Here is a 92,967-nt window from a genome sequence, read left to right on the forward strand (position 1 = left end):
GACTCTCCTTAAGGCACCATCAAGACTAGGTGGTTGATAGGCACGGTGTGGAAGTGCAGCAATGCATTGAGCTTACGTGTACTAATGAGCCGTGAGGCTTGACCATATAACCCCAAGACGCTTCACCGTCTTATCTCTTAACTCGCTGTTCGACTAAACCCGGACGCTTGTCACTCGTTTACACCCTCTGTGGAGCCGGCGCTCAATGCGCTGCTCCCACCCCTTCCCTGGCGGCTATAGCGGCGTGGTACCACCTGATCCCATCCCGAACTCAGAAGTGAAACGCGCATGCGCCGATGGTAGTGTGGCTCAAGCCATGCAAGAGTAGGTCACCGCCAGGGGCTTTATCCTGAAACACCCGTCCTCACCAGAGGGCGGGTTTTTCTTTTGCGCGCAATTTCGCGGGCACACCGGCCGCCGTTATGCCGGATTCCCGTCGATGTTCGGCTAATCGTCCCGACCGCAATCATTGCCGCCGAATGGTTCCGCCGAAACGCTGGATCCAGCTGGAATCGGATACATTAGGCCTATGTATCTACAAACCTTCGGGCTGCGCGAACCGCCGTTTGGCGATGCACCGGATACGCGCTTCGCGTGTCTGTTTCCGCGCGAACGCGACATTCTTGCGCATGTCGAATACCAGTCCGGTTCGGACGATTCCAGTGTGACCCTGATAACCGGTGAAGCCGGGTCGGGAAAGAGCCTTCTGTGCCTGTTGATGGAAGCCGACGCTGCCCATCATGGCGTGCGGCCCGTTCGCCGCGGTGCGGACGACTACGCGTTGGGCACGACGGCGTGGCTTCGCTCGATGTACGCGGGATTCGGCTTGCCGCTCCCGCTGAGTGCGGAAGCCAACACCGAAGATCATCTGGTCGATGGCCTGGCCGCAGGGCTCGGGCGCCTGGCGCATCACGTCAGCCACCGCTTTCTGCTGATCCTGGATGATGTAGACACGCTCCACGATCACGATCTCGCCATTGTCGAGCGCCTGCTGCTCGCGTGCGCGAACGCCGATGCGCCTTTCCACGTCGTGCTGGCCGGATTGCCCACGCTGCGCGAGCGCTTCGACGGTGCCGGCGCGCCGTCCCTGGCGGCGCATGTCCGTAGTCGCTTGCCGTTGGCTCCGCTCACCCCGGAGGAAAGCGAGCGTTATGTGAGGCACCGCCTGCACGTCGCCGGCACGACGCAGATGCCCTTCAGCCGGTTGGGACTTCGAAGTCTCCGCGACGACGGCAAGGGAAATCCACGCCGACTCAATGCCCTTGCCCATCGGGCGCTCGAGCGCGCGGCGGAGCGAGGCGAGCGCTCGATCGGCGAGCGCGCGCTGGGTTTCGTGGCGCGCGAGGTCCTGCCGCAACACGCCCGGTACTGGCTGCGCCGTTATCGCAAGCCGATTCTGGCGATCGGTGCCATGCTGGCGATCCTGTTCGTGGGTGGTGCGGCCACGTGGTTTCTTTCCGGGCGTAGCCCATCGCGTCCCAAAAATCTCGCCACCGCGACGCCAGAGCAGGCCCTGGCCAAATTTCAGGACGCGCTTCCCCCGCCGGACACGGGCAAGCTACGCGTGTGGAGCGAACTGCTCGCACGTTGGCAGGTCACGTCGAAAGAGACATCGGTCGCCAACGCGATCAGTTGCGATGCGGTTATTTTTCCGGGTTTCGCCTGCGTCAGCGGTCGCGGATCGCTTGACCAGTTGCGTCGTTTCGATCGGCCACTCATTCTCGAGCTGGACGATGCACACGCGAAGCAGGAGGTCTTGCTGGTAGGCGCCGGCGATCAGGACGTCCGCCTCTACCTTGGTGGTAAATACGTCGAACTCACGCGTGACGTCTTCGAACGTGTATGGAACGGCCGCTTCTACGCGGTGTTCCGTGTCGACCCGTCGATGCCTCCCAAACTGGCCCGCGGTGACTCCGGCCAGGGAATGTCCTGGCTGATGAGTCATCTGCCGGCGGACCCCGCCGGAGGGCCCCCGTCGACGACGTTTGATCGCGCGGTGCTGTCGCGCGTCGTCACCGTCCAGCAGCGCTTCGGCATCGCGGCGGATGGCGTCGTCGGGCCGGAGACCATGTTCGCCCTTTCGTCGCTCGAGGCCGATGGTCCGCACCTCGCCCGCGGCATCCCCTGATGATGTTCGTGCAGGTGGACACGCGACGCCGGTCGCGGCTGTGTTGGGCGACGATGTTGATCGTCATCGCTTGCGTGGTGATTTTCGTCGGTCTGGCACTGGCCGGTCACGACGAGCGTGCCGACATCATGAGGCATTGGGGTACGGTGCCGGCCCACCTGTTCGGGACCGGCTTGCCCTTGTGGGAGCAGGTGAGCGATCCGGCGCTGCTCCGCCTGTTCACCGCCACATTCATTCATGGCGGCTGGCTGCATCTGGTCAGCAACCTCCTCTTCCTCGTGATCTTCAGTCTGCCAGCGGAGCGGAGTCTCGGTTCGCCGCGTTTTCTTCTGCTGTTCCTGCTGGGTGGTGTCGTCGCCAATCTGATCGGCGCGATCTCGCTCACCGGTGCGCGGGTGGCGATCATCGGCTGCAGCGGCGCGGTATCGGCGGTCGTGGGTGCGTATGTCACGCTGTTCCCGCGCGCCAGGCTCGGGCTCGTGCTTCCGCTGGGGCTTTTCCTCGAGTTCGTACGCGTACCGGCCTTCGTGCTGATCGGTATCTGGGCGCTGGTGCAGCTGCTTTTCAGCTACGCCGGCGCGAGCTACGGCGCGGTCGTCTGGTGGACGCACATCGGCGGGTTTCTCTTCGGCATCGTTTTCGCGTTCTTCTCGCGCGGCGCGATCGTTCGCCGTCTACGCAACTGACATTCCGGCGGGCGCCGCCTGCAGGTGCTCGCGGACGAAACCACGCAGCAGCCGTGTCGCATGCGGGGTCGGGACCACGGCGGCCAGCATGGCCGCAGGGGCGAGTCCTTCCCGGTCGAGGACGTCGTGGCGACGCCGGATGTAAGCACGCATCACCTCGGTCGAGAACTCCGGATGAAACTGCGTGCTCACCGCGTGCTTGCCGTAGCGGACGAGATGGTGGGGATCTTGCCGCGAGCTGGCCAGCGACACCGCGCCGCGTGGCAGCTCGAGCACTCCCTGCTCATGCGTCGTGTGCGCATCGAACGTCGCCGGCAACGACGCGGCGAGTGCGTCATGCCCCGCGCCGTCGTGCACGGTGAGCGGCACGGTACCCATTTCACGGCCATCGGGGAGGTAATCCACGCGTCCACCCAGTGCGTGCGACATCAGCTGATGTCCGTAGCAGACACCGAGCATCGGCAGTTCACGGTCCATCGCATCGCGGATCCATCCCGCCGTGCGTTCGCTCCAGGCACGCCGCTCCGTCACCATGGAAGCGGAACCGGTGATCACCGCGCCGGCAACGGATTCCGGCGGCGGAAGGGTGTCGCCTTTCTCGACGTCGACGATGGCCAGATGAGGCGGGCGCAGACGAAGTCCCAGCTGGAACCAGCGCGGAAAGTCTCCGTGGCGCGCGTTGATCACGTCGGGCGCGCGGCCGGTGCGAACGATGAGCAAGGGTTTCATGACGCGGAGGTATCTTCGATATCGCTGGGGGGAAGCACGTTGAGTACCTCGCGCACGGTCGTCAGGCCTGCGGCCACCTGCGCCGCCGCCGAGATGCGCAAGGGCTTCATGCCTTCGCGTAGCGCCGCCGCGCCGAACTTGCCAAGATCGAGCTCGGCCGAAATCAGGCTTCGCAGGCGCCCCGACATCGGCATCATTTCGTAAACGCCGGTACGTCCGAGGAAGCCGGTCTTGCGGCACTCCAGGCAACCCACCGGTTCGAAGACGCGCTCGGGCAGCGGAACATCCCACCCATGCGTCACGACGCTCCACTCGTCGGGATCCTGCGCGGTCGCGCGTTTGCAATGCGGGCACAGCGTACGCACCAGTCGCTGCGCGACGACACCCGTCAGCGTGGACTGGATGAGGTAATGCGGTACGCCCAGGTCGAGCAGGCGGGTCACGGCACTGGGCGAGTCGTTGGTATGCAGCGTCGACAGGACGAGATGGCCCGTAAGCGACGCCTGCACCGCCATCTGCGCGGTTTCGAGATCGCGGATTTCGCCGACCATGATGATGTCGGGATCCTGGCGGAGCAGCGTGCGCACGCCGGCGGCGAAATCCAGGTCGATCGACGCCTGCACCTGCATCTGGTTGAGATCGGGCGAGACCATTTCGATCGGGTCTTCGACGGTGCAAACGTTGAGCTCGGGCTTGGCCAGATGCTTGAGTGTCGAATACAGCGTGGTGGTTTTGCCCGAGCCTGTCGGTCCCGTTACCAGGACGATGCCGTGAGGGCGTTCCACCATGCCCCGCCAGATACGCCCCTCCTCCTCCGAAAAGCCGAGTTGTGAGAAATCCTTCATCACCAGATCGGGATCGAAGATACGCATGACGACCTTTTCGCCGAACGCCGTCGGCATGGTCGAGATACGCAGTTCCACCTCGCGTCCGCCGGCGGAGCGCGTCTTGATACGGCCATCCTGCGGCCGGCGCTTTTCGGCGACGTCCATGCGCGAGAGGATCTTTACGCGTGCGGTGACCGCGGTCATGACCGGCGGCGGCAGCTCGAAGACTTTCTGCATGACGCCGTCGATGCGAAACCGCATCTGTCCGGCATCGCGACGGGGCTCGAGGTGGATATCGGACGCGCGCTGCTCGAACGCGTATTGCAGCAGCCAGTCGACGATGTGGACGACGTGGCGGTCGTCGGCGCCGAGCTCGCCGCCCTTGCCCAGTTCGACCAGTTGCTCGAAGTTGATGATCTTGTTGGCGGAGTCCTGACCCTTGGCATCGACGGCCAGCTGGATCGAGCGCTGCACGCCGTAGAACTCCAGCAGATAGCGGTTGATGTCGATCGGGTTGGCGACGACGCGACGGATGTCGCGGCGGAGCATATGGCCGAGGTCCGTCGCCCAGCTGGTGTCGAACGGCTCCGCCGTCGCGAACACCACCTCGCTCGCGGTGGCGGCCACGGGCAGGATCCGGTGACGTTGCGCGTACGCGTTGCTGACCACCTGGGTGACCTGCGCCACGTTCACCTTCATCGGGTCGACCTTCATGTAGTCGAGGTCGGCCTTGCCGGCGAGCCATTCCACGAGGACTTCCAGGCTGAGCGGGCGACCCGGCTCGCGGGCGTTGTCGACCTTGGCGCTCGAGACCACCACGAGGGGGTGCAATTCAATGGCCGACTTTCCGCTGCGCGAGCCCATCCGGACGCGCTTGGCGTCCTCGGCGCCGAGGTATCCGTCCACCATGAGCGAGGCGAGCACCTCGTCGAGCTCCAGCCGGCCACGACGGCCCAGGAGGGCGGCGTGCTGCGGATTCACTGCCATCAGGTCCAACCCCGTGTTCAATGCTACGCCGCTATACTAGCCCGCTTTCTCAAGGACTCGGGAACCATGTCCGCGCCCACATTCCAAGACGTGATCCAGACCCTGAACCGCTACTGGGCGGAGCAGGGCTGCGTGCTGGTCCAGCCGCTCGATACCGAAGTCGGCGCGGGCACCTTTCACCCGATGACCTTTCTCCGGTCGCTCGGACCGGAGCCCTGGGCCGCCGCTTACGTGCAGCCCTGCCGCCGGCCGACGGACGGTCGCTACGGCGACAACCCGAACCGTCTCCAGCATTACTACCAGTACCAGGTGATGCTGAAGCCGAACCCGGACAACATCCTCGATCTGTACATCGGATCGCTGAAGGCGCTGGGCATCGACCCCCTGGTGCACGACCTGCGTTTCGTCGAGGACAACTGGGAGTCGCCGACGCTGGGCGCCTGGGGTCTTGGCTGGGAGGTCTGGCTCAATGGCATGGAGGTCACCCAGTTCACCTACTTCCAGCAGGCCGGTGGCCTGGAATGCCGTCCCGTCACGGGTGAGATCACCTACGGCCTCGAGCGCCTGGTGATGTACCTGCAGAACGTCGACAGCATCTACGACATCGTCTGGACCAACGCGCCGCACGGCGTGGTCACCTACGGCGATGTCTTCCACCAGAACGAGGTGGAGCAGAGTACCTACAACTTCGAATACGCCAACGTGCCGGAGCTGTTCCACTGGTTCGACGTGTGCGAGGGCGAAGCGGCCAAACTGATCGAAGCCGGCCTGCCGCTGCCCGCGTACGAGCAGGTCTGTAAGGCCAGCCACGCGTTCAACCTGCTCGACGCGCGCCGGGCCATCAGCGTGACCGAACGTCAGCGCTACATCCTGCGCGTTCGCACCCTGGCTCGCAGCGTGGCCGAGGCCTATGTCGCGCAGCGCGAAAAACTCGGTTTTCCCGGCCTGAAGAACGTCAAGGAGGCCGTCAATGGCTGATAAGCGCCTGCCCCTCCTGATCGAGCTGGGCACCGAAGAACTGCCGCCCAAGGCCCTCGACGACCTCGCTGGCGCGTTCTCGCGCGGCGTCGTCGAAGGCCTGGAGAAGCGCGGCGTCGCCGGCGGCTACGAAGCCGCGAAGACCTACGCGTCGCCTCGCCGCCTCGCCGTCTACATCCCCGACGTGGCCGTCGCCCAGCCGGAGCAGACCGTGGAACGCCGCGGGCCCGCCATCGCGGCGAGCATCGGCGCCGACGGTGAGCCCAGCAAGGCGCTGATCGGCTTCGCGCAGTCGTGCGGCGTCGACGTCGCCGCGCTGGAGAAGCTCGAGACCGACAAGGGCGCGTGGTTCGTCTTCCGTGCCGTCAAGGCCGGCCAGCCCACCGCCGCCCTGCTGGCCGAGGTGGTCGCCGAGTCGCTCAAGGCGCTGCCGATTCCCAAGGCCATGCGCTGGGGGAATCGCGAGGACAGTTTCGTCCGCCCGGTGCACACCCTGCTCATGCTGCACGGTGCCGACGTCGTCGAGGGCCAGATCCTGGGCCTGACCAGCGGCCGCCTCAGCAACGGCCATCGCTTTCATCACCCGAAGCCGGTGCATGTCGCCGACGCCGACAGCTGGCTCGACGCGCTGCGCGGCGCGCATGTGCTCGCCGATCCGGCCGAGCGCCGCCAGCGCGTGGTCGATGACGTGGCGCGTGTGGCCACCGGCGGCGTGCCCCGCCTGTCCGAGGGCCTGCTCGCGGAGATCGCCAACCTTACGGAGTGGCCGGTCGCGATCGCCTGCACGTTCGAACGTGAGTTCCTCGATGTGCCGCCCGAAGCGCTGGTCACCACGATGGAGACCAATCAGAAGTTCGTGCCGGTGTTCGACGAAGACGGTCGCCTGACCGAGCACTTCATCGGCGTCGCCAATATCGAGAGTCTCGATCCGGCGGAGATCCGCAAGGGCTACGAGCGCGTGATCCGCCCGCGCTTCGCCGACGCCAAATTCTTCTGGGACGCCGACCTCAAAACGCCGCTGGCCGACCATCAGGAAGGCCTGAAGAACGTCACCTACCAGCAGTCGCTGGGCAGCCTCTGGGACAAGACGGTCCGTGTGGCCGAGCTGGCGCGCGTCATCGCCAACCGCGTCGGCGTCGACGCCGGCCAGGCGACGCATGCCGCGGCGTTGGCCAAGTGCGATCTGCTGACCCGCATGGTGGGTGAATTCCCCGAACTGCAGGGCGTGATGGGTCGCTACTACGCGACGCGTCAGGGTCTTCCGGCCGACGTGGCCGATGCCCTCGACAGCTTCTACCAGCCGCGCTTCGGTGGCGATGCCATCGCGGCGGGCAAGGTCGGTCAGGTACTGGCGGTGGCCGAACGCCTCGATACCCTCGCAGGCATCTTCGCCGTCGGGCTCAAGCCGAGCGGCAACAAGGATCCGTTCGCGTTGCGCCGTGCCGCACTTGGCCTCGCGCGTACGCTTATCGAAGGGAGCCTCGACATCGACCTGCGCGCCGCGCTGGCCGAGGCCTTCGAACTGGTTCCCGAGGCGGCCTTCGTGGCCGGCGTGAAGCCGGGCAAGGATGGCAAGACGCCGGTCGTGGACATCGGTGCCCGTCGCCGCGAGCTGGGCGACGAAGTGCATGGCTTCGTGCTCGAACGCCTGCGTGGGTATTACGCGGACCAGGGCTTCTCGGCTGACCAGTTCGAGTCCGTGATCGAGGTGAGCCCGGCGACGTTGCCCGATTTCGATCGCCGGCTTCGCGCGGTGGGCGAGTTCGCCCGTCGCAGCGAGGCGGCCAGCCTTGCCGCCGCGAACAAGCGTGTCGCGAACATCCTGCGCAAGCAGGCCGAGGAAGCGGGTGCGGCACCCATTCCGTCGACGGTCGATCCGGCGCACTTCGAGTCCGACGCCGAACGTGCCTTGCATGAGGCGCTCGCTTCCGCCCGCGCGGACACGCAGGGGCTACTGGCCTCCGGTGACTACACCGGAACGCTGGCGCGCCTCTCGGCGCTGCAGGGGCCGGTCGACACGTTCTTCGACGACGTGCTGGTCAACGCGGAAAATCCGGCGGTGCGCGCCAATCGTCTCGCGCTGCTTGCGCAGCTCAAGGCGGCGTTTGGCGCCATCGCGGACATCTCGCGGCTTTAACCGATACCGCGCGGCGTCCCCGCGCGGTCGATCGCCCAATGGATCGACTCCCATCAGCCAGGGCCACTGGCGGCCGAGCTGATGGGAGGACGCCGGCCGGTTGGCGAGGCGTTCGGTCCGGTCAGGCCGCGGCGCTGGACTGGTCGTCCGCGACGCGCGACATCAGCGTGTGACGGAACGCGATCATCCGGTCCGCGTAATCCGACTCGCCTGAGCGTCCGAGGATCGAATACATCTCGGCCACCAGATCGGCGTGACGCACCGGCGAGAACCGGCTACCGGTCAACTCGATGTCCGACTGCAGCAGCTTCATCGCCGCCGCGAGGCGGGATGCGTCGAGTGCGGACGACACCGTACCCTCGCGCCCGTCGCGACCGCGCGCGGTCTCGGTGGTTTCGGTACGGGCCACGGCGTCGTCGCCCGATCCGTCCAGCATCATCGGGCCTTCGCCGGCGGCGAGCCAGACCAGCGAAAGGCCCAGCGTCTTGGCCATCGTGACGCAACGGCCCCGCGAAGGATCGGTGTTGCCATCGCGCCAGCTGCGCACCACGCCTTCGGAGAAGCCGCACCGGCGAGCGATTTCGCTCACGCTCCCCGACATCTTGATGACTGCCCGTACGCGAGTGGCGAAGGATGACGCGATAGGCGTCGAGTCGATTCGTGCGGACTCCAGGCTATCGCCAGATGCATCGGCCATAACGGAGCCCCTTGAGTTGTAATTCATGCGCTTGGAACCTCGTTTCTAAGTAGATCGCCCCCCGGCCATCCCGCGATCCAACGCGCGGAGCCTGCATTCGGTGTACAGCAACTTCCCTTCGAAAGCCTTTCCGTTGAGAAGTTTCGTAAACGAGTCGTCCAAAAGCGATCCAGAACATGCGACGGGCGCATCTAAATCGATGTTCTGGCTAAGAATGTTTCCTAGGCTCAAGTCCTATATAGGCCATAAGTCACGTGTCTCGAAATCGTAACGGTTTGTGTCGACGTGATTTTTTGCACAGGTCATGACGAAACGGCTCTTCAGACGCCGCGACATGTAAAGCTCAGGTGAAAAAATCATGTTGCGAATTCGCAATTAGTTTCGCTATATCTGGTCCCGGGTCGCTCAGCAGGGCGACTCCGGGGGCGCGCCGCTGGCATCACGCGGCGTGGCATAAGGGATAACAACGTCGTCGATGACCCAAGCAAACCTGGCCACAGCCGGGGCGGGATCGGCTTGCTCCGAATCGCAACAACGTACGGTTCGGGCTTTCTAGGGGAGAGGCAATACATGAATTTGCGTCATCATCACGCCGCGTCGCTGGGTCGCCGCACCGCGCTTGCCCTGGCTATCGGTCTGGGCACCGTCTCCGGCGCCGCATTGGCACAGTCCAACGTGACCGGTTCCATTTTCGGTTCGGTGAATCAGCAGGGCACCTCGGTGACCGTGTCCAGCGCCGACACCGGCTTCTCGCGCACGATCAATGTCGATTCGAACGGCCGCTACCGCTTCAGCGCGCTGCCACCCGGCAACTACAAGGTTTCGCTGGAAAACAATGGCGCGGTGGTCAGCACGCGCGACAACGTGACCGTGACCATCTCGGGCGGTTCCGACGTCTCGTTCGGCTCGTCGGCATCGACCACCGAAGCCGCCACGCTCGAGGGCGTCTCGGTCTCCGCATCGGCGATGCCGTCGATCGATGTGTCGTCGGTCGACACCCGCACGGTGCTCACCGCCGAGCAGCTCAACAAGCTTCCGATTACCCGGGACGTGCTCGCCGCGGCATTGCTTGCGCCTGGCGTGATCGGGAACTCCAGCTACAAGGACGCGCTCGGCAATCCGGTGCCCAGCTTCGGTGGCTCCGCGTCGTCCGAGAATGCTTACTTCATCAACGGCTACGCGGTGACCAATCCGCTGACGTCGATCGGCCTGACCCAGCTTCCTTTCGACGCCATCGACCAGCAGCAGGTGCTCACCGGCGGCTATGGCGCGGAATTCGGCCGCTCGACCGGCGGTGTCATCAATATCGTGACCAAGCGCGGTACCAACGAATGGCACGCGGGCGTGTACACGATCTGGGAGCCCTCGGGGACGCGCGCCTCGCCGCGTAACTCGAACTATCCGGATACCGGGTTTTATCCGACGACCGACGGCACGGTCTATCAGTACTTCAAGAAGAACGAATACTGGCGCTCGACCGTCGGCGCCTACGCCAGCGGCCCGCTGATCAAGGACAAGCTGTTCTTCTACGTCGACGCCGAAATGAACCGCCGCGAAGGTGCCGGCGTGCAGTCCAGCACGACAGCGGGCGCCGTCACCTCCGCCACCGTCGGCCGTAACGGCTGGAACGACTACCAGTACAAGATCCCGCGCTGGCTGGCCAAGCTCGACTGGAACATCACCGACGATCACCACATCGAGCTGACCGGTGTGTCCGACAAGACGGAATACACGTCCGCCACCTACGGCTTCAACTACGCCAGCAAGACCCACGGCGCCGTGCAGAACGGCGGCTCGTACACGAAGGACGGCGGCGACCTCTACGTCGGTAAGTACACCGGTTACATCACCGATAACTTCACGGTCTCGGCGTTGTATGGCCAGCAACGCGTCGATCACGTGCAGACGCCGTTCGGCTACAACGCGAACTGCCCCCTGATCTCGATCGCCAGTGCCGCTTCCCGGGCGCCGGGCATCAATTACGGCAGCTGCCAGACCACCGCGACGTCGGTACGCGTACCGGGCGCGAACGATGCGACCGACGGCTGGCGCCTCGATCTCGAGTACCGCCTGGGCGATCACGACATTAAGTTCGGTGCCGATCGTCAGCAGGCCAAGTCGTTCACGGGCACGTCCCTGCCGGGCGGCTACAGCTGGACGTACAACCAGCAGAACAATGCGGCCCAGGCGATCGACGCCGGTCACGGCGTCGGCTCGCCCGCCTCGGCGGGTGGTCTCGGTACGCAGGGTTACTACGTGACCCGCGCTTACACGACCACCTCCGCGACCGTGAAAACGGTGCAGGAATCGCAGTACCTCGAAGATCACTGGCAGGTCACCGATCGCTGGCTGGTCTACGCGGGTCTGCGCAACGAGCAGTTCAAGAACTTCAACGGCAATAACCAGGTGTACGCGAAGCAGCGTCACCAGCTGGCGCCGCGTCTGGGCGTGTCGTGGGACGTGATGGGTGATTCGACCCTCAAGGTCTACGCCAACGCCGGTCGTTACCACCTGGCCATGCCGAACAACGTCGCCGTGCGTGCGGCGTCCGGCTCGCTGGGCACCTCCGAGTACTTCACGTACACGGGAACCGATCCGGTCACCGGCGCGCCGACGGGTCTCGTACCGGTGCCGGTCAACCAGGCCGCCGGCTACACCTGCGGCGGCACCAACGCGGTCTCGGCCAACCTCGAGTGCGGCGTGGCTCCGGATCCGCGCACCGTCGCCGCGAAGGGCCTGAAGTCCCACTATCAGGACGAATACATCGCCGGTCTCGATCAGGCGATCACGCCCACCCTGAACTGGGGTGCCAAGCTGACCTGGCGTCAGCTGCGCAGCGCGATCGACGATACCTGCACTCCCGCACTGGGCGGTGCGTGCTTCCTGTTCAACCCGGGTACCGGCAACACCTTCCTGCAGGAGCAGGACGACGGCTCGTTCGTCGCCGTGCATTACTCGAAGGACGCCCTGCAGCTTCCCGACCTGAAGCGTAAGTACTACGCCGTCGATCTGTACCTGGAGCATCCGTTCGCCGACAAGTGGTACGGCCGCATCGACTACACGTGGTCGCGCAGCTACGGCAACACGGAAGGTCAGCTGGCATCCGACCTGGACACGGGCAACGGCGGTCAGGCTGACGTCTCGGTGACCCAGGACTGGGATCTGCCGCAGCTGATGGTTGGCGCGAACGGCAAGCTGCCGAACAACCGTACGCATCAGATCAAGGCCTTCGGTTACTTCCAGGCCACCGACGATCTGCGCTTCGGTGCCAACCTGAACATCGCATCGGGTCGTCCGAAGAACTGCACGAGCTTCTACCCGACCGCCGACGCGGGTCTGTACAACGGTGCGTTCTACTACTGGTGCGGTCTGCCGGGCACGGCGGGTTACGAGCGCTCACCGCGTGGCTCGCACGGCAACACGCCGTGGACCTATATCGTCAACCTCAATGCGGCATACACCCCGAGCTGGCTGGACAAGAACCTGACGCTGCAGGTCGACGTGCTCAACGCGTTCAACAAGCAGACGCCGACCTCGTACAACCCCCGTTATGCGTCGTCGCGCTCCACCGTCAGCCCGCTTTACGACCGCGAACTCAACTTCACCGATCCGCGTACGGTCCGTTTCACCGCCCGCTACGACTTCTGATCCGCCGTACCGGCAAAAACTTTCCAACAACAAGAGTCCCGGGTGAAAGGATTCGCCACGGGGCGACAAAAAGTGTCTCCCCAGATCGCCCTCGTCCCCCCGGACGGGGGCATTTTTTTCTAGGAATGATTCCTAGGAGCGAGTCATAGGACGCTGGCAAATGCCAAAAGTCACATCTGTAACTTCTTGTGCAGTCGGCTATTTTTCCGCGGCTCGGCACTTGCTTCGGAAGTAATTGCCTAGATTTGTAAAATTACCGTGAGAATTTCGTATTGCAGTCCGATGACTCCTGCGGATATATGTGTTCCACGTCACACGCAGTGGCGTTTCGGGGCGCGGGATCCTTTCACGGATCCTGCTGTTTAAAGGGGATTTTTAAACTCCGATCTCTAAGAAGCCTGGCGCTAGCCGGGCCGGGGTCGGCTTGCCGCTCGGCGCAGGTTTTTGCGTCGGCGGAATTTTAATCGGGGAGATGCAAGATGAATTCGCGCCACAACCGCGCCGCCATGCTGGGCCGTCGCACCGCACTGGCCCTGGCCATTGGCCTGGGTACTGTGTCCGGTGCCGCCTTCGCACAGTCCACCACCGGTTCCATCTTCGGCCAGGTGCCGGCAGGTGCGGGCCAGACCGTGACCGCGACCAACGAGACGGGCGTCAGCCGCACCGTCAACGTCGATGCCGCCGGTCGCTACTCCATCACGTCGCTGCCGCTCGGCAGCTACAAGGTCACGCTGAACAAGGACGGTGCCGCCGTCGATTCGCGTTCCAACGTGAGCCTGCGCGTCGGCGCCGGTACGGAAGTGGCCTTTGACGCCGCCGCGTCGGCCACGGCCGCCTCCAGCCTCGAAGGCGTGACCGTCTCGGCCAATGCGCTGCCCTCGATCGACGTCAGCGCGGTCGACTCGCGCACCGTCATCACCTCCGAGCAGCTGTCCAAGCTGCCGCTGGCGCGCACCGCTGAAGCCATCGCACTGCTGGCGCCGGGCGCCGTGGCCGGTAGCTCGTTCTTCACCGGCCCGACCGGTAACCCGCTGGTCTCGATCGCCGGCAGCGCCGTCACCGAGAACGCGTACTACATCAACGGTTTCAACACGACGGATCCGCTCAGCGGCTTCGGCGGTATCACCCTGCCGTACGGCGCCATCGACCAGCAGGAAATCCTCGCCGGCGGTTACGGCGCTGCTTATGGCCGTTCCTCGGGCGGCGTGATCAGCCAGGTCGGTAAGCGCGGTACGAACGAATGGCACTTCGGTGCGCAGGTCCTGTGGGAGCCGAACGGCACCAAGGCCAACCAGATCAATTACTACCGTCAGGTCGGCGCACAGGCCGGTCAGCTGTACGACGACAACAAGAAGGACAAGCTCGACCGCACCACGTACTCCGTGTACGCCGGTGGTCCGCTGATCAAGGACACCCTGTACGTGTTCGTCGCCGCTGAGCAGGAGCGTCGCTCGGGCGAGCAGACGACCAGCGTCGCGGCGCCGTTCGTCTACAAGCAGTCGTACCGCAACCCGAAGTTCTACGGCAAGGTCGACTGGAACATCACCGACAGCAACATCCTCGAAATCACCGGCGCGTCGAACAAGCAGGATTACGACGCTTCGATCTACGAGTATGACTATCCGACCAAGACCCGTGGCGACTACGTCGGCAAGGACAACTCGGTCAACAACAAGTCGGGCGCGGATCTCTACAGCGCCAAGTTCACCAGCTACATCACCGACGACCTGACCCTGACGGCCCTCTACGGCAAGATGAAGGGCACGTACTACACCGCCACCGGCGGTGACCAGTCGTTGCCGTCCATCCTCACCGCGACGAATCAGGATCCGCTGCTCAATGGCGGCAACCCGATCACCAACGCCAACCCGTCGGCCACCACCGCGGATCCGAAGCACACCTCGACCAACACCAACTTCCGTGTCGACCTGAGCTATCACATCGGCGACCACACGATCGTGGCCGGTATCGATAACCAGAAGGTGCTCGACAAGAACGACGGCGACAGCACGACCGGTCCGGGTTACGCGTGGGAGTACAACAAGACCGACGCCGGCACGCCGATCATCGGCGAAGCGCCGACGGACGCGTCCTATGTCGCCCCGCCGGGTGGCCGTGGCTACTACGTCGCCCGCTACGTCTACGGCACCGCCGCGTCGGTCCGCACCACGCAGCGCGCTCAGTACATCGAAGACACCTGGCAGGTGAATGACCGCTGGATGGTGAAGGTGGGTCTGCGCAACGACCAGTTCACCAACTACAACCAGGACGGCGAGCCGTACCTGAGGCTGACCACGCCGCAGTGGGCCCCGCGTCTGGGCGCCACCTGGGACGTCAACGGCGACTCCAGCCTGAAGATCTACGCCAACGCGGGTCGTTACTACCTCGCGCTGCCGGCGACCGTCGCGCTGCGTTCCGCCGGTGCTTCGCTCTACACCCGCGAGTACTTCAACTACACCGGTATCGACGCCAACGGTATTCCGCAGGGCCTGACCCCGATCTTCAGCAGCACCGGCGGTCCGATCTCGGCGAACAGCGAGTACGGCATCCCGCGTGATCCGAAGACCGCCGCCGCCACCAACATCAAGTCGGAATACCAGGATGAGTTCATCCTCGGTTTCGATGCGGCGCTGACCGACAAGTGGACCTACGGTGCGAAGGCCACGGTGCGCAAGCTGCGTAACGCGATCGACGACGTCGGCGACAGCGGTGCGATCCTGCGCAAGATGGAACGCTCGGGTATCGATCCGGACACCATCGGCGACATCCAGGGCAGCTACCTGTTCAACCCGGGTCGTGCCAACACCTTCCTGATCCCGAACACCAACGGCGGCTACTACAGCGTCGACATGAACAATCAGGACTTCGGCTTCCCGCACTCCAAGCGTAACTACTACGGCCTCGAGCTGTACCTGGATCATGCGTGGGACGGCAAGTACCAGGTCCGCTTCGACTACGTCTACTCGAAGAGCTACGGCAACTCGGAAGGTCAGGTCCGTTCGGACATCCGTCAGGACAACGTCTCGGCGACGGTGGACTGGGATTACGCGGAAGTCATGCAGTACTCGAACGGCGAGCTCGCCAACAGCCGCAAGCACAACTTCAAGATCTACGGCTCCTATCAGCTGGCTTCGGAGTGGCTGGTCTCGGGCAACATCAACATCGCTTCGGGTGCGCCGAGGAGCTGCCTGGGCTTCTACGGCCCGAACGAGACCAACCCGAACCTCGGCTACGGCTCGTACTACCACTGGTGCGATGGTCAGCCGTCGCCCCCGGGTGAGGCAGGCCACAATCCGTGGACCTACATCGTCACGGGTAGCGTCGAGTACCGTCCGGAGTGGGCCGACAAGAAGCTGGCCTTCAACGTCACCGTGTTCAACCTGCTGAACCAGCGCAAGGAAACGCAGGTTTATCCGATCCACGGCAGCGCGGCGAGCCTCAACCCGCGTTACGACGTTCCGCTCTACCAGACCCAGCCGCGCTACGCCCGCTTCGGTATCACGTACGACTTCTGATAGCGCGTCGCGTATCGCACAACAAGAAAAAGCCGAGGGGGGCAGGGATCTGCCCCCCGACGGTCACGAAATGTGCTCCCCAGATCGCCTTCTTCCGTCCCGCGGACGAGGGCTTTTTTTTCGGAAGCATTTATTTCTCAAGCAAAAATCCCCTGATTTCCGGGAGTTGGCCGGGAATCCTGAACGAGCACCGCACTAGGAAAAACGCCTACACCGTGTAAATAATTTGTTGACACGGCAGTAAGGTCACGCCTATGTTCGGCATCGGCGACACCCGACTGAGCCTTTCGTGAACTGCGAAGGCGTCTCGGTTTGGTACTAGTCAGGGCTTGTCGGGAGCAGGTCGGGGGAGGCAGTCGACTCTGGGAGGAGTTGGCGCCAGAACACCACCCCTCGGATCCGAGCAACGGCAAGGCCATTTTTTCCGGCCTTTGGTCGGTTTTGCTCGTTTTTTTTGGCCCGTTGGGGTCGATCTGGGGAGATTTGCAATGAGTTCTCGCAGCATCCGGCAGGCTTCCGTCCTGCGTCGTTCGTCGTTGGCGCTCGCGCTGGCCATGGGCATGGGCCTTACCGGCAACGTGTTCGCCCAGGCGACCACGGGTAGCCTGTTCGGTTCGGCTGAAGCCGGCGATACCGTTCAGATCACCAGCGGCACGGGCGTTACCCGTTCCACCACGGTCGGCGAAAACGGCCGTTACAACTTCAACAACCTTCCGCTCGGCGTCTACAAGGTGAGCCTGATCAAGGGCGGCACCACCGTGGATTCGCGGGACAAGGTCGAGCTCCGCGTCAACGCCGGCACGGACGTGTCGTTCAACTCCGCAGCAAACGCTAGCGGCGCTCAGAATCTGGATGCCGTCACCGTCACGGGTACCGCCCTGCCGGCTATCGACGTCAGCTCGGTTGACTCGCGCACGGTCATCACGCGCTCGCAGCTCGATCAGCTCCCGCTCGGGCGCTCTGCCGAGTCGATCGCCCTGCTCGCCCCGGGCGTTACGCCTGGTGCAACAGGCACTGGCTTCGCCAGCCCGACCGGCCAGGCACTCGTGTCGTTTGGCGGCTCGTCGATTACCGAGAACGCCTACTACGTCAACGGCATGAACACCACCGATCCCATCTCGGGTTACGGCGGCATCGTTCTCCCGTACGGTGCAATCGATCAGCAGGAAGTGCTGACCGGCGGCTACGGCGCCGCCTACGGTCGCTCGGATGGTGGCGTGATCAGCATCGTTGGTCGCCGCGGTACGAACGATTGGAAGTTCGGTGGCCAGATCCTTTACACCCCGAGGTGGGGCAAGGCAGATCCGAAAAACTGGCGTTACGCTGCCGATTCGGTTAACGCCGGCGAGCTCAACCGTTATCGCAAGAACAATAAGGATTGGGACGCCATCGTCTCGGCCTACGGCGGCGGTGCGCTGATCAAAGATAAGCTGTTCATCTTCGCGGCTGTTGAAGCTGAGAAGCGCGAAGGTACCAATGTCTATAGCGTGAACACCGGGCAGCAGGCGAACTACACGTACAAAGATCCGAAGACGTACGTGAAGCTCGACTGGAATATCAACGATAACAACCTGCTCGAGTTCACTCACGCGTCGTATAAGAACGATTACGCGGGTACCCTTTACGACTATGACTACGACACCCTGAGCAGGGGTGATTACGTCAGCCGCGATACCGCTGAGTCGACCAAGCAGACCATGTGGGTTGGTAAATTCACCAGCTACATCACCGACGACTTGACCTTGACGGCCCAGTACGGCCGCCAGAACACCGACTTCTACACGCATGCGGATGGTGATGCGAACCTCATCCACATCATTCAGCCGTCGCGTCAGAATCCGTTGTATAAGGGTGGAAATCCGGGCGGCTATTCGAACGCGCTGGGCTACACGACCGTCGGCGATCCGCGTAAGAACAGCAAGGGCTCGAACTATCGCGTCGACCTGAACTACAAGATCGGTAACCACGAAATTTCGGCCGGTATCGACAATCAGTCGACGCAGGACAATAACGACGGCGACTCGATCTACTCGAATTCTGGCTATGCGTGGGAATACGCTATCGCTCAGCCAGGTGCCGCGCTTGCCGGTGGTGAAGTCGTGGGCACCCCCAGCGGCTACTACGTTGACAAGTACCGTTACAGCACGGTTGCCTCCGTTGCAGTCAAACAGCGCGCTCAGTACATCGAAGACAAGTGGCAGGTCACCGATCGCGTTCTTCTGAGCCTTGGTCTGCGTAACGACCAGTTCCGTAACTACAACGGCAGCGGTCAGGCTTACATCACGCAGCACGCTCCGCAGTGGGCCCCTCGCCTCGGCGGTACGTGGGACGTGTTTGGTGACAGCACGTTCAAGGTTTACGGTAACGCGGGCCGTTATTATCTTGCCCTCCCGAATCAGCCCGCCCTTCGCGGCGCTTCGGGCTCGTATTACACCCGCTCTTACTACTCGTATGACGGGGTCGATCCGACCACCGGTTATCCGATCAATCCGCAGCCGCTGGCTGGTAGCAAGGGTCCGAATGGCGAGTACTCGGCCAACAACGAATTCGGCCAGTCGCCGGATCCGCGCACAGTCACTGCTAAGGGCATCAAGCCGGAGTATCAGGATGAATACATCCTCGGCTTCGACAAGACCCTCGGCGACGACTGGGTTTACGGCGCTAAGCTCACCTATCGCAAGCTGAAGAACGCGATCGACGACTTCTGCGCTACGGATCGTGTTATCGCCAAGTCCGCTGCCATCGGCAACGACGTCGCTAACGAAAACTGGGACGCAATCAGCTGCTACCTGTTCAACCCGGGTCGCTCGAACACGTTCCAGGTTCCGAACCTGGCTACGGGTGGTCTGGACCAGATCAAGACATCGAATGCCGACCTTGGCTTCCCGCACCTGAAGCGGTCGTATTACGCTGTGAATCTCCATATGGAGCATCCGCAGGGTAACGGCAACTGGTGGGGTCGTATCGACTACGTCTACTCGAAGAGCTACGGCAACAGCGAAGGCCAGGTCGATTCAGACGCAGGCACCCGTAGCGCTCCTTCGGTGACGCAGGCATGGGACAATCCGGAAGTTATGGCTTACTCGAACGGTTTGCTGCCGAACGATCACAAGCATCAGTTGAAGCTTTTCGGCTCATACCAGTTCACTCCGGAATGGTCGGTTGCTGGCAACCTGCAGATCCTGTCTGGCGCGCCGCGTAACTGCTACGGTGGGTACGGTCCGGATCAGATCGAAGCTAATGCTAACTACGGTGTCGAGTCTTACCACTTCTGCGGTGGTCTGCCGTCGCCCCCAGGTGATGCTGGCCGCACGCCGTGGACGAAGTCGCTCACCCTGAGCACTCAGTACCGTCCGGCTTTTGCCGACCACAAGCTGGCGCTCAGCCTCGAAGTCTTCAATGTCACCAACGAGCAGAAGAACACCCAGGTGTCCCCGTACTACGGCGTCTCTTCGAGCCCGAACAACGAGTACAACCTGCCGCTCGCCACTCAGACACCGCGTTACATCCGCTTGGGTGCGACGTACGACTTCTGATTTTAGGTAGTTGATGATCATCGGCCGCGCGAGCAGTCGATGATCGAAAAACGCCACCCTCGGGTGGCGTTTTTTTTTGCTGAGTTTTTCTTCCTGCAGTTGCCGTTACGACCGAGCTTCCCGTTATTCGGAATCTGCGACGTGAGTCACATAGTGATATGTCCTCGTATCCCGCTTGTAGGCTTTGCCCTACAGAGCTTCCGAAGCTTGCGGCGTAACATTGTCACGACGATAGTCGTCGACGTATATCAATTAACGGGGGTCTTGAATGAAGGCATTGTTATGGAGCGCACTGGTCTTTCTCGCGCTGGCATCATCTTCCGCGTTCGCGATGCAGAATGACGCAGTGTCTTACGTCTATTTCGACTCGCAAGGAAATGTCGTCGGTCAATCGATCAACACGTGTTTCAATGCTAATCCGCGCACATATGTCGGCGTCTGGAGCGAGTTCTACCGCACAGATACCTATGGCTGTACGCGTGGGGTTTCGATTAGCGGCACATCTTGTATTACATCGCTTCCTAGCGGTGGACCAGACCCGGGTTCGACGGATCCTCAAGGCGGTACGGTCTGCACCACGCGGACGTCGCAGGGGGAATTACCTACACCGGGATTCCAGGTCGGCCACCTGCCGCCAGGGATGACGCTGGAGCAATCGTGCGACATGTCACAGTGCGGAACTCCACCGTTCTATGACCCATTCCGTTGGTCGTCGGCCGATGTCCATTCGGGTCTGCCTCCGCACTGAGTGTAGGAGGCGCTGTGGGGGCGCCATCGTCACGTAAATTGCTCTGCATCGGTCTCGGGGTGAGTCCGAATGGCACACGGGTTTTGTGTCAATCTGCAAAGGATTTGATATGCATGCTGTGAAGAAAGTAATTCGTCAGGCATTCGTCGCTTTGATCATTGTCTGCAGTGGCCAAACGCTGGCCGCTATCAACAATGCGCGCAACATCGTTTACTTCGATGCGAATAACAAGATCGTAGGACAGCAGTTTATCCAGTGCGACAACCGTGCGTTCCATGCAGGTGTCATCGACACTAGCAACCCATATCACATGGAGATGGATTTCGGATGTGGTAACCCCGTACTCGTAGACTGCGAAACATCGAACGGCAACACGTTCTGCTCGTACGATCCGGATTACGCCACCCGCGTGCCGTACTTTCTGTCGGCAACGGGCTACACGATTCAGGACTACTGCGACGGAAACTACAACCATGCCACCGAGTTTGTCGGTCGGTCGGACTGCGCATTCCCTGCGCCTCAGGAAATCTCGACCATTGGTCCCTGGTTGAGCGGCTGGGGTAGTTAAGTCGACGCTGCCCGTCCTGGATGGACAGGCAGCAAGCAATCTTTAAGCTGGTGCTCTGAGAAACGCCACTTATCGTGGCGTTTTTTTCGTGTGGAACGCCGACTGGTATTCCGTCAGTTGGCAGCGCCCATGATCCGGTCTGGCAACCCGCTTGCGCGGACTTTACGACGGGTCACGCAAGTTGTTGCTTTCCATGCAAGTCGCACGGGTGCCGCTTTCCGGCAAACCTGACCGTCAGCTTGCCAACCCGCTCCCGTTTCCGCCAAGTCGGGTAGTTTCACCCTTGACTTTTACATCGGCGCATTTCTCGGTATGCTCCAAGGTCCCCCCGGACATGTTGCAGCGCCATGCGCGCGCGTATTGTCCGTGACCCCAAAACCATTCCGTTCCATACGAGGTTTGACCATGCGCAGGATCCTCTTGTCGCTCGCTTCTGTCTCCGCCCTGGCGCTCGCCGGTTGCGGTGGCGGCTCCGACAACAACGGCCAGCAGGCCGCCGCCGGTGGCAGCGACAATGCCGCTCCCGCCAACGCCGTGACCGGCACCATCACCCTGCGTGACGCCGGCGCCCAGCTGTCGCCGGACGCCAAGCTCGACCTCAAGCTGGTCGACGTCAGCGCCCAGGGTTCGCAGCCGCTGGCCACCAAGACGGTGCAGCCGGTGACCCTGCCGCAGCAGTTCCAGCTGGACTTCAATGCCGCCGACCTCAATCCCAACGACATGTACATCGTCGAAGCGTCCCTGCAGGACGGCGAGCGTCACTATTCGGCTCCGCTGAAGACCCCCGTGCTGACCAAGGGCGCGAAGAACGTCGCCAACATTCAGCTGGTCGGCGAAGCGACGCCGGGCGAGAAAGAGCTCAGCGGCTACAACTCGCTGAAGAAGAACATCGGCGGCCTGAAGATGACGCAGGGCACCGCGTTGAAGGAAGGCGAGTCGCGCGGCTGGCAGATCTTCAAGAAGGGTAACGACGTGCAGTTCGTTATCGAGCTGGTCGATTACGGCGATAAGGGCTTCACCTCGACGAACTACGCTTACAAGAACGGTAAGCCGTGGGTGATTGTCCAGGAGAAGAAGCCGAGCAAGGACGGCAAGCCGACCTCCACTCAGCGTGCTGGCTGGAACGATGCCGGCGAACTCGTCCTCAAGCAGAACGAGGCTGGCGGCAAGGTCGACGTCCTTGGCGACGACGCGGCGGCCGCGCTGAAGAGCCAGGCCGAAGCGATGTACGCGAAGGCTGGCGGCAAGAAGTAAGACGTCCACTCGGATGTAAAAAAACGCCGGCCTAGTGCCGGCGTTTTTTTTTTGCGAAAAGATGGCGATATTCGGCAACGAAGGCGCTAAAAGCTGCCGTGTAAGGTTTTTCCTACAGACTTGAGGCGAGTACCGGCGCATTTTTGGTGAGTCCCAACGACGGGATCGTCGGCTTACGGCTACGGACGGCTGATGTCCGGCCTAGGCCGTACTGCATGAAACGCGGAATCTTTTTCCGCCTCACGGAGATACGAAAGATGAAGCACCTCCTCCCCAAGCTCGCCGTTTTCGCGCTGCCTCTCCTCGGATTTGTCGGTACGGCCCAGGCGCTTGCCCTTACCGCGAGTTCTCACAAGTACTTCGATGAAACCGGGGCTCTGGTCGGTCAGGATATCCGTACGTGTGAAGCCCTGACATACCAGGCCGGTAATACCCACACCGCTTATTCGATTACCGAAGAAGTGAATTGCGGATCCGACCGTAAGCCTCGCTATATCGTGGCCAACACGATCATCACGGCTTACACGTTGCCGGGTTCTCTGCCGATTGCTACCGCGTGCAGCATCGCGGAGTGCGAACCGGTCGGCGTCGCAGAGCCGCGAATGCTGGAAGATAAGGGTTGGACTTGGACTAACCCGTAATCCTCTCGACAAAAAACGCCGACCCAAGGGCCGGCGTTTTTGTTCATTCTTACCAACGTCGCTCGATCAGAACGACATCTTCAGTCCGAGGTTGAGGCTGTTGTAACGCTGCGTGTCGTCAGCGAAGCGACCGCTGTAGCTCGCCCAGCCGCTCCAGGTCTGGCTGAAGTCGGCGGTGACGCCGAGGTCGGCCGTGGCCCATGTCTTGTCCGGGGTGAAGCCCTGGACTTCGAACTTGCCGGCCATGCTGTTGAGACCCGCGGTGACGTAACGATCGTCGGCGCGGCCGTCGTGGTTGTAGGACACCTCGGCGAACGGGTGGAGCATGGTGCTGCCGGCCTGCATCGAACCCTGCAGGCGCCAGCCGGCCGTTTCGATACGAGCGTTACGCGTCTGCTTGCCGAAGGTCATCGCGGTGCTGGTGTCGCTGCGCTCGGTGTAACCGAACACACGCAGCTGCTCGAATTCCACGCTGACGAACGGGCCGGTCTTGAGCGTGTCGCTACCGAACCACCAGCCGCCCTGCAGGCCTGCGCCCACGTGCGAGCCGTCGGTCTTGCCCGTCTCGGTGCGACGTGCGGCGCCGAGGTCGATGCGACGATCGATGTCGGTGAAGCTGAGCTGGCCGAAGGTGACGAACGCGCCGCCGTAACCGCCGCCCTGGTGATAGAAGGCGTAACCCGAACCGGCGACGTCCTGCATCTTGTAGCCGCCACCGCCCTGGAAGTCGGCGTTGTTCTGGGACAGGCCAAGAGCGACACCGACGGAGACGTTCTCGTTGACCTTGGCATCCGCACCGACCGTCAGGTTGACGTTGTCGCTGTCGGTCTTCGGCGAGGTGTCGGTCGTCTTGAACTTCTGCTGGCCGTAGTCGACGGCCGCGAACACGCGGGAGTCGGCGCCGAAGTTATCGGCGAGCATCTGGTTACGCAGCACACGGACATGCGCGGCGTCGGAGGCGAGACCGGCTTCGCCGAGCAGCGAGATCTTCTGCGGGGCGGTAATCACCGAAATCGCATACTGGCCGAGGATCGCGTGAGCCGCCGTGGTCGGATGAATGCCGTCGGCGAACAGGTAGGTCGATGCCGCGTTCGGGTCGCGCAGGGTGGCCGGCGTGCAGGTCAGCGAGCTGGCCGTGGTGCAGGCCGGCACGGTGACGTTGGTGAAGCCGTAGGTGCTCGGGCTTGCGATGACTTCGTTGAGCAGCGCGTAGGTGTCGATCGGCACGATGCCGCGGTTGGCCTGGGCCAGACCGCCGGATAGGATGCCGTTGTAGACCTGCGACAGCTGGCTGATCTGGCCGGCCGCCGTTGCGCCCTGAGCCAGCGCGGCGGGGGTCTTGCCGACGTCGGGCAGGTTGAAGACGACGATGGTCTTCGCGCCCGCCGCCTGCAGTGCCTTGATCTGGCCGACTTCGTTCGTGGCGGCCGTGGCGACGGTCACCTGGGCCGTGGCCGGGTTGTTCAGTGCCGCCAGCAGGTCGTTGGCGCCGATCCACATGGTGTACAGCGCGTTCGGGTCGGCCTTGCCGCCGGTGGACGCGAGATACGTCTGAATCTGTGTCGAGGTCGGCGGGACGGTCAGCGGCGTGCCGGTGACCGGGTTGACCGTGGCGGCACGCGCGTTGCCGTACGCGTAGTCGGTGCCGCCCTTGAGTGACGGGGTGAGCGAGAGGCCGTAGTACGACGCGATGTTCTCGACCGCGACCGTGCCCGGGTTCGTCGTGAAGCGCAGCGCGACAGGCGAGCGGATCAGCGTGGAGACATTACCGTTGTCGCTTAGGCTGTCACCGAAGGACACCACCTGCGTGAAACCGTCGGCGTGCGCCCCGGCACTGAAGAGAAGGGCGGCGCCGATGGCACCGGCAAGATGACGAATACGCATGTGGAATCACTCCGTGTGTGGGGCGTTAGAGAAACGTTACGGTAATCGAAGCCATACGCCAGCGCATGCTGCGGCGCACTAGGATCTTGCGGATGGGTGGTCCCCTGACTCCGCGCCTCGGACGAGGCGCGGAGCGGTGTTGCGTTATTTCTTAAGCGCGCGCGAGAAAGCGTCGGCGAACGCGCTGTTGGACGGGGCGGCAGCCTGCTTCGGTGGCTGGGGCGCACGGGCACCGCCACCCTGCCCGCCGCGACGATTGCCGCCACCCGCAGGGGCGTCGTCGCGCTGACCGGGGCGACCACCGCGCGCTTCGCCCGGCACATCGTCCAGGCGCATGCTGAGCGCGATGCGCTTGCGCGGCAGGTCGATCTCCATGACCTTCACCTTGACGATGTCGCCCGCTTTCACCGCATCGCGCGGATCCTTGACGAAGGTATGCGACAGCGCCGACACGTGGACCAGGCCGTCCTGATGCACACCGATGTCTACGAACGCGCCGAAGGCGGCGACATTGGTCACGCGTCCTTCGAGCACCATGCCGACGGTGAGATCCTTCAGGTCTTCCACACCCTCGGCAAAGCTCGGCGCGACGAACTCGGGACGCGGATCGCGGCCGGGCTTTTCCAGTTCCCTGAGGATGTCGCGCACGGTCGGTACACCGAACTTCTCATCGGTGAAGTCTTCCGCCTTCAGGCTGCGCAGGAACGACGTATCGCCGATCACCTGCTTTACCTCGCGACCGCACTGCTTGAGGATGCGCTCGACGACGGGGTACGCCTCGGGATGCACGGAGCTGGCGTCGAGCGGGTTGCTGCCCGCGCTGATGCGGAGGAAGCCGGCGCACTGTTCGAAGGCCTTGTCGCCGAGGCGCGGTACCTTGAGCAGGTCCTTGCGGCTGGGGAAGGGGCCGTTCGCATCGCGATGCTTGACGACGTTCTCGGCGACGCTGCTGGACAAGCCGGCGACACGCGCGAGCAGCGGGGCGGACGCGGTGTTCACGTCGACGCCTACGGCGTTGACGCAGTCTTCGACGCGTGCGTCGAGTGCGCGCGCCAGCTTCACCTGGTTGACGTCGTGCTGATACTGGCCGACACCGATGGCCTTCGGCTCGATCTTGACCAGTTCCGCCAGAGGATCCTGCAGTCGGCGTGCGATCGACACGGCGCCGCGGATCGACACGTCGAGTTCGGGGAATTCCTTCGATGCGAGCTCCGACGCGGAGTACACCGACGCGCCGGCTTCGCTGACGACGACCTTCGACAGATTGAGGTCGGCGTGCTTGCGCATCACTTCACCGGTCAGCTTGTCGGTCTCGCGCGAGGCGGTTCCGTTGCCGATGGCGATCAGGTTGACGCCGTGCTGCTTGCTGAGCTGCGCGATGCGCGCGACCGACTGATCCCACTGGTTGCGCGGCTCGTGCGGATAAATGGTGTCGTACGCGAGCAGCTTGCCCGTGGCGTCGACGATGGCGAGCTTGCAGCCGGTCCGGATGCCCGGATCGAGGCCCATCACGGTCTTGCCGCCGGCCGGAGCGGCCAGCAACAGGTCCTTGAGGTTTTCACCGAAGACGCGGATAGCCTCGTCCTCGGCGCCTTCACGTACGCGACCGAACAGGTCGAGCGTCAGGTGCAGATGCAGCTTGACGCGCCAGGTCAGGCGCACGGTCTCGCGCAGCCAGGCGTCGGCCGCGCGGCCCTGGTTGACGATGCCGGCGCGTGCGGCCACACGGCCCTCGCCCTCGGCATGGCCCTGATCGGCATCGACGGCGGGGTTGAGGTCGATCTCGAGCACGCCTTCGTTGCGGGCGCGCATCAGCGCGAGCAGGCGGTGCGACGGAATCTTCGAGACCGACTCGGCATGATCGAAATAGTCGCGGAACTTCGCGCCTTCGTTCTCCTTGCCGGGCACGACGGTGGCGCGGATCTGGCCGTTCTCCCAGAGCCAGTCGCGCAGTTCGCCCACGAGGGTGGCGTCTTCAGCGATGGCTTCCATCAGGATGGCGCGCGCGCCGTCCAGTGCGGCCTTTACGTCGGCAACGCCCTTGTCGGCGTCCACGAAGGCCGCGGCGACGGTTTCCGGGTCCTGCGTGGGATCGTCACGCAGGCCGAGCGCGAGGGGCTCGAGGCCGGCTTCGCGAGCGATCTGTGCCTTGGTACGGCGTTTGGGTTTGTACGGAAGGTAGAGATCCTCCAGGCGGGCCTTGGTGTCGGCGCTGAGGATGTCGGCCTTGAGGGCGTCGGTCATCTTGCCCTGTTCGGCGACGCTGTCGAGGATCGCGGCACGACGGTCTTCCAGCTCGCGCAGGTAGCGCAGGCGCTCTTCGAGCAGGCGAAGCTGGATGTCGTCGAGACCGCCGGTGACTTCCTTGCGGTAGCGGGCGATAAACGGCACCGTGGCGCCACCGTCGAGCAGTTCCACCGCCGCGCGCACCTGTTCGGGCTTCGCGGCGATGTCCTGGGCAATACGTTGTTCGATGCTCTGCATGACTTTCCTGTGCTTTGACTCAGCCGGCCGGCATGTCGGGCCGGGCCGCCGATGATAGCAAGCACAGGTGGCACCCCGGCCGTCGGGCCGGGGCAGGTCGGGCAATCAGGCGTCGAAGCTGCCGTTCGTCCCGGTACGTGGGGCTTGCACGGCGGCCTTGTCCGCGCGACCCAGTACGACGTAGGTGCTGGCCAGGAGGTCATGGACCCCCTGCTTGCGCTCGGTGAAGGCGGCGACGACGTAGAACACCATGGGTACCAGCAGCGTCACGGCATTGAACAGGCGAACCACGTTGCGGGCGGCGGCGCGACCGATCGTCAGGCGCTGGCCGCTGGCGTCGGTCACGCGGATGCCGCACGCGAGCTTGCCGGGCGTGGCCTGCCACTTCGAGCTTTCGAAGAAGGCGTAGTAAGCGAAACCGATCACCAGCAGCACATAGGAGATGGGTTGCACGGCCTCGGCGTACGCCTTGATCGCGCCGGCCTGATCGTGTTCGAACTGCGCCATCATCGACGCCATCAGACTGCCCAGCCCCATCATCAGGCTGATAACGGTGAAGGGGACCATCAGGATGATGTAGTCGATCACCCAGGCGCCGAAGCGCAGCCAGAAGCCGGCGTACTCCGGCTCCACGGCGGCCTCGTTGATTCCCATGAAGGGCGGCGGCGGGGGCGGCACGACGCCGGGCGCGGGGCGGTCGTCGGGAAAGAGCTCGCCCAGGGGGCGCCAGTCGCTCATGCCCTCGTACCAGCCGAGTTCCTCAGGACGGCAGGTGCCGTCCCGCAGCCACTGACGGATCTCGTCGTCCGCGTAAGGCCCGAACCGCTCGCCGTTTCGTCCGATCCACACTTGCATGCTGCTGTCTTCCCGCCTTAGCCGATGAGGCGATGATGCCAGATGGGTGCGTCATCCGCCGCCTGCTGAAAGCCACGGTGGTCTCGCCCGGGCTCAGGCGGCTCGTCGTTTCAGGTGTACCAGCAGCAGCGAAATCGCCGCGGGAGTGACGCCGCTGATACGGGAGGCCTGGCCGATGGTCGCCGGCAGCGAGCGCTTCAGCTTGAGCAGTACCTCAGCCGACAGGCCACGCACGCGGTCGTAGTCGAAGCTCTCGGGGATGCTGGTCGACTCATGACGGCGCTGGCGCTCGATCTCCTCACGCTGGCGCTCGAGGTAACCCGAGTATTTGGCCTGGACCTCCACCTGGGTCGCCACCTCGGCGTCGTCTACCGCCGGACCCAGTTCGGGAACGGCGGTCAGCGCCGCGTAGTCCATCTCCGGCCGACGAAGCAGGTCCAGTGCGTGTGTCTCGCGACTCACGGCGATGCCCAGCGAGCGCTGCACGGCCGCGCCAAGCGCGTTGGCGGGTGCGGCCCAGAGTCCACGCAGGCGGGCGGTTTCGAGCTCGGCGGCGTCACGCTTGGCTTCCAGACGGCGGAAGCGGTCTTCCGACACGACGCCCTTCGCGTAGCCTTGCGCGGTCAGGCGCAGGTCGGCGTTGTCTTCGCGCAGATGCAGGCGATATTCGGCCCGCGAGGTGAACATGCGGTACGGCTCGATCGTGCCGTTGGTCGTCAGGTCGTCGATCAGCACGCCCATGTAAGCCTCGTCGCGGCGCGGATACCACGGCGCGTCGCCGCGTACGCTCAGTGCGGCATTCATGCCGGCGATCAGGCCCTGAGCCCCCGCTTCCTCGTAACCCGTGGTGCCGTTGATCTGGCCGGCGAACCAGAGGCCGGGAATGGCCCGGGTTTCCAGCCACGGATGCAGGCCGCGCGGGTCGAAGTAGTCGTATTCGATCGCATAGCCCGGGCGCGTGATGTGGGCATTCGCGAAACCGGGAAGCGAACGGACCAGTGCGTACTGCACATCGAAGGGCAGTGACGTGGAAATGCCGTTCGGATAGATCTCGAACGTGTCGAGGCCCTCGGGTTCGACGAAGATCTGGTGGGAGGTCTTGTCCGCGAAGCGAACGACCTTGTCCTCGATCGACGGGCAGTACCGCGGGCCTACGCCCTCGATCTGTCCGCTGTACAGCGGCGACCGGTCCAGCGAGCCACGGATCAGGTCGTGCGTCGCCTCGGTCGTGTGCGTGATCCAGCAGCTGACCTGACGCGGATGTTCCGCCGCCGAACCCATGTACGAGAAGTGCGGCATCGGATCGTCGCCCGGCTGCTCGGCCAGCAGCGAGAAGTCGATGCTGCGGCTGTCGATGCGCGGCGGGGTACCGGTCTTCAGGCGGTCGGCGGCGACCGGCAACTCGCGAAGCTTCGCGGCCAGCGTCGAGGCTGGCGGATCGCCCGCACGGCCACCGGCGTACTGCGCGCTGCCGATGTGAATCTTGCCGGCGAGGAACGTGCCCGCGGTAAGCACGACGGCGGGCGCGTGGAAGTCCAGGCCCATCTGCGTACGTACGCCGGCCACCCGGCCATCTATCAGGATCAGGTCGTCGACCGCCTGCTGGAACAGCACCAGATTGGGCTGCGTCTCGACGATGGAGCGAATGGCGGCGCGGTAAAGCGCGCGGTCGGCCTGGCAGCGCGTCGCCCGTACGGCGGGTCCCTTGGACGCGTTGAGTGTCCGCCACTGGATACCGGCCCGATCCGCCGCATGCCCCATGGCGCCGCCGAGAGCATCGATTTCCTTGACCAGATGCCCTTTGCCGATGCCGCCGATGGCGGGATTGCAGCTCATCTGCCCGATCGTTTCGATGTTGTGGCTGAGCAGCAGGGTTCGTGCGCCGGCGCGTGCGGACGCAAGCGCCGCCTCGGTGCCGGCGTGTCCGCCACCGACCACGATGACGTCGTAGGTTTCTGTATGCAGCATGGGAATGGTTCGCGCGAGGCCTGCCCGCATTTTACGCCAGCAAGACCGTGTAGGTTGGCACGCGTTATGCTTTCTAAGTCAGGCACTTCACCTGGGCAGACGCTGCGCGATAACACGCGCGCCGAGACCGAACGACAGGGGTTTGGTCGTGTGCCGGAGGGAGGAAGCGGGATGTGGGCAAGGATGCCCCATTCGACTTATCGAATGAGATCTGGCGCCCGGCGGTCTCAGGAACAGGGGGAATCCAGGATGACCGTGCTGCCGGGCGCCAGAAACCGTATGACTGGCACAAAGAGCCGCGGCATCAGCTGCGGCTTTCTTCGTTGGGTGAGAATCTACACCGTTCGAATGAACTGTGTGTGACTTTTTCGTCAACCAAGTGCTCTGTTTCGGCAATTGGTGACGCGGTGCGTCAGTTTTTTACGTGGCGCCGCGTCAGCCCATGGCCACCCGTGCCAGGATGTCGGTGAGATCCCGCGACAAATCCTTGCGCGCCGCGAGTTCGGCCACGACCGCATGGGCAGCCTCCCGTCGTACGGGCTCCAGCCGCTTCCAGCCATTGAATGCCGTCGCCACGCGAGCGGCAACCTGCGGGTTGAGCGCGTCGATGGCTACCAGGCGATCGCCCAGCCAGCGGTACGCGGCACCATCGGCGCGATGGAAGCCGCTGGGATTGGCGCGGGCAAACGTTCCGATCAGCGACTGCACCCGGTTGGGGTTCTTCAGCGTAAAGGCGACATCGTGCTCGATGGCCTGAACGCGGGCGAACGCGCCATCGCCGGGCCACTGCGCCTGCACGGCAAACCACTTATCCAGTGCAAGGGCATTGCCCTCATAGCGCTGACGGAAGTGGGCGATGGCGGACGCGGCTGCCGCCGGGTCCAGGGTCGCCAGCGTGCTCAGGGCGGCAAGACGGTCGGTCATGCCCGGCGCCTCGTCGTACTGAGCGCGTGCCAGTTTTGCGGCGGTGTCCTTGTCGACCAGGCCGAGCAGGTCGAGTACGCGCCGTTTGAGCTGGCGTCGGGCCTGACTGACTGAATCGAGACTGGCGCTGGTCGCCGCGCGCAGGGTGTCGTAGCGGGTCCGCAGCGTCGATGCGCCGATGCGCGTCGCCAGTGCGCGCAGCATGCCCTGACGGGCCTCGCGAATCCGGTCGGGGTCACGTTCGGCCTGACGCTCCACCAGCTCGATCTCACCGGGCGGGGTGAGCAGTTCGGCGAGCAGCGCATCGTCCATCGCCGGGTCGGCGAACAGGTCGGCCAGCGCCGCTGTCCACGCCCCGATGGCGGCGCCGGCGGTTCGACCGTCACGGACGTCGTCATAGGCCAGGCCGGCCAACTGCTGGCCCGCCTCCCAGCGATTGAAGCCGTCCACATCGTGACGAAGCAGCACGGCCAGTTCATCCGGCGCGTAATCGAATTCCAGGATGACCGGGGCGGAAAAGCCGCGCAGCAGGGAGGGCACCGGAACGGCGTCGATGTCCTCGAAGACGAAGGCATGCTCCGCGTCCCGCAGCACCAGCGTACGCTCGGTCTCGCCGGTGGCATCTTCCCCCTCCAGGCGGAGCGGCAAGGCCTTGCCCGAGCGATCGAACAGCGACAGGCGGACAGGCACGGGAAGCGGCTGCTTGGTCGGCTGACCCGCGCTCGCCGGCGTACGCTGACGAAGCGTCAGGCGGTAGCGTCGCTGTGCCGCGTCGTAGCGGCCCTCGGCGGTCAGGCGCGGCGTGCCGGCCTGGCCGTACCAGGCAAGATAGGGCGAGAGATCCGTGTCGTTCGCCTCGCCCAGCGCGGCGAGGAAATCCTCGATGGTCGCGGCGTGACCGTCATGCCGGTCGAAGTACAGATCCATACCCCGGCGGAAGCCGGCCGCGCCGAGATGCCCGGCGAGCATGCGCACGAGTTCCGAGCCCTTCTCGTACACCGTCGCGGTGTAAAAGTTGTTGATCTCGCTGTACTGCGAGGGGCGTACCGGATGCGACAAGGGGCCGGCGTCTTCCGGGAACTGCGCGCGGCGTAACAGGGCGACGTCTTCGATGCGCTTGAGCGGCGCCGAGTTCATGTCGGCGGAGAAGTTCTGCTCGCGGAAGACCGTCAGGCCCTCTTTCAGGCTGAGCTGGAACCAGTCGCGGCAGGTGACGCGATTGCCGCTCCAGTTATGGAAATACTCGTGGGCGACCACGGCCTCGACGTGACGGTACTCGTCGTCGGTGCTCGAATCCGGATCGGCCAGCAGGTATTTCGCGTTGAAGATGTTGAGGCCCTTGTTCTCCATCGCGCCCATGTTGAAGTCATGCGTGGCGACGACGTGGAACACGTCCAGATCGTAATTGCGACCGTACGTCTGCTCATCCCATTTCATGCAGCGAATCAGCGAATCCATCGCGTAGTCGCAGCGGTCGATGACATCGGCCTCGGCCCAGATGTGCAGCGCGACGGCACGGCCGTCCGCGGTGGTGTAGTCGTGGCTGATCCGCTCCAGATGCCCGGCCACGAGCGCGAACAGATAGCTCGGCTTCGGATGCGGATCGACGAAGCGTGCCCAGTGCCGCCCGTCGGGCAGATCACCGGCACCATCGGGATTGCCGCCGGCGAGCAGTACGGGGAAACGGGCCTTGTCCGCGCGCAGTTCCACCGTGTACTTCGACTGGACGTCGGGGCGGTCCGGGAAGAAGGTGATATGCCGGAACCCCTCGGCTTCGCACTGAGTGAGAAGAAAACCCTTCTCGCGGCTACCGGAAAGGTAGAGACCCTCGAAGGCCGTGTTCTCGGCCGGCCGCACGGCGACCCGTGTGCCGATCGTGCAGCGATCGCCTTCGATTGCGATCTCCAGCAGGCCGTTGGCGAGGATGTACTCACCCTCGACCAGACGGCGTCCGTCGACCGTCAGTTCGAGCAGTTCGAGGCCTTCGCCATTGAGGCGGACCGGTTCGTCGGCGCGGCGCCGGAGCTCGAGCGTCGCGGTGACCTCACTCCGGTCGATACCGAGATCGAAGGTCAGCGCGGTGTGCTCGACCGTCCAGGCGGGTGCCCGGTAGTCGGCCAGGCGGATGACAGTGGTGGGGGCGTCCGAACGATCGCTCATGGCTGGCACAACACATCTTCTTGTCTGACAGGCAGGCTAACATGCGGCCAGATCCGTCAAAAGGAAGCCTACCCATGTCCCGTTTCACCGTGACGCGCTCCACCCTGGGCGCCAACGAACTGGTTGTGCTGGTCGATGCCGACGCGGATCGCGAAGTCCGCATCGCGCGCCGTGGCGCCACCGTGCTGTCGATCACCACGCGCGCAGGCGGCGTGCAGCGCAACATCGCCGATGGCTTTCGGGACGAGAACGAGCTGGTGGGCCACAAGGGCTCGCGCTTCGCGATCATGACGCCCTTCGCGAATCGCGTGAACGACTCGCGCTACACCTTTGAAGGAAAATCTTACGATTTGCAGCCCGGTGCCGTCGGTGCCGACCGTGCGGCTCGTCACGGCTTTCTGCGCGGCGTTCTTTTCGACGTGCAGAACGAGCAGGGTGACGACGATAAAGCGTCGGTCACGTTCGCCACCCCGGTGATCCGTCCGGACCTGCAGCCTGGCTATCCGTTCTCGCTCGACTTCAGCGTGACCTTTACGCTCGACGAGCACGGCCTGACGGTCGATGCGCGTACGCGCAACGTCGGTGACAACGCGGCGCCGACCTTTTTCGGCTGGCACCCGTACTTCCGCCTCTCGGACAACCCGATCGAAGGCTGGGAGCTCGAAGTGCCCGCCGACAAGATCATCGCGACGGACGAAGGCTTCATTCCATTGCCGGGTACGCGTGCGTGGCAGTCCGTGGACAAGGCGGATCGTCAGTTCGACTTCCGCAAACCGCGGGCCATCGGCGCGACGGCGCTGAATCATACCTATGCAGACCTTCAGCTCGGCACCGACGGCAAGGCGCGTACGCGCCTGCGCGATCCGGCGACGGGCGCGGCGATCGCGGTCTGGCAGGAGAAGGGCGTCATGCTCGTCTTCACCTCGGATACGGCGGAGCGCGACGCGCGTAAGTCCGTCGCCCTCGAACCGATGGAGTGCATGCCCGATGCCTTCAATCGCGATGACTGCGCGCCGTTGATCACGCTGGCGCCGGGCGAGGAACGTCGCTTCATCTGCGGTGTGGAGTTCGACGCGTGACAGGGTCGACCTTCGCGGATGTGCGTGATGCCGCCGCGCGTATCGCGCCGTATGCCCTCGTGACACCGGTGCTGCGCAGCGACCGCATCGACGCGCTGGTTGGTGCATCGATCGTGTTCAAGTGCGAAAACCTGCAGCGCGGCGGTGCGTTCAAATTTCGTGGCGCCACGAACGCCGTCTGGTCACTCGGTGACGAGGAAGCAGCGCGCGGCGTGGTGACGCATTCGTCCGGTAACCACGGCAATGCGCTGGCGATGGCGGCACGCACCCGGGGCATTGCCGCCCACGTCGTCGTGCCTGAGGGCGCGGTGAAAGCCAAGGTGGATGCGATCGCCGCAGCGGGCGCGATCATTCACCGTTGTGCGCCGACGACCGCGGCGCGCGAAGCGGCGGCCGCCGAGATACAGGCGCGGACCGGCGCCGAACTGGTGCACCCGTATGCCGATCCGCGCGTGATGGCGGGCCAGGGAACGCTGCTGCCCGAACTGCTCCGTCAGGCACCTGGCCTCGACACCATCCTGTTTCCCGTCGGCGGTGGCGGTCTGGCTTCCGGATGTTCGATCGCCGCGCACGGCATCGATCCAGGCATCGCCTTGTTCGGTGCCGAACCGGAAGGTGCCGACGACGCGGCGCGTTCGCTCGAGAGCGGACGGCGGGTCGGGCCGTTCACTCCGGAGACGGTATGCGACGGCTTGCGCACGCTGATCGGCGAACCGAACTTTCACGTTCTTCGCGAGCATGGCGTCAGCGTACTGCGCGTCAGCGACGGCGAAGCGATCGACGCCATGAAGCTGCTGTGGACGGAGCTGCGCATCGTTGTGGAAGTATCGAGCGCCACGGTGCTCGCCGCCATGCTGCGTTATCCCGACCGTTTCGCCGGACGTCGTGTGGGCGTCGTGCTTAGCGGCGGCAATGTCGATCTCGACGCACTGCCCTGGTAACTACCGCCGTCCTGCCCACAGACTGACGGAGACGCCCCGTGTCGGTGCGGGCGGATGCACTTCGATGGTGTTCCCCGCATTCGCACGTTCCCAGCCTGCGTTCGCGGACATCGTCGTGTGCGTCCGGCTTCATATGCTTGTCCCCCTTCGGACAAACCGTGAGGTGGGGACATGCGCTGCGACTGGGCGGAGCGAAGCGAGGTGGAGCGTCGGTTCCACGACACCGAGTGGGGCGTGCCGCTGTATGACGACACGCGCCTCTTCGAGCATCTGACGCTTCATGGCGCGCGCGCGGGTCTCGCCCTGCGTCTGGTGCTGGATAAGCGTGAGAATTACCGCCGCGCTTTCCATGGTTTCGACATCGGGCGGGTGGCCGCGATGAGCGACGGCGAGCTTGCGGCCCTCGCGCTCGACCGCGGACTGATACGACATCGCCTGAAGCTCGCATCCGTGCGCGGCAACGCGCGTGGATGCCAGCGTATTGTCGAGGACACCGGCTCGCTGTCGGCTTACCTGTGGGACTTTGTCGGCGGCGCGCCGGTGATCCATGCATGGCAGCGGGCGGGCGACGTCCCCTGTCGCAGTGAAGCGTCGGACCGGATGAGCGCCGCGTTGCACCAGCGTGGGTTTCGCTTCGCGGGTACCGCGCTCTGCTACGCGCTGATGCAATCCGCCGGCATGGTCAACGACCACCTGGCGCGGTGCGAGTGCTCGCGATCAGAACGGCGTCTTGCGCCGTGAGCCACGCAGGTTTTCGATGGGGAAGCTTGCGATCTCACCGCCGCCTTCGCGGCGCGACTGACCCGCGGGCGGACCCCATGCGTGCGCGGTGACGACTTCCCAGGTCGACGGAATGACGCCGTCGCTTCGCATGGCTTCGTACGCGTCGATCATGCGCTTGTAGTGCTGTTTGCCGGTGAGGCCGCGCGCACGGTCGGCATCGGCGTTGTTGGCACCCAGGCCCTTCAGCTCGTCGAGTACGGCGCGCGGCGTCGGGTATGTCAGGGTGTAGCGCTCGGCGAACAGCACCGGGTCCTTCAGTCCCTGCGCGAGCATCGCGTCGCCGACATCGTGCATGTCGAGAAAGCGTGCCACATGGGCGTGCTGATCGGCTTCGGCCCAGGCGGCACGCAATTCGGTCAGCGTGTCCGGGCCAAACGTCGAGAAGGTGAGCAGGCCACCGGGCTTGAGCACGCGCGCGCATTCGGCGAAAAGCCGCGACAGGTCCTCGCACCACTGAAAACAAAGATTGGAGAAGAGGATATCGACGCTCCGATCCGGCACCGGCAGTGTGTACGCATCGGCGACGACGCGGCCGAATGGCTTCAGCCAGCTGGCATGCTGCTTCGCCTGCTTCAGCATCGGCAGCGCGAGGTCGACCGCGATCACCTGTGCCTTCGGGTAACGCTTCTTCAGGGCGGCGCTGCCGCGTCCCGTTCCGGCGCCCACGTCGAGTACGACCTCGGGCACCTGTTCGAATATCTCAAGGCGCTCGACCAGTGTCGACTGCACTTCACGCTGTAGCGCGTCGTGTTTTTCGTAGGTACCCGCGGCACGGCCGAAGTTACGTCGGACCTGGCGTCGATCGAAATGGAAGTCGCTCATGGATTCGCGTCGGTGAACTGCGTGAGGACTTCCGCCACGGCGGCGGCGTGTCCGATAAAGGGGGCGTGCCCGGCATGGGCGATTTCTTCGAACCGTCCGCCGGCCGCTTCCGCGGACCAGCGCATCGTGTCGGGATGGACGATGCGGTCGCGACGACCGGCGATCCAGAGGCTGGGGCGAGCGATCTCGTGCAGGCGCGGTCGCAGGTCGGTGGCCTCGAGGAGTCGCAGGCCTTCCATCAGCACCCGCGGATCGGGCTCGCCGCGCGAGAACGCCTCGTCCTTCAGGCGTCGCGCCTCCGCACGCGGGTCGGCGCTGCCCATGGCCTCCAGTGCGATGAAGCGTTCGACCGTCGCGCGATAGTCCGCATCGAGGTCCGCCGCCAGCTTCCGCACCATCGCCGCGTCGTTGCCATGCGGCCAGTTCTCGTCTTTAACGAAGGACGGCGTGGAGCACATCGGCACCACCGCGCGGACGTGGTCAGGCAGGTCGAGTGCCGCCACGAGCGCGACCAGTCCGCCCATCGACCAGCCCAGCCACACGGCGGGCGGGGTGACTTCGGCGATGGCGCGCGCGCATGCCAGCGGCTCGAGCGGGATGTCGGAGTCGCGGGAATAACCGTGGCCCGGCAGATCCACGACATACATCGTGAAACGGTCGGCAAGCGCTTCGATCAGTGGCGCGAGGATGCCGCCGTGCATGGCCCAGCCATGGATCATCACCAGCGGCGTCGGGCCGGTACCATGCGTCTCGATATGCAGGCCGGTCATGCGGCGGGGCTCGGCGCCAGGCCCGGGTCGACCGCGCCACGATCGTCGAAGACGAAGCAGTCGCCGCGCCAGTGCGCGCCTCCGACTTCCTCGAAGTATTTGAGGATGCCGCCTTCGAGCTGGAAGACGCGATCGATACCGATCCCCGCCATGTGGATGGCCGCCTTCTCGCAGCGGATGCCGCCCGTGCAGAACGACACCACCGTCTTGCCATCGAAGCGCGCGCGGTCGGCGGCGACGGCGTCGGGAAACGCCGTGAAGCTGGCGATGCCGTACTCCACCGTGTTCTCGAACGTGCCGGCCGCCACTTCGTAATCGTTGCGCGTATCGACCAGCACCACTTCACGGCCGTCATCGTCATGGCCCTGATCGAGCCAGCGGCGCAGATCGGTCGGCAGGACATGCGGCGCGCGGCCCGCCCCGGGGCGGATCGCAGGCGAGCGCATGGTGATGATTTCCTTCTTCAGGCGTACGCGCATGCGGCTGAACGGCACGTCGTCCGAGAGGCTCTCCTTCGGTGCGATATCCGCGAAGCGCGTGTCCTCGTGCAGCCAGGCCATGAACGACGCGATGGCCTCACGCGGCGCGGCCAGAAACAGGTTGATTCCTTCCGGTGCCAGCAGGATCGTGCCCTTCAGCGCAAGGGCGTCGCAGCGCGCGACAAAGCGCGCACGCAGGTCGTCCAGGTCGTCCAGGGCGACGAACTTGTAGGCGGAAATATTGAGGATCGACATGGGCATGGCGTGGGGCGTGCGGTCGTCCATTATACGACCACGTCCTGCCGGGGGCGGGGCAGCGCCGCCAGGGCGCCCAGCAAGCCGTCGATGCGGTCGGGCGTATGTGTCGCGGACAGCGTAATGCGCAGGCGCGCCGCTCCGCGAGGCACCGTCGGCGGGCGAATCGCCACCACGAGGAAGCCGGCGGCCTCGAGCGCGCGCGCGGCGGCCATCGCGTCGTCCGCCCCGCCGATCAGCAGGGGCTGGATCGCCGTGGGGGAGGGCATGAGCGACAGCCCGATCTGGGTCGCTCCCGCCCGGAAACGGGCGATGTTCTCCCGGAGGCGCTCGCGCCGGCCTTCCGGATCCTTGCGGACCAGTCGCAGTGCGGCGCGCGTGCTGGCCGCGAGCGCCGCGGGCATCGCCGTCGTGTAGATGTAAGACCGGGCGAACTGAACGATCGCCTCGATGACCGCGGCGTCGCCGGCGACGAAAGCCCCGGCGCTGCCGAGGGCTTTTCCCAGCGTGCCCATCAGGACGGGCACCGCGCTCGCATCGAGCCCCGCCGCCGCCACCGAGCCCGCGCCCTCCGGGCCGAGCACGCCCAGGCCGTGCGCGTCATCCACATAAAGCGTGGCCTGGCGCTCGCGACAGACCCGGGCCAGTTCGGCCAGCGGGGCGATATCGCCGTCCATGCTGAACACGCCATCGGTCGCCACGAGGGCGGGCAGGTCCGGGCGTGTATCGAGTTGCCGTGCGGCGGCCTGCGCGTCGCCATGGAGATAGCGGCGCAGCTCGGCGCCGGCGAGATGGGCGCCGTCCAGCAGGCTGGCGTGGTTGAGGCGGTCCTGGACGCAGAGGGCCGCCGGTTTGCCCGGCGAGGGCATCGCGCCGGCCCCGAGCAGGGCCTGCAGGGCGCCGAGGTTGGCCATGACGCCGGTCGAGAAGAGCACGGCGCGTTCGCGGCCCGTCCAGTCGGCCAGTTCCTCTTCCAGCGCGGCATGTTCGCCGCGATGCCCCGAGACGAGGTGCGCGGCTCCGGTGCCGACGCCTTCGGCGAAGGCGCTGCGGGACATCGCGGCGATCAGGTCGCGATGTCCGGCCAGCCCGAGATAGTCGTTGCCACAGAAATCGATGAGCACGCGCCCGTCGATCATGCGACGGGCGCCGCCCAGGCTTTCGCAGGTTCGCGCGCGTCGCAGCAGGCCGGTCTGCTCGCGCGCCGCGCGCGCGGCCTCCAGTCGGACGAGGAGGCCCGGCCGGTTCACGCCGCGTCGGCGCGTTCGACAATGTCCGCGTGCACGGTGCCCGGCTCGATCTCGACTTCCATCGGCTTCAGACCGAGGCGCTCGAACAGCCGACGGTCGTGCTCCACATCGGGATTGCCGGTCGTCAGCAGCTTCTCGCCATAGAAGATGGAATTGGCGCCCGCGGCAAAGCACAGCGCCTGGAGAGCGTCGTCCATCGACTCACGGCCGGCCGAGAGGCGGACGACCGAGGCCGGCATGAGGATGCGGGCGACAGCGATGCTGCGCACGAACTCGAACGGATCCAGTGCCTCGGTACCCGCCAGCGGCGTACCGGCGACCTGCACCAGGCGATTGATCGGCACGGACTCCGGATGTTCGGGCAGGTTGGCCAGGGTCATCAGCAGGCCGGCGCGCTGGGCGCGCGATTCACCCATGCCGACGATACCGCCGCAGCAGGTCTTCATGCCGGCGTGGCGCACATGCTCCAGCGTGTCCAGGCGGTCCTGGTACTCGCGGGTGTGGATGATTTCGCCGTAGAAGTCCGGCGACGTGTCCAGGTTGTGGTTGTAGAAATCGAGGCCGGCGGACTTCAGCGTATCGGCCTGTGGCTGGGTCAGCATGCCCAGCGTGGCGCAGGTCTGCAGGCCCAGGGCCTTCACCGCGCCGACGATTTCGGCGACTTTGGCCACATCCCGATCCTTCGGCGAGCGCCACGCGGCGCCCATGCAGAAGCGGCTGGCCCCCGCATCCTTGGCCGCCTGCGCCCTGGCGACGACGGCCTCGACGCTCATCAGCTTCTCGGCCTTGACGCCGGTGGCGTAGCGCGCCGCCTGCGGACAGTAGGCGCAATCCTCGGGGCAGCCGCCCGTCTTGATGGAGAGCAGGGTCGAAACCTGCACGGCGTTGGGGTCGTGATACGCACGGTGCACGCTCTGCGCCTGGAAGAGCAGGTCGTTGAACGGCAGGGCGAAAAGGTGCTCGACCTCTTCGCGGGACCAGTCGTGGCGTAGGGCTGCGGTCATGGAGGGGATCCCGGGGACGAAGGAGCGCAGTGTGGAAAGGTCGGATCACACTGTCAACCTTAACGGCTATACGCAGGTTTACGGGCGAACGACGCGTGCCGCCGTACGATGGGGACAACGACCTTCGCGGAGACCATCTATGAGCACTGGACAAGGCAGCAGCGGCAACGTCATCGCCGCCGTTTGCAGTTTCTTTATCCCGGGCCTGGGTCAGCTGGTCCAGGGCCGCGTCTTCAAGGCGCTGATCATGTTCGTGCTGGCGGCCCTCCTCTGGATCGTCTGGCTGGGCTGGATCATCCACCTGTGGTCGATCGTCGACGCCGCGATGTTCCGGCGGCGCGACTGACGCGGCCTGCGACGCATGGATGCGTCCCGGTACCGTCCGTGGCTGAACGCGGCGACGCGATTCCTCCTGTCGCCGCGTTGTCTGGTCTGCGAGGCCGACGGGCTGGATGGCCGGGCCCTTTGCGGAGCGTGCCGTTCCGGCCTCGTCCGTAATGACGTCTGCTGCGGCCGGTGTGCCGTTCCGCTCCCGGTAGCCGTGGCCGAATGCGATGCGTGCTGCCAGCGCGAGAGGCCGTGGGCCGATCTCTGGGTGCCGTTCGTCTACACCTGGCCGATCGACGCGCTGGAGGCCCGTTTTAAGTTCGCGGGAAGTCTTGTCGCCGGCCGGGTGCTCGCCGACGCGTGGCTAACCGCCGGCCAGCCGCCGACGATGCCCGAGCTCATCCTGCCCGTGCCGTTGCACACGTCCCGTCTGCGCTCCCGTGGCTACAACCAGGCGCTCGAACTCGCCCGTCCGCTGGGCAGGCATCTCGGTATTCCGGTCAGGCACGACGTGCTCAGGCGGGTGAAGCGGACCGCGGCGCAGACCGAACTCGACGCGGTCACGCGCGCGCGTAACGTACGCGGCGCCTTCGACGTACGGCGTATGCCGCCGCAACGCCACGTGGCGTTGCTCGATGACGTCATGACCACGGGCGCGACGCTGGGCGAATGCGCGCAGTTGCTGATCGAAGCCGGCATCCCTCGGGTGGATGTGTGGGCCCTGGCGCGCACGCCGGCGCCGGGCATGCCGCTTACAGGGCCAGCGCCACCACGATCCCCACCCACAACGCCAGGCCCACCCAGTTGTTCTGGCGGAACGCCGTAAGGCAGGCCTGGCGATCGCGGTCGCGCATGATCCATTGCTGCCAGGCGAAGAGCCCCGTCGTGGCGGCGAGCGCGAGCCAGTACGGCCAGCCCAGCCCCGAACGTGTGCCCACCAGCAGCATGGCGAGCAGGAACGTGCCCATCAGGATGCCGATGATGACGAGGTCCGCATCGGCGAACAGGATGGCCGTGGATTTCGCGCCGGCCTTGATGTCGTCCTCGCGGTCGACCATGGCGTACTCGGTGTCGTAAATCACCGACCAGATAATGTTGGCGATGAAGAGCAGCCACGCGACCGGCGGCACCGTGTCGGTCACGGCGGCGAACGCCATCGGGATCGACCAGCCGAAGGCCGCGCCGAGCACCACCTGGGGGAGGTTGGTGTAGCGCTTGGAGAAAGGGTACACCGCCGCGAGCGCCGCGCCGGCGAATGACAGCAGGATGGTCAGCGTGTTGGTAAACAGGACCAGCACGAAAGAAAAAACGAGAAGCCCGGCGAACACACAGAGCGCTTCGCGCGGCGTCACTCGCCCGCTGGCGATCGGCCGTCCGGCCGTCCGCGCAACCTGAGGGTCGAGCTTGCGGTCGGCGTAGTCGTTGATCGCGCAGCCGGCGGAGCGCATGGCGAACACGCCGAGGGTGAAGATGATCAACGGGCCGACCGGCGGGAAGTCTTTCGCGGCGAGCCAGAGTGCCCACCAGGTTGGCCACAGGAGCAGCAGCGCACCGATGGGGCGGTCCATGCGGGTGAGGACGAGATAGGCGTGGATCTTCTCGCGACGGGCCGCAGGCAAACCCTTGAGCAGGAAGGCAAGCACGCGTTCGGCGCTGGTGGACGCGTCGGCGGGGCGTGCGGCTACGTCGGGCGCGGGCGCCACTGCCTTGCGCGCGGTGGTGGGCGCCTTGCGTCGCGGGGCGGGCTTCTTCGGTGTCGGACTCATGCCGTGAAGTCTAGCGGCTGAAGCGGTGACCGCGTCATCGCTTCGCCGGGATTCGCCGGCGGGACTGCGTCATACAGAAGCGAGTCCAAAAAAAAGGGCGCCTCTCGGCGCCCGGGGTCGATCAAGGTTCCAGCGGCTCGATGGGATCATCGTTGACTGGCGGCTCGGGGTCCGCGTCGCGCTCCGGCTTGTAGCTGCCGGGCTGGCGGATCTCATCTTCCGGGCGGTTCTTGCCCGGTTCGGCAAAGGGCGGCTGCGGGTTGGTCGGGTTGTAGGGCATGGTGGGGACTCCACTTGCTACGAGGTCGGGGGACCACCGTAGGATCGGGTAAGTGAAGTCCCTGAGATCGCCCCATGAAACCTCAGTCGACGAGGGAGTCGAGGTTCTCCAACGTTTTGCGGACGCCCTGCTTTTCCAGCGATTCCACGTAGATGTCGTACTGCCTGCGGAATCGCTTGTCGCTGGCGGGCAACGGACCCACCAGTTCGACGCTTTCGATCAGCGTGTCTTTCGAACCGCTGTCGATCAGCGGCTGGACGAGACGCATCGCATTCGGTTCGCGCAACGGATACGTCTCACCGTTGTCGTCCTTGCCGACACGTACATAGCGGTCGAAGGTCGCCAGCAGGAAGGCCACGCGGCGGGCATCCCTGCCTTCTTCCAGACACGCGGTAATCGTCGGCCCCAGGAATCCGGGGATCTTCGATCCGCCATCGAGGCACAGCCGGTCCAGCTGGTCCGCGATCGACGCGTTGCTGAACCGGTCGAGCAGCTTCTTCTTGTAGGGCCCGAGATCCATGCCTGGCAGCGACTTCAGCCAGACGCCCGCGTCGTCGTCGAGAAAGGCGGTGAGGTACGCGTTGAACAGCGGATCCTTCACGGCGATATCGACCCGACGGTGGCCGGCCAGGAAGGCCGGATACGCCAGCATCTGGTGGGAGCCGTTGAGCAGCCGGATCTTGGCATCCTCGTACGGCGAGACGTCGTCGACGATCTGCACGCCGTGCTTCTCCCACGATGGCCGACCGTGGCGGAACTTGTCTTCGAGCACCCACTGGATGAAGTCTTCGCAGACCACGGGCGCCTGATCGTCGAGGCCGGTCGCGGCATTGAGCTCGTCGCGCACCGTCGACGTGGTCGCCGGCGTGATGCGATCGACCATGGCGTTCGGGAAGTCGACCTCCCGGTCGATCCAGTCCGCCAGTTCGTCCGACCGTGCCTTCGCGAACGCGAGCACGGCGCGCTTTGCCTGCGCACCGTTGTGACGAAGGTTGTCGCACGACATCACGGTGAACGCATCCACGCCGGCGGCACGGCGCTTTTCCAGCGCGCCGACGATGAAGCCGAATACGCCCTTCGGCGTGTCCGGATGCTTCAGGTCATAGGCCACCGTCTCATCGTCGAGCCGGAACGTCCCGTGCTCATCGATCAGGTAGCCACCTTCCGTGATCGTCAGCGAGACGATACGGATGGCCGGGTCGGCGAGGCGGTCGAGCACCCTGGTGCCGTCATCGGGCGCATACAGGTAGTCGACCATGGCGCCGACGACGTGCGTCTTCCGCTCGCCGCGTGGATCGTATTCGCTGACTGAATACAGGCCCTGCTGGGCCTTGAACGCCTCCGCCAGCGGACGGTCGTGCTCGAGCAGGTTGATGCCCAGAATGCCCCACGTATGCATCGCGGGATCGGACAGCGTGTGATGGGTATAGATCGCCAGGTGCGCACGATGAAACGCGCCGACGCCGATATGCGCGATGCCGGCGGTGACCTTCGTGCGGTCGAAAGGCGGTGCGTCGACGCCCTGGGGAAGGCGGTCGAGCGAGTCGTTACGGAGGGGGAAGGCCATGGTCAGACTCGTGGAGGATGATGAATGGCGACGTCGTTGGCATCGAAGACGTGAGCGTGCGTCAGGTCGAGGCGGATGCAGATGTCGCGACCGGCGCGGCGCTCGAAGTCGCCCTCAGCGCGCACCGTGATCGAGCCGACCTGCGGCACGTCGACGTACGCATAGGTTTCGCTGCCAAGCCGCTCGACGACGCTGAGCTTGCCGTTGATCGTCTCGCCGCTACCGTCGCCGTCACACACGCGAAGGTGTTCCGGGCGAATGCCGATGGTGACCTTGCCGGTGGCTTCGACGCCGGCCACGCTGACGGTATTGCCATTGGCGAGGCGGAACGTACCGCCTTCGGCTGTCGCTTCGAGGAAGTTCATCTGCGGCATGCCGAGGAACCCGGCGACGAACTTGTTCACCGGCTTGTGATACAGCGCCATCGGTTTGCCGATCTGCTCGATACGCCCGTGGCTGAAGATCGCGATGCGATCCGCCAGCGTCATGGCTTCGACCTGATCGTGGGTGACGTAGATCATCGTCGCGTTGAGTTCGGTGTGCAGCCGGGCGATCTCGAGGCGCGTCGCCGCACGCAGCGCGGCATCGAGGTTGGACAGCGGTTCGTCGAACAGGAACACGCGCGGTTCGCGGGTAATGGCGCGACCGATCGCGACACGCTGGCGCTGACCGCCGGAGAGTGCGGACGGCTTGCGGTCGAGGTAAGGCTCCAGGGCGAGGATCTTCGTCGCCCTGGCCACCTTCTCGTCGATCGCGCGCTGGTCCATCTTCGCCAGCTTCAGCGCGAACGACATGTTCTCGCGCACGGTCATGTGCGGATAGAGCGCGTAGCTCTGGAACACCATGGCAAGGTCGCGCTTGTCCACCGGCTTATCGGTGATGTCGTCCTTGTCGAGCAGGATCTGCCCGTCGTCGGCTTCTTCGAGGCCGGCGATCAGACGCAATGTGGTGGACTTGCCGCAGCCCGAAGGCCCGAGGAAGACGCAGAATTCGCGATCCTCCACGACGAGGTCGATGCCCTTGATGACGTCGACGCCCTCGAACGACTTGCGCAGCTGACGGATTTCCAGACGGGACATGGGTGGCTCCTTATTTGACTGCGCCGAAGGTGAGACCGCGGACGAGCTGTCGCTGCGACAGCCAGCCGAGCACCAGGATGGGTGCGCAGGCCAGGGTCGACACGGCGGACAACTTCGCCCAGAACAGCCCCTCGGGACTGGAGAACGAGGCCACCAGCGCGGTCAGTGGCGCGGCGCTGGCGGTGGTGAGGTTGAGCGACCAGAACGCTTCGTTCCACGAGAGGATCAGGCAGAGCAGCGCGGTCGAGGCGAGGCCGCCGCGGCTCACCGGGATCAGCACCCGGAACATCGTCTGCGTGGTGCTGGCGCCATCCATGCGGGCCGCTTCGAGGATGTCGTACGGAATGTCGCGGAAGTACGTGTAGATCATCCAGACCATGATCGGCAGGTTGATCAGCGCGAAGATGATCACCAGCGCGGTTTTCGAATCGAGCATGTTCAGATCGCGGCAGATCAGGTAGATCGGCACCAGTACGCCCACGCTCGGCAGCATCTTGGTCGAGAGCATCCACAGCAGCACGCTCTTGGTCTTCATCGTCGGGTGGTACGCGAAGGCGTACGCCGCCGGCACCGCAACGATCATGCCGAGGATGGTGGCGCCGCCCGCCGTCACGATGGAATTCCACGCGTAGTGCAGATAGTTCGCACGGGCCAGGATCTGCTCGTAGTTCTCCAGGGTCGGCGCGAACAGGAAGTGCGGCGGCATGCTGAAGGCATCCAGCTCGGACTTGAAGCTGGTCAGCACCATCCAGAGGATCGGAAAGAACATGACGAACGCGACGATCCATGAAGCGACGATGCGTAGCGTGCGGGCGAGGGGGTTGCGGGTCTTCTTGGCCATGGCTGTCTCCTCACGCCTTCTCGGTCAACGACTTGCCGATCAGGCGGATGAGGAACACCGCCATGATGTTGGCCAGTACCACGGCGACCAGACCGCCGGCCGACGCGGCACCCACGTCGAATTCGAGCAGCGCCTGCGTGTACACCAGGTACGGAATGTTGGTCGTCGCATCGCCCGGACCGCCGTTGGTGGTGACGAAGATCTCGGCGAAGATGTTGAGCAGGAAGATCGCCTCGACCATCACCACCACGGCGATGGGGCGCGCCAGGTGGGGCAGCGTCAGATAACGGAAGATCGCGAAGCCCCGCGCACCGTCCATGCGTGCGGCTTCCATCTGCTCGCGATCCAGTGACTGCAGCGCGGTGACGAAGATCAGGATGGCGAACGGAAGCCATTCCCACGACACCACGGTGATCACGGAAAGTAACGGCCAGTCGGCGAACCAGTTCACGGGTGTGGCCCCGAAGGCTTTCCACACCCACGCGAGAAATCCCGATACCGGATTCATCAGCAGGTTTTTCCAGACCAGCGCCGCCACGGTGGGCATGATGAAGAACGGCGAGATCAGCAGCATGCGGACGATGCCCTGGCCCGGAAAGGTCTCGTCCACCAGGACCGATATCAGCACGCCGCCGACCACGGTGATCACCAGCACACTGCCCACGAGCAGGATCGTGTTGAGGATCGAGGTCCAGAAGCTCGGGTAGGTGAAGAAGTAAGCGAAGTTTTCCAGCCCGACGAAGGCCGACTTACCCGGGTAGAGCAGGTTGTAATACTGGGTCGAGAAATACAGTGTCATCGCCAGTGGCACGATCATCCATACCAGCAGCATGATGATCGCGGGCTGGGCGAGCAGCCGTTCCGGACGTTTACGGATGCGCGCGCTCATTACGGCGACTCCTTCTGGATGACCGGCTTGTTGTCGTAGTAGCCGGCACGTTTCATGGTGCGGCTGACCGCGCCCTGGGCCGTGTGCAGCAATTCATCGATGTTGCCGCGGCCGGCGAGCGCACCGGCGATCTGGCGGCCGACCAGCGTCGCCACCGCCTGGAACTCGGGAATGGAAACGATCTGAATACCCTTGTACGGCACGGGCTTGAGCGTGGGGTGCGAGGGATCGACGGCTTTCAGCGAGTCGTAGGTGACCTTCGCGAAGGGTGCCGCTTCGATGTAGCCCGCGTTCGCATACGTCGACTCACGGGTACCCGGTGGCGTCGCCTGCGCGCCGTACTTGTCCGCGACCAGCTTCAGATACGGTTTGGACGTCGCCCAGAGGATGAAGTCACGCGCCGCATCGGGCTGGCGCGTGCTGGCCGGGATCGCCAGCGACCAGACCCACAGCCACGACGAACCGCGATCGGTGATCTGGTGCGGCGAGCGCGTAAAGCCGACGTTGCCGACCACCTTGCTTTCCTTCGGATCGGTGACCGTGCCGCCGCCGACGCTGGCGTCGACCCACATGGCGCATTTGCCTTCGGCGAAGAGCGCGAGGTTTTCGTTGAACCCGTTATCCGACGGGCCGGGCGGTCCGTAGTTCTTGAGCAGATCGACGTAGAAATTGACCGCCTTGTGCCACTCGGGCGTGTCGATCTGCGGATGCCACTGCTCGTCGAACCAGCGTCCGCCATAGCTGTTGACGATGGTGCCGAGCAGGGCCATGTTCTCGCCCCAGCCGGCCTTGCCGCGCAGGCAGATGCCGTACACGCCGTTGGCCGGGTCATGCAGTTTCTGCGCAAAGCCCTTGATCTGGTCCCAGGTCGGCTCGGCCGGCATGGTCAGGTTGGCCCTGGCGAACAGATCCGTGCGGAAGTACGTAACGCTGGCTTCGGCGTAGAAAGGCACGGCATACAGGTGGTTATCCACCGTCAGCTGCTCGCGCACGTTCTTCATGACGTCGTTGACGTCGTAGTCGGCCGGCAGGTTATCCAGCGGTTTCAGCCACTGCTGCTTGCCCCATAGCGGCGCCTCGTACGCACCGATGGTGATGACATCGAACTGCCCGCCATGGGTGGCGATGTCCGTGGTCAGGCGCTGACGCAGCGTGTTTTCTTCGAGCACCACCCAGTTCAGATGCACGCCGGGATGCGTGCGCTCGTACTCGGGGGACAGGGCCTGCATGCGCACCATGTCCGCGTTGTTCACGGTACCGATCGTCAGTGTCGTGTCGGCGTGGGCGGCGGAAATCCCCAGCGCTGCGAACAGCGCGGAGGCGGCTAGGGCGCCGAGCCGGTTCCGGTAATCGCTCATCGTGCCTCCCTGGGCGGCGGGCTTTCGCGCGGTGACGTATCTGCCGTCGCGTCGAAATGGATGTGCGTTTATAGGTTTTATCGAGGACGGCTCACCAATACGCGCAACGTGGTTTTCCGGTGAAAATACATACTTTCTTGCGAAAAGGCCCCGGCGGCGGTGCCAGAAAACGGCGACGCGACGAGCTTTATGCTGCGATGCAGCATTCCCGATACGTGACAATAAAGTACGTAAAAACGCGAGGATGAGGATTCGGCAGAAACGGACGCGTGACGCGTCGCGACATTACAGGTCGGCGACGGGCAGCCGATGACGTATCCGATATTCGCGCGGGGTCATCCCGGTGAGGCTCAGGAAGCGGCGATTGAAGTTGGAGAGATTGCTGAAACCGACCTCATAGCAGATGTCGGTGATCGAGGCCGGTGAGCTGACCAGCTTCTCGCAGGCGTGCTGCACGCGCGTCTGGTTGACGTAGTCGATAAAGCGGTAGCCCGTGTGCTGATGGAAAAAGCGCGAGAACGCCGATTCCGACATGCCAAGGCGGTCCGCCACCGCCCTGAGCGATACGTCCCCGGTGTAATGCCGGTCGATGAAGGCCACGGCGCGGTGGAGCTTCATCGACTGGCTGGGGTCGGCCGAAGCCTGAAAGGGCCGGCTGCTGAGTGGCCGGCGCGCGGTGTCTTCGGCCAGGGCCTCCACCATCTCGAAGAAGCTGGCTACCCGGCGAAGTCCCGGATGATCGGAGACGCGGCGGAACAGCGGTTCGAGCTGCCTGCCCAGTTCCGAAGAAAACTGGATGCCGTAGCGGGCTTCCTCGAGCAGCAGGGACTTCACGTGGCGGGCGGATGGGAAAAATTCCGTACAGCGACGGACGAAGGCTTCTGAGAAAAGGATCACCCTGTCACGCAGCGGCGAGGGCTCGCATTCTGCATCGGTGACCCAGTTGTGCGGAACGTTGGGCCCGGTGAGCATCAACGTATAAGGCGCGAAGCGGCCTTCGTAGTCGCCGACATAAGCCGTGCCCTCGGTCGATACGATCAGGTGCAGCTCGTACGCGGGGTGGTAATGCCAGCGGATCAGCCGGCTGCGCGAGCCGTGCTCGAGGTAATGAATCGACGGTTCGTCGGACAGACCCAGCAGATCCTGCTCACGACCGAGTGCCGACGTATCGGCCATGGGTGGCGGCAGCGAAAGGGCGGCGCGACGATTCATGCGGCCGAGAGTACCCTCTCCCGCTGGCAATCTCCAAGGAGCAGTGCAATGAAGGTTCTCATCGTCGGTGCCAGTGGCACGCTGGGCCGCGCCGTGGCGGCCGAACTCGGCGAGCGCCATGAGATCGTCACGGCGGGGCGCTCGGGTGGCGATCTCCGCGTGGATCTTCGTGACAGCGAAAGCATCGAGGCCATGTACCGTGAACTGGGCAAGCTCGACGCCGTGGTTTGTGCGGCGGGCAAAGTACCGTTCGCGCCTCTGGCCGAGTTGACCGAGGCAAAATACGTCGCGGGCCTGCAGGACAAACTGCTGGGGCAGGTCCGCCTCGTCCAGCTCGGCGTCGACTCCCTTAACGACGGCGGCTCATTCACGCTGATCACCGGCATTCTCACCGAGCAGCCGATCCTGGCCGGCGCGTGCGCAAGCATGGTCAACGGCGCGGTCGAGGGTTATGTGCGTGGCGCCGCCATCGAGCTGCCGCGCGGTATCCGCATCAACGTCGTCAGCCCCAGTGTCCTGTCGGAGGCCATGGCATCGTACGGACCGTATTTCCGGGGCTTCGAGCCCGTCAGCGCGGCGCGGGCGGCGCTGGCGTTTTCGCGGTCGGTCGAGGGGCGGGAGACGGGAAAGATCTACAAGGTCTGGTAGACCATCCCGCCCGAACGTCAGGCGATCGCCAGCGGTCTTTCGATCGCGGCGATCCCGCTCCGCGCATGATCGACGATCTCGCCCGCGACACGCAGTGCGACAAGAAACGCATCCACTTCGTCGGCGCGCCCCGTGTACTCGACCACCGACTGACCCGCCGCGCGTTGCAGCATGCGCCCGCCGAACTGCGCGAGGCAGAGATCGACCGCGGCGTGGCTGGCCTCGATGCGCGCCACCAGCAGCTCGCGTTCCACGTGTTCGCGGCGCGTGAGTTCGGCGATCTCGATCACGTCGATCAGTTTGGCCGACTGCTTGATGATCTGCTCGACCACGTCGTCGTCGCCGAAGATCACCAGCGTGAGTCGCGAGGCGTCCACGTCGTGCGTGGCGGCTACCGTCAGCGATTCGATGTTGTAGCCACGCGATGCGAACAGGCCCGCCACACGCGCCAGGGCGCCGGCTTCGTTCTGCAACAGCATGGAGATCAGGTGGCGCATGGTCAGAACATCCCTGTAGGTTCGGCGGTGGAGGCGATCGGCGGGTTGCGGCTGGCGATCCAGTCGCCGGTGATCATCTCGGCGTAGGTGGCGCCCGGGCCGACCATCGGATAGACGCCGGCGTCGGCATCGATCACGACTTCCAGGAACGCGGGGCCGTCGAAGGCAAGGAAATCGGCGATCGTCGCGTCGATGGCGGCAGGGTCGTCGAGGCGCTGCGCCCATTCGAAGCCATCCGCCTGCGCGGCGCGCACGAAATCCTTCTTGTGCAGGCTCTTGTCAGATGCGGAGAAGCGGCCCTTGAAGAACAGCTTTTGCCACTGACGAACCATGCCGTCGCCGCTGTTGTTGAGCACGACGACCTTTACCGGCAGGCCATAGGTGGTGACCGTCTCCATCTCGCCGATGTTCATGCGGATGCTGGCGTCGCCATCGATGTCGATGACGGTCAGGTCGCGCCGCGCGAACTGGGCGCCGATGGCGGCGGGCAAACCAAAGCCCATGGTGCCCATCGAGCCCGAGGTGAGCCAGTGTCTGGGCTCGCGAAAATCGAAATACTGCGCGGCCCACATCTGGTGCTGGCCCACGCCCGTACTGATGATGGCGCGGCCGTCCGTGATGCGATTGATCGCCTGGATGACCGCGCAAGGCTGGATGGTCTCGCCGTCCCGGCAAAAATTCATCGCGTGTGTGGTCTTCAATGCGCCGACATGGTCGTGCCATGCCGTGTAGTCGGGTTTGAATCCGATGCGCCTGCCGTAATCCAGCAGTCGCTGGAGCGACACGTCGAGCGAGCCGACGTGGTGCCAGTCCACCGACTTGACCTTGCCGATCTCGGCGGGATCGATGTCGATCTGCGCGATGGCGCGTGCGCTCGGTGCGAACTTCGTCGGCACGCCCACGACGCGGTCGTCGAAGCGCGCGCCGAGGGCGAAGACGAAGTCGCTGTCGTCCATCGCATAGTTGGCATACGCCGCGCCGTGCATGCCCAGCATGTGCAGCGCGAGCGGGTCGGTGGTGTCGAAGCCGCCGATGCCCATGAGTGTGGTGACCACCGGAATGCCGAAGGCGTGTGCGAACTCACGGAGGATGGATGACGCGCCCGCCGCGATGATGCCGCCGCCCGCGTAAATCAGGGGGCGTTCGGCCCTGGCCAGGGCGTCGAAGAAGCTCGCGCAATGGGCGTCGGCGATAGTCGCCGACTCCACGGCGCGCAGCCGCGAGCGATAGCCGCGCACGGGTAATTCGCGGCGGCCTTCGAAAATGAGGGGTGCGTTCTGCACGTCCTTGGGGATATCGATCACCACGGGGCCGGGACGGCCGCTGCGCGCGATATGGAACGCGGTACGCAACGTGGCTTCGAGCGTGGAGGCGTCCGTGACCAGGAAGACGTGCTTGGCGCACGCGCCCATGATCGTGCTGATCGGCGCCTCCTGAAAGGCATCGGTGCCGATGGCGCCCGTTGGCACCTGGCCGCAGATCACGACGACGGGAATGGAGTCGGCCATGCAGTCGCGCACCGGAGTCACGGCGTTGGTCGCACCGGGGCCGGAGGTGACCAGGGCCACACCCACCCGCCCGGAGGCACGGGCATAGCCGGCGGCCATGAAGCAGGCCCCTTGTTCGTTGGCGGGGACGATGAGCGGCATCGGTTCGTTGCCGTTGTCTTTCGTATGCTCCGCGTTGTAACGGAACACCGCATCGTATACGGGAAGGATCGCGCCGCCGGAGTAACCGAAGAGTACGTCGAGGCCCTCGTCGGCAAGCACTTGCACGACGATGTCGGCACCGGTCATGGCCTGACCGGCGAGCGGGTGATTCGATGCGATGCGGCGGGTTTCGCCGACGGTATCCAGTTGCGCGTTCACGTTGATATCGATTCCTTTGGCGGCGTGTAGGAGCGCGCCGTGCGCGCGACTGAGGGACATCGCGCGCAGCGCGCTCTCCTACAGGGTTTCTCGGTTATTCCGCGGTTTTGGCCGCTTCGGCGGGGGCCTTCGGCTGATTCGCCTGCAGCCACGGCATACGGGCACGCAACTGGGCGCCGACCTTCTCGATCGGGTGATCCAGATCCGCCTGTTTGAACTTCTTGTAGTTCGGCAGGCCCGCCTTGTATTCGGCTGTCCACTCACGCGCGAAGGTGCCGTCCTGGATGTCCTTGAGCACGGCCTTCATGCGCTCCTTGGTGCTGGCGTCGATCACGCGCGGACCGCGGGTGTAATCGCCGTACTGGGCCGTCTCCGAGATGAACTCGAGCATGCGCGCGATGCCGCCCTCGTAGAACAGGTCGACGATCAGCTTCAGCTCATGCATCACTTCGTAATAGGCGATCTCCGGGCGGTAGCCGGCTTCGGTCAGGGTCTCGAAACCCTTGATCACCAGCTCGGTCGCACCACCGCAAAGGACGGCCTGCTCGCCGAACAGATCGGTCTCGGTTTCTTCCTTGAAGTCGGTCTCGATCAGCATGGCGCGGGCGCCGCCGATGCCGGCCGCATAGGCGGTGGCACGCTCGGTCGCGTGACCGGTCGCATCCTGGTGCACGGCGTACAGGCACGGGACGCCGCGACCGATCTCGTACTCGCGACGGACGAGTGCGCCGGGACCCTTCGGCGCGACCAGCACCACATCGATGTCCTTGCGCGGTTCGATCTGGCCGAAGTGGATGTTGAAGCCGTGCGCGAACAGCAACGTGGCACCCGCCTTGATGTTGGCTTCGATAGCGTTCTTGTAGATGCCAGGCTGGGTCATGTCCGGAGTCAGCACGGCGATCAGGTCGGCGCCGCGCACGGCGTCGGCGGGCTCGGCGACCGCGAAGCCGTCGTTATAGGCGCGGCTCCAGGACGGGCCGCCGGCGCGCAGGCCGACGACGACGTCGAGCCCGGAGTCCTTCAGGTTGAGGGCATGCGCGCGGCCCTGGCTGCCGTAGCCGAGGACGGCGATACGGGCGTTCTGCAGTGGGGCGGTGGTGGCTTGCTTGTCGGTCACGGTGTTCTCCTTGATGCGTCGTTGTCTGAGTGGGAGCCAGATCGGTTGGCGATTCCCGTTGATGAGTCGTCGGAACGATCAGTTGCCGATGAGCTCCTGCGTGCAGTCGTCTTCGGCGTATTCGCGGCGTGGCGGGTTAGCGATGGCGGTAGCGGGCGCGTCGTCGAAGGCCTGCGTCACGGCACCCTCGGCGGCGGAGCCGACCAGGCGTGCGTACTTGGCAAGCACGCCACGGGTGACCTTCGGCGGCTCCGGTCGCCATGCCGCGCGGCGCGATGCCAGGTCCGCGTCGGTGCGGAGCTCCCGCGTCGAGGCATCGATGAAGATCGCATCGCCCTCGCGGATCAGGCCGATCGGGCCGCCGCGCGCGGCCTCCGGTGCGATGTGCCCGACCATGAATCCGTGCGTCGCGCCGCTGAAGCGACCATCGGTGATCAGCGCCACATCGTTGCCGAGCCCGCGACCGATCAGGGCGGCCGTCACCGCCAGCATCTCGCGCATGCCCGGACCGCCGGCGGGTCCTTCGTTGCGGATGACCATCACGTCACCGGCACGGATACGTCCGGCCTTCACGGCGGCGAACGCTTCCTCTTCGCTCTCGAAGACACGGGCCGGTCCGGCGTGACTGCTGCGGCCGTGGCCCGCGAGTTTCAGGATGCAGCCCTCGGGCGACAGGTTGCCGTAGAGGATGCTGTAGCCGCCACGCGGCTTGAAGGGGCTGTCGACGGAGCGAACGACCTCCTGGCCCTCGGTGGCCGCGGGTGCGGCGTCGAGTTCGGCGAACAGGTTGCGGCCGGTGACGGTCTGCGTGTCATTGAGCATGCCGCCCTTGCGCAGTTCGCGGGCGACGATGGTCGTGCCGCCGGCGGCGGTCAGTTCGACGGCGCTGTAACGGCCGCCGGGCATGAGGTCGGCGATGACCGGCGTATGCGCGGAGGCCGGCTCGAAGTCTTCGATCGACAGCGGAACGCGCGCTTCGTTGGCGATGGCGAGCAGGTGCAGTACCGCGTTCGTGGAGCCGGCCGTGCCGGCGACCATGCGCGCGGCATTGTCGAACGCGCTGCGGGTCATGATGTCGCGCGGCTTGCGATCGGCGTTGAGGCATTCCATCGCCAGCTCGCCACAGCGGAAGGCGGCGTCGCGCTTCGACGGATGTGTCGCCGGGATATCGTTGAGACCGACCGGCGACAGACCCAGCGTGGTCAGCACCATCGCCATGGTGTTGGCGGTGTACTGCCCGCCGCAGGCACCCGCGCCGGGGCAGGCGTGACGCTCGACGTCTTCCAGTTCGGCATCGTCGATCTTGCCCGCGCCATGAGCGCCCACCGCTTCGAACACCTGCTGTACCGTGATGGCGCAGCCGTTGCGCGTGCCGTGATCGATGCTGCCGCCGTACAGCGCGACGCCGGGGATGTTCAGGCGGGCCAGGGCCATGGCGGCGGCGGGAATGGTCTTGTCGCAGCCACACAGCACCACCATGGCATCCAGACAGTGACCGTCGACAGCCAGCTCGATCGAGTCGGTGATCACCTCACGGCTGACCAGCGACGAACGCATGCCGGCGGTGCCCATCGCGATGCCGTCGGTGACGGCGATGGTGTTGAACTCGACCGGCGTGCCGCCTGCCGCGCGGACGCCTTCGGCAGCGGCTTCCGCCAGTTCACGCAGGTTGAGGTTGCACGGCGACACGTTGGACCAGCTGTGCACGATGGCGACCATCGGCCGCGCGATGGCGTCGTCGTCGAGACCGGTGGCGCGCAGCATGGCACGTGCCGGCGCGCGGTCGGGACCGGTCTTGATCGCATCGCTGCGCAGCGTGCGGATGGGGATCTTCTTGTCGTTCATGCGGCCTCCGCGTTGGCGTGACAGGCTTCCAGGACGGCGCGGGTCACGTCATGCGTGCTCGCGCTGCCGCCCAGGTCGCGGGTGAGGTTGGCGTGCTCCAGGACGTGATCCACCGCGGCTTCGATCACGGCGGCCTCGTCGGCCAGACCGAGCGAGTGACGCAGCAACATCGCGGCGGAGAGAATCGTGCCGAGCGGGTTCGCCAGCGACTGGCCGGCGATATCCGGTGCGGAACCGTGGATCGGCTCGTAGACGCCCGCGCCGGGACCGCCGATGGACGCGGAAGGGGACAGACCCAGCGAGCCGGCGAGCACCGAGGCTTCGTCGGTCAGGATGTCGCCAAACATGTTCTCGGTCACGATGACGTCGTAGTCGGCGGGACGCGTCAGCAGATGCATCGCCATGGAGTCGACCAGCTGATGTTCCAGCTCGACATCGGGGTAATCGGCGGCGACGCGCGTTGCCACCGAGCGCCACAGGCGCGATGTCTCGAGCACATTGGCCTTGTCGACCGAGGTCACCTTCCCGCGGCGTGTACGTGCCAGCTCGAAGGCATGGCGGACCACGCGTTCCACTTCTTCGACGCTGTAGCGGCATTCATCCGTCGCATCGGTCTCGCTGCGCGTTTTCGCACCGAAGTAGATGCCACCGGTGAGTTCGCGGATGAAGACCAGGTCGACACCCTTCGTCCGCTCCGCTTTCAGCGGTGACAGCGCCGCGGTGCGCGGATGCAGCTTCAGCGGGCGCACGTTGGCGAACACACCCAGCAGCTTGCGCATGGCCAGCAGGCCCTGCTCGGGACGGACCTTCGCAGCCGGATCGGACCACTTCGGACCACCGACGGCACCCAGCAGGATCGCGTCGGAAGCCAGCAAGGCGTCACGCGTCCTCGGCGGCAGCGGATCGCCGAAGCGATCGATCGCATCCCCGCCGATGGCGTGCTCGGCGAACGTGAACTCGTGGCCGAAACGTTCGGCGATGGCGCTCAGCACGGCGACGCCGGCCTCAGCGACTTCCGGGCCGATACCGTCACCCGGCAATACGACGATCGAGGCCTTCATGCGGCTTCCTCCATGCGTGCTTCGAACGCCGCGATGTCGGCCTCCTGCTGCAGCAGGAAACCCATCTGGTCGACGCCGTTGAGCAGGCAATGACGCGAGAACGCGTCCAGATTGAAACGAATGGTGCCGCCGTCCGGCAGGCGGATGCTGCCTTCGGCGATATCGATGCGCAGTTCGACGCCGGGATTGTCGAGCAGCCAGCGGTGCTCGGCCTCGCTCACCACGATCGCCAGCAGGCCGTTCTTCAGCGAATTGCCGCGGAAGATATCCGCGATCTCGCTGGAGATCACCGCCTGGATGCCGTAGTCCAGCAGCGCCCAGGGCGCATGTTCGCGCGAGGAGCCGCAACCGAAGTTGTGGCCGGCGACGAGGATCGAGCAACCGCGCGCCGCAGGCTGATTCAGCGGGAACGCGGGGTCGTCACTGCCGTCGGCGGCGTAGCGCCAGTCTTCGAAGCAATGCTTGCCCAGGCCCGTACGTTCGGTGGTGGTCAGAAAGCGCGCCGGGATGATCCGGTCGGTGTCGATGTTTTCGTTACGCAGCACCGCCGTGCGGGAATGCACGTAGGCGAGCGGGCGGCTGGTCTGGCTCATGCGGCGACTTCCTGGTTCATGTAATCGCGGGGGTCGGCGACTCGGCCGGCGATCGCCGACGCGGCGGCGACCAGCGGGCTGGCCAGTACCGTGCGTGCGCCCTTGCCCTGACGACCTTCGAAATTGCGGTTGCTGGTGGCGACGACCAGCTGGCCCGGCTGGGCGAGGTCGCCGTTCATGGCGATGCACATGGAGCAGCCCGGTTCGCGCCACTCGGCACCGGCGGCGCGGAACACCTCGTGCAGCCCTTCGCGCTCGGCATCGCGCCGTACCTGCTCGGAGCCCGGCACCACCAGCATGCGCACGCCGGCGGCGACGGTGCGGCCGCGCAGGATTTCCGCGGCGGCGCGCAGGTCGGACAGACGACCGTTGGTGCAGCTGCCGACGAAGACGACGTCGACCGTCTCGCCCGTGATCGGCTTGCCCGCGGTGACCTTCATGTAGTCGAGCGCACGCTGTTCCTGCGCGTCGGCGGCGGCGGGCACGTTGCCGTGGATCGGCACGACCATGCCGGGATGGGTGCCGTAAGTGACCGACGGCTGGATCGCCGACGCGTCGATGCGGACTTCGCGGTCGTAGGTGGCGCCTGCGTCGGTGGGCAGCGCACGCCACGCGGTAACGGCACGGTCCCAGGCTTCGCCGCACGGCGCGCGCTCGCGGCCCTTCAGCCAGTCGAAGGTGGTCTCGTCCGGCGCGATCAGGCCTGCGCGTGCGCCAGCCTCGATCGACATGTTGCACACCGTCATGCGCTCCTCCATCGACAGCGCGCGGATGGCTTCGCCGGTGTACTCGAGCACGTAACCGGTGCCGCCACCGATGCCGATCTGGCCGATGATGTGCAGGATCAGATCTTTCGCGGTGACGCCTCGCTGCAACGCGCCGTCGACATGGATCGCGAAGGACTTCGGCTTCCGCTGCAGCAGGCACTGCGTGGCCAGCACATGGCCGACTTCCGTGGTGCCGATCCCGAAGGCCAGGGCGCCGAAGGCGCCGTGCGTGGCGGTGTGGCTGTCGCCGCAGACGATGGTCATACCCGGCTGCGTGGCGCCCACTTCGGGTCCGGCCACATGCACGATGCCGCGTTGCGGGCTGTCCCAGCCCATGAGGTCGATGCCGAACTCGGCGACGTTGGACTCCAGCTTCGCGACCTGGGCTTCCGCCTCCCTCGTGTAATACGGGCGCCTGCCGTCCGCATCGGCGGGCAGCGTCGGCGTGGAATGGTCCAGCGTGGCGAGTGTGCGATCGGGGCGGCGCACCTTCAGCCCGCGTGCGCGCAACTCGTCGAAGGCCTGCGGCGACGTGACTTCATGCACCAGGTGCAGGTCGATGTAGAGCACGCCGGGCGTGCTTTCCGTTTCGGCTTTTACCTGGTGGCTGTCCCACAGCTTGTCGAACAGGGTACGCGCGCTCATGCCGCGACCCTCCCGTCCGCGGTTTCCCCGATGGGCGACAGCCAGCCCCACTGGTCTTCGGTGCGGCCGTCGAACAGCCCGAAGAAGTCGTCCTGCAACTGACGGGTGATCGGCCCCGGACGACCGCTGCCGACCGGCTTGCGGTCGACCGAACGCACGGCGGTGACTTCGGCGGCCGTACCGGTCATGAACACTTCGTCGGCGAAGTAGAGCATTTCACGCGGCAGCGGCTGTTCGATGACCTGGAAGCCGCGCGCGCGCGCCAGCGTCAGTACGGAGTCCCGCGTGATGCCGCACAGGATCGACGAGGCGGCGGGCGGCGTGTAGATCACGCCCTTGCGCACGATGAACAGGTTCTCGCCCGCGCCTTCGCTCAGCAGCCCGTCGGTGCCCAGCGCGATGCCCTCGGCGAAGCCGCCATTGATCGCTTCGCGCGCGATCAGCTGGCTGTTGAGGTAGTTGCCGCCGGCCTTGGCGCCGCTGGGATAGGTATTGGGCGCGGCGCGGTTCCACGAGGAGACGCAGACGTCGACACCCTTCTCGATCGCGTCGGCGCCATGGTAAGCGCCCCAGGGCAAGGCGATGATCGACACGTCGACCCTGGTGTCGAGCGACGGCGCCAGGCTGAAGGTGAATCCGCTACGGAAGACGATGGGACGCGCGTAAGCGGACTGCAGTCCGTTCGCGGTGATGACATCGCGACAGGCCTGATTGATCTGCCTGGCGTCGTACGGCATCACCAGGTCGTACACACGCGCGGAATGGAACAGCCGCTCGGTGTGCTCTTCCAGTCGGAAATAGCGCGGGCCATCCGGCGTGGAGTACACGCGAATGCCTTCGAAGACGGAGGAGCCGTAATGCAGCGCGTGTGCGCCGACATGGACGGTGGCGTCCTGCCAAGACGTGATGCGGCCGTTGTGCCAGAGATGTTTCGGGGCTTCCATGGATCCTCCTCAGGACTGGACCGCGACGGGCGCGGCCTGGGTATCGAATTCGTAAGCGCTCATCAGAGCGGTGAGATCGTCGTTGGTTACCGAGCGCTGCCTGTCGGCCAGCGCCTTGAAGCGATCGAAGACGGCGTCCAGCGTCGTTTCGTCGATGTCGTAATCCAGTTCTTCCAGGCGCTGCCGCAGCGCGTGGCGACCGGAGTGCTTGCCCAGGACCAGCGAGGTTTTCGCCCCGACGTCCTGTGGCCGCATGATTTCGTACGTGCCCCGATGCTTGATCATCCCGTGCTGGTGGATGCCGGACTCGTGCGCGAAGGCGTTGTCGCCGACGATCGCCTTGTTGCGCGGCACGGCCTGCCCGGTCACTTCGGCCAGCAGGCGAGAGGTCGGATAGAAGTGCCGGGTGACGATGCCGGTATCGACCTTGAACAGTGGGCGGCGCGTGTGCAGCGCCATGACGATCTCCTCCATGGCGGCGTTGCCGGCGCGTTCGCCGATGCCGTTGATGGTGCATTCCACCTGGCGTGCACCGGCGGCGACGGCGGCCAGCGAGTTGGCGACGGCCAGGCCGAGATCGTCATGACAGTGGGCCGAAAACACGACTTTGTCCGCGTTTCTCACGTGGGTGCACAGGTAGGTGAACATCCGGGTGATTTCGTCAGGGGTGACGTAGCCGACAGTGTCGGGAGCGTTCAGGACGCTGGCGCCGGCTTCAACGGCGACCGAGAAGATCTCGGCGAGGTAGTCCGGTTCGGTGCGCAGGGCATCTTCGGCGGAGAATTCGACTTCGTGGGCCAGGGCTTTCGCCCGGTGGATGGCTTCGGCGGCGATGTCGATGACTTGCTGCTTGCTCTTGCCCAGCTTGTGTTCGCGATGCAGCGGGCTGGTGGACAGAAACAGGTGGATCCGTGAGTGATGCGCGCCTTGCAATGCTCTGCCCGCGCTGTCGATATCGCCTGGCTGGCATCGGGCCAGCGCGGCGACCGTGGGCGTCTTCAGCGATCTCGCGATCTCGGCTACGGCGGCGAAATCGTCGGGTGAGGCCTGGGGGAATCCGGCCTCGATGATGTCGACACCCAGTTCTTCCAGGGCATGCGCCATGCGCAGCTTGGCTCGTCGGTCCATGGAGAATCCAGGGGCCTGTTCGCCGTCGCGCAAGGTGGTGTCGAAGATACGCACGCGGCCGCCTACGTCGCTCTCGACGGATTCGGTGCTGCCCTGGTTTGCTGGATTCATGTCTGGCTCCGCTCGTGAATGAGGCGGGCCCGGGGCAATAAAAAACCCCGCATCCGTTGCCGGGTGCGGGGTTCTTCAGGAGTCTTCAGGTTTGTTGCTTATTCACCTGGACACTTGCCCTCAGCCCGCACCTCCGCAGGTAATAAGTACAAGGCTAAGAAGAAGGAGGCCGCCACCGAGACGCAGCTTGCCGACCGCCGGAAGGCGGTTCAGGTCAAAGCGGCCATGGGTGGTGCGCTGCGTCATGTCATCGAACGTATGTCACTTCGTCGACGTGTGTCAACACTTTCGCGCGAAACTTTTTTCCTAGGACGTTTGGACGGCTAGACGCCCGATGTCGTGGTTTTCCTACGCAGGCCGCGCTGGAATGCGGCTTGCGGCCAAGTGGTATGGCCCTCATGGAATGAGAAAAATGGACAGTTAGTGGGAGTGTGACGGAGGTCGCACTTGGTCACGTTGACCGTGTTTTTTTGCGCCACCTAAACTGGTCACGTTCCAGTCGACGTATCCCAAAGGACGATTCATGGCCAAGCAACGGACGGCCGGAGCGCGCATGTTTGCGCGGCTCACGGCATGCACCTTCCTCGCGTTCACCCCTCTCGCCCATGCGGCTGACGCGCCCCCTCCCTTTATCGAGTACGAAGCCGCCGGTGAGTATTTCACCGACCTGATGCAGGTGAGCCTCCGGGCCATGCAGGCGCGCTGCGAACACTTCAACGAACCCGACTGCCAGCTCATCTCGGCGAGAACCAGCGACATCGGCTACGCGTACACCTATCAGTTCCGCTATGACCGGCCGGGCGGCGACAGCGAATGGCACAGCAGCGGCGATGGCGGCTACGGCTACATGTCCTGCGCGCCGGGATTTTCGGTCTACATGATGGCCTTAGGCATGCCGATGGGGCCCTTCGCGAACCGGGAGCTCGATGTGGACAACATGTTCCCCGTGTTCTGTCAGGCGGCCGGGCGCGCTTCGGCGGTTGCCGGGAAGCGTGATGTCTCGGATGCCTACCAGGACGGGAAGCTCGCCTTGCGCGAGGTGACCGAGGGCGGGCGGAGCGTGCGCTGGACCGTGAATGAGGAGGATGCCGGCATCAGGGTGCGCGGCGTCTCCCGAGAGTCGGTGTCCGAATTTCTCATCAATGACGATCGCGTGGTCACCATCGGTGATCGGGTCACCCTGATCTACGCCGCCGACGGTTCGCTGCGACGGGTGCAGGGCAGCGACGGCACGTCGATCGATGCGCAAGGAAAATACGATCCGGAAGCAAGGCTTGGCCTACTGCTTGCGTCGATCACGGCCCAGTTGCCTGAGGTCGGTTCGCCGGGGCCGCTGGGAGTGGTGGCGAAGACGGGCGATGCGATTCGCGCACTGCTGGCCCGCTCGGAGGACCGGGACGAGCCCTGACGTCGAGGCTGGAGCTCGTGGGAGCGGCATCCGCCGCTCCCACGAACCGGGTCCCGCCATGCATTTTCCTCAACTCGGAAATGTCATTTTTGTTTCAAGTTTGTTACAGGGTTGCCGATAATGGGCGGGCAACCCGTCGCGTCATCCGCGCTGTTGCAAGTCGAATCGCATGAAGTTGCGAAAAGCGTGGGTGACGAGCGAAGTACTTCTTCCGCGACGTCCCCGGTCTTGAATTGAAATTGCGCTTGAAACGCAAAGCAGGGGATACAACCGTGGTCAGCTCGTTTTACGCCGGTGCGGTGCACTGATGCGCGCCCGTTATCTGATCGCCGTCGCACTCGCATGCACGGCCGCCGGCGTCCAGGCCGATGATTTCTTCCGCGACGGTTCGTTCAACGGCGAACTGCGCCTGTACAGCTTCGCTCGTCATTACGACGCCGACACGCAGTACAACACGCGAGCCACGTCACTGGCAGGGCTGTTCACCGTGAAGAGCGGCAAGGTCGGTGGCTTCAGTCTCGCCGCCACCGCGTTCTCGGCGCAGTCGCTCGGCACGCGTGCCGATAACCCGGGCCGGGTCGATACCTCGCTGATGGGACCGAACCACGCGGTCAGCGGGTTTACCCAGGCCTATGCCGAGTATGCGAACGACTGGCTCGTGGCACGGGCCGGTGACCAGTATCTCAACACGCCGTGGATGGGGCAGTTCGACTCGCGGGCGATCCCCGCTTCCTATCAGGCGGCCATGTTCGACTTCAAACCGGCCAGGGGCTGGGACATTTTCGCCATCCGCACGCTCCGCTGGAAAAGCCGAACCTCCAGCGGCTACAACGACGACAACCTGTATTACCCGTCGACGTACCATCACGACTCGATGTACGGGAACAACGGCGCATTGCCGCGCACCGCGCAGGAAATGGACGGCACCACGGCGATCGGTACGACTTACGCGACCGGCGGCCTTAAGGCGCAGGCGTGGTTCTACGACTTCGAGCACTTCGGCCGGATGAGCTACGTGGACGGCATGTACACGTTCAGGAACGACAGCGGTATCACGCCGTTCGTCGGCGCGCAGATCGTTCGCCAGACCAGTGGCTCTGACAATGTGCTCGTCGAGACGCACACCAGGCTCACCGGTGCCGCCGGCGACCGCGTCGATGCGCAGGCATGGGGCGTGGATGCGGGTGCGTCGGTCGGCAAGGCCAGGTTCGACGTGGCGTACAACAAGCTCGAGCGTCAGCACGACGCGGTGGGCGGTGGCGCGATCATCTCGCCGTACAGCAACAGCTATTCGGCCGATCCGCTGTACACCACGTCGATGCTGCGTGGCCTGGTCGAGCAGGGGCCGGGACATGCCTGGAAGGCGAAGGCGACCTACCTGATGCTGCACGACGCGCTGAGCCTCACGGCGGCCTATGCGCACTACGACACCAATCTGCGTGGTACCAGCCACAATCTGTACGTCGACATCGTCTACAAGCTCGACGACGTGCTGAAGGGTCTGCAGATCCGTGATCGCTGGGAGCACCCGGTGGGCGGTACCAACAATCTCAATCCCGGCAACCTGCCGTGGACGAGCAACCGCCTGATGATCGCTTACCAGTTCTGATCGGACGCATCGCCGGCAGGGGCTGGTTACCAGCCCCGCAACCACTCCGCGAACATCCGTCCGTCCGCCGCCATCGGCTCCGCGATCGCCCTGCGCGACAGCATGGCACCCAGCGCTTCGGGCACCGCGACCGTACGTCCTATCAACGGCTCCACCACCGTATCGAACTTCGCGGGATGTGCCGTCGCCGCGATCGTCCATGCGCGTCGATCGCCGGCATGCCGATGTCGCTCGAACACGCGGACAGCCGTCGCGGTATGCGGACAGAAGATCTCGCCGTCGTTACTCGCATGGCGACGAATAACATCGCGGATCTCCGCGTCGTCGACGCTTTCGGCGTGCCCGCCGCGTCGCGCCGCTTCCTCACCGCCGAACAAATGGCAGAGCCGCTCGAAGTTGCTTGGCGCGCCGACATCCATCGCGTTGGCGATCGTGGCCACCGCATCGCGCGCGCGATAAGGCTGTCCGCCGAAGAATTCCGGCAGCGTATCGTTGGCATTGCAGGCAAACATCACATCCCCGATCGGTAACCCGATCGCGCGCGCCCACAAGGCGGCTACCGCGTTACCGAGATTCCCCGTCGGCACGATCGTGTGCATCGCTTCGTCGGCCTCCAGCGAGGCATGGCCGAAGTAGGCCATCTGTGGCAGCAGGCGGCCAAGGCTGATGCTGTTCGCCGAGGACATCGGTACGTCGGATTGCAGGGCTGGGTCGCCGAGCGCCGCCTTCACGAGACGCTGGCAGTCGTCGAAGCTGCCCTCCACGCGCAGCGCACGCACATTGCCGCCGAAGCTGCCGAGCTGATGCGCCTGTCGCGGCGATACCCGGTTGTCCGGGTAGAGAATGGCGACGCGCACGCCCGGCAGATGGTGGAAGGCGGCTCCCACCGCGGCACCGGTATCGCCGGAGGTCGCGACGAGAATGGTCAGCGGCCGGTCGTTGTCGCGACGCAGCCGGCTGAGGCACGCGGCGAGAAAGCGCGCCCCGAAATCCTTGAACGCCGCCGTGGGGCCATGGAACAGCTCGAGCACATGTGCGCCGTGGACGGGCAGCTGACGACGGGGCGTCGGATGGGCGAAGGCTTCCGCACAGATGGCAGGCAGTTCATCCTCGAGCGGATCGCCTGCGAAGAACGGTTCCAGCATCCGCAGCGCGGTGCCGGCGAGGTCACCCTGGCGAAAAGGCAGCGACACCGTCGGCATCCGTTCGGGAACGTAGAGCCCGCCGTCCGGGGCGATGCCCGCGGCGATGGCATCGGAAAGGCGCGTGGGCGCGGCACCGCCGCGCGTACTGACGTAGCGCATGCTCAGAGAACCCTGGCGGCAGGGCCGTCGATGGGAGCGACCAGTATGTCGCTGTCGTGGCCAGCCGCGGCGAACGCGGCGCGCATGTCGTGCGACGCGGCGTCAGCCGAGGCGCGGTCTTCGAACCAGCCGAACACACTGGGCCCCGCGCCGGAAATGCTGGCGCCGAAGGCACCGTGATCCAGCGCGGCCCGCTTGACGTCGGCAAAGCCCGGAATGAGCGGTGCACGTCGCGGCTCGACCAGTACGTCCGAAAGACCCTCGCGTACCAGCGCCGCTTCGCCGCGATAGCAACCCGCGAGCACGAGGGCGAGGTTGGCGCTTTGCGCCACGAATTCACCCAGCGCGTAATGGCCCGCGAGTGCGGCGCGCGCCCGGCGGGTCTCCAGCACCACATGCGGATGGACCAGGGCGCAATGCCATGCCGCCGGTACCGGGATGCGCACGAGGCGCTTGTCGGTGGCCAGCACCAGTCCGCCGAGCAGCATGGGGCCGAGGTTGTCACCGTGACGGCTGCCGCTGGCGACGGCTTCGCCGTCCAGCGCGAACGGATAGAGCGCCTCGCGCGGCAGCGGCTCGTCGAGCAACGCGTTGGCGGCGACGACGGCGGCCACGCAGGACGCGGCGGAGCCGCCCATACCGGAGCCCAGCGCGATGCCCTTGTGCAGGGTGAGTTCGAAGCCGAAGGGCAGGTCGAGCGCACGCACCATCGACAGCAGTGCGGCGCCGGCGGTGTTGTCCACGGCGGCCAGCGGCAGGTCGGTGATCACGCCATGGATGGCGGCGATGCGCACCTCCCGTTCGGGGATGCGGCGCACTTCGGCGCGATCGCCCGCGCCGGCGACGCAGTGGCCCAGGATGTCGAAACCGACGCCGACGTTGCCGACACTCGCATACGCCTCGGCGACAGCGACATCCGCGCGGATCAGGGGTGAGGATTCTTCTTTCAGCATGCGCACCGTTTTACTCCCATGGCACCGGCCACGCGCAGCAGATCCGTAAATACCGCCGCGGCCGTGACCTCGGGACCGGCACCCGGCCCCTGGACGACCAGCGCATTGTCGCAGTATCGGCGGGTGGCGAAACGCAGCACGTTGTCCGTGAGCTTCGAATGGGCGAAGGCATGGTCGGCGTCGACCACCTGCACGCCGACCGAGGCACGGTGGCCATCGAGCCGCGCGACGTGGCGCAGTACACCTCCCGCGATACGGGCATCGGCGAGCAGGGCGGCCATGGGCGCATCCATCGCTTCGAGGTTGTCCATGAACTCGTCGCGCGAGGACCCGGCGAGCTCGGCGGGGATCAGGCTGCGAACGGCCACATCGTCCAGAGACAGGGCAACGCCGGCCTCGCGGGCGAGGATCACAACCTTGCGGGCCACGTCCATGCCGGACAGGTCGTCGCGCGGGTCGGGTTCGGTGTAGCCCATGGCGTGGGCCTCGCGGACCAGTGCCGAGAACGGTACGGAGCCATCGAAGCGGTTGAAAAGCCAGGCCAGCGTGCCGGAAAGCATGCCTTCGACGGCCGTGAGCTCATCGCCCGTATCGATCATGTCGCGCAGGGTCTGCACGACGGGCAGGCCGGCACCGACCGTGCCTTCGTAGTACAGGTGCGCACCGCTGGCATCGGCCGCGGCGGCGATCTTGCGCCAGCGTTCGAGCGGGCCGCTGGCCGCGCGCTTGTTCGGGGTGACGACGTGGATACCGGCGCCGAGCCAGCCGGCATAGTGGTCGGCGACCAGGTCGCTGGCACTGCAGTCGGCGATGACGGCGACATGGTGGCCGTCCCCGGCGACATAGGCGGCAAACTCATCGAGTTCGGCCGGGCGCCAGGTCTGCGCGCCGTGCTGGCGGCCGTTGAGGGCGTCGTCGTCGCAGTCGAGCCACATGTGCCGGCTGTCGCTTACGGCGCGCAGGCTGAGTTCGAGGTTGCAGTCACGCAGCAGACGCGGAGCCGCAAGGCGCAGCTGGTTCAGCAGCGCACTGCCGACCTTGCCGGGTCCGACGACGCCGACATGCACCACGAGAGGCTGGACGGCGGCGCGCACGGGCGCGGCGCGTAAGGGTGAGCGGGGTAATGCGACAGCGATGGACACGATCAAAGCCTCCGGTGAGAGGCCCGTGGTCACGTCAGGTGGGGATCTTGGCTGGGAGTTCCGGCGCCGATCCCGTCCTGCGGGAGGTCGGGGCCGGCAGCGACAAGGAACTAGGCGCGCGCGAACTCCGATCCTCCGACCATGGTAATGGTCGTAGTGGATGTGGTCGCGGTGGTGGTCACGGACGCAAGCGTGCCGGTCGTGGAGACCGTGGTGAAACGCAGCGCTGGCGTGATGGGATACATGTGCCCGACGTTATGCCCGGGTGATGGGGGCTGTCAAGCGTGTCGGACGTGGCCGGATGGCCTATGGAGGATCTGGGTTTGCTGCCGGGGGGGCGGGGCAAGGTTGAATCGCCCGCAAGGCGGGCTCCTACAAGTCTGCGTAATTTTGTAGGAGCCCGCCCCGCGGGCGACCCCGTCCATCGCAGCCTCGGTAGGAGCCCGCCCCGCGGGCGACGCGGACTACCTCAACGCTTCGAAAGATCCAGCGCGTAAACCGCCGTACCGTCGCCATTGTCGCGCAGCTGCCTGATCGCCAGTCCCTGCGCCTTGGCTACGCCTTCCTTCCCGGACGCCGCCGTAAACGTCACCGGCCCCCTGATCTTCACCGGCACGAAGCTCCACGAACGCTTGTCCACGTCCTTCGCGGTCACGGTCTTCTTCGCCTCGACCCACTTGATCACGACTTCGCGGTTGCCGTCCGGCGCGTTGAGCACGACGGACTCACCGTTCATGCCGGGGAACTCACCACCACCGTTCGCACGATAGCTGTTGGTCACGACGATGAAGGTCTGGCCATCCCGGATCGCCTTGCCCTTGTACCGAAGATTGCCGATACGCTGGCCTTCCGGCTTCGTGATGTCGATGGTGTACGTGATGCCGCCCTGCATCTGGTCGAAGTTATACGGCACCAGCTTGCCGGTGAGCGGCTGTTCGCCTTCCTTCGACGGATCGATCTGGTTGAAGCGCGTCGCCGACTTCTCGAGCCAGGCCTTCACCCCTGCCGTGTCGATCTTCACCGCCGCCAGCGTGTTCGGATAGAAGTAAAGATCCGCGGCGTTACGGATCGTCATCGGTCCCCTGGCGACATCGGTGTAATCGTCCGGACCGCCGAAGCCCGTACGAAAGGCGGAGGCCGCGGAAATCACTGGGATGTCCTTCCACTCCGGATGCTCACGCGCGATCTCGTCGCGCGCGTAGTCGGCCTGAGCCGCGTTGACCACCGCCAGTGCGCTCATGTTGCCTTCGTCGGCGAAGTAGCTGGTGAGGTCGTGATCGGTCGCGCCGATCGGCGTGTTGACGTACGCGACCGCGGCGTCGTGCGCTTCCTTCACGATCGGCGCGATGGCCGGATCCGCAGGCACGCACTCGTTCTTCTTCGGGCAGATCGGACGGACCTGGCTGTGGCTCTTGTCCTTCTGCACCACCCAGCGACCGTTCTCGCGGGTCATGGTCATGTTGATGACACCGAGATCCTTGCCGAAGAAGCCGCCCATGACCGCAGGCACGCCGCGGACGATGCCGCGCTTCGCGTCGACGTCTTTCATGTCCATGTAGCGCGGCCCCGGAAACTCGGTATGCGAATGGCCGAGCAGCAGCGCATCGATGCCCGGCACACCGGCGAGGTACCACCCGCCGTTCTCCATCTGCGGCGTGTACGGCGCGGTGTTGAGGCCACCGTGCAGGATGGCGACCACGAGGTCCGGCTTCTGCGCGAGCACCTCCGGCATGTAACGGTTGGCCGCTTCGACGACGCCGTCGACGGTGACCTTGCCCTGCAGGTTGCGCTTGTCCCAGTCGAGGATCGGCGGCGGCGTGAAGCCGATGATGCCGATGCGAAGCGCGGTCGGCGTGGTGCTGCCGTCGGCGTTCTTCACCTCGACGGTTTTGGTCACGATCGTCCACGGCTTGAAGATCGGCTGCTTGTCACGAACGCTGTAGACGTTGGACAACACCAGCGGAAACTTCGGGCCGGCACACTGCCGCGGCTTCACGCCGTCGACGTTCATCGCGGTGTTGGTGACCTGCGCAAGGAACGGCAGGCCGTAGTTGAACTCGTGATTGCCGGCGGTGCCGCCGTCGTAACCGATCGCGTCCATCGCGGCGTAGATGCCGAGCTCGGTATCGCAACCGACCGGCTTGACCAGTGCCTGATAATCGGCGAGTACCGAGCCCTGGATGGTGTCGCCGCTATCGAACAGCACGGTGTTCGGAAACTCCTTGCGCGCCTGACGGATCAGCGTGGCGAGACGCTCGTAGCCGAAGCTTGGGTCGTCCTTCTGCTTGTAGTAGTCGTACGAGAGGATGTTCGAATGGACGTCGGTGGTCTCGAGGATGGCGAGGTCGAGCGTGGCGCCATCTTTCACGCTGCCGGTTTTGCCGGACTTGTCCGCGGTCGGCGCGCTGGCGCACGCAGCGAAAAGGGCGGCCGAAAGCGTGGCCATCGCGAGAGATCTGAACATCGAAGGGTATCCGGGTGGGAACAAGGAGATTCGGGGCGGAAAACTAGCAGAAAAGGTCATGTAGGAGCGCGCCTTGCGCGCGATGGGTGTGTTGCGGGTGTGCCGCTCGTGTGCCGCGTCGCCGCTTCGTTGGCTTTTCGCGCGCGGGGCGCGCTCCTACACGCGGGGGTGGGGCGCGCTTTTACGGGAGGCGTTCCGCCTTGGCCTGGTCGAAGTAGGTGTAGGTCTTGCCGTTATCGCTCAGTTGTCTGGTCTTGAGGACGAAGCGGTACGTCGAACGATTCATCGGCGTGCCGTCCACGCGGCGCACGTCCAGGCCCGTCGCGGTGTCGGTCGCGATATCGGCGGGCTTCACGCTCAGACCTTCGGGCGAGTGCCCTTCCAGCGCCTCGCGCAGCACGCGCCCGTCCGGCTTGCCGAGGTCGATTTTCAGCACGGCCGCGATGGTCGGCGCGACGTCCACGTTGCCGCTCGGCAGTTCGCTGCGCAGGTTCCTGCGGAAATCCGGACCGCTGGCCAGCAGCATGTTGTGCACGTCGATCGGGCTGAAGCTGCCGTGCATGCCGCGCTCGTTGGACATGCTGGTATAGACCGTACCCTTGAAACCCTGCACGGTCGCGTCGGCATTGAAGTCGTAGCTGACGATGATGTCGGGTGAACGGGTGTTCTCAAGGTGCACGGCCGCCAGCGGGAGTGTGCCGGGGATCTTGCCGTAGCGGGCGTCGACGAAAATCGCGCCGAACATCTCGCGGCTCTGCAGGAAGCGTACGGCTTCCACGATGCGTGCGCGATCGTGCGAGGGCAGGTAGAGGTATTCGCTGCCGCCATTCGGCGCGATGACGAAGGCATCGTTCGGCAGGTCGGCCGGTACTTTGTACGACGGCGTCGTATACGGGCCGGGCTTGCCGCAAACGCGGCCGTCATCGTCGAAGCGGGTCGGATGCAGCTGCGCGCCATCCGCTTTGAGGCCGGACATCACCGGCGCGTAGATGCAGCCGAAACCGTCGAACGCCTTGAAGCCGGCGTGGGTCATCTCATCGGCGAGACGAATCGCGCCCGACGTGGAGAAGCCCCATTCCGCATCGACGCGACCGACACGGCCATCGGCGATCTGACGCAAGGGGAACAGGTCGGCAGGACCGGCGACGTTGCTGTGCGCGTGGTCGGAGACGATCACCAGATCGGTATCCGCGTCCATGCCCAGCGACTTCAGCTTCGCCTGGAGCTGGCCCAGGAGTTCGTCCTGTGCGCGCAGGGCGAGATGGAAGTTCGGTGAACCCACACCATAACTGTGCTCGGTGCCGTCGGGATTGCGCAGCCAGACGAAGCTGATATCGGGCTTCTCGACCGGCAGAACGTAGTCGAGGAAGGCCTTCATCAGGAACGCATTGGACGGTGTGGCCGGTGCACCGGCGCCATCGGAGGCGTCCGTGGTCGAGCCGTCTTTCATCGTGACCAGCGGCAACGGCGCGGTGGGCGTGCCGTTGTCCGGCTCCAGGTGGAAATGATCTGGATCGTAGGCGTGTACGGTATTGGCCGGCAGCGGATAGCCGGCCTTCGTCAGTCGCTGCGCGAAGGCCAGCGGCAGCGCCACGTTCTCATCGAGGATCACGCCGCCTTCGTGGATGTCCTGGAGGAAGGCCGGGCCCGATTTGCCCACCACAGCGGTCTTCAGCCCCGCTTTGCGTGCGCGCTCCAGCAACGTGGGCGCTTCGAGCAGATCGTGGTGCCAGTGATCGTCCAGCGCGCGCAGTACCGCATAGTCCTCGGTGTAGACCGGCGAGGCGAAGTCGCTGGGTGCGCCTTTCGCATCGAAACCGCTGGCGCCCGGCGCCCAGAAGCGGTTGCCGTAAAAACCGATCGTCCCCGGGAACGAGCCCGTGGCGAAACTCGACGCATTGACCATGGTGAAGGTCGGATAGGTCGAGTGGTTGTCCGCGAAATACGTGCCCTGCCTGGCCAGCGCCGCCAGATTCGGCGTGTCGTCTTCGCTGATGGCATCCGGTCGCATGCCGTCCCAGACGAAAACGATGACGCGGCGGGAGGCGTGCGCGTCCACGGCCAGGATCACCAGAAGCAGGGCGGCAAAGCGGGCGAGTCGGCGCATGGATCGGTTCCGCGTGAGATTAAAGGACGCCATGGTGAGGCGTGCGTGTTGCAGTACGGGGACGCGGCCGAACTGCGACCTGCGTCACTCCGCGTCACATGTTCTTCTCTTCGTAAGAAAACCTAAACACTGGGCGGCCACGCTCGAAGGCTTCTTACGTTTTACGAGTTTCCTTTCGATGAAGCACAACCGCAGCGCCCTGTTTCTCGCCCTCGCCGCCGCCATCGCCTTGCAGGCTCACGCCGAAGACGCGCCGCCCCCGAAGACGCAGGACCTGGACGCGGTCTCGGTGATCGGCCAGGGCGAGACCCGCCAGGTGCAGCGCATCGTGCCCCAGGATCAGAAGGTTCTCCCGCCGGGTACCAGCCCTCAGAAGATCCTGAATCGCCTGCCGGGCGTCTCGGTGCAGTCCAATGACGCGTTCGGCGCCAACGAGGAGTCCCAGTCGATCACGTTGCGCGGTTTCAATACCACGCGCCTCGGCTACACCCTCGACGGTCTGCCGCTGGGCGACAACGCCTACGGCAACTACAACGGCCTCAATATCTCGCGCGCCCTGATCGCCGAGAACATGGCGACGGTGGAGCTGTCAGAGGGCATCGGCGCGCTCGGGACGGCGTCGACCAGCAACCTCGGAGGCGCCATTCAGTATTTCTCGTCCGATCCGGCGAAGACCTTCGGTGGCAAGGCGGCGCAGACCTTCGGCAGCGACCACAACCGTCGCACCTATGCGCGCATCGACACGGGTGACTACAAGGGTTTTTCGATGTACCTGTCCGGCATCAAGGCCGACGCGGACATGTGGGCCCAGCCGGGCTCGAAGACCACGACCAGGCAGTTCAACGGCAAGGCCGTCTATGAGTTCGGTGACGGCAACCGGATCACCGGCTTCGCGGACACTTCGCGGACCGCGCAGGCCGACTACGCCTATCTGTCCAGGAGCGGCATGAGGCGCGGCCTCGGCTGGGACTGGAATCTCTACGCACCGGACTGGAACCGCGCCCTGGCGGCGGCCTATTGCACGCCGGCTTACACGGTCGGTGGGGTGCGCGACTCGCGTTGCGGCTACTCCGGCGGCGTCGACAACACCGACGATGCCTACTACCTGAGCCGCGCGTTGCGTCGCGACGATCTGTACTACGTGGCGGGTGACTTCGCCGTGGCCGATGGCGCGACGCTGCATACCCAGGTTTATCACCATGAGAACGCGGGCCAGGGCCACTGGTGGGCGCCGGGTCAGAAGTCCAACCCCGGCACCGCCGGGGAGCTGCCGATCTCCCTGCGCAGCACCAATTACACGATCAACCGCAATGGCGCGATCGCGTCGCTGTCGTGGGACCTCGGCAATCATCATGTCGAGGGCGGCGTGTGGTACGAGAAGAACAACCATCACGTGGAGCGCAACTTCTACTACGTGGACGGTCCGTTCAACGACGATTTCTATCTGTCCGACCCGGATCGTCGTCTGTTCTCGCAGGACTATACGATCACCACCAAACAGGCGTACCTGCAGGACAGCTTCAAGGCGATGGACGATCGTCTGACCATCGACGTCGGTGTGAAGAGCCCGCACACGACCATGAAGGCGGTCGAAGCGCCGGGCGTGGAAAGCCCGTATGCCAACGGCACGCTCAAGGCGGGCAAGTCGCTGTTGCCGCAGGCCGGTCTTGCCTTCCAGCTGGCGCCCGGCCAGGAGGTGTTCCTGTCGTATGCAAAGAACATCGCGGCGTTCCAGGGCGGCGGTGCCGGTGGCCCGCTCTCCGTGTCGCAGAGCGCGTTCGACGGTACCAAGGCCAACCTCAAGCCCGAACAGTCGCGCTCCATCGATGGTGGCTTCCGCAGCGTCGGTCAATCGTACGAAGCGTCGGTGGCGTTGTATGACGTGAAGTTCGACAATCGTCTGCTCTCCCTCAACCCCTGCCCGAGCATCGAGCAGGGCACGCGTCCGGAGTGCAACACCGCCTTCGTCAACGTCGGCTCGGTGTCCAGTCGCGGCGCGGAATTCACCTTCATCTGGAAGCCGGTCCGTGGCTTCGAGTGGTACAACTCCGCCTCGTTCAACCGCTCGCGCTACGACGACAACTACGTCGCCAGCGGTGTGGTCGTCCCGGTGAAGGGCAAGACCACGGTGGATACGCCCAAGCGCATGTACTCGAGCGAGATCAGCTACACCTACGGCCCCTGGTCGGCCAGCCTGCGTGGCAAGTACACCGGCAAGCGCTACTACACCTATACCAACGATCAGAGTGTGGCCGGCGCCACCTCGTTCGACTTCGGCGCGGGCTACGATTTCGGTACGATCGGCTACCTCAAGTCGCTGACGCTGGCGCTGAACATCACCAACCTCACCGACCATCGTTACGCGACCAATCTGACCGCGTTCGGCGCGACCGATCCGAACGGCCGCGCACTGGCGTTTCATGCCAGCGCGCCACGCCAGAGCTTCGTTACCCTGTCGGCGGATTTCTGATGAAGGCGATTGCTTTATCCTCATGCGCTCTGGCCCTGGCCCTTGGAGTGTTCTCGATGCCCACGTCCGCCGCCCCGGCTCCCGGTAAGCCGATTGCCGCGAAGGTCCTCGTCATCGGTCACCGCGGCGCCAGCGCGCTGCGTCCGGAGCACACGCTGGCCTCGTACGCCGTGGCCATCGAGGATGGTGCCGACTTCGTCGAGCCGGATCTGGTCTCCACCAGGGACGGTGTGCTGGTCGTGCGTCACGAAAACGAGATCGGGGGGACGACCGATGTGGCCTCGCATCCGGAGTTCGCCAGCCGCCGGGTGACCAAGACCGTCGATGGCGAGTCGATCACGGGGTGGTTTACCGAAGACTTCACCCTCGCCGAGCTGAAGACGCTGCGCGCCCGAGAGCGCCTTGCGGATATCCGCAAAGCCAACACGGCCTACGACGGCCAGTTCACCGTGCCGACCTTCGACGAGATGATCGAGTTTGTCGCCGCGGAAGCGTCGGCCAGGCATCGGGTCATCGGCATCATTCCGGAGATCAAGCACTCGACGTATTTCCATGGCGTCGGCCTGCCGATGGAAGACAAGGTGCTGGCGACGCTGGCGGCGCACGCCTATACGCGCACCGCACCCGTGGAGATCCAGTCGTTCGAGATCGGCAATCTGAAGTACCTGCGCGGCAAGCTGGGCAAGGATCACCCGAACATCCGTCTGCTCCAGCTGATGGATCTGGCCGACCAGCACCCGGCCGACCAGCCGTCGACCACCTACGGCGCGATGATGACCCCGAAAGGTCTCAAGGCCATCGCCACCTACGCCGACGCCATCGGGCCGTCCACGCGCAGCATCATTCCGCTGACCGGAGACGGAAAGCTGGCGCCGGTCGCGCCGCTGGTGCACGACGCGCACGCCGCCGGGCTGGAGGTGCATTCGTATACGTTCCGGCCGGAGAATCACTTCCTGGCGGCAGATTTCCGCGACGGCGCGGGGGATGCGGCGCGGAACGAAGCCGGTTCGGTGGCTGAGATCCGGGCCTATCTGGCGACCGGGATCGATGCGTTCTTTACCGACGACCCGGCGCTGGGGCGCAAGGCGCTCGATGGCCCCTGATCCTGCGGGGTGTCGGGCTTTTCTGACGACACCCTGGCCCTTGCCCCGCTATGATCCCGGGCTCTGCCAGCTCCAGGGGTCGCCCCGATGTCGTTAGCCAAGTTTCTCCGCCACAAGTCCGTCGAGCAGTTGCAGGCGGAGGTCGGCCTGCGTACGGACTTCCGCCGGGTCCTCGGCCTCTGGCAGCTCACGGCCATCGGTATCGGCGGGATCATCGGCGTGGGCATCTTCGTGCTCGCCGGCCAGCAGGCCGCCCTCAACGCAGGCCCCGCCGTGGCGCTCAGCTTCATCATCGCCGGCTTCGGCAGCGCCTGCGCGGCGCTCTGCTACGCGGAGTTCGCGGGGCTGATCCCTGTGACCGGCAGCGCCTATACCTACGGCTACGCCGTGCTCGGCGAGGGCGCGGCCTGGATCATCGGCTGGGATCTCCTGCTCGAATACGCCCTGGTGGTGGCGGTGGTCGCCATCGGCTGGTCCGGGTACGTGCAGGTGTTGCTCGCGACGGCGGGGGTGCATCTGCCGGAATGGGCGCAGAAGAGCATGAGTGCCGATACCATGAACTATTACTGGCAGCAGGCGAAGCTGGGCGTCGGTCTCAGCGTCGCGAATCCGCTGCCGGGCCCGACCGACGCTCACCGCTTCAACATCATCGCCGCCGGTATCTCGCTGTTCGTCGCCATTCTTTTGTCGATCAAGACGGAGTGGGGTGCGCGCCTCAACACCGTGATCGTCGGTATCAAGGTGATCGGCGTAGCGCTGGTGATCGGCGTTGGCGCGTTTTTCATCAACACCGCCAACTGGCACCCGTTCATCCCGGCGCGTGTATTCGACGCCAAGGGCATGGGCCACTTCGGCTGGCAGGGCGTGCTGACGGGCGCGAGCGTCGTCTTCTTCGCGGTGTTCGGCTACGACACGCTGACCACGGCGGCCGAGGAAGCGAAGAACCCGCAGCGCGACCTGCCACGCGCGGTGCTGCTCTCGCTGGCGGTCGCGATGGTGCTTTATATCGCCGTGTCGCTGGTGCTCACCGGCATCGTTCCTTACGGGACGCTAAGCGGCGAAGCCTCAGTGTCCGACGCCTTCAACGCCATCGGCCTGCCGTGGCTTAGCAACGTGATCGCCGTCGCGGCGGTGATCGGTGTGATCAGCGTGCTGTTCGCCTTCATGCTCGGCGCGGCGCGCATCTGGTTCGCGCTGTCGCGTGATGGGCTGTTGCCAGCATGGTTCGCGCAAGTGCATCCGCGCTTCGGTACGCCGGCACGCCCGACGATGATCCTGGGCATCTTCACCGCCGTCGTAGCGGGTCTGCTGCCTATCGGCGAAGTGGCGGAGCTTGTAAACATCGGTACGCTGAGCGCGTTCATCCTGATCTGCGCCTCGGTGCTGGTGCTTCGCGTACGCAAGCCGCACCTGGAGCGGAAGTTCAAGACGCCGGCCGTGTGGTTCGTGGCGCCGCTGGGCATTTTGTTCTCGCTGGCGCTGATCTGGGGGCTGCCGGCGATCACCTTCGAGCGGTTTGCGATCTGGATGGTGCTGGGCCTGATCGTGTATTTCACGTATGGCGTGCGGAACAGCAAGCTCAATCGTGGGTATCGTTGAGGTAGACGGCAGCCGTGAGGGGCTTACTGGCGATTCTCGCGACCATCCTGCTGGCTTACCCGATCGCGTTCGGGCTGCTGAGTAGCGGCACCGTGACCGTCGCCGGGTGGTTGGGTTTTGCTGTCGGTGTGTGTCTATCTGGAGCGTCTGCACATGGATAGGGAGTCGGTGCGCATCCTGATCGAAGAGGGGATCAGTCGGTCTGTCGTCGCATCGGGCGACCATCGACGGCAGGTTCTCCTCGATTTGATTGACCTGGACGCCGTGTTCGTCGATGGCCAAGGTTGGTCGCCCGCAGAGTTCGCGCGGGCATACCGAGATGACGTGGATCCCTCGCTGCAATTCCGTACCATGGCATGGCGCGGCCCGGATGACTGGCACATCAGCAGCGTATAGCCAGAACGTCACACGTGGCGTCGAGCGGAGTCGAGCCCGCAGCCGCTCACGCGTTTATGGATTAACTTTGCTTGGAGTCATGATGATTCAGATGAAAAAACAACTCGTGCTGCTCACGATCGCTACGGCCATGTCGATACCCGCCCTGGCCGCCGATACGGATGGCGAACCGCTTACCGCGGTGCCCGGACGCACGGTGTGTCAGGCCCGGCCGGTCGCGATCGGCGGCAAGCAGGTAGATGCCAAGCTCTGCGTCACCGAGGGCAGCATGAGCCACGATAAGTACGTAGTGAAAATTGGCTGGTCCACGGTGGTCGAAGGTATCGATGACGAAACGACCAAGGGCATCGCCGGTATGTATAAGGGCTCCCCGGTGTCTCTGACCTGTGAACCTCAGAGCAAGCCACCGGCAGCAGATGACCCTATGGTCGCGTCCATGGCAAAGTCGATGGCGGCGAGGCCGGACGTCACGTCTGAGCAAGCTCACGATCTCGCCATGAAAATGCTGAGTACCGAAGTGGGTCGCCTATGCCAGTTCCGTCAGGGCGATCAGGACCTGATGTCCGTGCAGGTGAAATTCTTGTAGGAATTCCCCTACACGACGTGTCGGCAATATCCTACGACTAAAGCTCAGCCCCTGAGATGCGCAGGCTCTAAAATTCCCCACCTCGGAGCAGCACGGCCCGGACCGGCCAGAAACAGGGGAAAACGTGAGCATCACCTCAGGAAGGCGCGGGCAGGGCGTCTCGACGGCCATGCGTGTGGCCGGCATTCTGCTAACTGTGACGGGCGTCGCACAGGCGCAACAAGTCCAGACGCTTGACCAGCAAGAGCAACGCGATCGCGCCCAGCGCGAGGCACAGGCTCGTCTGGAGCAGCAACAACAGCCGGATGTGCGACGGAATTCCGTCCCCGTGACGGATTTCCGTCGCACGGATGTGCCGGTTGAAGCGGAATGCTTCCGACTCGCCAATGTCGTGCTCGAAGGCCAGCGCGTGGAGGGCTTCGTCTTCGCGCAGCGCTATCTCGACCGCTACGCCGGTAAATGCGTCGGCCACGAGGGCGTCAACGCCATTGTCCGCCGTGTATCGGACATGATCATCGATCGTGGATTCGTGACTACTCGTGTGGGGCTCGCGCCGCAGGACTTGTCGAGCGGCACGCTGAGGCTCACGCTGGTGCCGGGGACGATTCGTGCGGTGCGCTTCGCCGATAATACGGCCGTGGGTGCCTGGCAGACCGCGCTCGCCGCCCGGCCGGGCGACCTGCTCAACCTGCGCGACATCGAGCAGGGGCTGGAGCAGTTCAAGCGCGTGCCTTCGCAGGACGTCACTATCGACATCGCCCCGGGCGAACAACCGGGCGAGTCGGATCTGGTCATCACCGCGAAGCGCTCGCGACCCTGGCATGTGGTCGCGTCGCTCGACGACAGCGGGTCGCGCGCAACCGGCCGCCTGCAGGGCGGTATCAACCTCGGACTCGACAATCCTCTGCGCATCAACGACGTGCTGTCGCTGGGTTACAACCACGACGTCTATCACAGCGACGGGCACGGCACGCGCGGCAACACGGCGAACTATGCGGTGCCTTATGGCGACTGGCTGTTCACCGCTTCGCTGTATGACTACAAGTACCACCAGACGGTGGAAGGCTCGCAGCAGACCTTCACCTCCAGCGGCAAGTCGCGCACGACGGACATCACCGTGCAGCGCATGCTCCATCGCACGAAGTACGGCAAGACCTCGCTGGAACTGCGCATCGGCAAACGCTGGGCGCACAGCTTTATCGAGGACTCCGAGCTGCTGACGCAGAAGCGTGACGTCACCACGGCCGAGCTCGCGCTGGTGCAGCGCCAGTACCTGGGTAACGCCCAGCTGGATCTGCGCCTTGCCCATCGCCGCGGTGTCACCTGGTTCGGCGGCCAGCAGGATGCGGCGGGCCTGTCGAAAGACGCGCCGACCTTCCAGTACGGCCTGAACCTGCTCGATGCCTCACTCAACGTGCCGTTCAAGCTCGGCCGTGTGCCGGTGCAGTGGACGACGGAACTGCGTGCCCAGCGCAGTAGCGACACGCTCTACGCTTCGGAATTCATCACGCTGGGCGGACGCTATTCCGTCCGTGGGTTCGATGGTGAAGAGACGCTGGCGGGCGAGCGTGGCTGGTACTGGCGCAACACCTTCAGCGTGCCGCTGGGCAACCTGCCCATCGCGGCCTACGCCGGTATCGACGGCGGCCACGTCGGCGGGCCGAGCATTCGCACGCTGCCCGAGAAAACCCTGCGTGGCGAATTCGTCGGCCTGCGCGGCAGCTTCGGGCGTTTCAGCTTCGACGCGTTCGCCGGCTGGGCGGACAAGGGCGGTCGCGCCCTCAACACGATGCGACCGGCGACGGGCTTCCAGCTCGTTTACCAGTACTGACAAGGACTGCACGATGACACTGCGCCCTCACTTTGCCCGCCGCATGACGCATACGCTGGCCCTCGCGCTGCTCGTCGCCTTCGTTGGCGCGCCTGTCGCCTCGCAGGCCCAGGTGGCCGGCGCCGCGAACCCGGCCCACCGGCCGACCGTGGATACGGCGGCCAACGGCACGCCGGTGGTCAACATCGTCGCGCCCACGCAGGGCGGCGTGTCGCATAACCAGTACGAGCACTTCAACGTCGACCCGAAGGGCCTGATCCTCAATAACGGCGCCGCGGTCAGTCAGACGCAACAGGCGGGCTACATCGTCGGCAACGCGAATCTCGCCACCGGTCAGTCGGCGCGGATCATCGTCAACGAGGTGACCTCACAGAATGCATCGAGCCTGCGCGGCTTTACCGAGGTGGCGGGCAACCGCGCCGAAGTGATCATCGCCAACCCGAACGGGATCAGCTGCGACGGCTGCGGCTTCATCAACACCTCGCGCGGCACGCTGGTCACGGGTACGCCGGTATTCGGTGGCGATGGGAGCCTCGCGGCCTTCCGTGTGACGCGCGGTACGCTGGCCATCAACGGCGCGGGTCTTAATGGCACCGGCACGGACCGGCTCGACCTGATCGCGCGTACCGTCGCGGCCAACGCGAAGGTCTGGGCCAATGAGCTGAACGTGGTCACCGGTGCGAACCAGGTGAACTACGGCGACCTGTCGGCGCAGGCGATCGCAGGCGAGGGCGCCACGGATGGCGTGAGCCTGGACGTGGCCGCACTGGGCGGCATGTATGCGAATAAGATCCGCCTCGTCGGTACCGAAGCCGGTGTCGGCGTACGCAATGCGGGCGAACTCGCGACGCAGGGCGGTGACTTCACGATCACGCAGGAAGGCCGTCTCGAGCTGACCGGCAGGACGACGTCGACGGGGCAGCTGGCGATACAGGGTGCGGCGCTGTCGAACAGCGGCACGCTGGCGGCGGGCAGCAACGTGGCGGTAACGACCACGGGAGCGCTCGATAACAGCGGCACCATCTACGGAACCAGCGACACATCGATCGACGCCGCTGGCGCGCTGACCAACAGCGGCAAGCTCTATGCCGTCGGCGGCTCGCTCGGCGTCAACGCCTCCGCTATCACCAACAGCGGTGCGGGTGACGTCTACGCAGGCAAGCGCGTCACGCTGCGCGCGGGGAGTATCGACAACGCCGCCTCGGTCGAGTCGGGTACCGAACTGAGCCTGCAGGCGAACGATCGTCTCGGCAATACCGGAACCATCATCGCCGGCGGGGCGGCCGGTCTCGATGCCGCCACCCTCGACAACAGCGGCCGCATCAGCCTTGCCGGACAGGCGTCGCTGCATGCGTCGCGCGCGCTGACCAATAGCGGCAACATCGTCGCCGGCGGCGACACGGCGATCCATTCCGCCAACGTCACCAATAACAGCCAGATTCAGTCGGGCGGTGACCTGGTCGTATCGACGGCTGCGCTGACGCTGGGTGCGCAAGGGGTGCTGTATGCCGGTCACGCGTTGACGATCGATGTCGACGGCAAGGTGAGCAATGCCGGTCAGATCTACGCGACGACGAATGCATCCTTGCATGCGGGTTCGCTGGACAACGGCAACCTCCTGCGTGCCGACGGCAACCTTGTCGTCGACGTGGCCGGCGACATCGTCAATACCGGCGCCATGCAGGCGGCGCAGAAGCTGGCGCTGGACGCGTCGGGTGCGCTGACCAACAGCGGCAAGCTGTACGCGATCGGCGGTGCACTGGAAGCGACGGCCGGTCAGGCTCTCAACAACGCGGCTTCGGGCGATATCTACGCGCAGACCGATGTCTCGCTTCGTGGCGGCTCGGTAAGCAATGCGGGTACGGCGGAAGCGGTGGGTTCGGTCGCTGTAGCGGCGAACACCACGGTCGACAACAGCGGCAAGCTGCTTGCCGACACCGGCAATGCGACGCTGATCGCGACGGACATCGCCCAGCGCGGCACGGTCAGCGCCGTGGGCGACATCAGCCTGACGGCCTCGCAAAACCTGACCCACACGGGCACGACGGTGGCGGATCGCGATCTGTCCGTCGCAGCGGTTGCGGTAACCAACAGCGGCCATCTGCAAGCGGGCCGCGACGTGGCCATTGACGCGGGCACGCTGACGCAGCAGGGCGTGATCTACGCGAAACGCGACGCGACCCTCCGCGGTCGTGATGTCAACCATGCCGCGGACGCGATGACCGTTGCCGACGGCGCGCTCCGCCTCGACAACACCGGTACGCTCACCAACGCGGGCACGCTGCAGGCGGGAACGGATCTGTCCGCAAAGGCCCTGACGCGTCTCGAGAACGCGGCGACCGGCAGCCTCTACGCGACCGCGCATGTCGACGTGGCGGCGACGGACGCTATCGACAACGCCGGCTCGGTCTACGCCGGCAGCGATGCCACGCTGTCGACGCGCTCGCTGACAAATAGCGGCAGCCTGCGCACGGGCGGCGACCTGACCGTCAACGCGACCACGGCCAGCAACGACGGCAGCATCTATACGGGCGGCAAAGCCAGCTGGACCCTTGCCCAGCAATTGAGCAATACCGGCACCCTCGTCGCTCAGGGCGATCTGACCGTGGTCGCCGGCACTCTCGTCTCCACCGGCGTCCTCGGCGCGGGCGTGCAGGCTGACGGCAGTCTCGGCGCGTCGGGCGTGCTCGACGCCACGGTGGCCGGCGCGCTGGCGGTGCATGGCAACACGCTGGCGGCCAGCCGCCTGGCGTTGCGTGCCGCGTCCCTCGACCTGGCCGCCTCGCGCCTGCGTACTGGCGGCGACATCGCGCTGATCGCCACGGCGGGTGACATCGATACCGGTAACGCGAACATCGCGACGGACGGCATGCTGGCGCTTCAGGCGAGCGGCGCGCTGAAGAACCGTGCCGGCACGTTGCAGGGTGGCACGCTCGACGTCACGGCCGTCAGCCTCGACAACACCGGTGGCACGCTTGTCCAGACGGGTACGACCGATCAGGCGCTGGACTTTGCCGGTGCCCTGGATAACACCAACGGTCGTATCGCCGGCAACGGCGGCAACCTCACCGTGCGCGCGTCCTCGATCACTAACAACAACGGTGCGATCGAGCACGCGGGTACAGGCACGCTGACGATCGACGGCTATAACGGCATCGCCAATCGCGGTGGGCGCATTGTCGGTAACGGGGCGCTCGATCTGGACACGCGCGGTGCGCTGGATTCCACTGGCGGCACGATCAGCCTGACCGACGGAGCGGCGATCGACGCGGCCAGCATAGTCAACGACAACGGCACGCTGGTCGCCAGTGCGCTCACGATCACGACGGCGGGTGCGCTGGGCAATAGCGCAGGCACGCTTCAGTCGGGTGGCGCGACGTCGATCACGGCAGGCTCGCTGGCCAACGGCAGCGGTCAGATCAAGGGGCTGTCCGGTGAGCTGATGCGCCTGAGCATCGCGCAGGCGCTGAGCAATGGTGTCGGCGGCTTCATCGGCGGCAACGGTGGCCTGTGGCTGCATGCCGTCTCAGTCGATAACGCGGGGCAGTTGTACGCCAATACGACGGCGGATATCGCCGCCACGGGTAACCTGGTGAATCGTGGCGCCGTCCAGTCGATGGGTTCATCGACGGTGGTCGCCAACGGCTCGCTGATCAACGACAACGGTCGTATCGAGAGCGGCAGCGGGGATGCGGCGGCCACGCTGACCGTCATGGGCGGTGGCTTCTCCAACATCAATGGCCGTATCGCCAATACGGGCACGGGCACGACCCGCCTTGCCTCGGGCGGAGCCATCAACAACACCAGCGGCACGCTTGGCGGTCAGGGTGGCGTGGCAATCAATGCGACCTCGCTGAACGACACCGGCGGCCGGGTGGTTTCCGGCGGCGATCTGTCACTCGGTATCGGTGGTTTCGAGAACACCAGCGGTAACGTGTATGCGGCGGGTACCCTGGACTGGAACAACGGCGGTGCGACGCTGATCAATACCAACGGCCAGTTTGGTGCCGGTACGCGTCTTGCGCTGACGCTGGCGTGGCTCAACAACGCCGGCGGCAATACGTCGTCCAACGGCGACGTAGCGCTCAACCTGCTCGGCGGTATTCAGGGCAACGGGCGCGTCATCGCGGGTCGTGATCTCGATGTCACGCTGCCGGGCGATTTCACCAACGGCGCGGGCGGTCAGTTCAAGGCCAACCGCAACTTCGGTCTGCACCTGGGTGGCTCGCTCTACAACAGCGACGGCGCGGCGCTTGAAAGCGTCGGCGCATTGACCGTCGATGCCGCCAGCATCACCAACGGCAACGGCGCGCGCATAAGCAGCGCGACGACCACGCTCAACTCGCGTGGAGCCGTAGTCAACCGCGGTCGCCTCGAAGGCGACACGCTCAACGTCAACGGTACGGATATCGACAACACCGGTTCGCTGATCGGCGACAACATCACCGTTCGCGCGAACAACTTCACCAACGGCGCGGATCTGGGCGGTGTCGCGGACAACACGGCGTATCAGTCGGCCCTGATCGCCGCGACGGACAACGTCCGTCTGCTAATCGGTGGCACGTTCCTCAACCGCGATGCAATGGTGTTCGCGCTGGGCGACATCTTCATCGCCGCCAACGACGGTGGCAGCCGTGCCGGGGCGATCACCAACCTGTCCGGTGACATCGAAGCCGACGGCTCGATCACGCTCGCCGCCAACCAGATCACCAATCAGCGCCGCATCTTCGAAACGCAGACGGTCAACCTGGCCGACGGCGCGGTGCAGCAGGTGGGTGGTCCCATCGTGCGCTATGCGTATAACGATCCGGATCCGAACCACCAGCCGCCGAATATCGATCCGAGCCAGGTCGTCAGTGCGGAAGAAATTCAGCGGGCGCGGACGTATTGCCAGGGCGCGGGCTACGACGACAACCGCTGTATCGGTTTCCGTAACGGCGACGGCACGCCGGTCAGCTTCCAGGCTTCGTTCACCGATACGTTGTTGTCCTACGTGCGCCTTTCACGTGCAAGCGCCGAGGGACGCCTTGTCGCCGGGAAAGACATTACGTTGTCGGGCTCAGTCACCAACGACAAGTCCACCGTCGCGGCAGGAAGCAATCTCGTCATCAATGGTGGCGGGCAGAGTGCGGTCGGGCCCGGTGATGTAAACATCGGTGGCGAGACCATTCGCAACATTGCATGGAATCCCACCGGCACCGTGCGTACCGACGCGTCCTATGGCGTTGGTTGGGAGTCGGTGGTGCACGATCCCCATCGATGGGTGCCGAACGGCTTCAGGATCTACGGCAACGGCAGCAGCATTGCGACCATCGCCCTCGGCGACGGGCAGCGCCCCGCATGGATCGGGATCGATCCGGGTCAGGGCCTCGTCTCGAGGATGACCGCGGGCGGCACGCTGGAATTCCACGGCCAGACCATCGAGAACACCACGGTCGGCGCCGACGGTAGCCCGATCAGTGGCGTGCAGCTCGGTGCGAATAGCGGCGGCAGCAACGTATCCGGCACAGGCGCGGGGCATGTCGGCGCGGCGGGCGGCAACGTCGATCTCGGCGGTGTCGGTGGCCTGGGCAACGCTCCGGATGCGAACAGCGTCGGTGCCGTCGGCACCACCAGCGGCGACACGCGCAATGCGGGTCCGCGTCCGGGCTCGCAGAGCATCGGTTCGCCCGACGCCCCGGCCGGCCAGATCCGCCTGCCGACCAGCGGCCTGTATACGACGCACCCGGGCAGCGCGAGCCCGTACCTGATCGAGACCGATCCGCGCTTCGCCAGTCAGGCGGGTTTCCTCGGTAGCGACTACCTGATGGATCGCCTCGGTTTCAACGGTGAGAGCACGATGAAGCGCCTGGGCGATGGCTTCTACGAGCAGCGCATGGTGCTTGACCAGATCACCTCGCTCACCGGTCGTCGCTACCTCACCGACAACACCGACGCCATGGCGCAGTACCGCGCGCTGATGGACGCAGGCGTGTCGGCGTCAGGCGAGTTCCAGCTCTCGGTCGGTATCGCGCTCACCGCCAGCCAGATGGCCAGCCTTACCCAGGACATCGTCTGGATGGTGAGCCAGGAGGTCAACGGCGAGAAGGTGCTCGTGCCGGTGGTCTACCTGTCCGCCGCGCACGCGCAGGAAGTCGCGCAGAACGGCGCGATCCTCTCAGGCAAGACGGTCATCCTCGACGCCTCCGGCACGCTGACCAACACGGGCACGATCGCCGCGAGTGAAAACGCCAGCCTCAAGGCCGGCACGTTGCTCAACGGCGGCAACCTCAGCGCGGGCGGGAACCTAAGCGTGACCGCCGCGCAGGACATCCTCAACGCGGGCAGCATCAAGGGCGGCAATGTCAGCCTGACTGCGGGCAATGACATTGTCAGCGGTGCGGATATCGGCCGCGTCGATCTGGGTGGCCTGAAGCTGGGCGACGCGATCGCGCCAGTGGACGCCGCGCGCCTGGGCCTGGCCTCGGGTGGTGCGATCAGCGCGACGGGCAACCTGTCCGCAAGCGCGGGTCGCGACCTGACGCTGGGCGCGGTGCCGGTGTCCGCGGGTGGCGATCTGTCGTTGTCGGCGAAACGCGATCTCTCGCTCACGGCGACATCGGTTAAGGCGGGCGGCGATGCACAGCTGGTCGCCGGGCGTGACCTGAGCCTCAATGCCATCGGCCAGACGACGGCCGTGCAGGGTGGAAAGCAGAACAGCGAGAGCACCGTGCACACGGTGACGACGATCGACGCGGGCGGGAATGCGGTGCTCGCGGCGGGTCAGGATGTGGTGAGTGAGGGGGCTAAGGTTAAGGCGGGGGATCAGATCGTCGTCAGCGCGGATCGCGACGTCATCCTCAACGCGGTCACCGATACCGAGCGTCACGACGACCGCAGCAAGGACGGCAAGAAGCTGATCCAGACCTCGACGATGGATCAGACCCTGACCGGCAGCAGCCTTGCCGGGACGAATGGCGTGATCGTCAGTGCGGGGCATGACATCAACGCGACCGCCGTCACGATGAGTAGCGACAACGGCGGCGTGGCGCTGGCGGCCAAGAATGACGTCATTCTCAACGCGGGTAGTGAGCAGCACACCTGGGATCAGACGACGCAGAAGAAGACCTCGAGCACGTTCTCGAGCAAGACGACGCGTACGAGCGATTCCACCGACGATACCTATGCCATCGCCAGCAGCATCAAGAGTGCCGATGGCGTCACCATCGCCGCATCGCGCGATATCACGCTTCAGGGTACGCAGGTCAGCTCCGACGGCGCGATCGCGCTGGCCGCCGGTCGTGACATCAACCTCGAAGCCACGCACGACAGCTACAGCGAATCGCACGAGTCGACGGTAAAGAAGTCGGGCTTCGTACTGAATCACGGCCTGGCGCCGATGCAGCAGGGCAAGACCACCGACCGCGATTCCTCGACGACCCAAACCATCGCCCACGGCACCACCCTCAGCGGCGACAGCGTGACCGCGGCGGCGGGTCGTAACATCGTCGGTGAAGGCGTGCAGATTGCCGCGACCAACGACGTCCTGCTCGCTGCCGGTAACGACCTCACCCTGACCACGGCCGAGAACACGTACAGCACGGGCCAGGACAAGTCCGTCACGTATACCGGCTTCTCGCGTCAGGGTCTCAACGATCATTACGGCAAGGTCAAGGACAGCCAGGGCCAGAGCGATACGGAAGTCACCCACACCGGCAGCCTGGTCGGCTCGACGGATGGCCAGGTCACGCTCACGGCGGGCAATAACCTGCACCTGACCGGCACCGACGTCATCAGCGACAAGGCGACTACGATCGTCGGCAAGAACGTGACGATCGATGCGGCGGTGGATACGTCGGATACGACGCAGTTTCAGCGGCATAATGAGGGCGGTATCACGGTGGGTCTCGGCGGCTCCATGGTCGAGCTGGCGATGGACGCGCGGAATTCAGTGAAGCGGGGCAGCGAGGTCGACGATGACCGGCTGAAAGCGCTGTACGCCGCCAAGGCCTACTACGACGGCAAGGACATCCTCGATACGTATAAGACGCAGGGCATCGGCGCAGGCAAGGGCGGTGCTGGCCAGGAAGGCATCAACGTCCAGGTCGGCATCGGCGGTAAGAGTGCGAGTAGCAAGACCACCAGCCACGACGAGACGGCGTTCGGCAGTCACATCCGTAGCAACGGCGACGTCACCATCGCCGCGACCGGTGGCGACCTCAATATCATCGGCAGCGAAGTCACCGGCGACAACGTCGCCCTCGCGGCCGCCCATGACATCAATCTGCTAAGCCAGGCGGAGAATCATTCACTCAAGAACGATTCGAAGAACGGCAGCGGTGGCGTGGGGGTCAGCTTCGGCACGGACGGTTTCGGTATCTATGCCGAGGCAAGCATTGGCAGCGGCAAGGCGCGCGGCAACGGCATCACGCATGCCGAGACGAAGATCAACGCCGACAATGTGCTGACGCTGATCAGTGGCAAAGACACTACGATTCAGGGCGCCCAGCTTAAGGGCAATCAGGTTATCGCCAACATCGGCAACAACCTGACGATCCGCAGCGAGCAGGATACCGACGACTTCTCCAGCAAGACGATGCAGGCGGGGGCGAAGGTGATGTTTGGCCTGACTCAGAGCGGTTTTGTCAGTGCGAGCGGCTATTACAGCCAGGGCAAGGTCGATAGCCACTATCAGAGTGTCAACGAGGTCAGTGGGATCAAGGCGGGGGATGGCGGCTTCCAGCTGGGAGTGGGCGGAACCACGCACTTGATCGGTGGGCAGATTGCCAGCAGTGCCGATCCATCCAAAAACATTCTCAGCACGGGCGATCTGATTTACGAGGATCTGCATAACGAATCGAAGTACAAGGCGAGCCAGGTCAGCGTAAGCGGAGGCAGCTCGATGAGCAGCAACATCGCCGGCGGGATTGGCGCTGGCATCGGATTAGCGACACCGCAACACGAGAGCGAAAGCAGCGACACGAAGTCCGGCATCGCTTCCGGAACCATCATCGTGCGCGACAATCCGTCGGTCAATCTGAGTGGATTGGATAGAAATCCGACACTCAAAAGTGAGGCGCTGAAGAACGTCTTCGATGCCGATAGAGTCGCTGACCGGCAGGAAATGGGGCAGATCGCGGGGCAGGTGGGATTCCGTGCCGCGGGTGACTTCGGTGAGAAGTTTGGATTCAAGGAGGGGAGCGCGGAGAAGATTGCGCTTCATGCAGCGGTCGCTGTGGGTATGGCGAGCTTGGGTAGTGGGAGCGTTGGAGAGGCCGTCAGGGGTGTGGTCGCAAATCAGCTCGCGATTAATGCTATGGCCGATGCTATCGATGCGGCTGGATATAAGAGGGGCACTCCGGAGTTTGACGCCATACTGAAGCTGGGAAGTATCGCCGTGGGGGCGGCGGTTGGCGGGGACGGTGGCGCTTCGGCGGCATTGAACGCTACGACGTATAACTATCTTCGCCACGATCAGCGAGTGCAGCGTGACTCTGAAATCGCTGCGTGTGGAGACAACGCCGTATGTCGGGGAGAACGGGCGACATATTGGGCTCAGAAGAGCGTTGAACAGAGTCTGGATCTCGCGCAAGGTTATGGGAGCGCCATGGACCCCGAGATCTACCAGCGCTTACTCGATACGAATCCTTATTCTCCGGCGTACGACCAGCTCCTTGCTGAGGGTGTTGCGTCGGTTTCAGGCTTCGGGCAGAGAAATGTCGGGGCAACCAACGTCTACAAGATGGTCACGGAAAGTGACGGCAATCCAGCCATGCAGGCAGCATATGGCGGTTTGACCGCGGCGGCGCGCGCCCGGCTGGAGGTGGGTTTGCTCGGTCCGATCTTTGGCGGCACTGGGGCGGCGACCGCAGTATTCGGCGGATCGCCAGAGCAAATATCTGCTGCCAACAGCTTTGGCGTGGACCTTTTCTCGATGGCTACCGCAGGTAGTTGGCAAGGTACGCGATCGCGAGTTGGCGAGCCGGAGGTGCGTCCTGCAGAAACGACGATTAGGGCAGGGGAGAACCCTGCAGTAACGGATGGAGTGGTCTCAGGAACGGTCCAGCAGAATGTTCCTCTAGGATTGGGCTCGACCGGACGGACAATCCCTAACAACCTGTACGAATCGCTTGCGATGCAGGAAGCTATTTCTCGTCCAGAAGCTGGGATTGTTGTGCCCATCAAAAAAGGAATGACAGATGTGCGATGGCCGTCATCCGACGGGTGGGTTAAAATGTCACAGAATATAAATGGCGTCGAAGTCCACTACGTGCGAAATACCGTAACGGGCCAGACTGACGATTTTAAGTTCAAGTGAGGTTTGTATGAGAGTTTGGTGCGAAGGTAACACTGGCGATCATCTAAAAGACAGCAGTTTACTTTCTGGCTACACCGAGAAGTCTCGGTTCCCTCTTGTTACAGGTCAAGAATATGTTGTCTTTGGGATGGCGTTGTGGCGCGATATTCTTTTGCTGCTGGTATCGGACTCAAATGACTTGCCTAGCTGGATCCCCATTGAACTCTTTCGATTTACGGATTCAAGCTTGCCTGACGGCTGGCAGTTTGAGCGGTTTTCATCGGACCAAGACCTACAGGCGCTTTGGGGTTACCCTCGCTTAATCTCTGATGGCGAGCATTACGATGGGCTGCTCGAACGCGATCCTGTTGCCTTAACAGGATTCGCTGGCGAGAAGCGTCGTGTAGAGGGCTTGTTATCTACCCAATAGCTAGCGGACTTTGTGCAGGTCGGCGTCGCTAGCAATAGTGCCAGCAGCAAGAGCACCAGCAAGACCATCAGCCACGACGAGACCGCATTAGGCAGTGACATTCGCAGCAACGGCGGCTTCACCATCGCCGCGACCGGTGGCGTCCTCCACATCATCGGCAGCGTAGTTACGGGCGACAACGTTTCCCTTGCGGCGGCCCATGACAGCAATCCGCTGAGCCAGCCGGAGAATCATTCAGTCAAGAACGATTCGAAGAACGCGGTGGTGACGACGTACCCCCGGATTTGAGTAACGGCCCGGTTTCGAGTCCAATCCTTTAGGAGAAAGAGATTGGACGTGAAGAAGAGTTTTGCGAAATGCAGATCATCGGCTTCCTGCGCGAGGTCGAGGCAGGCATGCCGGTCAAGGACCTGTGCCGCAAGCACGGTTTAAGCGAAGCCTCGTACTATCTGTGCGGCAGCAAGTTCGGTGGAGTAGGCGTACCGGAGGCCAAGCGGCTGAAAGACCTGGAGAATAACGGCCGGGTGAAGAAGCTGCTGGCCGAGCAGCTTCTGGAAAATGAGGTCATTAAAGACGCTTTGCGAAAAAATAGTGAGCGCACCGGGGCGTGAGCTGGTGCGCTACCTAGTCAGCCGGGAATTGAGCCAGCGCCGCTCGCTGATCATTTGTGGCATGAGCGCAAGAGCCTATGGGTTGAATAAGGCAATGGGAAATAAGAAAGACTCGGATCTTGCGTGTTCTCGACTTCGACACATCGCTGGTCACATGGGTACATTCAAGGAGCGGTCCCGATGAGGGCAGATACAGCGCAGCTTTTGTCATTCCGCGTGGATCCACCAAACGCCTGGATACAGATGGATGGACGTTTCTTCACGACGGGGTTGTATCTCCCGAAGTCAAAGAAGGCCTGATTCGCGAACTCGGTCTCGATTTCATTGACTCGTATGACGAAGCCGAGAAGTACGGAGCGTGACTTGTCGAGTTGTCGGCGATCCACGCAGCGGACGGCGCTTTGGAAGAACTGTACATAAAGCTTTATGGCAGTTCTGATGCGACAAACCTTCGGCGTGCCTGGTCGGTCCTGAAGGTGACAGGCTGTGAGCTCTTTATTCCTTCGCTGCGCGATACGCGTGGTTAGCCGATGGCGATTTGCTCCAGTCGGAGCTTCCTGTGTCGCACGAGATAGTGCAAGTGTGTAATGACCCACTGAAATCCTGCTCAGGTGTTACTTTCCCAAGGGAGCACCCCCATGAGCATCGTGATGGAAGAAGAAATTAAGCGCTGGACGGCCCGCCGCAAGTCGGCATTGGTCCTGGAAGTGATCCAGGGCAAGACGTCCATATCCGAAGCCAGTCGCCAGTTTGATCTGCCGCCTTCGGAAATCGAAGGCTGGGTTGAGGATGCAAAACGCGGCATGGAAAACGCCTTGCGGGCCAAACCAGAATACGTCCGCGAACAGTACGAGCGTCAATTGAAGGACCTCCAGGAAGCCTACGGCGAAGCCATGCTGGAGCTGCGTGCACGAAAAAAATTGAGCTCCCTGCTGGGCAAGGACGAGACCTGATGGTCTCCCTTCAGCAGGGATTGCTTGCCGATGGTTTCGAGGTCTCCATGGTCAAGCTATGCCACTGGTTTGGCGTGGCGAGGCGGACGGTCTATTACCGTTCGATCAAGGCGCCGCCGAAGATCCAGGAGGCGATCGCCGCACCCGTGAAAGCCCTCATCGAAGCGGAGCCGTCCTTCGGCTACCGGACCGTCGCAGGCCTGCTTGGCATGAACAAGAACACGGTCCAGCGCATCTTTCAGCTCAAGGGCTGGCAGGTGCGCAAACGGCCGATTGGCCAGCGTCCACGTATCCAGGCACTGCCCTCGGTCGCCACCCGGCCGGACGAGCGCTGGTCGACGGATCTGTGCCGGGTCTGGGGTGGCAAGGACGGCTGGCTCAGCTTGGCGTTGGTCATCGATTGCCATACCCGCGAACTTCTTGGCTGGCATTTGTCGCGCAGTGG

The 92,967-nt window shown here is 64.6% G+C and carries 63 protein-coding genes, 2 rRNA genes and 4 pseudogenes; 34 read left to right on the forward strand and 35 right to left on the reverse strand.

Annotated features, from left to right (window positions below; all coding sequences use genetic code 11):
• The 4 genes from BLT40_RS18670 to BLT40_RS18685 form a co-directional block, all read left to right on the forward strand.
• Nucleotides 1–106: ribosomal RNA gene (locus tag BLT40_RS18670) — 23S ribosomal RNA — on the forward strand; the annotation flags it as partial.
• A gap of 120 nt (nucleotides 107–226) precedes the next feature.
• A 5S ribosomal RNA gene (gene rrf, locus BLT40_RS18675) occupies nucleotides 227–341 on the forward strand.
• Nucleotides 342–529: 188 nt separating this feature from the next.
• Nucleotides 530–2,128, forward strand: a complete 1,599-nt coding sequence (locus BLT40_RS18680) for an AAA family ATPase (RefSeq protein ID WP_090355809.1) — start codon at nucleotides 530–532, stop codon at nucleotides 2,126–2,128.
• Nucleotides 2,129–2,130: 2 nt separating this feature from the next.
• A complete protein-coding gene (locus BLT40_RS18685) occupies nucleotides 2,131–2,814 on the forward strand; it encodes a rhomboid family intramembrane serine protease (RefSeq protein WP_090355954.1) in 684 nt (227 codons plus the stop codon).
• Here BLT40_RS18685 and BLT40_RS18690 read toward each other — a convergent pair.
• A complete protein-coding gene (locus tag BLT40_RS18690; protein ID WP_090355812.1) occupies nucleotides 2,803–3,543 on the reverse strand; it encodes a glutamine amidotransferase in 741 nt (246 codons plus the stop codon). The genes BLT40_RS18685 and BLT40_RS18690 overlap by 12 nt on opposite strands.
• On the reverse strand, nucleotides 3,540–5,357 hold the full coding sequence (locus tag BLT40_RS18695; RefSeq protein ID WP_090355957.1) for a type IV pilus assembly ATPase TfpB: 1,818 nt from the start codon (nucleotides 5,355–5,357) through the stop codon (nucleotides 3,540–3,542). The genes BLT40_RS18690 and BLT40_RS18695 overlap by 4 nt, the downstream gene beginning before the upstream one ends.
• Nucleotides 5,358–5,423: 66 nt before the next feature.
• Between BLT40_RS18695 and glyQ the strand changes: the two genes are divergently transcribed.
• Entirely contained in the window at nucleotides 5,424–6,335 is a 912-nt protein-coding gene (gene glyQ / locus BLT40_RS18700) for a glycine--tRNA ligase subunit alpha (protein WP_036116631.1), read from the forward strand.
• Nucleotides 6,328–8,472, forward strand: coding sequence for a glycine--tRNA ligase subunit beta (glyS, locus tag BLT40_RS18705; protein ID WP_090355817.1), 2,145 nt, complete (start codon nucleotides 6,328–6,330; stop codon nucleotides 8,470–8,472). Before glyQ ends, glyS begins: the two co-directional genes overlap by 8 nt.
• A 121-nt stretch (nucleotides 8,473–8,593) precedes the next feature.
• On the opposite strand, the gene BLT40_RS18710 is transcribed toward glyS, so the two are convergent.
• Nucleotides 8,594–9,061 (reverse strand): helix-turn-helix domain-containing protein, encoded by a 468-nt coding sequence (locus BLT40_RS18710; RefSeq protein ID WP_239708932.1) that lies wholly within the window; start codon nucleotides 9,059–9,061, stop codon nucleotides 8,594–8,596.
• A 678-nt stretch (nucleotides 9,062–9,739) separates the two neighbouring features.
• On the opposite strand from BLT40_RS18710, the gene BLT40_RS18715 reads away from it, so the two are divergent.
• From BLT40_RS18715 to BLT40_RS18740, 7 genes are all read left to right on the forward strand, one after another.
• Nucleotides 9,740–12,817, forward strand: a complete 3,078-nt coding sequence (locus tag BLT40_RS18715; protein WP_090355821.1) for a TonB-dependent receptor — start codon at nucleotides 9,740–9,742, stop codon at nucleotides 12,815–12,817.
• 479 nt (nucleotides 12,818–13,296) lie between these two features.
• Nucleotides 13,297–16,332 carry a TonB-dependent receptor gene (locus BLT40_RS18720; protein WP_079522811.1) on the forward strand — a complete coding sequence of 1,012 codons (3,036 nt, stop codon included), beginning with the start codon at nucleotides 13,297–13,299 and terminating at the stop codon, nucleotides 16,330–16,332.
• 488 nt (nucleotides 16,333–16,820) lie between these two features.
• Nucleotides 16,821–19,868: a TonB-dependent receptor gene (locus tag BLT40_RS18725; RefSeq protein WP_079522810.1), complete on the forward strand. Its 3,048-nt coding sequence runs from the start codon at nucleotides 16,821–16,823 to the stop codon at nucleotides 19,866–19,868.
• A gap of 39 nt (nucleotides 19,869–19,907) precedes the next feature.
• A complete protein-coding gene (locus BLT40_RS20130; RefSeq protein WP_143025916.1) occupies nucleotides 19,908–20,210 on the forward strand; it encodes a hypothetical protein in 303 nt (100 codons plus the stop codon).
• 515 nt (nucleotides 20,211–20,725) lie between these two features.
• A complete protein-coding gene (locus BLT40_RS18730; protein ID WP_079522809.1) occupies nucleotides 20,726–21,184 on the forward strand; it encodes a hypothetical protein in 459 nt (152 codons plus the stop codon).
• Between the two features lie 405 nt (nucleotides 21,185–21,589).
• Nucleotides 21,590–22,438 (forward strand): YbaY family lipoprotein, encoded by an 849-nt coding sequence (locus BLT40_RS18735; protein ID WP_036116619.1) that lies wholly within the window; start codon nucleotides 21,590–21,592, stop codon nucleotides 22,436–22,438.
• A 257-nt stretch (nucleotides 22,439–22,695) separates the two neighbouring features.
• Nucleotides 22,696–23,079: a hypothetical protein gene (locus BLT40_RS18740; protein WP_139382838.1), complete on the forward strand. Its 384-nt coding sequence runs from the start codon at nucleotides 22,696–22,698 to the stop codon at nucleotides 23,077–23,079.
• 66 nt (nucleotides 23,080–23,145) lie between these two features.
• Here BLT40_RS18740 and BLT40_RS18745 read toward each other — a convergent pair whose 3' ends face one another.
• From BLT40_RS18745 to pepN, 5 genes are all read right to left on the reverse strand, one after another.
• A complete protein-coding gene (locus BLT40_RS18745) occupies nucleotides 23,146–24,963 on the reverse strand; it encodes an autotransporter domain-containing protein (RefSeq protein ID WP_079522808.1) in 1,818 nt (605 codons plus the stop codon).
• A gap of 144 nt (nucleotides 24,964–25,107) precedes the next feature.
• Nucleotides 25,108–27,447 (reverse strand): Tex family protein, encoded by a 2,340-nt coding sequence (locus tag BLT40_RS18750; protein WP_043691696.1) that lies wholly within the window; start codon nucleotides 27,445–27,447, stop codon nucleotides 25,108–25,110.
• Between the two features lie 105 nt (nucleotides 27,448–27,552).
• Nucleotides 27,553–28,302, reverse strand: coding sequence for an RDD family protein (locus BLT40_RS18755; protein ID WP_051944089.1), 750 nt, complete (start codon nucleotides 28,300–28,302; stop codon nucleotides 27,553–27,555).
• A gap of 93 nt (nucleotides 28,303–28,395) precedes the next feature.
• Entirely contained in the window at nucleotides 28,396–30,270 is a 1,875-nt protein-coding gene (gene mnmG, locus BLT40_RS18760) for a tRNA uridine-5-carboxymethylaminomethyl(34) synthesis enzyme MnmG (RefSeq protein WP_090355825.1), read from the reverse strand.
• Between the two features lie 435 nt (nucleotides 30,271–30,705).
• A complete protein-coding gene (pepN, locus tag BLT40_RS18765; RefSeq protein WP_090355829.1) occupies nucleotides 30,706–33,354 on the reverse strand; it encodes an aminopeptidase N in 2,649 nt (882 codons plus the stop codon).
• Nucleotides 33,355–33,428: 74 nt separating this feature from the next.
• On the opposite strand from pepN, the gene BLT40_RS18770 reads away from it, so the two are divergent.
• The 3 genes from BLT40_RS18770 to BLT40_RS18780 all read left to right on the forward strand — a co-directional run bounded on the left by BLT40_RS18770 (nucleotide 33,429) and on the right by BLT40_RS18780 (nucleotide 36,115).
• On the forward strand, nucleotides 33,429–34,433 hold the full coding sequence (locus BLT40_RS18770) for an aldose 1-epimerase (RefSeq protein ID WP_036116607.1): 1,005 nt from the start codon (nucleotides 33,429–33,431) through the stop codon (nucleotides 34,431–34,433).
• Nucleotides 34,430–35,374, forward strand: a complete 945-nt coding sequence (locus tag BLT40_RS18775; RefSeq protein WP_090355833.1) for a pyridoxal-phosphate dependent enzyme — start codon at nucleotides 34,430–34,432, stop codon at nucleotides 35,372–35,374. The genes BLT40_RS18770 and BLT40_RS18775 overlap by 4 nt, the downstream gene beginning before the upstream one ends.
• Nucleotides 35,375–35,545: 171 nt before the next feature.
• Nucleotides 35,546–36,115 carry a DNA-3-methyladenine glycosylase I gene (locus tag BLT40_RS18780; protein ID WP_079522802.1) on the forward strand — a complete coding sequence of 190 codons (570 nt, stop codon included), beginning with the start codon at nucleotides 35,546–35,548 and terminating at the stop codon, nucleotides 36,113–36,115.
• On the opposite strand, the gene bioC is transcribed toward BLT40_RS18780, so the two are convergent.
• The 5 genes from bioC to bioB are packed head-to-tail and all read right to left on the reverse strand — an operon-like array spanning nucleotide 36,092 to nucleotide 40,737.
• Nucleotides 36,092–36,979, reverse strand: a complete 888-nt coding sequence (gene bioC / locus BLT40_RS18785) for a malonyl-ACP O-methyltransferase BioC (protein WP_043691710.1) — start codon at nucleotides 36,977–36,979, stop codon at nucleotides 36,092–36,094. The two genes, BLT40_RS18780 and bioC, sit on opposite strands and share 24 nt — an antisense overlap.
• Nucleotides 36,976–37,749, reverse strand: coding sequence for a pimeloyl-ACP methyl ester esterase BioH (gene bioH / locus BLT40_RS18790; protein ID WP_090355836.1), 774 nt, complete (start codon nucleotides 37,747–37,749; stop codon nucleotides 36,976–36,978). The genes bioC and bioH overlap by 4 nt, the downstream gene beginning before the upstream one ends.
• Nucleotides 37,746–38,513 carry a sulfurtransferase gene (locus BLT40_RS18795; protein WP_255364066.1) on the reverse strand — a complete coding sequence of 256 codons (768 nt, stop codon included), beginning with the start codon at nucleotides 38,511–38,513 and terminating at the stop codon, nucleotides 37,746–37,748. Before BLT40_RS18795 ends, bioH begins: the two co-directional genes overlap by 4 nt.
• On the reverse strand, nucleotides 38,513–39,733 hold the full coding sequence (gene bioF, locus BLT40_RS18800) for an 8-amino-7-oxononanoate synthase (RefSeq protein ID WP_090355840.1): 1,221 nt from the start codon (nucleotides 39,731–39,733) through the stop codon (nucleotides 38,513–38,515). Before bioF ends, BLT40_RS18795 begins: the two co-directional genes overlap by 1 nt.
• Nucleotides 39,730–40,737, reverse strand: coding sequence for a biotin synthase BioB (bioB, locus tag BLT40_RS18805; protein ID WP_036116596.1), 1,008 nt, complete (start codon nucleotides 40,735–40,737; stop codon nucleotides 39,730–39,732). The genes bioF and bioB overlap by 4 nt, the downstream gene beginning before the upstream one ends.
• Before the next feature lie 139 nt (nucleotides 40,738–40,876).
• Between bioB and BLT40_RS18810 the strand changes: the two genes are divergently transcribed.
• Both BLT40_RS18810 and BLT40_RS18815 read left to right on the forward strand, forming a co-directional pair.
• Complete coding sequence (locus BLT40_RS18810; protein ID WP_090355843.1) at nucleotides 40,877–41,083, forward strand: hypothetical protein; 207 nt, start codon at nucleotides 40,877–40,879, stop codon at nucleotides 41,081–41,083.
• 15 nt (nucleotides 41,084–41,098) lie between these two features.
• Nucleotides 41,099–41,890: a ComF family protein gene (locus BLT40_RS18815; protein WP_343123901.1), complete on the forward strand. Its 792-nt coding sequence runs from the start codon at nucleotides 41,099–41,101 to the stop codon at nucleotides 41,888–41,890.
• On the opposite strand, the gene ubiA is transcribed toward BLT40_RS18815, so the two are convergent.
• From ubiA to BLT40_RS18850, 8 genes are all read right to left on the reverse strand, one after another.
• Nucleotides 41,817–42,830: a 4-hydroxybenzoate octaprenyltransferase gene (gene ubiA / locus BLT40_RS18820; RefSeq protein ID WP_090355845.1), complete on the reverse strand. Its 1,014-nt coding sequence runs from the start codon at nucleotides 42,828–42,830 to the stop codon at nucleotides 41,817–41,819. The two genes, BLT40_RS18815 and ubiA, sit on opposite strands and share 74 nt — an antisense overlap.
• Before the next feature lie 121 nt (nucleotides 42,831–42,951).
• Nucleotides 42,952–43,110 (reverse strand): hypothetical protein, encoded by a 159-nt coding sequence (locus BLT40_RS20370; protein ID WP_156128470.1) that lies wholly within the window; start codon nucleotides 43,108–43,110, stop codon nucleotides 42,952–42,954.
• An 82-nt stretch (nucleotides 43,111–43,192) separates the two neighbouring features.
• Nucleotides 43,193–44,677, reverse strand: coding sequence for a mannitol dehydrogenase family protein (locus BLT40_RS18825; RefSeq protein ID WP_090355850.1), 1,485 nt, complete (start codon nucleotides 44,675–44,677; stop codon nucleotides 43,193–43,195).
• A 2-nt stretch (nucleotides 44,678–44,679) separates the two neighbouring features.
• Nucleotides 44,680–45,756: an ABC transporter ATP-binding protein gene (locus BLT40_RS18830; protein WP_036116590.1), complete on the reverse strand. Its 1,077-nt coding sequence runs from the start codon at nucleotides 45,754–45,756 to the stop codon at nucleotides 44,680–44,682.
• 10 nt (nucleotides 45,757–45,766) lie between these two features.
• Nucleotides 45,767–46,597 (reverse strand): carbohydrate ABC transporter permease, encoded by an 831-nt coding sequence (locus tag BLT40_RS18835; RefSeq protein WP_036116587.1) that lies wholly within the window; start codon nucleotides 46,595–46,597, stop codon nucleotides 45,767–45,769.
• A gap of 10 nt (nucleotides 46,598–46,607) precedes the next feature.
• On the reverse strand, nucleotides 46,608–47,486 hold the full coding sequence (locus BLT40_RS18840; RefSeq protein WP_036116586.1) for a carbohydrate ABC transporter permease: 879 nt from the start codon (nucleotides 47,484–47,486) through the stop codon (nucleotides 46,608–46,610).
• Nucleotides 47,486–48,844: an ABC transporter substrate-binding protein gene (locus tag BLT40_RS18845; protein ID WP_090355854.1), complete on the reverse strand. Its 1,359-nt coding sequence runs from the start codon at nucleotides 48,842–48,844 to the stop codon at nucleotides 47,486–47,488. Before BLT40_RS18845 ends, BLT40_RS18840 begins: the two co-directional genes overlap by 1 nt.
• A gap of 285 nt (nucleotides 48,845–49,129) precedes the next feature.
• Entirely contained in the window at nucleotides 49,130–50,056 is a 927-nt protein-coding gene (locus tag BLT40_RS18850) for a helix-turn-helix domain-containing protein (RefSeq protein ID WP_090355859.1), read from the reverse strand.
• Between the two features lie 48 nt (nucleotides 50,057–50,104).
• On the opposite strand from BLT40_RS18850, the gene BLT40_RS18855 reads away from it, so the two are divergent.
• Nucleotides 50,105–50,704, forward strand: a complete 600-nt coding sequence (locus BLT40_RS18855) for a short chain dehydrogenase (protein ID WP_090355863.1) — start codon at nucleotides 50,105–50,107, stop codon at nucleotides 50,702–50,704.
• A 17-nt stretch (nucleotides 50,705–50,721) separates the two neighbouring features.
• Here BLT40_RS18855 and ilvN read toward each other — a convergent pair whose 3' ends face one another.
• The 9 genes and pseudogenes from ilvN to BLT40_RS18900 all read right to left on the reverse strand — a co-directional run.
• Nucleotides 50,722–51,201, reverse strand: coding sequence for an acetolactate synthase small subunit (gene ilvN, locus BLT40_RS18860; RefSeq protein ID WP_079522793.1), 480 nt, complete (start codon nucleotides 51,199–51,201; stop codon nucleotides 50,722–50,724).
• A 2-nt stretch (nucleotides 51,202–51,203) separates the two neighbouring features.
• Nucleotides 51,204–52,997 carry a biosynthetic-type acetolactate synthase large subunit gene (gene ilvB / locus BLT40_RS18865; RefSeq protein WP_090355966.1) on the reverse strand — a complete coding sequence of 598 codons (1,794 nt, stop codon included), beginning with the start codon at nucleotides 52,995–52,997 and terminating at the stop codon, nucleotides 51,204–51,206.
• Nucleotides 52,998–53,163: 166 nt separating this feature from the next.
• Entirely contained in the window at nucleotides 53,164–54,186 is a 1,023-nt protein-coding gene (ilvC, locus tag BLT40_RS18870; RefSeq protein WP_090355867.1) for a ketol-acid reductoisomerase, read from the reverse strand.
• A gap of 78 nt (nucleotides 54,187–54,264) precedes the next feature.
• Nucleotides 54,265–56,001, reverse strand: coding sequence for a dihydroxy-acid dehydratase (gene ilvD, locus BLT40_RS18875; protein WP_090355970.1), 1,737 nt, complete (start codon nucleotides 55,999–56,001; stop codon nucleotides 54,265–54,267).
• A 26-nt stretch (nucleotides 56,002–56,027) separates the two neighbouring features.
• Complete coding sequence (leuB, locus tag BLT40_RS18880; protein ID WP_090355871.1) at nucleotides 56,028–57,092, reverse strand: 3-isopropylmalate dehydrogenase; 1,065 nt, start codon at nucleotides 57,090–57,092, stop codon at nucleotides 56,028–56,030.
• A complete protein-coding gene (gene leuD / locus BLT40_RS18885; protein WP_036116577.1) occupies nucleotides 57,089–57,685 on the reverse strand; it encodes a 3-isopropylmalate dehydratase small subunit in 597 nt (198 codons plus the stop codon). The genes leuB and leuD overlap by 4 nt, the downstream gene beginning before the upstream one ends.
• Entirely contained in the window at nucleotides 57,682–59,097 is a 1,416-nt protein-coding gene (gene leuC, locus BLT40_RS18890) for a 3-isopropylmalate dehydratase large subunit (protein ID WP_090355875.1), read from the reverse strand. The genes leuD and leuC overlap by 4 nt, the downstream gene beginning before the upstream one ends.
• The gene (locus BLT40_RS18895; RefSeq protein WP_090355878.1) at nucleotides 59,094–60,041 is read right to left on the reverse strand and encodes a branched-chain amino acid transaminase; all 948 of its coding nucleotides are present in this window, start codon (nucleotides 60,039–60,041) and stop codon (nucleotides 59,094–59,096) included. Before BLT40_RS18895 ends, leuC begins: the two co-directional genes overlap by 4 nt.
• A 63-nt stretch (nucleotides 60,042–60,104) precedes the next feature.
• A pseudogene (locus BLT40_RS18900) lies at nucleotides 60,105–61,280 on the reverse strand (2-isopropylmalate synthase); the annotation flags it as partial.
• 523 nt (nucleotides 61,281–61,803) lie between these two features.
• Between BLT40_RS18900 and BLT40_RS18905 the strand changes: the two are divergent.
• Both BLT40_RS18905 and BLT40_RS18910 read left to right on the forward strand, forming a co-directional pair.
• On the forward strand, nucleotides 61,804–62,688 hold the full coding sequence (locus BLT40_RS18905; protein WP_090355887.1) for a hypothetical protein: 885 nt from the start codon (nucleotides 61,804–61,806) through the stop codon (nucleotides 62,686–62,688).
• A 307-nt stretch (nucleotides 62,689–62,995) separates the two neighbouring features.
• Nucleotides 62,996–64,297 (forward strand): OprD family porin, encoded by a 1,302-nt coding sequence (locus tag BLT40_RS18910; RefSeq protein WP_090355890.1) that lies wholly within the window; start codon nucleotides 62,996–62,998, stop codon nucleotides 64,295–64,297.
• 26 nt (nucleotides 64,298–64,323) lie between these two features.
• Here BLT40_RS18910 and thrC read toward each other — a convergent pair whose 3' ends face one another.
• The 5 genes and pseudogenes from thrC to BLT40_RS18935 form a co-directional block, all read right to left on the reverse strand.
• Nucleotides 64,324–65,601: a threonine synthase gene (gene thrC, locus BLT40_RS18915; RefSeq protein WP_090355896.1), complete on the reverse strand. Its 1,278-nt coding sequence runs from the start codon at nucleotides 65,599–65,601 to the stop codon at nucleotides 64,324–64,326.
• Nucleotides 65,602–65,603: 2 nt separating this feature from the next.
• On the reverse strand, nucleotides 65,604–66,554 hold the full coding sequence (locus tag BLT40_RS18920) for a homoserine kinase (protein WP_090355974.1): 951 nt from the start codon (nucleotides 66,552–66,554) through the stop codon (nucleotides 65,604–65,606).
• A pseudogene (locus BLT40_RS18925) lies at nucleotides 66,548–67,615 on the reverse strand (homoserine dehydrogenase); the annotation flags it as partial. The gene BLT40_RS18920 and the pseudogene BLT40_RS18925, both read right to left, overlap by 7 nt.
• Before the next feature lie 550 nt (nucleotides 67,616–68,165).
• On the reverse strand, nucleotides 68,166–70,160 hold the full coding sequence (locus tag BLT40_RS18930; protein WP_090355901.1) for a bifunctional 2',3'-cyclic-nucleotide 2'-phosphodiesterase/3'-nucleotidase: 1,995 nt from the start codon (nucleotides 70,158–70,160) through the stop codon (nucleotides 68,166–68,168).
• A 181-nt stretch (nucleotides 70,161–70,341) separates the two neighbouring features.
• Nucleotides 70,342–72,267 (reverse strand): alkaline phosphatase family protein, encoded by a 1,926-nt coding sequence (locus tag BLT40_RS18935; RefSeq protein ID WP_176809218.1) that lies wholly within the window; start codon nucleotides 72,265–72,267, stop codon nucleotides 70,342–70,344.
• Nucleotides 72,268–72,445: 178 nt separating this feature from the next.
• On the opposite strand from BLT40_RS18935, the gene BLT40_RS18940 reads away from it, so the two are divergent.
• The 13 genes and pseudogenes from BLT40_RS18940 to BLT40_RS18990 form a co-directional block, all read left to right on the forward strand.
• Nucleotides 72,446–74,737, forward strand: coding sequence for a TonB-dependent receptor (locus BLT40_RS18940; protein WP_090355909.1), 2,292 nt, complete (start codon nucleotides 72,446–72,448; stop codon nucleotides 74,735–74,737).
• 56 nt (nucleotides 74,738–74,793) lie between these two features.
• Nucleotides 74,794–75,840 carry a glycerophosphodiester phosphodiesterase gene (locus BLT40_RS18945; RefSeq protein ID WP_090355913.1) on the forward strand — a complete coding sequence of 349 codons (1,047 nt, stop codon included), beginning with the start codon at nucleotides 74,794–74,796 and terminating at the stop codon, nucleotides 75,838–75,840.
• An 87-nt stretch (nucleotides 75,841–75,927) separates the two neighbouring features.
• A complete protein-coding gene (locus BLT40_RS18950) occupies nucleotides 75,928–77,439 on the forward strand; it encodes an amino acid permease (protein ID WP_090355917.1) in 1,512 nt (503 codons plus the stop codon).
• 168 nt (nucleotides 77,440–77,607) lie between these two features.
• The gene (locus BLT40_RS18955; protein ID WP_139382835.1) at nucleotides 77,608–77,835 is read left to right on the forward strand and encodes a hypothetical protein; all 228 of its coding nucleotides are present in this window, start codon (nucleotides 77,608–77,610) and stop codon (nucleotides 77,833–77,835) included.
• 91 nt (nucleotides 77,836–77,926) lie between these two features.
• On the forward strand, nucleotides 77,927–78,421 hold the full coding sequence (locus BLT40_RS18960) for a hypothetical protein (RefSeq protein WP_143025918.1): 495 nt from the start codon (nucleotides 77,927–77,929) through the stop codon (nucleotides 78,419–78,421).
• A 124-nt stretch (nucleotides 78,422–78,545) separates the two neighbouring features.
• Complete coding sequence (locus tag BLT40_RS18965) at nucleotides 78,546–80,252, forward strand: ShlB/FhaC/HecB family hemolysin secretion/activation protein (RefSeq protein ID WP_143025919.1); 1,707 nt, start codon at nucleotides 78,546–78,548, stop codon at nucleotides 80,250–80,252.
• A gap of 13 nt (nucleotides 80,253–80,265) precedes the next feature.
• Entirely contained in the window at nucleotides 80,266–90,549 is a 10,284-nt protein-coding gene (locus tag BLT40_RS18970; RefSeq protein ID WP_176809220.1) for a hemagglutinin repeat-containing protein, read from the forward strand.
• Between the two features lie 7 nt (nucleotides 90,550–90,556).
• Nucleotides 90,557–90,958, forward strand: coding sequence for a hypothetical protein (locus BLT40_RS20135; protein ID WP_143025920.1), 402 nt, complete (start codon nucleotides 90,557–90,559; stop codon nucleotides 90,956–90,958).
• 12 nt (nucleotides 90,959–90,970) lie between these two features.
• A complete protein-coding gene (locus BLT40_RS18975) occupies nucleotides 90,971–91,246 on the forward strand; it encodes a hemagglutinin repeat-containing protein (RefSeq protein ID WP_090355939.1) in 276 nt (91 codons plus the stop codon).
• Nucleotides 91,247–91,314: 68 nt separating this feature from the next.
• Nucleotides 91,315–91,645: pseudogene (locus BLT40_RS18980) on the forward strand (transposase); the annotation flags it as partial.
• Between the two features lie 43 nt (nucleotides 91,646–91,688).
• Nucleotides 91,689–91,931: a hypothetical protein gene (locus BLT40_RS20375; RefSeq protein ID WP_176809217.1), complete on the forward strand. Its 243-nt coding sequence runs from the start codon at nucleotides 91,689–91,691 to the stop codon at nucleotides 91,929–91,931.
• Nucleotides 91,932–92,180: 249 nt separating this feature from the next.
• On the forward strand, nucleotides 92,181–92,522 hold the full coding sequence (locus BLT40_RS18985; RefSeq protein ID WP_304456026.1) for a DUF1153 domain-containing protein: 342 nt from the start codon (nucleotides 92,181–92,183) through the stop codon (nucleotides 92,520–92,522).
• Nucleotides 92,522–92,967: pseudogene (locus BLT40_RS18990) on the forward strand (IS3 family transposase); the annotation flags it as partial. The gene BLT40_RS18985 and the pseudogene BLT40_RS18990, both read left to right, overlap by 1 nt.

The organism is Dyella sp. 333MFSha, from assembly GCF_900102405.1.
GTDB classification, from domain to species: Bacteria; Pseudomonadota; Gammaproteobacteria; order Xanthomonadales; family Rhodanobacteraceae; genus Luteibacter; species Luteibacter mycovicinus.

Coding starts and splice junctions, on each gene's coding strand:
- BLT40_RS18680 (WP_090355809.1), top strand. CDS start 530: ATGTATCTACAAACCTTCGGGCTGCGCGAACCGCCGTTTGGCGATGCA.
- BLT40_RS18685 (WP_090355954.1), top strand. CDS start 2,131: ATGTTCGTGCAGGTGGACACGCGACGCCGGTCGCGGCTGTGTTGGGCG.
- BLT40_RS18690 (WP_090355812.1), bottom strand. CDS start 3,543: ATGAAACCCTTGCTCATCGTTCGCACCGGCCGCGCGCCCGACGTGATC.
- BLT40_RS18695 (WP_090355957.1), bottom strand. CDS start 5,357: ATGGCAGTGAATCCGCAGCACGCCGCCCTCCTGGGCCGTCGTGGCCGG.
- glyQ (WP_036116631.1), top strand. CDS start 5,424: ATGTCCGCGCCCACATTCCAAGACGTGATCCAGACCCTGAACCGCTAC.
- glyS (WP_090355817.1), top strand. CDS start 6,328: ATGGCTGATAAGCGCCTGCCCCTCCTGATCGAGCTGGGCACCGAAGAA.
- BLT40_RS18715 (WP_090355821.1), top strand. CDS start 9,740: ATGAATTTGCGTCATCATCACGCCGCGTCGCTGGGTCGCCGCACCGCG.
- BLT40_RS18720 (WP_079522811.1), top strand. CDS start 13,297: ATGAATTCGCGCCACAACCGCGCCGCCATGCTGGGCCGTCGCACCGCA.
- BLT40_RS18725 (WP_079522810.1), top strand. CDS start 16,821: ATGAGTTCTCGCAGCATCCGGCAGGCTTCCGTCCTGCGTCGTTCGTCG.
- BLT40_RS20130 (WP_143025916.1), top strand. CDS start 19,908: ATGATCGAAAAACGCCACCCTCGGGTGGCGTTTTTTTTTGCTGAGTTT.
- BLT40_RS18730 (WP_079522809.1), top strand. CDS start 20,726: ATGCATGCTGTGAAGAAAGTAATTCGTCAGGCATTCGTCGCTTTGATC.
- BLT40_RS18735 (WP_036116619.1), top strand. CDS start 21,590: ATGCGCAGGATCCTCTTGTCGCTCGCTTCTGTCTCCGCCCTGGCGCTC.
- BLT40_RS18740 (WP_139382838.1), top strand. CDS start 22,696: ATGAAGCACCTCCTCCCCAAGCTCGCCGTTTTCGCGCTGCCTCTCCTC.
- BLT40_RS18745 (WP_079522808.1), bottom strand. CDS start 24,963: ATGCGTATTCGTCATCTTGCCGGTGCCATCGGCGCCGCCCTTCTCTTC.
- BLT40_RS18750 (WP_043691696.1), bottom strand. CDS start 27,447: ATGCAGAGCATCGAACAACGTATTGCCCAGGACATCGCCGCGAAGCCC.
- BLT40_RS18755 (WP_051944089.1), bottom strand. CDS start 28,302: ATGCAAGTGTGGATCGGACGAAACGGCGAGCGGTTCGGGCCTTACGCG.
- mnmG (WP_090355825.1), bottom strand. CDS start 30,270: ATGCTGCATACAGAAACCTACGACGTCATCGTGGTCGGTGGCGGACAC.
- pepN (WP_090355829.1), bottom strand. CDS start 33,354: ATGAGCGATCGTTCGGACGCCCCCACCACTGTCATCCGCCTGGCCGAC.
- BLT40_RS18770 (WP_036116607.1), top strand. CDS start 33,429: ATGTCCCGTTTCACCGTGACGCGCTCCACCCTGGGCGCCAACGAACTG.
- BLT40_RS18780 (WP_079522802.1), top strand. CDS start 35,546: ATGCGCTGCGACTGGGCGGAGCGAAGCGAGGTGGAGCGTCGGTTCCAC.
- bioC (WP_043691710.1), bottom strand. CDS start 36,979: ATGAGCGACTTCCATTTCGATCGACGCCAGGTCCGACGTAACTTCGGC.
- bioH (WP_090355836.1), bottom strand. CDS start 37,749: ATGACCGGCCTGCATATCGAGACGCATGGTACCGGCCCGACGCCGCTG.
- BLT40_RS18795 (WP_255364066.1), bottom strand. CDS start 38,513: ATGGACGACCGCACGCCCCACGCCATGCCCATGTCGATCCTCAATATT.
- bioB (WP_036116596.1), bottom strand. CDS start 40,737: ATGACCGCAGCCCTACGCCACGACTGGTCCCGCGAAGAGGTCGAGCAC.
- BLT40_RS18810 (WP_090355843.1), top strand. CDS start 40,877: ATGAGCACTGGACAAGGCAGCAGCGGCAACGTCATCGCCGCCGTTTGC.
- BLT40_RS18815 (WP_343123901.1), top strand. CDS start 41,099: ATGGATGCGTCCCGGTACCGTCCGTGGCTGAACGCGGCGACGCGATTC.
- ubiA (WP_090355845.1), bottom strand. CDS start 42,830: ATGAGTCCGACACCGAAGAAGCCCGCCCCGCGACGCAAGGCGCCCACC.
- BLT40_RS20370 (WP_156128470.1), bottom strand. CDS start 43,110: ATGCCCTACAACCCGACCAACCCGCAGCCGCCCTTTGCCGAACCGGGC.
- BLT40_RS18825 (WP_090355850.1), bottom strand. CDS start 44,677: ATGGCCTTCCCCCTCCGTAACGACTCGCTCGACCGCCTTCCCCAGGGC.
- BLT40_RS18830 (WP_036116590.1), bottom strand. CDS start 45,756: ATGTCCCGTCTGGAAATCCGTCAGCTGCGCAAGTCGTTCGAGGGCGTC.
- BLT40_RS18835 (WP_036116587.1), bottom strand. CDS start 46,597: ATGGCCAAGAAGACCCGCAACCCCCTCGCCCGCACGCTACGCATCGTC.
- BLT40_RS18840 (WP_036116586.1), bottom strand. CDS start 47,486: ATGAGCGCGCGCATCCGTAAACGTCCGGAACGGCTGCTCGCCCAGCCC.
- BLT40_RS18845 (WP_090355854.1), bottom strand. CDS start 48,844: ATGAGCGATTACCGGAACCGGCTCGGCGCCCTAGCCGCCTCCGCGCTG.
- BLT40_RS18850 (WP_090355859.1), bottom strand. CDS start 50,056: ATGAATCGTCGCGCCGCCCTTTCGCTGCCGCCACCCATGGCCGATACG.
- BLT40_RS18855 (WP_090355863.1), top strand. CDS start 50,105: ATGAAGGTTCTCATCGTCGGTGCCAGTGGCACGCTGGGCCGCGCCGTG.
- ilvN (WP_079522793.1), bottom strand. CDS start 51,201: ATGCGCCACCTGATCTCCATGCTGTTGCAGAACGAAGCCGGCGCCCTG.
- ilvB (WP_090355966.1), bottom strand. CDS start 52,997: ATGACCGGTGCCGACATCGTCGTGCAAGTGCTTGCCGACGAGGGCCTC.
- leuB (WP_090355871.1), bottom strand. CDS start 57,092: ATGAAGGCCTCGATCGTCGTATTGCCGGGTGACGGTATCGGCCCGGAA.
- leuD (WP_036116577.1), bottom strand. CDS start 57,685: ATGAGCCAGACCAGCCGCCCGCTCGCCTACGTGCATTCCCGCACGGCG.
- leuC (WP_090355875.1), bottom strand. CDS start 59,097: ATGAGCGCGCGTACCCTGTTCGACAAGCTGTGGGACAGCCACCAGGTA.
- BLT40_RS18895 (WP_090355878.1), bottom strand. CDS start 60,041: ATGGAAGCCCCGAAACATCTCTGGCACAACGGCCGCATCACGTCTTGG.
- BLT40_RS18905 (WP_090355887.1), top strand. CDS start 61,804: ATGGCCAAGCAACGGACGGCCGGAGCGCGCATGTTTGCGCGGCTCACG.
- BLT40_RS18910 (WP_090355890.1), top strand. CDS start 62,996: ATGCGCGCCCGTTATCTGATCGCCGTCGCACTCGCATGCACGGCCGCC.
- thrC (WP_090355896.1), bottom strand. CDS start 65,601: ATGCGCTACGTCAGTACGCGCGGCGGTGCCGCGCCCACGCGCCTTTCC.
- BLT40_RS18920 (WP_090355974.1), bottom strand. CDS start 66,554: ATGCTGAAAGAAGAATCCTCACCCCTGATCCGCGCGGATGTCGCTGTC.
- BLT40_RS18930 (WP_090355901.1), bottom strand. CDS start 70,160: ATGTTCAGATCTCTCGCGATGGCCACGCTTTCGGCCGCCCTTTTCGCT.
- BLT40_RS18935 (WP_176809218.1), bottom strand. CDS start 72,267: ATGCGCCGACTCGCCCGCTTTGCCGCCCTGCTTCTGGTGATCCTGGCC.
- BLT40_RS18940 (WP_090355909.1), top strand. CDS start 72,446: ATGAAGCACAACCGCAGCGCCCTGTTTCTCGCCCTCGCCGCCGCCATC.
- BLT40_RS18945 (WP_090355913.1), top strand. CDS start 74,794: ATGCCCACGTCCGCCGCCCCGGCTCCCGGTAAGCCGATTGCCGCGAAG.
- BLT40_RS18950 (WP_090355917.1), top strand. CDS start 75,928: ATGTCGTTAGCCAAGTTTCTCCGCCACAAGTCCGTCGAGCAGTTGCAG.
- BLT40_RS18960 (WP_143025918.1), top strand. CDS start 77,927: ATGAAAAAACAACTCGTGCTGCTCACGATCGCTACGGCCATGTCGATA.
- BLT40_RS18970 (WP_176809220.1), top strand. CDS start 80,266: ATGACACTGCGCCCTCACTTTGCCCGCCGCATGACGCATACGCTGGCC.
- BLT40_RS20135 (WP_143025920.1), top strand. CDS start 90,557: ATGAGAGTTTGGTGCGAAGGTAACACTGGCGATCATCTAAAAGACAGC.